98 protein-coding genes (2 of these 98 running past the window's edge) are annotated in these 113,599 nt (G+C 70.7%); 53 read left to right on the top strand and 45 right to left on the bottom strand.

Annotated elements, in window-relative coordinates:
• The 4 genes from AERO9AM_RS16705 to AERO9AM_RS16690 all read right to left on the bottom strand — a co-directional run.
• Positions 1 to 649: the 5' portion of a glycoside hydrolase family 16 protein gene (locus AERO9AM_RS16705; protein WP_159577168.1), read on the bottom strand. It extends 626 nt beyond the left edge of the window; the window shows 649 of its 1,275 coding nt (coding positions 1-649); it begins with the start codon at positions 647 to 649; its stop codon lies off the left edge, out of view.
• A 111-nt stretch (positions 650 to 760) separates the two neighbouring features.
• Positions 761 to 1,576: a carbohydrate ABC transporter permease gene (locus AERO9AM_RS16700; RefSeq protein ID WP_159577167.1), complete on the bottom strand. Its 816-nt coding sequence runs from the start codon at positions 1,574 to 1,576 to the stop codon at positions 761 to 763.
• Positions 1,573 to 2,475 carry a carbohydrate ABC transporter permease gene (locus AERO9AM_RS16695; protein WP_236602655.1) on the bottom strand — a complete coding sequence of 301 codons (903 nt, stop codon included), beginning with the start codon at positions 2,473 to 2,475 and terminating at the stop codon, positions 1,573 to 1,575. Before AERO9AM_RS16695 ends, AERO9AM_RS16700 begins: the two co-directional genes overlap by 4 nt.
• Positions 2,472 to 3,776 carry an ABC transporter substrate-binding protein gene (locus AERO9AM_RS16690; protein ID WP_159577166.1) on the bottom strand — a complete coding sequence of 435 codons (1,305 nt, stop codon included), beginning with the start codon at positions 3,774 to 3,776 and terminating at the stop codon, positions 2,472 to 2,474. Before AERO9AM_RS16690 ends, AERO9AM_RS16695 begins: the two co-directional genes overlap by 4 nt.
• 134 nt (positions 3,777 to 3,910) lie before the next feature.
• Here AERO9AM_RS16690 and AERO9AM_RS16685 point away from each other — a divergent pair, with 134 nt between their 5' ends.
• Positions 3,911 to 5,017, top strand: coding sequence for an ROK family transcriptional regulator (locus tag AERO9AM_RS16685; protein WP_159577165.1), 1,107 nt, complete (start codon positions 3,911 to 3,913; stop codon positions 5,015 to 5,017).
• Between the two features lie 112 nt (positions 5,018 to 5,129).
• Here AERO9AM_RS16685 and purD read toward each other — a convergent pair whose 3' ends face one another.
• Together purD and AERO9AM_RS16675 are read right to left on the bottom strand one after the other, a co-directional pair.
• Entirely contained in the window at positions 5,130 to 6,407 is a 1,278-nt protein-coding gene (gene purD / locus AERO9AM_RS16680) for a phosphoribosylamine--glycine ligase (RefSeq protein WP_159577164.1), read from the bottom strand.
• A 147-nt stretch (positions 6,408 to 6,554) separates the two neighbouring features.
• The gene (locus AERO9AM_RS16675) at positions 6,555 to 7,232 is read right to left on the bottom strand and encodes an NUDIX hydrolase (protein WP_159577163.1); all 678 of its coding nucleotides are present in this window, start codon (positions 7,230 to 7,232) and stop codon (positions 6,555 to 6,557) included.
• A gap of 73 nt (positions 7,233 to 7,305) precedes the next feature.
• Between AERO9AM_RS16675 and AERO9AM_RS16670 the strand changes: the two genes are divergently transcribed.
• Together AERO9AM_RS16670 and AERO9AM_RS16665 are read left to right on the top strand one after the other, a co-directional pair.
• Positions 7,306 to 7,674 (top strand): sterol carrier family protein, encoded by a 369-nt coding sequence (locus tag AERO9AM_RS16670; RefSeq protein WP_159577162.1) that lies wholly within the window; start codon positions 7,306 to 7,308, stop codon positions 7,672 to 7,674.
• A 195-nt stretch (positions 7,675 to 7,869) separates the two neighbouring features.
• Positions 7,870 to 8,187 carry a potassium transporter Trk gene (locus AERO9AM_RS16665; RefSeq protein WP_159577161.1) on the top strand — a complete coding sequence of 106 codons (318 nt, stop codon included), beginning with the start codon at positions 7,870 to 7,872 and terminating at the stop codon, positions 8,185 to 8,187.
• A gap of 141 nt (positions 8,188 to 8,328) precedes the next feature.
• Here the strand turns inward: AERO9AM_RS16665 and AERO9AM_RS16660 are convergent, their stop codons facing one another.
• From AERO9AM_RS16660 to AERO9AM_RS16650, 3 genes are all read right to left on the bottom strand, one after another.
• Positions 8,329 to 8,928, bottom strand: coding sequence for a zinc-binding alcohol dehydrogenase (locus AERO9AM_RS16660; protein WP_159577160.1), 600 nt, complete (start codon positions 8,926 to 8,928; stop codon positions 8,329 to 8,331).
• 150 nt (positions 8,929 to 9,078) lie between these two features.
• Positions 9,079 to 10,338, bottom strand: a complete 1,260-nt coding sequence (locus tag AERO9AM_RS16655) for a serine hydrolase domain-containing protein (protein ID WP_159577159.1) — start codon at positions 10,336 to 10,338, stop codon at positions 9,079 to 9,081.
• A complete protein-coding gene (locus AERO9AM_RS16650; RefSeq protein WP_236602654.1) occupies positions 10,335 to 12,068 on the bottom strand; it encodes a biotin carboxylase in 1,734 nt (577 codons plus the stop codon). Before AERO9AM_RS16650 ends, AERO9AM_RS16655 begins: the two co-directional genes overlap by 4 nt.
• 212 nt (positions 12,069 to 12,280) lie before the next feature.
• On the opposite strand from AERO9AM_RS16650, the gene purM reads away from it, so the two are divergent.
• From purM to AERO9AM_RS16635, 3 genes are read left to right on the top strand one after another with little or no spacing between them, the layout of a single operon-like run.
• Positions 12,281 to 13,396: a phosphoribosylformylglycinamidine cyclo-ligase gene (purM, locus tag AERO9AM_RS16645; protein ID WP_159577157.1), complete on the top strand. Its 1,116-nt coding sequence runs from the start codon at positions 12,281 to 12,283 to the stop codon at positions 13,394 to 13,396.
• Positions 13,397 to 13,402: 6 nt separating this feature from the next.
• Positions 13,403 to 14,875, top strand: a complete 1,473-nt coding sequence (purF, locus tag AERO9AM_RS16640) for an amidophosphoribosyltransferase (RefSeq protein ID WP_159577156.1) — start codon at positions 13,403 to 13,405, stop codon at positions 14,873 to 14,875.
• Between the two features lie 46 nt (positions 14,876 to 14,921).
• Positions 14,922 to 16,256: an MFS transporter gene (locus tag AERO9AM_RS16635; protein WP_159577155.1), complete on the top strand. Its 1,335-nt coding sequence runs from the start codon at positions 14,922 to 14,924 to the stop codon at positions 16,254 to 16,256.
• 3 nt (positions 16,257 to 16,259) lie between these two features.
• On the opposite strand, the gene AERO9AM_RS16630 is transcribed toward AERO9AM_RS16635, so the two are convergent.
• The 4 genes from AERO9AM_RS16630 to AERO9AM_RS16615 all read right to left on the bottom strand — a co-directional run bounded on the left by AERO9AM_RS16630 (position 16,260) and on the right by AERO9AM_RS16615 (position 21,250).
• Positions 16,260 to 18,008 (bottom strand): glycoside hydrolase family 35 protein, encoded by a 1,749-nt coding sequence (locus tag AERO9AM_RS16630; RefSeq protein WP_159577154.1) that lies wholly within the window; start codon positions 18,006 to 18,008, stop codon positions 16,260 to 16,262.
• Between the two features lie 86 nt (positions 18,009 to 18,094).
• On the bottom strand, positions 18,095 to 19,432 hold the full coding sequence (locus AERO9AM_RS16625) for an ABC transporter substrate-binding protein (protein WP_159577153.1): 1,338 nt from the start codon (positions 19,430 to 19,432) through the stop codon (positions 18,095 to 18,097).
• A gap of 44 nt (positions 19,433 to 19,476) precedes the next feature.
• Positions 19,477 to 20,349, bottom strand: coding sequence for a carbohydrate ABC transporter permease (locus AERO9AM_RS16620; RefSeq protein ID WP_159577152.1), 873 nt, complete (start codon positions 20,347 to 20,349; stop codon positions 19,477 to 19,479).
• A gap of 1 nt (position 20,350) precedes the next feature.
• On the bottom strand, positions 20,351 to 21,250 hold the full coding sequence (locus tag AERO9AM_RS16615; protein ID WP_159577151.1) for a carbohydrate ABC transporter permease: 900 nt from the start codon (positions 21,248 to 21,250) through the stop codon (positions 20,351 to 20,353).
• A gap of 92 nt (positions 21,251 to 21,342) precedes the next feature.
• Between AERO9AM_RS16615 and AERO9AM_RS16610 the strand changes: the two genes are divergently transcribed.
• The gene (locus tag AERO9AM_RS16610; protein WP_159577150.1) at positions 21,343 to 22,413 is read left to right on the top strand and encodes a LacI family DNA-binding transcriptional regulator; all 1,071 of its coding nucleotides are present in this window, start codon (positions 21,343 to 21,345) and stop codon (positions 22,411 to 22,413) included.
• 9 nt (positions 22,414 to 22,422) lie between these two features.
• Here the strand turns inward: AERO9AM_RS16610 and AERO9AM_RS16605 are convergent, their stop codons facing one another.
• The 3 genes from AERO9AM_RS16605 to AERO9AM_RS16595 form a co-directional block, all read right to left on the bottom strand.
• On the bottom strand, positions 22,423 to 23,247 hold the full coding sequence (locus AERO9AM_RS16605; RefSeq protein ID WP_159577149.1) for an MOSC domain-containing protein: 825 nt from the start codon (positions 23,245 to 23,247) through the stop codon (positions 22,423 to 22,425).
• Between the two features lie 46 nt (positions 23,248 to 23,293).
• The gene (locus AERO9AM_RS16600) at positions 23,294 to 24,325 is read right to left on the bottom strand and encodes a LacI family DNA-binding transcriptional regulator (protein WP_159577148.1); all 1,032 of its coding nucleotides are present in this window, start codon (positions 24,323 to 24,325) and stop codon (positions 23,294 to 23,296) included.
• A 175-nt stretch (positions 24,326 to 24,500) separates the two neighbouring features.
• Positions 24,501 to 24,686 carry a DUF3073 domain-containing protein gene (locus tag AERO9AM_RS16595; protein WP_159577147.1) on the bottom strand — a complete coding sequence of 62 codons (186 nt, stop codon included), beginning with the start codon at positions 24,684 to 24,686 and terminating at the stop codon, positions 24,501 to 24,503.
• Between the two features lie 163 nt (positions 24,687 to 24,849).
• On the opposite strand from AERO9AM_RS16595, the gene AERO9AM_RS16590 reads away from it, so the two are divergent.
• A complete protein-coding gene (locus tag AERO9AM_RS16590; RefSeq protein WP_159577146.1) occupies positions 24,850 to 25,392 on the top strand; it encodes a universal stress protein in 543 nt (180 codons plus the stop codon).
• Positions 25,393 to 25,625: 233 nt separating this feature from the next.
• On the opposite strand, the gene AERO9AM_RS16585 is transcribed toward AERO9AM_RS16590, so the two are convergent.
• The 3 genes from AERO9AM_RS16585 to AERO9AM_RS16575 all read right to left on the bottom strand — a co-directional run bounded on the left by AERO9AM_RS16585 (position 25,626) and on the right by AERO9AM_RS16575 (position 29,871).
• Positions 25,626 to 26,270 carry a PadR family transcriptional regulator gene (locus AERO9AM_RS16585; protein ID WP_159577145.1) on the bottom strand — a complete coding sequence of 215 codons (645 nt, stop codon included), beginning with the start codon at positions 26,268 to 26,270 and terminating at the stop codon, positions 25,626 to 25,628.
• Positions 26,267 to 27,118, bottom strand: a complete 852-nt coding sequence (locus AERO9AM_RS16580; protein ID WP_159577144.1) for a DUF4097 family beta strand repeat-containing protein — start codon at positions 27,116 to 27,118, stop codon at positions 26,267 to 26,269. The genes AERO9AM_RS16585 and AERO9AM_RS16580 overlap by 4 nt, the downstream gene beginning before the upstream one ends.
• A 182-nt stretch (positions 27,119 to 27,300) precedes the next feature.
• A complete protein-coding gene (locus AERO9AM_RS16575) occupies positions 27,301 to 29,871 on the bottom strand; it encodes a glycogen/starch/alpha-glucan phosphorylase (RefSeq protein ID WP_159577143.1) in 2,571 nt (856 codons plus the stop codon).
• A 53-nt stretch (positions 29,872 to 29,924) separates the two neighbouring features.
• On the opposite strand from AERO9AM_RS16575, the gene AERO9AM_RS16570 reads away from it, so the two are divergent.
• Positions 29,925 to 30,749 (top strand): MerR family transcriptional regulator, encoded by an 825-nt coding sequence (locus AERO9AM_RS16570; RefSeq protein ID WP_159577142.1) that lies wholly within the window; start codon positions 29,925 to 29,927, stop codon positions 30,747 to 30,749.
• A gap of 281 nt (positions 30,750 to 31,030) precedes the next feature.
• Positions 31,031 to 32,416, top strand: a complete 1,386-nt coding sequence (locus tag AERO9AM_RS16565; protein WP_159577141.1) for a flavin monoamine oxidase family protein — start codon at positions 31,031 to 31,033, stop codon at positions 32,414 to 32,416.
• Here the strand turns inward: AERO9AM_RS16565 and AERO9AM_RS16560 are convergent.
• Positions 32,394 to 33,125: a Pr6Pr family membrane protein gene (locus tag AERO9AM_RS16560; protein WP_159577140.1), complete on the bottom strand. Its 732-nt coding sequence runs from the start codon at positions 33,123 to 33,125 to the stop codon at positions 32,394 to 32,396. The two genes, AERO9AM_RS16565 and AERO9AM_RS16560, sit on opposite strands and share 23 nt — an antisense overlap.
• 260 nt (positions 33,126 to 33,385) lie before the next feature.
• Here AERO9AM_RS16560 and AERO9AM_RS16555 point away from each other — a divergent pair, with 260 nt between their 5' ends.
• Together AERO9AM_RS16555 and AERO9AM_RS16550 are read left to right on the top strand one after the other, a co-directional pair.
• Positions 33,386 to 33,811 carry a fluoride efflux transporter FluC gene (locus AERO9AM_RS16555; protein WP_159577139.1) on the top strand — a complete coding sequence of 142 codons (426 nt, stop codon included), beginning with the start codon at positions 33,386 to 33,388 and terminating at the stop codon, positions 33,809 to 33,811.
• Positions 33,808 to 34,173, top strand: a complete 366-nt coding sequence (locus AERO9AM_RS16550) for a fluoride efflux transporter FluC (protein ID WP_159577138.1) — start codon at positions 33,808 to 33,810, stop codon at positions 34,171 to 34,173. The genes AERO9AM_RS16555 and AERO9AM_RS16550 overlap by 4 nt, the downstream gene beginning before the upstream one ends.
• 124 nt (positions 34,174 to 34,297) lie before the next feature.
• Here the strand turns inward: AERO9AM_RS16550 and ddaH are convergent, their stop codons facing one another.
• Positions 34,298 to 35,059 (bottom strand): dimethylargininase, encoded by a 762-nt coding sequence (gene ddaH, locus AERO9AM_RS16545; protein WP_159577137.1) that lies wholly within the window; start codon positions 35,057 to 35,059, stop codon positions 34,298 to 34,300.
• A gap of 63 nt (positions 35,060 to 35,122) precedes the next feature.
• Positions 35,123 to 36,643 carry a helix-turn-helix transcriptional regulator gene (locus tag AERO9AM_RS16540; protein WP_236602653.1) on the bottom strand — a complete coding sequence of 507 codons (1,521 nt, stop codon included), beginning with the start codon at positions 36,641 to 36,643 and terminating at the stop codon, positions 35,123 to 35,125.
• Between the two features lie 308 nt (positions 36,644 to 36,951).
• On the opposite strand from AERO9AM_RS16540, the gene AERO9AM_RS16535 reads away from it, so the two are divergent.
• On the top strand, positions 36,952 to 37,359 hold the full coding sequence (locus AERO9AM_RS16535) for a hypothetical protein (protein ID WP_159577135.1): 408 nt from the start codon (positions 36,952 to 36,954) through the stop codon (positions 37,357 to 37,359).
• 124 nt (positions 37,360 to 37,483) lie between these two features.
• Positions 37,484 to 40,870: an efflux RND transporter permease subunit gene (locus AERO9AM_RS16530; protein ID WP_159577134.1), complete on the top strand. Its 3,387-nt coding sequence runs from the start codon at positions 37,484 to 37,486 to the stop codon at positions 40,868 to 40,870.
• A 92-nt stretch (positions 40,871 to 40,962) separates the two neighbouring features.
• Here the strand turns inward: AERO9AM_RS16530 and AERO9AM_RS16525 are convergent, their stop codons facing one another.
• From AERO9AM_RS16525 to AERO9AM_RS16510, 4 genes are all read right to left on the bottom strand, one after another.
• Complete coding sequence (locus AERO9AM_RS16525) at positions 40,963 to 41,502, bottom strand: YaeQ family protein (RefSeq protein WP_159577133.1); 540 nt, start codon at positions 41,500 to 41,502, stop codon at positions 40,963 to 40,965.
• An 88-nt stretch (positions 41,503 to 41,590) separates the two neighbouring features.
• Complete coding sequence (locus tag AERO9AM_RS16520; protein WP_159577132.1) at positions 41,591 to 42,112, bottom strand: MogA/MoaB family molybdenum cofactor biosynthesis protein; 522 nt, start codon at positions 42,110 to 42,112, stop codon at positions 41,591 to 41,593.
• Positions 42,109 to 42,579 carry a cyclic pyranopterin monophosphate synthase MoaC gene (gene moaC, locus AERO9AM_RS16515; RefSeq protein ID WP_159577131.1) on the bottom strand — a complete coding sequence of 157 codons (471 nt, stop codon included), beginning with the start codon at positions 42,577 to 42,579 and terminating at the stop codon, positions 42,109 to 42,111. Before moaC ends, AERO9AM_RS16520 begins: the two co-directional genes overlap by 4 nt.
• A gap of 111 nt (positions 42,580 to 42,690) precedes the next feature.
• Entirely contained in the window at positions 42,691 to 42,933 is a 243-nt protein-coding gene (locus tag AERO9AM_RS16510) for a MoaD/ThiS family protein (RefSeq protein ID WP_159577130.1), read from the bottom strand.
• Positions 42,934 to 43,024: 91 nt separating this feature from the next.
• Here AERO9AM_RS16510 and AERO9AM_RS16505 point away from each other — a divergent pair, with 91 nt between their 5' ends.
• Positions 43,025 to 44,164: a ThiF family adenylyltransferase gene (locus AERO9AM_RS16505; RefSeq protein WP_159577129.1), complete on the top strand. Its 1,140-nt coding sequence runs from the start codon at positions 43,025 to 43,027 to the stop codon at positions 44,162 to 44,164.
• Positions 44,161 to 44,571 carry a molybdenum cofactor biosynthesis protein MoaE gene (locus AERO9AM_RS16500; protein WP_159577128.1) on the top strand — a complete coding sequence of 137 codons (411 nt, stop codon included), beginning with the start codon at positions 44,161 to 44,163 and terminating at the stop codon, positions 44,569 to 44,571. The genes AERO9AM_RS16505 and AERO9AM_RS16500 overlap by 4 nt, the downstream gene beginning before the upstream one ends.
• 48 nt (positions 44,572 to 44,619) lie before the next feature.
• Here AERO9AM_RS16500 and moaA read toward each other — a convergent pair whose 3' ends face one another.
• From moaA to AERO9AM_RS16475, 5 genes are all read right to left on the bottom strand, one after another.
• The gene (gene moaA / locus AERO9AM_RS16495) at positions 44,620 to 45,720 is read right to left on the bottom strand and encodes a GTP 3',8-cyclase MoaA (protein ID WP_159577127.1); all 1,101 of its coding nucleotides are present in this window, start codon (positions 45,718 to 45,720) and stop codon (positions 44,620 to 44,622) included.
• A 221-nt stretch (positions 45,721 to 45,941) separates the two neighbouring features.
• Positions 45,942 to 47,036: an ABC transporter ATP-binding protein gene (locus tag AERO9AM_RS16490; protein ID WP_159577126.1), complete on the bottom strand. Its 1,095-nt coding sequence runs from the start codon at positions 47,034 to 47,036 to the stop codon at positions 45,942 to 45,944.
• Complete coding sequence (locus AERO9AM_RS16485; RefSeq protein WP_159577125.1) at positions 47,033 to 47,836, bottom strand: ABC transporter permease; 804 nt, start codon at positions 47,834 to 47,836, stop codon at positions 47,033 to 47,035. Before AERO9AM_RS16485 ends, AERO9AM_RS16490 begins: the two co-directional genes overlap by 4 nt.
• Positions 47,833 to 48,657: a molybdate ABC transporter substrate-binding protein gene (gene modA / locus AERO9AM_RS16480; protein WP_159577124.1), complete on the bottom strand. Its 825-nt coding sequence runs from the start codon at positions 48,655 to 48,657 to the stop codon at positions 47,833 to 47,835. Before modA ends, AERO9AM_RS16485 begins: the two co-directional genes overlap by 4 nt.
• A 2-nt stretch (positions 48,658 to 48,659) precedes the next feature.
• Positions 48,660 to 49,058 (bottom strand): TOBE domain-containing protein, encoded by a 399-nt coding sequence (locus AERO9AM_RS16475; protein ID WP_159577123.1) that lies wholly within the window; start codon positions 49,056 to 49,058, stop codon positions 48,660 to 48,662.
• A 245-nt stretch (positions 49,059 to 49,303) separates the two neighbouring features.
• On the opposite strand from AERO9AM_RS16475, the gene AERO9AM_RS16470 reads away from it, so the two are divergent.
• The 3 genes from AERO9AM_RS16470 to AERO9AM_RS16460 all read left to right on the top strand — a co-directional run bounded on the left by AERO9AM_RS16470 (position 49,304) and on the right by AERO9AM_RS16460 (position 52,000).
• Positions 49,304 to 49,870 (top strand): nucleoside deaminase, encoded by a 567-nt coding sequence (locus tag AERO9AM_RS16470; protein WP_159577122.1) that lies wholly within the window; start codon positions 49,304 to 49,306, stop codon positions 49,868 to 49,870.
• 26 nt (positions 49,871 to 49,896) lie between these two features.
• Positions 49,897 to 51,426: an NCS2 family permease gene (locus AERO9AM_RS16465; RefSeq protein ID WP_159577121.1), complete on the top strand. Its 1,530-nt coding sequence runs from the start codon at positions 49,897 to 49,899 to the stop codon at positions 51,424 to 51,426.
• 73 nt (positions 51,427 to 51,499) lie between these two features.
• Positions 51,500 to 52,000 (top strand): tetratricopeptide repeat protein, encoded by a 501-nt coding sequence (locus tag AERO9AM_RS16460; RefSeq protein WP_159577120.1) that lies wholly within the window; start codon positions 51,500 to 51,502, stop codon positions 51,998 to 52,000.
• Between the two features lie 115 nt (positions 52,001 to 52,115).
• Here AERO9AM_RS16460 and xdhC read toward each other — a convergent pair whose 3' ends face one another.
• The 5 genes from xdhC to AERO9AM_RS16435 form a co-directional block, all read right to left on the bottom strand.
• Positions 52,116 to 52,958: a xanthine dehydrogenase accessory protein XdhC gene (xdhC, locus tag AERO9AM_RS16455; RefSeq protein WP_159577119.1), complete on the bottom strand. Its 843-nt coding sequence runs from the start codon at positions 52,956 to 52,958 to the stop codon at positions 52,116 to 52,118.
• 71 nt (positions 52,959 to 53,029) lie between these two features.
• Positions 53,030 to 55,417: a xanthine dehydrogenase molybdopterin binding subunit gene (xdhB, locus tag AERO9AM_RS16450; RefSeq protein WP_159577118.1), complete on the bottom strand. Its 2,388-nt coding sequence runs from the start codon at positions 55,415 to 55,417 to the stop codon at positions 53,030 to 53,032.
• Entirely contained in the window at positions 55,414 to 57,000 is a 1,587-nt protein-coding gene (locus tag AERO9AM_RS16445; RefSeq protein ID WP_159577117.1) for a xanthine dehydrogenase small subunit, read from the bottom strand. The genes xdhB and AERO9AM_RS16445 overlap by 4 nt, the downstream gene beginning before the upstream one ends.
• Before the next feature lie 318 nt (positions 57,001 to 57,318).
• A complete protein-coding gene (locus tag AERO9AM_RS16440; RefSeq protein WP_159577116.1) occupies positions 57,319 to 58,074 on the bottom strand; it encodes an IclR family transcriptional regulator in 756 nt (251 codons plus the stop codon).
• 87 nt (positions 58,075 to 58,161) lie between these two features.
• Positions 58,162 to 59,064, bottom strand: a complete 903-nt coding sequence (locus tag AERO9AM_RS16435; protein WP_159577115.1) for an aldose 1-epimerase family protein — start codon at positions 59,062 to 59,064, stop codon at positions 58,162 to 58,164.
• Positions 59,065 to 59,384: 320 nt separating this feature from the next.
• On the opposite strand from AERO9AM_RS16435, the gene AERO9AM_RS16430 reads away from it, so the two are divergent.
• Positions 59,385 to 61,430: a DEAD/DEAH box helicase gene (locus tag AERO9AM_RS16430; RefSeq protein WP_159577114.1), complete on the top strand. Its 2,046-nt coding sequence runs from the start codon at positions 59,385 to 59,387 to the stop codon at positions 61,428 to 61,430.
• Positions 61,431 to 61,540: 110 nt separating this feature from the next.
• Here AERO9AM_RS16430 and AERO9AM_RS16425 read toward each other — a convergent pair whose 3' ends face one another.
• Positions 61,541 to 62,020: a GNAT family N-acetyltransferase gene (locus AERO9AM_RS16425; protein ID WP_159577113.1), complete on the bottom strand. Its 480-nt coding sequence runs from the start codon at positions 62,018 to 62,020 to the stop codon at positions 61,541 to 61,543.
• A 241-nt stretch (positions 62,021 to 62,261) separates the two neighbouring features.
• Between AERO9AM_RS16425 and AERO9AM_RS16420 the strand changes: the two genes are divergently transcribed.
• Positions 62,262 to 63,101, top strand: coding sequence for a phospholipase (locus AERO9AM_RS16420; protein ID WP_159577112.1), 840 nt, complete (start codon positions 62,262 to 62,264; stop codon positions 63,099 to 63,101).
• A gap of 15 nt (positions 63,102 to 63,116) precedes the next feature.
• Here the strand turns inward: AERO9AM_RS16420 and AERO9AM_RS16415 are convergent, their stop codons facing one another.
• Positions 63,117 to 64,157 carry an Rv2578c family radical SAM protein gene (locus AERO9AM_RS16415; protein WP_159577111.1) on the bottom strand — a complete coding sequence of 347 codons (1,041 nt, stop codon included), beginning with the start codon at positions 64,155 to 64,157 and terminating at the stop codon, positions 63,117 to 63,119.
• Positions 64,158 to 64,302: 145 nt separating this feature from the next.
• Between AERO9AM_RS16415 and AERO9AM_RS16410 the strand changes: the two genes are divergently transcribed.
• The 7 genes from AERO9AM_RS16410 to AERO9AM_RS16380 all read left to right on the top strand — a co-directional run bounded on the left by AERO9AM_RS16410 (position 64,303) and on the right by AERO9AM_RS16380 (position 69,621).
• Positions 64,303 to 65,217: a M15 family metallopeptidase gene (locus AERO9AM_RS16410; protein WP_236602652.1), complete on the top strand. Its 915-nt coding sequence runs from the start codon at positions 64,303 to 64,305 to the stop codon at positions 65,215 to 65,217.
• A 163-nt stretch (positions 65,218 to 65,380) separates the two neighbouring features.
• Positions 65,381 to 66,544, top strand: coding sequence for an acyl-CoA dehydrogenase family protein (locus tag AERO9AM_RS16405; protein WP_159577110.1), 1,164 nt, complete (start codon positions 65,381 to 65,383; stop codon positions 66,542 to 66,544).
• Between the two features lie 139 nt (positions 66,545 to 66,683).
• Positions 66,684 to 67,133 carry a hypothetical protein gene (locus AERO9AM_RS16400; RefSeq protein ID WP_159577109.1) on the top strand — a complete coding sequence of 150 codons (450 nt, stop codon included), beginning with the start codon at positions 66,684 to 66,686 and terminating at the stop codon, positions 67,131 to 67,133.
• 185 nt (positions 67,134 to 67,318) lie between these two features.
• The gene (locus AERO9AM_RS16395; RefSeq protein WP_159577108.1) at positions 67,319 to 67,675 is read left to right on the top strand and encodes a PadR family transcriptional regulator; all 357 of its coding nucleotides are present in this window, start codon (positions 67,319 to 67,321) and stop codon (positions 67,673 to 67,675) included.
• A 1-nt stretch (position 67,676) separates the two neighbouring features.
• Complete coding sequence (locus tag AERO9AM_RS16390; RefSeq protein WP_159577107.1) at positions 67,677 to 68,042, top strand: DUF1048 domain-containing protein; 366 nt, start codon at positions 67,677 to 67,679, stop codon at positions 68,040 to 68,042.
• 2 nt (positions 68,043 to 68,044) lie between these two features.
• The gene (locus tag AERO9AM_RS16385) at positions 68,045 to 68,854 is read left to right on the top strand and encodes an ABC transporter ATP-binding protein (RefSeq protein WP_159577106.1); all 810 of its coding nucleotides are present in this window, start codon (positions 68,045 to 68,047) and stop codon (positions 68,852 to 68,854) included.
• A gap of 2 nt (positions 68,855 to 68,856) precedes the next feature.
• Positions 68,857 to 69,621 (top strand): ABC transporter permease, encoded by a 765-nt coding sequence (locus AERO9AM_RS16380; protein WP_159577105.1) that lies wholly within the window; start codon positions 68,857 to 68,859, stop codon positions 69,619 to 69,621.
• Positions 69,622 to 69,720: 99 nt separating this feature from the next.
• Here AERO9AM_RS16380 and AERO9AM_RS16375 read toward each other — a convergent pair whose 3' ends face one another.
• The 5 genes from AERO9AM_RS16375 to AERO9AM_RS16350 all read right to left on the bottom strand — a co-directional run bounded on the left by AERO9AM_RS16375 (position 69,721) and on the right by AERO9AM_RS16350 (position 75,388).
• On the bottom strand, positions 69,721 to 70,596 hold the full coding sequence (locus AERO9AM_RS16375; protein WP_159577104.1) for a siderophore-interacting protein: 876 nt from the start codon (positions 70,594 to 70,596) through the stop codon (positions 69,721 to 69,723).
• A 10-nt stretch (positions 70,597 to 70,606) separates the two neighbouring features.
• Positions 70,607 to 73,291: an ATP-binding cassette domain-containing protein gene (locus tag AERO9AM_RS17680; protein ID WP_442923269.1), complete on the bottom strand. Its 2,685-nt coding sequence runs from the start codon at positions 73,289 to 73,291 to the stop codon at positions 70,607 to 70,609.
• A gap of 105 nt (positions 73,292 to 73,396) precedes the next feature.
• Entirely contained in the window at positions 73,397 to 73,942 is a 546-nt protein-coding gene (locus tag AERO9AM_RS16360) for an ECF transporter S component (protein ID WP_236602651.1), read from the bottom strand.
• Between the two features lie 142 nt (positions 73,943 to 74,084).
• A complete protein-coding gene (locus AERO9AM_RS16355; RefSeq protein ID WP_159577103.1) occupies positions 74,085 to 75,026 on the bottom strand; it encodes a pirin family protein in 942 nt (313 codons plus the stop codon).
• The gene (locus AERO9AM_RS16350; RefSeq protein ID WP_159577102.1) at positions 75,023 to 75,388 is read right to left on the bottom strand and encodes a GNAT family N-acetyltransferase; all 366 of its coding nucleotides are present in this window, start codon (positions 75,386 to 75,388) and stop codon (positions 75,023 to 75,025) included. Before AERO9AM_RS16350 ends, AERO9AM_RS16355 begins: the two co-directional genes overlap by 4 nt.
• Before the next feature lie 219 nt (positions 75,389 to 75,607).
• Here AERO9AM_RS16350 and recQ point away from each other — a divergent pair, with 219 nt between their 5' ends.
• The 4 genes from recQ (at position 75,608) to AERO9AM_RS16330 (ending at position 81,616) form a co-directional block, all read left to right on the top strand.
• Complete coding sequence (gene recQ / locus AERO9AM_RS16345) at positions 75,608 to 77,686, top strand: DNA helicase RecQ (protein WP_159577101.1); 2,079 nt, start codon at positions 75,608 to 75,610, stop codon at positions 77,684 to 77,686.
• 220 nt (positions 77,687 to 77,906) lie between these two features.
• Positions 77,907 to 79,967: an acyl-CoA dehydrogenase family protein gene (locus AERO9AM_RS16340; protein ID WP_201298668.1), complete on the top strand. Its 2,061-nt coding sequence runs from the start codon at positions 77,907 to 77,909 to the stop codon at positions 79,965 to 79,967.
• Between the two features lie 40 nt (positions 79,968 to 80,007).
• Positions 80,008 to 80,979: a hypothetical protein gene (locus tag AERO9AM_RS16335; RefSeq protein WP_159577099.1), complete on the top strand. Its 972-nt coding sequence runs from the start codon at positions 80,008 to 80,010 to the stop codon at positions 80,977 to 80,979.
• Positions 80,980 to 81,049: 70 nt separating this feature from the next.
• Positions 81,050 to 81,616, top strand: coding sequence for a DNA-3-methyladenine glycosylase I (locus AERO9AM_RS16330; RefSeq protein ID WP_159577098.1), 567 nt, complete (start codon positions 81,050 to 81,052; stop codon positions 81,614 to 81,616).
• Here AERO9AM_RS16330 and AERO9AM_RS16325 read toward each other — a convergent pair.
• Positions 81,613 to 82,167 carry a hypothetical protein gene (locus tag AERO9AM_RS16325; protein WP_159577097.1) on the bottom strand — a complete coding sequence of 185 codons (555 nt, stop codon included), beginning with the start codon at positions 82,165 to 82,167 and terminating at the stop codon, positions 81,613 to 81,615. The two genes, AERO9AM_RS16330 and AERO9AM_RS16325, sit on opposite strands and share 4 nt — an antisense overlap.
• Before the next feature lie 184 nt (positions 82,168 to 82,351).
• Here AERO9AM_RS16325 and AERO9AM_RS16320 point away from each other — a divergent pair, with 184 nt between their 5' ends.
• The 21 genes from AERO9AM_RS16320 to AERO9AM_RS16220 all read left to right on the top strand — a co-directional run bounded on the left by AERO9AM_RS16320 (position 82,352) and on the right by AERO9AM_RS16220 (position 113,133).
• Positions 82,352 to 88,438, top strand: coding sequence for an Ig-like domain-containing protein (locus AERO9AM_RS16320; RefSeq protein ID WP_159577096.1), 6,087 nt, complete (start codon positions 82,352 to 82,354; stop codon positions 88,436 to 88,438).
• 56 nt (positions 88,439 to 88,494) lie between these two features.
• Positions 88,495 to 89,466: an AAA family ATPase gene (locus AERO9AM_RS16315; protein WP_159577095.1), complete on the top strand. Its 972-nt coding sequence runs from the start codon at positions 88,495 to 88,497 to the stop codon at positions 89,464 to 89,466.
• A 118-nt stretch (positions 89,467 to 89,584) separates the two neighbouring features.
• Positions 89,585 to 90,853 carry a DUF58 domain-containing protein gene (locus AERO9AM_RS16310; protein WP_236602650.1) on the top strand — a complete coding sequence of 423 codons (1,269 nt, stop codon included), beginning with the start codon at positions 89,585 to 89,587 and terminating at the stop codon, positions 90,851 to 90,853.
• Positions 90,850 to 93,258: a transglutaminase-like domain-containing protein gene (locus AERO9AM_RS16305; protein WP_159577094.1), complete on the top strand. Its 2,409-nt coding sequence runs from the start codon at positions 90,850 to 90,852 to the stop codon at positions 93,256 to 93,258. Before AERO9AM_RS16310 ends, AERO9AM_RS16305 begins: the two co-directional genes overlap by 4 nt.
• Positions 93,255 to 94,694 carry an RDD family protein gene (locus AERO9AM_RS16300; protein ID WP_159577093.1) on the top strand — a complete coding sequence of 480 codons (1,440 nt, stop codon included), beginning with the start codon at positions 93,255 to 93,257 and terminating at the stop codon, positions 94,692 to 94,694. The genes AERO9AM_RS16305 and AERO9AM_RS16300 overlap by 4 nt, the downstream gene beginning before the upstream one ends.
• The gene (locus AERO9AM_RS16295; RefSeq protein WP_159577092.1) at positions 94,691 to 95,515 is read left to right on the top strand and encodes a PP2C family protein-serine/threonine phosphatase; all 825 of its coding nucleotides are present in this window, start codon (positions 94,691 to 94,693) and stop codon (positions 95,513 to 95,515) included. Before AERO9AM_RS16300 ends, AERO9AM_RS16295 begins: the two co-directional genes overlap by 4 nt.
• Positions 95,515 to 97,131, top strand: coding sequence for an FHA domain-containing protein (locus tag AERO9AM_RS16290; RefSeq protein ID WP_159577091.1), 1,617 nt, complete (start codon positions 95,515 to 95,517; stop codon positions 97,129 to 97,131). Before AERO9AM_RS16295 ends, AERO9AM_RS16290 begins: the two co-directional genes overlap by 1 nt.
• Positions 97,128 to 98,843 carry a serine/threonine-protein kinase gene (locus tag AERO9AM_RS16285; protein ID WP_159577090.1) on the top strand — a complete coding sequence of 572 codons (1,716 nt, stop codon included), beginning with the start codon at positions 97,128 to 97,130 and terminating at the stop codon, positions 98,841 to 98,843. The genes AERO9AM_RS16290 and AERO9AM_RS16285 overlap by 4 nt, the downstream gene beginning before the upstream one ends.
• Positions 98,831 to 99,586 (top strand): hypothetical protein, encoded by a 756-nt coding sequence (locus AERO9AM_RS16280; RefSeq protein ID WP_159577089.1) that lies wholly within the window; start codon positions 98,831 to 98,833, stop codon positions 99,584 to 99,586. Before AERO9AM_RS16285 ends, AERO9AM_RS16280 begins: the two co-directional genes overlap by 13 nt.
• Before the next feature lie 126 nt (positions 99,587 to 99,712).
• Positions 99,713 to 100,384: a WXG100-like domain-containing protein gene (locus AERO9AM_RS16275; RefSeq protein WP_236602718.1), complete on the top strand. Its 672-nt coding sequence runs from the start codon at positions 99,713 to 99,715 to the stop codon at positions 100,382 to 100,384.
• Positions 100,384 to 101,079, top strand: coding sequence for a TNT domain-containing protein (locus AERO9AM_RS16270; RefSeq protein ID WP_159577088.1), 696 nt, complete (start codon positions 100,384 to 100,386; stop codon positions 101,077 to 101,079). The genes AERO9AM_RS16275 and AERO9AM_RS16270 overlap by 1 nt, the downstream gene beginning before the upstream one ends.
• A complete protein-coding gene (locus AERO9AM_RS16265; protein ID WP_159577087.1) occupies positions 101,079 to 101,345 on the top strand; it encodes a hypothetical protein in 267 nt (88 codons plus the stop codon). The genes AERO9AM_RS16270 and AERO9AM_RS16265 overlap by 1 nt, the downstream gene beginning before the upstream one ends.
• Positions 101,346 to 101,935: 590 nt before the next feature.
• On the top strand, positions 101,936 to 103,417 hold the full coding sequence (locus tag AERO9AM_RS16260) for an RDD family protein (RefSeq protein WP_159577086.1): 1,482 nt from the start codon (positions 101,936 to 101,938) through the stop codon (positions 103,415 to 103,417).
• 58 nt (positions 103,418 to 103,475) lie between these two features.
• Positions 103,476 to 107,978 (top strand): FtsK/SpoIIIE domain-containing protein, encoded by a 4,503-nt coding sequence (locus AERO9AM_RS16255; RefSeq protein WP_159577085.1) that lies wholly within the window; start codon positions 103,476 to 103,478, stop codon positions 107,976 to 107,978.
• 125 nt (positions 107,979 to 108,103) lie between these two features.
• Positions 108,104 to 108,400 (top strand): WXG100 family type VII secretion target, encoded by a 297-nt coding sequence (locus tag AERO9AM_RS16250; protein WP_236602649.1) that lies wholly within the window; start codon positions 108,104 to 108,106, stop codon positions 108,398 to 108,400.
• Between the two features lie 179 nt (positions 108,401 to 108,579).
• Complete coding sequence (locus AERO9AM_RS16245) at positions 108,580 to 108,807, top strand: hypothetical protein (RefSeq protein ID WP_159577084.1); 228 nt, start codon at positions 108,580 to 108,582, stop codon at positions 108,805 to 108,807.
• On the top strand, positions 108,804 to 110,546 hold the full coding sequence (locus tag AERO9AM_RS16240; protein ID WP_236602648.1) for an ABC transporter substrate-binding protein: 1,743 nt from the start codon (positions 108,804 to 108,806) through the stop codon (positions 110,544 to 110,546). The genes AERO9AM_RS16245 and AERO9AM_RS16240 overlap by 4 nt, the downstream gene beginning before the upstream one ends.
• Positions 110,547 to 110,678: 132 nt before the next feature.
• Positions 110,679 to 111,350 (top strand): WXG100-like domain-containing protein, encoded by a 672-nt coding sequence (locus AERO9AM_RS16235; RefSeq protein ID WP_236602717.1) that lies wholly within the window; start codon positions 110,679 to 110,681, stop codon positions 111,348 to 111,350.
• The gene (locus AERO9AM_RS16230) at positions 111,350 to 111,994 is read left to right on the top strand and encodes a polymorphic toxin type 15 domain-containing protein (protein ID WP_159577083.1); all 645 of its coding nucleotides are present in this window, start codon (positions 111,350 to 111,352) and stop codon (positions 111,992 to 111,994) included. The genes AERO9AM_RS16235 and AERO9AM_RS16230 overlap by 1 nt, the downstream gene beginning before the upstream one ends.
• 10 nt (positions 111,995 to 112,004) lie before the next feature.
• Positions 112,005 to 112,559 carry a T6SS immunity protein Tdi1 domain-containing protein gene (locus AERO9AM_RS16225; RefSeq protein ID WP_159577082.1) on the top strand — a complete coding sequence of 185 codons (555 nt, stop codon included), beginning with the start codon at positions 112,005 to 112,007 and terminating at the stop codon, positions 112,557 to 112,559.
• Positions 112,560 to 112,572: 13 nt separating this feature from the next.
• Positions 112,573 to 113,133, top strand: a complete 561-nt coding sequence (locus tag AERO9AM_RS16220) for a GAD-like domain-containing protein (RefSeq protein WP_159577081.1) — start codon at positions 112,573 to 112,575, stop codon at positions 113,131 to 113,133.
• A 17-nt stretch (positions 113,134 to 113,150) separates the two neighbouring features.
• On the opposite strand, the gene AERO9AM_RS16215 is transcribed toward AERO9AM_RS16220, so the two are convergent.
• Positions 113,151 to 113,599, bottom strand: the 3' portion of a protein-coding gene (locus AERO9AM_RS16215) for a recombinase family protein (RefSeq protein WP_159577080.1). The gene runs 37 nt beyond the window's last position; the window shows 449 of its 486 coding nt (coding positions 38-486); its start codon lies off the right edge, out of view; the stop codon is at positions 113,151 to 113,153.

Here is a 113,599-nt window from a genome sequence, read left to right as displayed (position 1 = left end):
CGCCTGCGCCGGCCGGCAGCTGGCAGACGCAACCCGTCCACTGCGAGACGAAGTTCGGGTCGGACCAGCCGTACCCCCACTGGCGCCACGTTCCGGGCGCGCTGAAGAAGGTCTCGAGCATGTCGATCTCGGAGTTGCCGTTAGCCGAGCTCTTGTCCCCGGTGCCGACGAGCCACAGGGCCTGGTGTCCGCCGCCTCCGCCGTTGAAGAGCTTGGCGCGCAGCTCGATGTAGCCGTACTTCATCGTGTAGCCGTTGAAGGCCTCGTGGTGGTCGTTCGGCATGTTGCTGTTGAAGCGGTGCCACCAGTCGGCGTCGTAGGTCTGGATGCTCGACACCTTCACGGTGCTGTCGTAAGTCGGATTCCAGGCTGGAGTGTCCGGATCGATCCTCTCGTTGAGGATCCCGTTCGACATCGAGTACCGTGCCTTCGCGTTCTCCCGATTCGAGGTCCAGTGCGGCAGGTAGTAGTCCATCCACTTCGTGCCGTCGAGAGTGGATCCGTCGAACTCCTCATCGAAAGAAAGGGTGTACCCGGGTTTCGCGAGCGGGCTGGGTGGCGTGTCCGCCGCTTGCGCCGCCGTCCCGGTTCCGACCAGGGAGGCCGTGGCGATGACTCCGGCGAGGAGGGTGGTGAGGTGCTTCTTCATTGATGCTTCTTCCTCGATCTGTGTGGTGCCGTGTACTGCTCTTGCATGCCCTGCATCCGCCCGAGCCGGGGGAGCGGGACGTTCGGACGGCTGTGCCGCGTCCTGCCTGCCCTACCGGACGGCGCCCTGCAGGAACCCGCGCACGAGCTGGCGCTGGAAGATCGCGTACACGATCACGACCGGGACGATCACGACGATCGTCGAGGCGCTGAGCAGGGGAATGTCCTTGCCGTACTGGGTGACGAACTGCCCGAGTCCCGCTGGCGCGGTGCGCCGATTCGGATCCTGGATGAGGACCAGAGCCAGCAGGAACTGATTCCACGACCACATGAAGTAGAGCAGCGCCAGCGTGGCGAGCGCGGGTTTCGCCGTCGGCAGCAGAATCCGGACGAAGACGGTGTAGGGCCCGGCGCCGTCCATCTCGGCCGCCTCGGTCAGCTCCATCGGCAGGGAGTCGAAATGCGCCCGCATCCAGAAGATCCCGAACGGCATGAAGACGCCGATGAGGGGGAGGATGAGCGCCCAGTAGGTGTCGAGCAGCCCGACGGAGCGCATGCCGTAGTAGAGCGAGAGGACGATCGACTCGAGCGGGAGCGTGAGGCCGAGCAGCAGCAGGGCGACGACCACGCTGCTGCCGCGGAACCGGAAGCGGGACAGGGCGTATCCGCCCAGGGTGGCGAGGAGCACGCCCACGGGGACCACCGCGATAGCGACCGTGCCGCTGGATGCGAACAGGCTCGCGAAGCCGCCGACGGTCCACGCTGTCGCGAAGTTCTCCCAGTGCGGGTGCTCCGGCCAGTGGAGCCCGGTGACCGGGCTTCCCGGCTCCTGCACCGCGGCGAAGAAGATCGAGATCAGCGGAACGACGGTCAGGGCCACCGCGATGAGGAGGATGACGGCCGTCGTGAAGCGCGCGCCGCGGGTCATCGGGCGTCCCTCGGCCGGGAGAGCAGGTTGATGACGATCACGACTCCGTAGACGATGACGCTGAGCGCGATGGACAGGGCCGACGCCAGGCCGACCTTGTTGTAGCTGAAGGCGAGGCGATAGATCTCGACGCCGGGCACCATCGTCGAGGTGCCGGGGCCGCCCGCCGTCATGACGTAGATGATGTCGAAGCTGGCGAGTGCGGCGATCACGGTGACCGTCGCGGCGACGCCGATCTCGCCGCGCAGCTGCGGCACGGTGATCGACAGGAACTCGCGCACGGGGCCGGCCCCGTCGAGCCGGGCGGCCTCGTACAGGCTCTGGTCGATCCGCTGGATCGCCGAGGAGAACAGTACGACGCACAGTCCCGTGCCCACCCACGCCCCCACGAGGCCGACGGCGGGGAACGCCCAGTCGAAATCGCCGAGCCACGGGCGCGCCCAGGCTCCGAGCCCGAGCGCCCGCAGCGTGGAATTCACCAGGCCGCCGTCGCTGTAGATCGACTTCCAGGCGACGCCCACCGCCACGAGCGGCAGAACCTGGGGCAGGAAGATCAGCGCACGCGCCCACCCCCATCGCCCCTTCGCGTCCCCCGCGACGAGCGCGGCGATCACGAGACCGCAGCAGATGGGCAGCACCGAGAAGAACACGATGAGTCCGAACGCGTGCGACAGGCTGGACGCCTGCTCGGGGTCGGTGAAGACCGTCAGATAGTTCTGCAGACCGACCCAGGTGGATGCGCCGATGCCGTCCCAGTCGAAGAACGAGTACCACATCGAGTTGAGCCACGGGACGATCACGAAGACGACGTAGAAGAGGAGCGCCGGGGCGAGGTAGAGCCATGCGACTCCACCCCGCCAGATCGGTGCCCTCCGTCGCCGGGGAGCGAGGGAACTCACTTGTGGCTGCCAGCCCAATCCGCCTGCACGGCCGTGACGAGCGCGTCGACCGTGGTCTTGCCGGAGAGCAGCTCCTGCGTCTGCTGGGTCAGCGTGTCGTTCATCGACGCGGTCGCGTTGTTGTTGAAGCTGACGATCCCGTTCGCCTCGTTCACCTCGCCGTAGGTCTTGACGAGGTCCGCCTGCAGGCCGGGCTTCGCAGTGATCGCCTTCGTGTTGAAGGGGAGGAAGCCGGCGTCGAAGGAGGCCTGCGCTGCGGCGTCCGAGCGCAGGAAGTCGAGGAACGCCGCGGCGGCGTTGGGGTGCTTGCTCTTGGCCGAGATCGCGTACGCGGTCGAGCTTCCGATCGCCGTCGGCTTGGCCCCGGGGAACACGGCGAAGCCGGCCTTGTCGCCGAGGGCCTTCTCGATCGTCCCGGCGTCCCAGTTGCCGTCGTTGAGGAAGACGCCCTCACCGCTGCCGAACTTCGTCACGGCGCCCTGGAGGTCGACGGCGTTCGCGTCGGAGGGGACCAGTCCCTCGGTCGCGTAGTCGAGGAGGGTCTGCGCGCCCGTGCGGTTGCCCTTCGTGTTGAACGTGGAGCCGGAACGGCCCAACGCCCAGGCGTTGGCGGGCTCGGCGCCGTCGATCCCCTGACCGACGCCCTGGATCAGGAACGCTGCGTGCCCCTGGGCGTTGCCGAGCTGTAGCGGGACCAGACCGGCCTCCTTGGCCTTCTTGAGGTCGGCGGTGAGCTCGTCGAGCGTCTGGGGCGGGGCCGAGATGCCGGCCTTCGCGAGGAGATCCTTGTTGTAGTACAGACCGACCACGCTGCCCGAGGTCGGCAGCGCGTACAGGCTGTCCCCGCCGAGGGCGACCTTGTCACTGCCCACCTTCCACTGGCTGAGGAGTGTCGAGGGGATCTCGGTGTCCCAGTGGTAGAGCTTCGCGTACTCGTCGAGGTCCACCACGAGGCCGTTCTTCGCGTTGTTGCCCATCATGTTGAGCAGGGCGACATCCGGGGAGCTGTTGGAGGCGAGGCTCAGGGCGAGGCCCTTGTTGTAGTCGTCGAAGGTCGTCTTCGAGAGCTCCACGGTGACGTTCGGGTGCTTCTGCTCGAAGGCCGGGATGATCTTGGCGAGGGGCGCACCGGACTCCGGCGTCGACGCGACCGTCAGGGTGATCTTCTCCGATCCCAGGTCGGTCGAGGGCTTCTCAGCGCTGTCGGAGGCGGACGCAGTACCTCCCGGAGCGCACGCGGTGAGGGTGAGGGCCAGTACGCCGCTCGCGAGGACGGGCAGGGCGATGATTCGAGACTTCATTGTCGGGCTCCTTGGTGGTGAAGGCGAGGCTAGTGAAAGTAACTTTCAAAAGTCTCATGAACGATAATCCCTTCTAGAGCCAGCCGTCAAGCGGATAGGATGAGACTTACGAAAGGGAGTTAATGAATCACGCCGTGACATCGCGACTGCCGGACCTGAGCCGCAACGGCATCGCCGTCCTGCACGCGCTCCGCGGGGAGGAATCCCTCACGGTGGCCGACCTCGCTGAGCGCATCGGAGTCTCGCGGCCGACCGCCGCCGCCGGAGCTGCGGAGCTCGAGGACGCGGGCTGGGCGATCAACTGGCGTGCCGATTCCCAGGGCATGGGTCGACCCGCGAAGCACTTCGCCCTCAGGGTGTCCGCCGGCGCCGTGGTCGGGGTGGACATGGGTCTGCATTCCATCCGTGCGGTCGTCCATGACCTGGAGGAGAAGCTCCTCGCCGACCATCGCGTGCCCAACCAGGAAGGCGGCACCGCGCGGCAGCTGGATCTCCTCCGGGCCACGATCCATGAGGCGCTGCACCGAGCCGGCGACCCGCCGCTTCTGGCGTTGGGCGTGGGGCTCCCCGGTGTCGTCGACCGCACCGGCCGCGTCGTTATCGGCCCTGCGCGCTCGGGCTGGGACGGGCTCCCGCTGCGGGACCGCCTGCTCGCCGCCTACGACTGCCCGATCCTCGTCGAGAACGACGCCATGGCTGCCGCCAGTGCCGAGCATCAATGGGGCGCGGGCCGGGGGGCGAGCAGCTTCGTGTACCTGCTCGGCGGGCACCGCACCTCGTCGGCGATCGTCGTCGAGGGGCGAGTCCTCCGCGGCGCCAACGGCGCGGCGGGGATGGTGGGCGAACTGCCCGAGCTCGAATGGGACGACGCCACGCGCATGCTGCTCGACGACGCCGGAGTGACGGGCGACGACATGCTCTCCGTCTTCCAGCGCGCGAACGAGGGCGACGCACGGTCGTCAGCGGCGATCGCCGGCTACGTCGACCGGCTCTCGGTAGGGCTGGCGGCCGTCTCGCTCGCGGTGGATCCGGAGCTCGTCGTGCTCGGCGGCGGCATCTCGCGCGTCGGCGACATGATCGCGCCGCTGCTGCAGGAGCGGCTGCATGCGCGAGCGCGCATCATCGCCCCCCGCATCGAGACATCACCGCTCGGCGGTGAGGCGACCGTCCGCGGCGCCGCCCACCTCGCGTTCGCCGCGGTCGACGAGGAGCTCCAGCGCGCTGCGCAGAAGGCGACGTAACCGCCGGCGCACGCGGACCGCGCGGCTTGCCCGCGGGTGCCGTGCCGGACGTGCGCCTCGCCGGGTGGGACGCGCAGGCGTCGGGCAGGCGTGCGAGCGGCCCGGAGCCGTCTTACTCGGCGACGCGCGCGGCGATGTCGGTGCGGTGGTGCGCGCCGTCGAGGCGGATCCGCCCGAGCGCCTCGTACGCGCGGGCGCGGGCATCGGCGAAGTCGGATCCCGTCGCCACGACGTTCAGCACGCGGCCACCGGTCGCGATGAGGTTGCCGCGCGGGGCGTCCGGCCCCGCGGTCGCGGCGTGGACGATGCCGACGCCGTCGACGGCGCCCGCTTCGGCGAGCCCCTCGATCGGGCGGCCGGTCTGCGGCGCCTCGGGGTAGCCCTCGCTCGCCAGCACCACGGTGATCGCGACCTCATCGGAGAACTCCGGCTGCGGCTCGTCCTCGAGGGTGCCGGTGGCGGACGCGAGCAGCAGCCGCGACAGCGGCGTGCGCAGGCGGGGCAGAACGACCTGGGTCTCGGGGTCGCCGAAGCGGGCGTTGAACTCGATCACCCGCACGCCGTTCGGGGTGAGGATGAGGCCCGCGTAGAGGAGGCCGATGAACGGGGTGCCCTCGGCGTCGAGCTGCTTCACGACGGGCAGCGCGACGGTGCGGGTGACCTCGTCGACGAAGGCCGCCTCGCTGCCGAACTGCTCGGCGAGCCACGGCAGCGGCGAGTAGGCGCCCATGCCGCCCGTGTTCGGACCCTCGTCGCCGTCGAAGGCGCGCTTGAAGTCCTGCGCGGGGCTCAGCGCGCGCACGGTGTCGCCGTCGCTGAGGAAGAAGAGCGAGACCTCGGGCCCGGTGAGGAACTCCTCGACGAGCACCGGACCGTGCGGCAGGTAGTGCTCGGCGTGCGCGAGCGCGGCGGCGCGGTCTTCCGTGACGATGACGCCCTTGCCCGCGGCGAGGCCGTCGGCCTTCACGACGTACGGGGCGCCCAGGTCGTCGAACGCGGCCTCGACCTCGGCCGCGGTCGCGGCGCGCACGGCGCGGCCCGTCGGCACCTCGGTGGCCTCCATGATCCGCTTGGCGAAGGCCTTGGAGCCCTCCAGCTGCGCCGCGGCCCGCCCGGGGCCGAAGACGGGGATCCCGTGCTCGCGCACCACATCGGCGACGCCCGCCACGAGCGGCGCCTCGGGACCGATCACCACGAGGTCGACGGCGTGCTCGTCGGCGAAGGCGCGCACGGCGGCGCCGTCCATCGGATCCACCTCGACCAGGGTGGCGTCCTGCGCGATGCCGGCGTTGCCGGGCGCGCAGAGGATCTCGTGGCCCTTGCGCTCGGCGCGCAGGGCGAGGATGATCGCGTGCTCACGGGCACCGGAACCGAGGACGAGGATCTTCACCCGTCAAGCCTACCCAGCGCCCCCGCCGGATTTCCTACCCAGCGCCCCCGCCGGATTTCGGATCCAGCGCCCCCGCCGGATCTCGGATCGCATCGGATGCAGGGCGGCTGCCGTGCGCCGCCGGCCGGCACCCGGTCCGCGGGCGCCTCAGAGCGTGATCGGGCGCTCCCGGGTGCGGTCCCAGGGCAGCGTCCAGCCGGCGGCGTCGAACAGGCCGCTCAGCACGCTGGCCGTGAAGCCCCACACGATCGTGCCGTCGATGTCGAACGCCGGTCCGCGGTAGGTCGAGCCGTCGCGTGTCAGGGTCGACGTGAAGCGGTTCTCCGGGTCGAGCAGCTGCGCCACCGGCACGCGGAAGACCTCGACGGTCTCGGCGTGATCGACGGCGGCGACGCGGGAGGGCACCCGCCACCACGCCAGCACCGGCGTGACCAGGTGGTTGCTGGCGGCGAGGGGCAGATCCGGCAGCGACGCGAGCACCTCGACGCCGGCCGGATCCAGCCCCGTCTCCTCCTGCGCCTCGCGCAGGGCGGTGGCCGCGGCGTCCGCGTCCTCCGGCTCGCTGCGCCCGCCCGGGAACGAGACCTGCCCGGGGTGCGACGAGAGCGTCGCCGCCCGGCGCTGCAGCAGCACGTCCAGGTCTGCTGCGACGGTCGCCTCGTCGGCGCGGGCCGGGATGCTGTCCAGCCGGCCGAACAGCATCAGCACGGCGGCGGGCACGGGCTCGTTCACCAGCTGCGGGAACGGCGGCCGCCACGCGTCGCCGTTCTGCACCGCGGCGAGCAGTTCGGCACGGGCGCCGCGCAGAGTCCGGGTGTCGGTCATCGATCCGAGCCTACGCCCGGCGCATCCCGTGTGCGCCGCCGCCGGCGCTCCCCGACGCGCCTACGCTGGATCCATGGCCAGCAGGATCGACACCACGGCCGGACGCGCCGCGCTCGACGCCGCCCGCACCGCGCTCGCCGCCGGGGAGAAGCCCGCGCGCGCCGATCTCGCCACGGCGGTGCGCTACCTGCTGCAGCTGCTCGACGAGAAGGCGCCCGGCAACAGCGTCGAGGTGCGGGTGCCGCCGTTCGGTGCGGTGCAGGTGGTGCAGGGCCCGCGGCACACGCGGGGCACGCCGCCGAACGTCGTCGAGCTGGATCCGGCGACGTGGATCGCGGTCGCGACCGGATCCGAATCCTGGGAGTCGGCCGTCGACGCCGGGCGGATCCATGCGTCCGGCACCCGCGCCGACCTCACTGCGCTGCTGCCGCTGCGGCCCTGACCGAATCCGCTGACGGGTGCGCCGCTCTACGGGCGCGCGACGGCGCCGCGACAGGCAGACGCGCGAGAACAGGCGGATGCTTCCGGCGTGCGCCTGTTCCGGCGTGATCGCCTGTTCTCGCGCGGGCGGGCGACCCGGGTCCGCCGACCGCCCGCGCCCGGTCCCCTGCACAGGCGGGCGTGGGACAATGGATCCATGAGCACGCCGCAGCCGCACCGCACGCCCGAGATCGAGATCGCGCGTGTCCGTCGTGCGCCGCGCTGGGGCGTCTTCCTGGGCATCGGCGTGGTCGTCGGCGTCGTCGTCGCGTTCCTGCTGACCGCGTTCGGCAACTTCGAGGCGTCCGAGGCCACCCAGGTCGCCTATCCGTTCGGCCAGGTCTTCGGATTCCTCGTGCTGTGGACGGTCCCCGCCGGCATCGCCGTGTTCGGCGTCATCGCGCTGCTGCTGGAGCGCGCCGCGCGTCGCAGCGAGCGCGTGGTGCGCGTCGACCACGAGACCATCGCGGAGTAGCCCGCGCGAGAGCGCGAGCGCAGCGATCGAGTAGCCCGCGCGCCCTTCGTCTCGGGTAGCGGTTCCTGAGCGAGCGAAGCGAGACGAAGGACGCTCAGGGACCGCTGCGCGAGACGAAGGACGCTCAGGGACCGGATCCCGTCAGGCCACCTCGGCGATGACCGGGCGGATCGCGGTGTCGAAGTCGACAGGGTCGTGCCGCAGGGTGTCGGTAACAGCGATGCTGAACGCGCCGATCCGCCAGATCCCGCGTTGGGCGAGCGGCAGCACGTGCACGTTGAGCTCGAAGGAGTGCGCCCGGCGCCCGGTGTCGCGCTCGAACTCCGCCAGCGCCGCCGCGTACGCGCGGTACGGATCGCCGGTGCCGGAGACCGAGCGGGCGTAGCGCTGCTGCGCGTCCTTCGCGTAGCGCAGCACCTCGGCCGCGAACGGCGTGATCGCGGTGCGCAGCCGCTCGGCGCCGCGCGCCGGCAGCGCGACGATCGTCTCGAAGCCGTCGACGAGCTCCAGCGGCGTCGCCGAGGGGTGCGTGACGGGTTCGACCGTCATCTCCCAATACGCCCGCCACTGGCGTTCCAGCGCGTCGTCGGCCTCACCGTCGTCGAACGCGCGCCGCGGATGATCGCGCAGCGTCGGCAGCTCCGCAGGCACACGGATGCCGAGCCGCTGCCGCAGGGCGAGCGCGACGAGGACCGGGACGCCGGCCTCCTCGCGCACCAGCCACTGCGGCTTCTCCACCATGGCCCCATGGTACGGATTCCCGGGCCCGGACGGGGCGGTTCTTCCGGCACGGATCCGCGGGATTCCGGGCGGGATCCGCCCCGGGTCGGCGGTCAGCCGATGGCGCGCGCGACGGCGTCGAACGCCCGGGATCCGTCCCAGCGGCGCCGGTCAGCCGATGGTGCGCGCGACGGCGTCGAACGCCCGGATCGTCCAGAGCAGGCGCTCGCCGTCCTGCGGGGTCGGCCAGCTGGACAGCTTGGCGGCGACGACGTTCGCGGCGCGGTTGATGTAGACCATCTGCCCGTGGATGCCGAGGGCGAGGAGCACATCCGACCCCGGATAGGGGAACCAGAAGCCGTTGCGGTACATGCCGCCCGGCATGAGCGTCGGCTCGGCGGCGTTCGCGAATGCGGCACGCGAGTCCGGCGCACCGGCCAGGGTCTCCGCGATCCACGCCGACGGCAGCACCTGCCGGCCGTCCATCGCGGCGCCGTCGCGCAGGAACAGCGTGCCGAACCGCAGCAGATCCCGCAGCGAGGCGGAGACGCCTCCGTCGAACATCCCGGATCCGACCGCGTCCACGCCGACGTTGGCGCCGAACTCCGCGCCCATCGGCCCCCACAGCCGCTCGGACATCAGGTCGGCCGCGTGGATCCCGGTCGCACCCTCGAGCACGAACGCGAGGGCGTCCGTCTCGCACGACTTGTAGTCGAAGCGGCCGCCGTGCGGACCGTCGGCGCCGAGCGTGGCGAGGAAGTCGCGGAGCGTGTGCGGGGTGTCCGGGTGCCGTCGCGGCGCCCACCCGATCGCCTCCTCGAGCAGCCGGACCTCGGCGTTCGCGTCCAGGTACGCCTCCGAGAACCGCACGCCGGTGCGCATGTCCAGCAGGTCGCGCACGCGCGCGCCGTCGTATCCGGATCCGGACAGCGCGGGGACGTAGGCGGTGACCTGCGCACCCGGGTCCAGCTCGCCGGCGCCGATGAGCGTGCCGGCGACGGCGGTCGTCAGCGACTTGCTCACCGACATGAGAAGGTGCAGCACGCTCGGCGACATGGTGCCGACATACTGCTCGCCCATGACCGCGCCGTCGCGGGCGACGATCCAGCCGTCCGTGTACGTCGAGGCCATGACGTCCTCGAACGGCGCCGATCGCGGCTCCCAGGGGTGCGGGACGTCGATGTGGCCCAGGTCGGCCGGCACCGACGGCAGCGCGAGGGTGCGCCCGCCGGAGGAGATCTCGTGCACGGGCAGGAAATCGGCCATGTGCTGCATCGACCAGCGCAGGTTCGGCTCCTGCTGCCACGCCTCGAGGGGAGGGATGAACCCGTCGACGGGCCGGGCGTCGTGCGCGGGGACGGGCACGGCCCCCGTCGCGGGAGCCGTGCCGTTCCAGATCTCCGCAGCCGGGGGCGTCACATCACCGCTCATGAGGTCGATTCGATTCCGATCAGCTCGTTCTCATCGACCGCTGCGGCAGGGGGCAGCTCGGTGGCCGCATACATGGCCCGGATGGACTCGATGAGGTGCTTCGCGCGGATGGACAGGCGCCCCGAAGGCGTCTGCAGCCGACCCTTGGTGACAAGGATCCCCAGATCCGCTCCCTTCCAACGGTAGTCCCCCGGCCCGTAGATCCGCAGGAAGAACGACTCGGCCTCGGATCCGAGCAGGTGCCAGTCCAGGTCGCCCTGTGAGAACGCCAGCCGCCCGTAGGCGTCGAGCACGTACCGTCCCGTGGGCGGGGCGACGTCGATGTGCTCCACGGTCGGATCCGTGTGCTTGATGATCATGTGGCTCCACTGGTCGGCGGCGGCGAGCTCCTCCCAGCGGTCGTTGATCTCGTCCACGTCGAGGTCGAACTCGACCCCGGCGTACTCGAGCAGGTGGAACACGAACAGCGGGATGTCGGCGTACGCGCCCGCGGTCACGTTGGTGATGGCGGAGGCGCCGGAGATGCGCGGGTTCAGCTCGCCGAGGTACACGTCACCGGTGTCGGTGTCGAGCAGCACGTCGACCTCGAAGAAGCCGCGGTAGCCCTCCGCGCTGAGCGCGTCGCCCAGCTTGCGCACGAGGCTCGTCGCCGTGTGCCGGGTGGGCTCGTCGAGCACTCCGGGGAACATCTCGTTGCCCGCCCAGCCGCCGCGATACGGAGTCAGCTCCTTGTGCCCGGTGATCTCGGTCATGAACGGGCCGACGATGGTGCCGTGCCGGGTGAGCACCGCCTCGACCGCGATCGGGCGGTTGTTGATGCGCTTCATCACCTTGACCTCGTGGCCGACGATGTCGCCCTCGTTCTTGCGGAACGACGCCGGGTCGGCGATGAAGTACGTGGTCTTGCCTGAGTCGCCGTAGGCGGTCTGCACGACGAGGTCGGATCCGAGCCCGGACTCCTCGGCCTGCGCGATGAGGTCCTCGTACGAGTCCACGGTGGTGATGATGTTCGGCACGCTCGGCACGCCCACGGCATCGGCGATGCGCGTCGTGACCATCTTCGAGTCCAGGCGCTCGCGCAGCGAGGCCGCCGGCAGGATCAGCTCGTAGCCCAGCTCCTCGCAGATCTGCTCGGTCTCCTCGTCGAAGAACACCATGGCGATGCGCGGTCTCTCGCCGGCCGGGGTGAGGCGGGCGATGTGCGCACGCACCTCGTGATGGCGCAGCAGCCAGTTGTTGATCTCCTCGCCGCTCTGGAACTCCACGTACGGCTTGTGGATCGGGCTGAACACCCGGGGGTGCGCGCCCTGCCAGCTGTCGTAATAGGCGATGTAGGAGAACCCGCGCACCCAGCGGTCCAGGCCCAGCAGATTGAACGCGGACGCACCGACGAAGAAGATCGGCGTGCGGTTGGTGCGGAAGTAGTGCCGGATCTCCGACATGTTCCGCAGACCGTGCGAGCGCGCGGGCTTCTCGCCCGGGGCGATCTCGGGATCCAGCGTGGGCAGCGCCACGGGAAGCGGGTTCGTCGCCGGGCCCGTCGTCGTGGCCGATCGCGGCACGGGCTTGCGACCGCGGGAACGGGCCGCGCTCACCTTCTTCGCCACGGACCCCGCGGCGTCCTTCGCGGCGGAAGCGCTCGACGCGCGCCGGCGGGGTGTCGGCTTCACGGCTTCGGCGTCCTCGGCCGGGGTCAGCCCCGACCCCTGGTCCTTCTGAGTGCGTGCCACGATGGTCCTCTCCATTCGTGAAGGCGCGGCCTCTTCGCCGCGCTGCGGAGTTCTCTCGGGATCAGGGGAGTCAAGTATTACCAGGTCTCCCGTTGCAGCACCAGAGCCGCTGAAGACCCCGCGATGACGGCCGTGGCGGCCTTCTTCGCGGGGCCCTTCCGCAGGGCGCCACGCGGGGCGCTCGCACAGCCGCCCGCCGGTAGGATTGTCGGGTGTCCTCCCGCACCTATGCTGAGGCCGGCGTCGATACGGCGGCCGGCGATCGCGCCGTCGAACTCATGAAGTCCGCCGTCCGTGCCACGCACGGACCCGAGGTGCTCGGCGGGGTCGGCGGATTCGCCGGACTCTTCGACGCCTCGGCCCTGCTCGGCTACCGTCGGCCGCTGCTCGCATCGAGCACCGACGGCGTCGGCACGAAGGTCGCGATCGCGCAGGCCATCGACAAGCACGACACGATCGGGCACGACCTCGTCGGCATGGTCGTCGACGACATCGTCGTGGTGGGCGCGAAGCCGCTGTTCATGACCGACTACATCGCGTGCGGCAAGGTCTTCCCCGAGCGCATCGCCGACATCGTGCGCGGCATCGCCGAGGCCTGCGAGCTCACCGGCACCGCCCTCGTCGGCGGCGAGACCGCCGAGCACCCCGGCCTGCTCGGCGTCGACGACTACGACGTCGCGGGCGCCGCGACCGGAATCGTCGAGGCCGACCGGATCCTGGGATCCGAGCGGGTGCAGGACGGCGACGTCGTGCTCGCGCTCGCCTCCAGCGGGCTGCACTCCAACGGCTACTCCCTGGTCCGGCACATCCTCGCGAAGGCCGGCATCGGCTACGGCGACCGCTCCGATGAGCTCGGCGCCACCTGGGGCGAGGCGCTGCTCACCCCGACGCGGCTCTACACGACGCCGCTGCTGGGCATCGCGGACGCCTTCGACGGCGCGGTGCACGCGCTCAGCCACGTCACCGGCGGCGGCATCGCGGCCAACCTCGCGCGCGTGCTTCCGCAGGGCTCCTGGGCCGAGGTCGACCGCGCCACCTGGTCGCCCGCGCCGGTGTTCCGCGTGCTCAGCGAGCTCGCCGGAACCTCGCTGGAGTCCAGCGAGGGCACCTGGAACCTCGGCATCGGCTTCCTCGCGGTCGTCGACGCCTCCTCCGCCGCCGCGATCGCCCAGGCGCTCACGGCAGGCGGGATCGACACCTGGCAGGTCGGGACGGTGCGGCTCGATGCCGTCGCCGCGCGCCCGGCCGGCGATTTCGAGCAGGGCGCCAAGGGCGTCGACGGCGGAGCAGTGCGCCTGGTCGGCGCGTACGCGGACGGAGCGAAGTAACCACACATGTGCGGCATCGTCGGAATGGTCGGGCACGCCCCGGTCAACCAGGACATCTACGACGCGCTCCTCCTGCTGCAGCACCGCGGTCAGGACGCGACCGGAATCGCCACCGCCGAACCCAACGGGGTCATGCACATGGCCAAGGCGCAGGGCATGGTGCGCGAGGCGTTCCGCACCCGCGACATGCGGTCGCTGCTCGGCAACGTCGGGCTCGGCCACGTGCGCTACGCCACGAAGGGCACCGCATCGAGCGAGGAGGAGGCCCAGCCGTTCTACGTGAACGCGCCGTACGGCATCATCCTCGTGCACAACGGCAACCTCACCAACACCCGTGAGCTGACCGCCGACATGGCCCGCCGCGACCGGCGCCACCTGAACTCGTCGAGCGACACCGAGCTGCTGCTGAACGTGCTCGCCAACGAGCTGCAGACCACGACGTCGACGGTCGACCTCGACTCCGAGCGCATCTTCGAGGCCGTCGCGCGCACGCACGAGCGCATCGAGGGCGCCTACGCGGTCATCGCGCTCCTGGCCGGCTACGGCCTGCTCGCGTTCCGGGACCCGTTCGGGATCCGTCCGCTCATCCTGGGCAAGCGGGTGCGCGAGGACGCGCAGGGCGCGCTGCGCGACGAGTGGGTCGTCGCGAGCGAGTCGCTCGTGCTGGAGAACGGCGACTACGAGGTCGTGCGCGAGATCGAGCCCGGCGAGGCCGTCTTCATCGCGAACGACGGCACGCTGTTCTCGAAGCAGTGCGCGACGGATCCGACGCTCGCGCCGTGCGCGTTCGAGTACGTCTACCTCGCGCGCCCCGACTCCGTCATGAACGGCGTCTCGGTGTACGAGTCGCGGCTGCGCATGGGCGACCGCCTCGCCGACACGATCGCCAAGCACGTGCCGCTCGACGAGATCGACGTGGTCATGCCGATCCCGGACTCCTCCCGCCCGGCGGCGATGGAGGTGGCCCGCAAGCTCGGCAAGGAGTACCGCGAGGGCTTCTACAAGAACCGCTACGTCGGCCGCACCTTCATCATGCCGGGGCAGGCGGTGCGCAAGAAGAGCGTGCGCCAGAAGCTCAACGCGATGTCGACCGAGTTCAAGGGCAAGAACGTGCTGCTCATCGACGACTCGATCGTGCGTGGCACCACCTCGAAGCAGATCATCCAGATGGCGCGCGACGCGGGGGCGACCTCGGTGATCTTCGCCTCGGCCGCGCCGCCGATCCGCTACCCGCACGTGTACGGCATCAACATGCCCTCCAAACACGAGCTCATCGCGCACGGCCGCACGATCCCGGAGATCGCCGAGGAGCTCGGCGCCGACCGGCTCGTGTACCAGGAGGTCGACGACCTCAAGGCCGCGATCACCGAGGGATCCGATCTCACCGATCTCGACCTGAGTCCGTTCGACGGCCGCTACGTGACCGGGACGGTGACGGAGGAGTACCTGAGCTGGCTCGAGGGGTCGCAGACCTCGTGATGCCGGCGGCCGGATCCGTGCTCGTCGGCGGCCCCGGAGCCCGGCGATGAGCGCCCGGCCGCTCTGGCAAGGGCGGGCGCTGGCCGTGCTCGGCATCGTGCTCGTCGCGTTCTCGCTGCGCTCTGCGGTGGCGTCGCTGTCGCCCGTCGTGGATCACGTCGCCCGGGACTTCCCGATGCCGTCCGCCGTGGTCGGCCTGATCGGCACCGCGCCGCCGGTGTGCTTCGCCCTGTTCGGCCTGCTGACCCCGCTCATCGAGCGTCGGCTCGGCCTGGAGCGGGTCGCCGTGATCGCGCTCGGCGCTGTGACGGTGGGTCTCATCGCGCGCGGGCTCGCGGTCGATGCGACCACCCTGCTCGTCGCCACGGCGCTCGTGTTCGCGGGCGTCGGCATGGCGAACATCCTCATGCCGCCGCTGGTGAAGAAGTACTTCCCCGACCGGCTCGGCCTGATGATGACCCTCTACACGACGGTCATGGCGATCTCGACGTTCCTGCCTCCGCTCGTGGCCGTGCCCGTGGCGGATCTCGCCGGATGGCGCACGTCGCTGGCGATGTGGGCGGTGTTCGCGCTCGCCGGCACGATCCCGTGGATCGTGATGCTGCTGCGCTCCCGTGCCGAGGCTGCGAAGCCGGCCGCCGCGCAGGCGAAGGAAGCCGAGGCGGCGTCCGCGGACGCCGAGGACCCCGCGGGGGAAGCCCTGTCCTTCGAGGACGCCACGGCCCTCTCCACCGGTCCCATCATCACCGCGCCCTCCAGCTCGCGCGTGTTCTCGCGCCTGCTGCGCATCCCGCTGGCCTGGACGCTGGCCGCCGTGTTCGGCACCTCCGCGAGCATGGCGTACACCGCGTTCGCCTGGCTCCCGACGATCCTCGTCGAGCACGCCGGGGCGACGTCGCAGCAGGCGGGTCTGCTGCTCTCCCTGTTCGCGTTCACGGGCCTGCCGGCGTCGCTGATCGTTCCCGTGCTCATCGTGCGCTTCCGGGCGACGACGCCGCTGTACGTGATCGGCGCGCTCGGCGCCGCGGCGGGCCTGATCGGCCTGCTGCTCGCACCCGCGCCCTCGCTCGTCTGGCTGTGGGTGCTGCTGTACGGCCTGGCCGGGCTGATGTTCCCGCTCGCGCTCGTGCTGATCAGCGTCCGCGCGCGGGAGCCGGAGACGGCGGTGGCGCTCAGCGGCTTCGTGCAGAGCGTCGGGTACGTGCTCGCCGCCGTGTTCCCCCTGCTGCTCGGCATCCTGCACGGCGCCACCGGGGGCTGGCAGGTGCCGCTGATCGTGCTCACGGCTCTGGTGGTCGCATCGGTCCCCGCCGGCGTCTACGCGGGCCGCCCGGTCACGGTCGAGGCCGCGTGGGAGCGCCGGCACGGCCGGCTCTGGTGAGCCTCACTCCTCGGCCGGGCCGAGCAGGGCGGCCGGGACCAGCCGCACCGTGGCGTCGTCCAAGTGGTGCAGCTCCAGCACGGTGACCGTGTTCGCACCGGCGCGCGTCACGGGGGACGGCACGTAAAGCGTGCGCTGCGGGCCGGTGCGCCGGTACCGCCCCAGCAGGAAGCCGTTGACGAGCGCGTAGCCGTCGCCCCACCCGGCCGTGTCGAGGAACAGGTCCGACGGTGCGTCCAGCGCGACCTCGGCGCTCCACGCCGAGGGGCCAGGCCGCGCGTGCCCGACAGGCTCCGCAGTGCCGAGCGCGGCGGCCGCGGCCGAGGGATCGATCGGGGTCGCCGTCCAGTCCCGCAGCGGCTCGCCGCCGAGCGCGGCGCCGCCGATGAGCCCCTTGGGCTCCCCGAGGCGGTGGTCGTAGTTCACGCGCCCCTGCTCCTCGACCAGGACCGTGAGCCGGCGGCCGTCCGGGATCCGCAGGGAGCGCTCACCCGCGGTGCGCGAGATGCGCCCCACAGGGACGCCGTCGACGCTCACCTGTGCGGCGTCGCGCACCTCGCCGAACGACAGCAGGCGCCAGCCGTCTCCCGTGGCTGCGGGCAGTTCGGTCTCGTACCGCACGAGGGGCGCGAGCGTGTCCAGCTCCTCGAAGGAGGGCGGATCCGTGTGCGTCGCCGGCGCGGCCGGGGCGTCCGTCCACGATCCGAGCGCGCGCAGCGGCGCCTCGGCGACCGGACGCGGACCGCGCGGGGGCACCTCCTCGGCGGGAACCGGAGCGTACTTCGCGATCACGGCGCGGAAGGCGTGGAACTTCGGGGTCGGATCCCCCGCCTCGTCGAGGGGCGCGTCGTAGTCGTAGGAGGTCGTGATGGGCAGGTAGCGGCCCTTGTGGTTCGCGCCGTTGGTGAGCCCGAAGTTCGTCCCGCCGTGGAACATGTAGATGTTCACCGAGGCGCCCGCCGCGAGCAGCGCGTCGAGCTCGGCCGCGGCGTCCTCAGCGCTCGTGGTGTGGTGCACGCCGCCCCACCAGTCGAACCAGCCGTCCCAGAACTCCGAGCACATCAGCGGCCCGGTCGGCTGATGAGCGCGCAGCGTCGCGAGGCGCTGCGCCGTGTGGGAGCCGAAGGATCCGGTGCGGTGCAGGCCGGGGATGCTGCCGTCGCGCAGCATGCCGTCCTGCGGCTGGTCGACCGTGGTCAGCGGCACCGTGATGCCGCTGTCGCGGGTGATGCGCACGAGCTCGGCGAGATAGGCGGCGTCGTCGCCGTAGGCGCCGTACTCGTTCTCGATCTGCACGAGGACGACCGGTCCGCCGCGATCCGCCTGGCGTGGCGCGACGATCTCGTACACGCGACGCAGGTAGGCGCCGATCTCGGCGACGAAGAGCGGATCCGAGCTGCGCAGCCGGATGCGGTCGTCGCGCGTCAGCCACACCGGGAGTCCGCCGTTGTGCCACTCCGCGCAGATGTAGGGGCCGGGGCGCACGATCGCGTCCATCCCCTCCGCAGCGACCAGGTCGAGGAACCGCCCGAGGTCGTTCGGACCTGCCGCGTCCCATTCGCCGCGCCGCGGCTCGTGCGCGTTCCAGGCGACGTACGTCTCGACCGTGTTCAGCCCCATCAGCCGCGCCTTGCGGATCCGGTCCGCCCATTCGTCCGGGTGCACGCGGAAGTAGTGGATCGCGCCGGACAGGATCCGGTGCGGTGCGCCGTCGCGGAGGAAGTCGGCCTCGCCGATGGAGAAGGTGGTCACGGATGGCTCCCTAGGGCGCGTGCGGCGCCGGACGGTTCGGGGAGGAGGCGGGCGCCTCCTCCCCGAGGCAGCGAGTGCGGGTGGGGTTACTTGTTGACGGAGAAGCCCTGGCTGTTGCCGTACTTGACGAGCGCCTCCTGCCAGGCCTTGAGTCCGTCGTTCAGATCGGACTTGTTCTGGTAGGCCTGGCCGACGGTGTCGCCGAAGATGCTGTTCGCGTACACCTGGAACGGCAGGTAGCTCCAGCCGGTGCGCACGTCCTTCGAGCCCTGCGTCAGCACCTCGTTGATCTTCTGACCGCCGAAGTAGTCGGGTGCTGCGGCGAGGAACTCCGGGTCCTCCAGGTCGGCGGTGGTGGACGGGAAGCCGCCCGACTTCAGGAACACGTCGATCGACGCCTTGTCGCTGTTCAGCCAGCGCAGGAACGCGGCCGCCAGCGCGGGGTTCTTCGACTGCTTGGTGACCGACTGGCCGCCGCCGCCGTTCTCGGCGTTCGCCGCCGTGCCGTCGTACGTCGGGGTGGGCGCGACGCGCCAGTCGCCGGACGCGCTCGCGACGCTCGACTCGAGCACACCCGGCATCCAGGCGCCGATCACGAGCGAGGCGATGGAGCCGTCGCCGAGGCCCTTGTACCACTCGTCCGACCAGCCCGGGGTCGTGGAGAGCAGTCCCTGCTGGGAGAGCTGGTTCCACACCGAGGTCCACTTCTTCACGCCCTCGTCGGCGAGGTCGATCGTGACCTTCGTGCCATCGGTGGTGAACGGCTTGCCGCCGGCCTGCCAGATCATGCTGGTGGCGAAGCCGGAGTCGCCGGTGTCCGCGGTGATGTACTTGGTCGGGTCGGCCGCGTGCAGCTTCTTGGCCGCCGCGATGTACTCGTCCCACGTCTTCGGCACCTCGATGCCGTAGGTGTCGAACACCTTCTTGTTGTAGAACAGCGCCATGGGTCCGGAGTCCTGCGGGAGTCCGACGAGCTTGCCGCCGATGTTCACCGCGCCCCAGGTGGAGGCGCTGTACTTCGACTTCAGGTCGGCCATGCCGTACGCCGACAGGTCGACGAGCGCGTCCGAAAGGGCGAACTGCGGCATCGCGTAGTACTCGATCTGCACGACGTCGGGCGCACCGGATCCCGCCTTGATGGCGTTCTGGAGCTTCGTGTACTCCTCGGTGTTGGTTCCCGCGTTGACGAGCTTGACCTTCACCTGCGGGTAGGCCTTCTCGAAGGCGGCGACCTGGGCCTCGGCGCTGGGGGTCCAGGACCAGTAGGTGATCTCGCCGCCCTTCTTCAGCGCGGCGTCCAGATCCGATGCGGATCCGGATCCGCCCGAGGTGCCTCCGGCGGAGCAGCCGGCCAGGGCGCCGATCGTGGCGATCACGGCGGTCGCGGCGATCAGGGTGCGGCGCACTGCACGCGTGCGTGCCATGGGTTTCTCCTTCACTTCGTTGTGGTTGCGGTGCAGGGGGTGCGTCATTGCTTGACGCTGCCAGCGCTGAGACCCGCCTGCCAGAACCGCTGCAGCAGGAGGAACGCGATGACGATCGGGACGATCGTGAGGACGGACCCCATGATCACGAGGTTGTAGATGGGCTGCGCGCTGACGCCCGAGGCCTGCGCCGCCCACTGGTTGAGCCCGACGCTGAGCGGATACCAGGAGGGGTCGCTCAGCATGATGAGGGGCAGGAAGTAGTTGTTCCAGGTCGCGACGACCGTGAAGAGGATCACCGTCACGACGCCCGGTGCGAGCAGGCGCAGAGCGATCGTGAAGAAGATCCGGAACTCGCCGGCGCCGTCGATCCGGGCGGCCTCGAGCAGTTCCGCGGGGACCGCGTCCGAGGCGAACACCCACATCAGGTACAGGCCGAAAGGGCTGATCAGCGAAGGGATGATCACAGCCCACGGGGTGTTGGTGAGCCCCATCTGGCTGAACAGCAGGAACGTCGGCACGGCGAGCGCGGTGCCGGGCACCGCGACCGCGCCGAGGACGACGGCGAACACCGCACGCCGGCCGGGGAAGCGGTACTTGGCGAGGCCGTATCCGGCGAGCGTGGCGAGCAGGGTCGCTCCGCCCGCACCGAGCACGACATAGAGCAGGGTGTTGCCAAGCCAGCGCAGGAAGATGCCGTCGCGGTAGCTCAGCGTCTGCGCCAGGTTGTCGAAGAAGGCGAAGTCGTTCGAGAACCACAGGCCGAAGGATCCGAACAGGCCCGCCTGGGTCTTGGTCGCGCTGATCAGCAGCCAGACAAGCGGCACGAGGGTGTACAGCGCGTACAGGACCATGACGAGCAGGAGCAGCTTCGAGCTGCGGGTGCGCGGTCCGCGCGCGGTCGTGACGGCGGTCATCTCAGCGCACCTCCGCCCGGGATCCGCGCAGCTGCACGACGTAGGCGATCACCGCGGTGATCACGCCCATCACGATCGCGATGGTGGCGGCGTAGTTGAACTGCTGGCCGGCGAAGGAGAGGTTGTAGGCGTACATGTTCGGGGTGAAGTAGGTCGTGATGACGTTGGGGGCCAGCGGGCGCAGGATGTTCGGCTCGTTGAACAACTGGAAGCTGCCGATGATCGAGAAGATCGTGGCGATCACGAGCGCGCCGCGCACCGCGGGGATCTTGATCGCGCTCACGATGCGCCACTGCCCTGCGCCGTCGAGCGCCGCCGCCTCGTAGAGCTCCGCGGGGATGGTCTTCAGCGCGGAGTAGAAGATCAGCATGTTGTAGCCGACGAACTCCCAGGTGACGATGTTGCCGATCGACGCGAGGATCCACTCCCGGGCGAACGGGGTGAGCAGCTCGAAGCCCACCAGGTGGTTGATGTTGCCGGCGAGCCCGAACTGGTCGCCGTAGATGTAGCCCCACATGAGCACGGCCACCACCGCGGGCACCGCGTAGGGGAGGAAGACCAGGATCCGGAAGAAGGAGGCGCCGCGAAGGCGGCCGCTGTCGATCGCGAGCGCCGCGCCGAGGGCGAGGGCGAGCATGATCGGCACCTGGACGACGAGGAACAGCAGCACGCGCCCGAAGGACTCCCAGAACTGCGGGTCGCTCAGAGCCTGGATGTAGTTGTCGAGCCCCACGAAGGCGTTCCCGCCGATGAGCTGCTGACGGAACAGGCTCAGGTAGACCGAGTAGGCGAGCGGCGCCAGGAAGACGAGGGCGAACACGATCAGGAACGGCCCGACGAAGGCCCATCCCCGCCAATCCGCCCGGTCGCGCCGCGGCGCCCGATGCTGCAGTGTCGTCATCGACGTTCTCCTCGTGGGATCCGATCCCGGTATGTCAACGTCAACATACACAGTCTCGCGCTAATGTGTCAACGTCAACAGATTGGAGCACGATGGGTGCGCATCACGAGGAGCGGACCTCGGATCCGGCCGCGTCACCCGTGCGGCGACGCGAGCCGTCGCTCGAGGACGTCGCCCGTGCCGCCGGGGTCTCCGGGCAGACAGTCTCCCGGGTGGTCAACGCGAAGGGCTACGTCGGCGCCGCCACACGGGCGAAGGTCGAAGCGGCCATGTCCGAGCTCGGCTACCGCCCCAACAGCGCCGCCCGTGCGCTGCGCTCCGGGCGCTTCCGCGCCATCGGCGTGATCATGTTCACGCTCGCGCCCTATGGCAACCACCGCACTCTCGACGCCATCGCCGTCCGCGCCGCGCAGGCCGGGTACGCGCTCACTCTCATCCCGGTCGATCCCGGCAATCTGTCGACCGTCAGCGGCGCCTTCCACCGGCTGGCCGAGCACGCCGTGGACGGCATCATCATCCTCATCGAGGCGCATCAGCTGGACGGATCCGAGATCGAGATCCCGCCCGGGCTGCCGATCGTCGTGATCGACTCGAACCAGCGCTTCTCGCATCCGTTCGTCGACAACGACCAGGCGCTCGGTGCGCGCCAGGCCACCGAGCATCTGCTCGATCTCGGGCACGACACGGTCTGGCATGTCGCGGGGCCCGAGTCGTCTTACGCGGCGACCCGCCGGCGGGAGGCGTGGAAGGCGGCGCTCGAAGAACGCGGACGCTCCGTGCCCGATGCGCTCGCCGGCGACTGGTCGGCCGAGGCGGGTTACGCGGCGGGGCGGGAGCTCGCCGCGCGCGACGACGTGACCGCCGTGTTCGCGGCGAACGACAGCATGGCGATCGGCGTGCTGCACGCGCTGCACGAGGCGGGCCTTCGCGTCCCCGAGGACGTGAGCGTGGTGGGCTTCGACGACGTCGCGGATGCGGGCCACGTCTGGCCGCCGCTGACCACGATCCGCCAGCGCTTCGAGGCCGTCGGTGCGCTCGCCGTGGACGCGCTCATCGCGGAGCTCGAGGGCCCCGCGGGCGGCGCCGACGCGGCGTCCGGCGACCCGCAGCTCATCCCGACCGAGCTCGTGGTGCGGGCGAGCACGGCGGCGCCGCGCAGCTGACGCGAGGCCTCAGCCGACGACGACCTCGTCGCCCACGCGGATGGTGCCGCCGGCGCCCGCCGTGTCGCCGACCGCGCCGCTCACGCCCGGCAGGATCAGCAGGCGGCCGAGGGTCGGCTCGTCCTGGCCGAGGGAACCGGTGAGCGTCTTCAGCACGCTCGCGTCACGCGCGCCCGTGTCGGGGTTCGCGTGCGTCGCCAGGCAGCGCACGATCGGGCCGGCGGTGTGCAGGCGCACGTCGCCGATCCGCACGTCGCCCTGCCATTCCAGCTCCTCCCAGGCATCCACGCCGCCGATCACGACGTTCGAGCGGAACCGGCGGTCGTCGATGTCCTGGTCGAGCGCGGCCCCGAGCGCGTCGACGCTGGCTGTGCTGTGCAGGGAGACATAGCCGCGATGGCGATCCTGGAACCGGGAGGTCGCGCCATCGCCGACGAGCGCCACGGGCAGCCGTCCCGGTCGCTGCAGGCGCTTGGCGTCGGGGGAGCTCAGCACGAACGCCGTCACCGCATCGGCGAGGGCGGTCCGGCCCTGCGCGTCCAGGCCCGCCTCGACGAGCGTGTCGTCGCCGTGCTGGATGCGCACCCGCTGCGCCGCGTCGTCGTAGCTCAGCCGGAGCGCGGCGAGGGCGGGGAAGGACTCGAGCGCGAGCCCCTTCGACTTCGGCCAGTGGTCGAGCCCGTCGCGCTCCTCCGCGGCCACGGCATCGGCGAAGCGGAAGGCGAGCACGCGGTCACCGGCGATGCGGCCGTCGGCCTGCACGGTGAGCGCCGGCAGGCTCTCCGGCGTGAAGCCTTTGACGGGATGGCGGTAGAGCGCGACGACGTGGGGCATGGATCCATCCTCCCAGTGCCTGTGCGTCGCGCCGCACCGCGGGTCCTCAGCGTGCGCGCGGAGGCGCCGTCGACGCGCGCACGACCAGATGCGGCACGATCGAGGGCAGCTCGCCGACGGGGTCGTGCCCCTCGATCTGGCCGATCACCCGCAGCGCGGCGGCCACGCCCATGGCCTCGAACGGCTGCCGCACCGTGGTGAGCGCGGGGGAGGCGTAGGCCGCGAGCGCGATGTCGTCGACGCTGACCATGGACACGTCCTCAGGTACGTTCCGGCCCGCCTCGTGCAGCGCACGGATCACCCCGAAAGCCATCTCGTCGCTGCTGACGAACACGGCGGTCACGCCCGGGATCGCGGCGATGGTCCGCCCGGCCCGGTACCCGGATTCCGGCGTCCAATCGGCCGGGATCACCGGAGGCGGGGTGATGCCGCGCTCCCGCAGCACGCCCTCCCACGCCTCCCGGCGCTGCTTCCCCTCGTCCCAGTACTCGTCGCCGGAGACGTGCCACACCGTCTCGTGCCCGAGGTCGAGGAGGTGCTCGACCGCGAGCCGGGCGACGAGGCGCTGATCCACGACGAGCGGCGCATCGTGATCGAGCGAGATGTGCGAACTCCGCGTCGCGGGCGTGCGGGCCATGCGCGTGCGCATCGCCGGGCTGTCGAGCTCCACCGGGACGCCGAGGACGATCCCTTCCGCGCCCTGGCGCTCCAGGCGGTCGAAGGCCTCCGCGAACGCCTCCGGCGACGCATGATCGGCCACCGTGGCCGTCGTCACGGTGTACCCGTTCGCGCTCGCGGCCCGCTGGATGCCCACGCCGAGCGCCGCCGAGGAGTAGCGATCCGTCGAGACGACGATGACGCCGAGCACGCGGGTGCGCCCCGTGGCGAGAGAGGCCGCCGCCCCGTGCACGCGGTAGCCGAGCTCGTCGATCGCCGCCCGCACCCGGCGAGCGGTCTCGGGGCGCACATTGCCCTGGCCGGAGACGACGCGCGACACGGTCTGCGCGGAGACGCCGGCGAGCCGTGCGACGTCGACCTGATTCGTGACTCGGTCTTCGCGCGGATGGCGGGGGGACATGCGGCAATGGTAGCGATCAGATCCCGTGATGAGGCGGCCGGGACTGACGGGCGACGAGGCCCTGCGAGCGCGAACATCGCGAGCGCGTACGGGACTCGCGGCGCGGCGGGATCATGCGTCCCAATGACGAACCCCGCCGCGAGCGAGGCTCGGGCGGGGTTTCGAAGGGCGAGGCTCAGGCCTTTTCGAGCTCGTCCTCGTCTTCGTCGGCGTACTGATCCGCCCACTTGTCGACGTACTGGTCGTCGGGATCCGGATGTCCCAGCTCGCGCTCGAGCGCGGCGTAGTTCACATCCGGACTGTACGCCTTGAGTTCGCGGGCAATCTTCGTGTGCTTTGCCTTCTGACGGCCACGGCCCATGCGCGAGACCCCCTTACTAGAAACAACGGGCATTGCGGGGCCCGTCGTGTTATCAGCGGCACCGGCTCGCGGCCGGTAAGAGTAGCATCCAGGATAGCACGAGGGCCACCTCACCTCGCCGTGAGGGAAGCCCGCCGCAGCCCGGCCGGAAGGGAATGATGACATGAGCGACACCACCCCCAGCCCCGAGGAACGCGAACTGCAGAACGCGCAGTTGCAGAAGGCCGTGATCGTCGCCCTGCGGCCCGGTCAGCCGCCTCGTGTGCTGACCGAGGCGATGCGCTACGCGACCCTGCTGTCCGCGCCGCTCGTCGTCGTCCACGTGGACGTCACGCGCTTCGTGACCTTCGAGGATCCGGACGGAATGGTGCACTCCGCACCCATCGACCTGAACATCGACACGGGCGCCGAGGAGTTCGCCGAGCTCCGCGCCGAGGTCGAGAAGGTGCTCGCAGGATCCGGGCTGACCTGGACGGCCCGCCAGCTGGTGGGCGATCCGGCGCTCGCGATCAAGCACCTCGCGGGGGATCTGGACGCTCAGCTCATCGTGGTCGGCACGCGCAGCCGCGGCATCGGCGAATCGATCCGGGAGTTCTTCACCGGATCCGTCGCCGCCCGGCTCTCGCACCGCCAGTCGCGGCCGATCCTCGTGGTCCCGCTGCAGGAGCCCGTGCCCGATTCCCAGAAGGAGATCTGGCCGGAGTAGCCCGCCGCGCCTGAGACCCGTCGGCCGCGCTGACCCGTCGGCCCCTGGCCCGTCGACCGCTGACCCCGTTGGCCGCGCTCACCCCGTTGACCGCGAAACTGCAACTGCGCGACGAGACTGCAGCACGCTGTTGCAGTCTCGTCGCGCAGTTGCGGTCTCGCGGGTTTGCGGTCTCGCGGGTTTGCGGTGTCGCGGGTTTTCGTCTCGGGGGTTTGCGGTCCCGCGGGGTGGGTTCAGTGCCGCACGGGACCCGTCGCGGCCAGTGCCGCGGTGACGGCGTGCGCCGCCGCGTCGAGGGCGGCATCCAAGTCGCTCACGACCTGCGGCGGAAGCGTGCCCCCCTTCGCCACGTGCGTGCGCAGGTCGGTGCGCACCCGGGCGCGGAACGCGTTGATCGAGGCGTCCGCGCGGCGCAGCTCCTCGCGGCTCGAGATCCGCTCGTCCGCGCGTGCGGAGGCCTCCCGGTACGCCGATGCGGATGCGCCGCTCTGCTCCTCGCGCGCCGCGGCGGCCAGATCCGCACGCAGGCTCTTCATGGCCTCCTGCACGCTCTGGCGCACTTCGTTCGCGATGAGCCGCACCGAGTCGTTCAGCCCCGCCTCGATGCCCTGCAGGTCGCCCTCGCGGGCGGCCAGCTCCGCCCGTCCGGCATCCGTGATCGCGTAGATCGTGGTGCGGCCGTCGACGGTCTTCGAGACGAGCCCGTCCTCCTCGAGCTTCGCCAGGCGCGGGTAGATCGTGCCGGCGCTGGGCGTGTAGGTGCCGCCGGTGCGGTCGGTCAGTGCCTGGATGATGCCGTAGCCGTGCTGTGGCGATTCGGCCAGCAGCGCGAGCAGGTACAGGCGCAGATCGCCGTGCGAGAAGACCGCGGGGCTCACAGCAGGTCCTCCCCGTCGGAGGTGAACGACACGGGCGCCTCGGCGGCGTCCCGGCGCAGCACGGTGATGTCGCCGGAGACGGTGTTCACGCGCACGTCGGCGAAGGATCCGGACAGCTCGCCGCGCGAGCCGGTGAAGTTCGACGGGCCGGAGGAGCCGCGCGGCACGCCGTCGATCACGATGCGGCCGCTCATGGTGCGGGCCACGTAGTTCGCGGCGAGGGCCTCGTCCAGGCGCACGGTCGCGTCGCCGGAGACGCTGTTCAGCGACACCGTGTTGACGGCGCCGGTCGCATCGATGAGCATCGTGCCCGACACGCTGTCGACGGTGGCCTTGCGGATCTCGCCGGTCAGGGCGACGCTGCCGGAGACGGTGTTCGCCATGGCGGTGCCGGCAAGGCCCCGCACCTGCACGTCGCCGGAGACGGTGTTGATGTTGAGGTCGCCGCGGTGGGTGTCGACGATGAGGTCGCCCGACACCGTGTTCAGGCGGGCGTCCTCGGTGAGGCCGGAGATGAGCGCGCCGGCGCTGACCACGCCGAGAGTGAGCGCGACGTCGCGGGGGACCGCCACGCTGATCTCGGCCTTGGGACCGCCCGCGCCGAAGTTGCGGAACACCTCGAGGAAGTTGTCCCACCCGATCTGCGGGTGATCGATCTCGATCTGGGTGCCGTCGGACTCGATGCGCAGGTCCTTGACGGTCACGTTGTGCACCTCGATCCGGATGCCCGGCTCGTCGTGCGCGATGACGTCGACCTGCCCGCCGACGAGCCCGATCTTGAGCTTCGACGCGCGCTCGATGTCGATCACGCGCTCCTGCCCGGGGGCGATGAGCCACTTCTCGGTCATGTCTTCTCTCCTGAGTCGAGGGATCCCGGATCCGCAGATTCGAGATATATCGTGTCCTCAGCGTAACACGATATATCTCGATCCCGTCAAGGGGTCCCCCGGAGAAACTTCAAAGCGCGCAAATGGCTGCATCCGCGGACAGGATGCAGCCATTTGCGCGCTTCGAATCGCAGGCGGTTCGCTCAGGCCATCGGGGGGGTGTGCCAGATCCGGTCGATGTAGTCGCGGATCGAGCGGTCGGAGGAGAAGAATCCGCAGCGCGCGACGTTCAGGATCGCGGAGCGGGTCCACCGGTCGGCGTCGGCGTAGGCCGCGTCCACGCGCTTCTGCGCGGCCATGTACGAGGCGTAGTCGGCGAGCACCATGAACCGGTCCTCGTAGAGCAGGTTCGACACGACCGGCTCGAACACCGAGCGGTCGCCGCCGGAGAAGGCGCCCGAGGCGATCAGGTCGATGGCCCGGCGAAGCCCGGCGTCGGCCTGGTAGAACTCGGCCGGCCGGTATCCCTGCGCCTGGAGCGCGGCGACATCGGGCTCGGTCATCCCGAACAGGAAGAAGTTGTCGTCGCCGACGAGCTCGCGGATCTCGACGTTCGCGCCGTCGTCGGTGCCGATCGTGAGCGCGCCGTTCAGTGCGAACTTCATGTTGCCGGTGCCGGAGGCCTCCTTGCCGGCGAGGGAGATCTGCTCGCTGAGGTCGGCCGCCGGGATCACGCTCTCGGCGAGGGTGACGTTGTAGTTCGGCGGGAACAGCACCTGCAGCCGGCCCTCGAGCCGTGCGTCGGTGTTGACCGTGGAGCCGACGGCGTTGATGAGATGGATGATCCGCTTCGCCATCGCGTAGCCGGGCGCCGCCTTCGCGCCGAAGACCACCGTGCGCGGCTGCAGCTCCGCGAGCGGGATGCGCCCCGACACGACCCCTTCGTACTCGCTCACCACGTGCAGCACCTTGAGCAGCTGGCGCTTGTACTCGTGCAGGCGCTTCACCATGACGTCGACGAGGTGGCCGTCGCCGACCCGCATCCCGTCACGGGCCTGCAGCACGTCGTTCAGGCGCCGCTTGTTGCCGGCCTTCACCTCGGCGAAGGAGGCGCGGAAGCCCGCGTCGTCGGCGAACGGCTCGAGTTCGCGGAGCCGCTCCAGGTCGGTCACCCAGCCGTCGCCGATCGCCTCCGTGATGAGCGACGACAGCGCCGGGTTCGCGAGCCGCAGGAACCGGCGCGGGGTCACCCCGTTGGTGACGTTGGTGAACTTGCCCGGGTAGAACGCATTGAAGTCGGGCAGCACCTTGTCGCGCAGCAGCTGCGAGTGCAGCTCGGCCACGCCGTTCACCTTGGATCCGGCGACCGTGGCGAGGTAGGCCATCCGCACGGCGCGCTCGGGGAACTCCGCGATGATCGACATGTTCCGGATCCGCAGCTCGTCGTCGCCGAAACGCTCGCGCACCTGTGCGAGGAACTCCTCGTTGATCCGGTAGATGATCTCCAGGTGCCGCGGCAGCAGGCGGCCCAGCAGCTCCACCGACCAGACCTCGAGGGCCTCGGGCAGCAGGGTGTGGCAGGTGTACGCGAAGCAGCTCTGCGTCACCGACCACGCGGTGTCCCAGTCCAGGCCGCGCTCGTCGACGAGCACCCGCATCAGCTCGGGCACGGCGATCACGGGATGCGTGTCGTTGAGCTGGAAGATCACCCGCTCGCCGAGCCGGGTGAGGTCGTAGCCCTCGGCGAGCATGTTGTCGAGGAAGTCGCGGATGGATGCGGCGACGAAGAAGTACTGCTGCTGCAGCCGCAGCTCCTTGCCCTGCGGGGTCGAGTCCTCGGGGTAGAGCACCTTCGAGATGTTCTCGGCGAAGGTCTGCGCGCGCACGGCCTCCTCGTAGTCGCCGGAGTTGAAGATGCGCAGATCGAACGCGTCGGTCGCCCTGGCGCGCCACAGCCGCAGCGTCTTCACGCGGCCGTTCTGGAAGCCGGGGACCATGTAGTTGTAGGGCACGGCGCTCACGTTCCACGCCGGGATCCAGCGGCTGCGGGTGACGCCGCCGTCGTCGTAGGTCTCGGTGCGCCCGCCGAACGAGACGACCTGCGCGCGCTCCGGGTGCGGGAACTCCCACGGTGAGCCCAGGGTCAGCCAGGCGTCGGGCTGCTCGACCTGCTGGCCGTCCTCGAAGGTCTGCCGGAAGATGCCGTACTCGTACCGGATCCCGTATCCGATGCTCGGCACGCCGAGGGTCGCGAGGGAGTCGATGAAGCACGCCGCGAGCCGTCCGAGGCCGCCGTTGCCCAGGCCCGGCTCGATCTCGTGCTCGCGCAGCTCGTCCAGGCTCAGTCCGCAGGCCGCGAGCGCCTCGTCGGCGATCTCGGCGAGTCCGGACGCGAGCAGGTTGTTGTCGAGCTGGCGACCCAGCAGGTATTCGGCCGACAGGTAGCAGACGCCCTTCGCCTGCGACTCCTTCTGGGCGCGCAGGTCTTCGAGCCAGCGTCCCATCAGGTAGTCGCGCACGGTGAAGGCGAGCGCGAGGTAGCGGTCGTTGGGGCTGGAGGCGCTCAGGCTGACGCCCTGGTCGAAGTTCAGGTTGCGCAGGAACTCCGCGACGAAGCCGTCGACCGTGGCCGGCGGCGGGATCACCGGCGCGAGGGCGAGCGGATGCGTCGCGCCCTCGGGGTGCGGGGCGGCGTTGGTGTCATGCGTCTGCGGGGCATCGGCGGCGGTCACGGTATGACCGTAGCGGCTGATGCCGCCGGATGCGCTTGACATTGACGCGACGTCAACTTCTAGCCTGGTCTCAACGACGACGGAAGGAGGATCCGATGACGCATCGGGACTGGTCGATCCAGGAGATCGCGCGGCTGACCGGCACCACGAGCCGCACGCTGCGGCACTACGACGACATCGGCCTGCTGCCGCCGACGCGGATCGCGTCGAACGGCTACCGGCACTACGACAAGGGCGCCCTCGTGCGCCTGCAGCGCATCCTGCTGCTGCGCGAGCTCGGCCTGGGGCTTCCCGCCATCGCCGACGTCGTCGGCAAGGATCCGGTCTCCGCGCCCGGACGCGGCGGTCACGCCGAAGCGGCGGCGCTCGAGAGGCATCTCGAGCAGCTGCGCGCGGAGCAGGCCCGGCTGGCGCGGCAGATCGCGTCGGTCGAGCACACCATCACCACATTGAGAGAAGGAGAGGACCTCATGCCTGAGAACATGTTCGACGGCTTCGACCACACCCAGTACAAGGACGAGGTCGAGACCCGCTGGGGCAAGCAGGCCTACGCCGACAGCGACCGCTGGTGGCGGGGGCTGAGCGCCGACGAGAAGGCGGCGTGGAAGCAGCGCGTCGCCGACCTCGGCGCCGACTGGATCGCCCTGGCCGAGGCGGGAGCGGATCCCGCTTCGCCCGAGGCGCAGGACGCCGCCCGCCGTCACGTCGAGTGGCTGACCGGCATCCCCGGCACGCCCGCGTACGGCGACGGCGCAGACCGCAAGGCCTATGTGATCGGCCTGGGCGAGATGTACGTCGCGGACCCGCGCTTCGGCGCGAACTACGCGACCGAGGCGGACCGCGCGGGGGCGGAGCAGGGCACCGCCGGTGCCGAGTTCGTCCGCGACGCGCTCCGCATCTACGCCGAGGCGAACCTGTAATCGGATCCGGACGGGATCCGTCGGCGCGGTGACCGGATCGGATCCGTCCGGATCCGTCCCCCGCGCCCTTGTCCCGAAGATGGAAAACGTCGCTCCCCGCGGGTCGGGAGCGGCGTTTTCCATCTTGTGGCGGGTCGGCGCCTCGCGGGGAGATGGATCTCGTCGCTGCCGGAGCGTCGGGAGCGACGTTTTCCATCCCGCGGCTGTCGGACGGCCACCCCACCCGCCCAGCGTGCCGTCCCGGGCGCTCGCCCCGCCGCCCGGGATAGGCTGACACCACGATGGGCATCACGCGGCGAAACCTGCTCGTCGGCGCCGGATTCGGTGCCGTCGCGGTCGTGCTCGCGGCCTGCACGCCGGAGCCGCAGCCCACGAAGACGCCCAGCCCCGGAACGCCCACGCCGACGCCGACGATCCCGCCGGGCGCCGCCCCCGAACCTGCGGCGTGGATGCGCAGCACCTGGTCGACCGATCCCTATGCCCGCGGCGCGATGAGCTACCTGCCCGCGGGGGCGACCCCGCAGCTGCGCGCCGATCTCGCCGAGCCGATCGGCGACCGCGTCTTCTTCGCGGGCGAGGCGACCGACGACGAGCATCCCGGCACCGTGCCCGGTGCGATCGCCTCCGGACGGCGCGCCGCACGCGCCGTCGCCGATGTGGCCGCCGCCGGGGAGCGGGTCGCGGTCGTGGGGGCCGGCGCAGCCGGAGCCGCCGCCGCGCGCGCCCTCGCCGATGACGGGATGACCGTGACGGTGTTCGAGGCGCGAGAGCGCACCGGAGGGCGGATCCGGTCGGTCGCCGACAAGAAGTGGCCGATCCCGGTCCAGCTGGGCGCCTGGCTCTCCGCCGGAGAGGACGACGGCACCCTGGGCGCCGAGCTCGCCGCCCAGGGCGTGCATCGACTGCGCTTCGAGACGCCCACCGGCTGGTCGAAGGACGGCGCCGCCCCGACGGTGGACGAGACGCGCGTGAAGCAGGCCGTCGCGCAGGCGGCCAACGGCCCCGCGGACGTCACGGTCGTCGCCGCGCTCAAGGCGTCCGGCGCCGACCCCGCCGACCCCGCGCTGGCCGCGGCCCTGGCCTGGCTGCAGGCGACCACGGGCGCAGACACGGCGAAGGCGTCGAGCTGGTACCCGCCGGCGTTCACGCCGGATGCGCTCGTCGGGGCCGACGGCGACGTGGGTCTGCTCGTGGACACGCCGCTCGCCGATCTCAAGGTCACGCTCGCCTCGCCGGTGACGCGCATCGCGCACGACGACTCCGGAGTGAGCCTGCGCCTCGGCACGGGCGAGTCCCTGTCCTTCGACCGGGTCGTGGTCACGGTGCCGCTGGGCGTGCTGCAGCATCAGGCCGTCGAGTTCGCGCCTCCGCTGCCGTTCGCGCAGCGCGGTGCGATCGCCGCGCTCGCGTCGGGCTACATCGAGACCGTGTGGGCCCAGTTCGACGAGGCGTTCTGGAAGGTCGACGCCGACATCTGGCACGTGATCGGCGGCGACGCGCCGATCCGCACGTGGCTCAACCTGCAGCCCGTCACCGGCAAGCCCGTGCTGGTCGGCCTCGTCGGAGGTCCCGACGCCGAGGCGTTCGCGAAGCTCGGCGACGCCGAGGCGCAGGCGACGGTGCGGGAATCGCTGCGGTTCTTCGTCAGCGCGACGCCGACGCCGTGACCTCAGCCGGGTCAGGCTTCGGGTCCGACGCATCCGCATCCGGACCATCCGTCTCCGACCCGCCGGGCTCGTCCGGATCCACCGGCACCGTCGGATGCAGCCGGCTCAGGGCGACGAGGCCGCTTGCCACGAGCGCGAAGATGGCCAGGGCGATCGTGCAGGTCAGGACCAGCTCGAGCGGACCGGAGACCTGCCGCGGATCCAGGAAGTAGTACGGGTACCAGCCGACCAGGCGGCCCCGCCAGATGGTGAACACACCCCAGATCACCGGGTACAGGAGAACGTAGGGGACGATCCGCCAGGACGCCGCACGACGGCCGGGGCCGAACACCCACGCGACGACGGTCCACGCAGGCAGCACGAAGTGCAGCACCACGTCCGACCAGGGCACCCAGATCGGCACGCCGTGCACTCCGGCCTGCCAGACGATGAGGGCGAACGCGAGGCCCGCGGTGATGGTCCAGCTGAGCACGACCGCGCGCGCCGTCGTCAGCCAGCGCGGATCCTCCGGGGTGCGCAGAGCGATGACGCCGGCGATCACCGCGAGGAGGGCGAAGGCGATGTTCGACTCGATCGTGAGGTACGCGAGGAAGTTCTGCCCGGCGATGGTCTGCGAGCCCAGGCCCCAGAACAGCCGGTCCACGAGGGCGACGATGCACACGGCCGCGGTGACGAGCCGCGCCCAGCCGAAAGCCCGCCTGTACCTCACTCGCGCGTCGTCCTCCTCGGTCGCTCCGAACCGATCGGCGGAGCGCCTCGGGTGGTGCCCGCCACCTGGCCGAGTCTACGGAACCCGGCTGGACGCGGCTCCGGATCCCCCTGTCGTGTGCGACGTCGGAAAACGGCGGCGGTGTGCGGCGTGTCGTCTCGCCGGCGGTGCCTTGTGCCCCGACACGCCGGACCCACCCTCGATTTCCGCCCGCGGCCGAGGGAGCGGCGACCACAGCTGTGCGGTCTAGGCTGGCGGGCGTGACCTCGCCCATCCCGCTCCGCCTCGCCCTGGTGGCGGCCGGCGGCACGGTCGGCACCGCCGCGCGCCTGGGGCTCGGGCTCGCGCTGCCGGCACCCGTCGGCGACGGCCTGGGCGCGGTGCCGTGGGCGACCCTCGTCGCCAACATCGTGGGTGCGTTCCTCATCGGCGTGCTCGCGGCGCGTCTGCCCGGATCCAGCGGGCTGCGCATCCTCCTCGGCACCGGTGTGCTGGGCGGGTTCACCACCTACAGCGCGTTCGCCGTCGGCACGGTGACGCTGTGGCAGGCGCAGCCCTGGCTCGCCGCGGCGTACGCGATCGGCAGCGTCGTGCTCGGCGTCGCCGCGGCCGCGCTCGGCCTCGGCATCGCGCATCCCCACCGCCGGGCGCGCCCCCGCTCCTCTCACACGCAGGCGCACGGATGAACCCGCTGCTCTTCCTCGGCGCAGCGCTCGCCGGAGGGGTCGGCGCCGGCCTGCGCTATCTCGTCGACCTGGGCGTCGCGCGCGTGCTCGGCACCCGGTTCCCCTGGGGCGTGCTGGTGATCAACCTCACTGGATCCTTCGCTCTCGGCGTGGTCACCGGCGGCTTCCCGGGGGCGGCGTTCATCGTCGGCGCCGGCCTGCTCGGCGGCTACACCACGTTCAGCACGGCCATGCTCGACACGGTCGCGCTGTGGCGGGACGGATCCTCGCGCGCGGCGATCTTCAACGCGGCCGGCATGCTGCTGCTCGGGATCCTCGCGGCGGTCGCGGGTCTGGCGCTCGGCGCTCTCTGGGGTCGTTGAGCGAGGACGGCGAAGCCGACCGAGACGAAACGCGGTTCCCGGCAGGAGCACGGCGTTTCGTCTCGCTGCGCTCGCTCAACGGCCCCGAAGAGAGTGCCCGCTCGACGATCCGGAATGGATCCGGTCAGTCGCGCACCCGCACGGACAGGCAGGTCACGCAGCCCTCGAGCTTCTCGAACTCGCTGATCGGCGTCTCGATGACCGTGAGGCCGCGGTCGCGGAAGAGCTGCGCGCTCTGCGGCGCGTCGGACGACATCAGCACCGTCTTCTCGTCGAGCACGACGACCGCCGTGCCGTGCTCCTCGGGCACGGCGAGGAACTCGGGGTATACGGACGGGTCGTCGACGAGCGGCGGGTATCCGATCACGGTGCCGTCGGGCAGGGCCGTGACGCCGCTCTTCAGGTGCAGCACCTTGGTGACCTCGACCGGGACGACCGTCCAGCCCCGCGGCGCGAGCAGGGCGTCCATCTGGCGGGCACCCTCGGCGTTCGTGCGGAGCGTCTGCCCGACGTAGACCGTGCGGCCGACCTTGAGCACGTCGCCGCCGTCGAGCGTGCCGGGCGCCTCGATCGCGGCGTACTCGATGCCCGCCTTCTCCAGCGCGGCACGGGTGGTCTCGATCTCACCTCGGCGCGAGTCGGCGCCGGGACGCGTGAGCAGGGCGAGGTCGCCGAACATCACGACGGTGTCCTCCACGAAGACGCCGTCGGCGTGCGCGTCGTCAGGCTCGATGTCGATCACGTCCCAGCCGCGGGTGCGGTACACGTCGACGTAGGCCTCCCACTGCCGCTGGGCCAGCTCCGGATCGACCGGGACGCGCTCGAGGTGGGTCAGCTCGCCTTCGGCGAGACGGGGCGAGGGGCGGCGGACGAGAAGACGCGACATCCTCCCAGCGTAGACGTGCGCCGTCGCGACGCGGACTTCGTCATCACCCCTCGAGCGGCGGTGTCACCCCTGCACCGGCGCGGCCTGCGGCGGGTGCCAGAGATATCCCGACTCGGTCGCGAGGGCGACCGCCTCCGCGGCCGAGGACGCGCCGAGCTTGCGGTACAGCGAGCGCTGGTGGGTCTTGACCGTGTTGATCGAGCGGAAGAGCTCGCGGGCGATGTCGGGTCTCTTCATCCCCCGCGCCAGTCTCGTCAGCACCTCCAGTTCGGGCCGCGTGAGCGAGGGCTTCTCGAGCACGCCCACGCGGTCGAACGAGTGGCCCTCCGGCAGGAGTTCCGGCACGAGATCGGCGACCACACCGAGAACGCCCGGAGCCAGGGTGTCCAGGACGGAGATCTCGTAGGGGCTGCACCGGCGGGCGCTGACCGGGAGCAGGGCGATCGTGGCCGAGGCGCTCCCCGAGTCGCCGCTCAGGTAGTGCGCGAGCGCCGTGACCTGGTGCCGCTGCCGGTCGGCCTTGATGAGACCGGTCGTCGCATCGGCCGCGGCTCCAAGGGCGTCCCGTGCACGGCTCGGCGCGGCGGAGCCGATGTCGACCAGCGCGCGGACCACCGTCGCGATCCAGTGATCCTCGTGGACGTCGTGGATCTCGGCGCGCGCCCGGGGCAGGTCGCCGTTGAGGACCGAGTCCAGCGCGAGCATGAGCGGCAGGGCGGACCCGATGAGGCCCGTGCCGTCGCGCCCGAACCCCGCGTTCGCCATCGCCTCGATGCGTGAGCGTGCGGCGTCGCGACGGCCGGTGACGGAGCCCCAGGCGTGCAGGGCGATCACCGCGAAGGGCCACAGCTCGCCGAGGTCGGAGTACGTCAGGTCCAGCAGCTCGGAGAAGGCCTCGTCGGGATCCTCCGTCGTGATCAGCGCCTCGACCAGCCGCTGGTCGCCGTCCAGCCGCTTCTCCACCCAGCTCGTGGTGCGCGGCACTCCCCGCGCCTGCTGCAGATGGGAGCGGGCGACGCACGTGCTGCCGTAGAGGCGGTGGATGAGCGCGCCCCTAAGGTGCGCTCTGCGGGCGAAGAACTCCATGCCGGCCGACCGCGGTGCGGCGGCGAGCTCCTCGAACAGGCTCAGCGCCTCCCGCAGGCGTCCGGCGAGGAGTGCCGACTCGGCGGTCTGCATCAGGACGAACGCCAGGGCGGGATCGGTCGGGCCGACACCGGAGCGGGACGCCCCCGCGATGTTCTCCCGGAGGCCCGCGAGAAGCTCGTACGCGCCGACCGGATCCCCGGCCACCCGTCGCCGCGCCGCTTCGAAGATCGAGGCGCGACGGTGATGGTTCGCCGGCAGCGGTCCCCGGCGACGCGGCATGCGGAAGGTCGTGTCGTCGGGCGTCAGGGCCCGCGACAGCAGCGAGACCGTCGGGCTGAGGCGGTGCGCTTCCGGGGAGAGGCGTGCCAGGAGCGTGCCGAGCTGGTACGGGGGAAGCGAGTACCAGAGCTCGATCGGCCACATCTCCACGAGCGCGGCGGCGTCCGCGTCCCGGTTCGCCAGCGCCGCCTCGATGAACCGTTCCCCGATATCCACGTTCGTCCCCACGAATCACCCCGCACGCCCCGGTCCGCCGGTGCATGCGCACGCATGCTTCACACTCACTGCCACGCTACGGGCTCGATGCGACCCGCCGCTGGGCCAGGTGGGTGAAAAGGGGGGTGATTCTCCGCCGGACGGCACGGGCGCCCTCCCCGCGGCGGCGAACGTGGAAGGACCGGACGGCGCGCCCGAGCGTCGTTCGAGCCGCGCCTGGGGCTGCGCATCCGCATGCCCGCGCGTCATCGCATCCATGCCCGCGCCGCGCCATCGCGCCCGCGGGCGACGTATCAGGGGAGAGAACCATGTCCGAGCAGCTCACCAGGACCGCCGGCACGCTGACCCGCCGCACCGTCATCAAGGGGGCCGCCTGGAGCATCCCGGTGATCGCCGCAGCCACGGCCGTGCCGCTCGCCACCGCGTCGACCAGCGGCTCCAAGGATCCGGCGGTCACGTGCGGGAGCACGGCGGCGGGGGACAACGGCAGCTACACGGTCACCGACCAGCGCGTGATCGTCAGCTACGACGCCGCGCCCGACATCTACGAGCTCAACGCCCATTTCACCGACGGCACCTCAGCGTCGTACGGCACCAACTACGGCACTGCGCCGACCCCGGGCTCGCTGCAATGGGACGTCGAGACCGGCAAGCCGGTCTCCTGGGTGCAGGTGCACTCGTTCAACACCCACTATCAGAACGGCGTGTGCCAGTAGTGCGCCGCGAGGATCCCGGCGCGGCGCGTGCGCCGGGATCCTGTGACGAGCTCGATACGCGAGCGCCCTAGACTCTGGCCTGTACGCCCGGATCTCGCCCACGGGCTACCGAAAAGGGGGACCCGTGTCCACACTCGCCGTTCTGAGCCTGCGCAACCGCGCCCTGATCGCCCTCATCACGATCGTCGCGGCGGTGTTCGGCGGCCTCGCGCTCACCAACCTGAAGCAGGAGCTCATCCCGTCGATCGAGTTCCCGCAGCTCGCGATCGTCTCGAACTACCCCGGCGCTTCCCCGGAGGTCGTCGAACACGACGTCTCCACGCCCGTCGAGACCGCGATCCAGGGCGTCCCCGGCCTGGACACCTCGACGGCGACGAGCACGACGAACTCCTCCGTGATCCAGGCGTCGTTCGCGTACGGCACCAACCTCGCGACCGCCGAGCAGAAGATCAACCAGGCGATCGGTCGGATCAAGTCCCAGCTTCCGGAGGGGGTGGATCCGCAGGTCATCACCGCGTCGATCGACGACTTCCCGGTGATCCAGCTCGCCGTGACCGGGTTCTCCGATGCCGAGAAGGCGCAGCAGCGCCTCACGAACACGATCATCCCGAAGATCGAGCGGCTGAAGGGCGTGAACGCGGCATCGCTCGTCGGCGGGCAGGGCAAGCGGCTCACCATCACGCCCGACAATGCCGCCGTGCTGGCCGCGGGTCTGGCACCGACGGCCATCAAGGACGCCCTGCAGCAGAACGGCACGCTCTTCCCCGGCGGATCCATCACCGAGGACGACACCACTCTCACCGTGCAGACGGGGGAGAAGCTCACCAGCGTCGAGCAGATCGAGGCGATCCCGCTCATCGGCGCCACCGTGCCCGGCACGACGGTCGGATCCGTGGCGCACGTGGCCATCGAGGGCGACCCGGTCACCTCCCTCTCCCGGGTCGACGGCAAGAGCGCCCTCACGATCGCCGTCACCAAGCTGCCCTCGGCGAACACGGTGGACGTGTCCAAGGCCGTCACCGCGCTCATCCCGCAGCTTCGCAAGGACCTGCCCGGCGCGACCTTCACGACGGTGTTCGACCAGGCGCCGTTCATCCAGCAGTCCATCGAGTCGCTCGCCCAGGAAGGCCTGCTCGGCCTCGTCTTCGCCGTGATCGTGATCCTCATCTTCCTGCTCTCGGTGCGGTCGACACTGGTCACGGCGATCTCGATCCCGACCAGCGTGCTCATCACGTTCATCGGCATCCAGGCGTTCGGCTACTCGCTGAACATCCTCACCCTCGGCGCGCTCACGATCGCGATCGGCCGCGTGGTGGACGACTCGATCGTGGTGATCGAGAACATCAAGCGGCACTACGTGCAGGGATCCGACAAGAAGACCGCCATCCTCAGCGCCGTGCGCGAAGTGGCGACGGCCGTCACGGCCTCGACGATCACCACGGTCGCCGTTTTCCTGCCGATCGCCTTCGTCGGCGACATGACCGGGGAGCTCTTCCGCCCGTTCGCGCTCACCGTGACGATCGCGATGACGGCGTCGCTGCTCGTGGCGCTGACCATCGTTCCGGTGCTCGCGTACTGGTTCCTGCGTCCGGGCAAGCCGCTGATCGGCGCGGACGGGCACGCGATCGACCCGGAGCACGAGGACGCCCCGCCGACCCGGCTGCAGCGGGCGTACCTGCCGATCCTGCGCTGGACGCTGAAGCACTCCTGGATCACGGTGCTGCTCGCCGTCGTCGTGCTCATCGGCACGATGGCCGCCGCGCCGCTGATGAAGGTGAACTTCCTCGGATCCAGCGGGCAGAACACCTTCCGGATGTCCCAGTCCCTCGGCGAGGCGCCCAGTCTGGATGCCGAGGACGCGGCCGCGCAGAAGGTCGAAGAGGCGATCAAGGACGTCCCGGGCATCAAGACCGTGCAGGTCTCGATCGGATCCAGCGGATCCGCGCTGCGCGACGCGTTCTCGGGCGGTGGATCGGGCATCAGCTACTCGATCACGACGGATCCGTCGGCGGACCAGGAGCGCGTGCAGTCCGACGTGCGCACGGCGGTGAAGAAGCTCGAGGGCGTGGGCGACATCGCGATCGCCGCCAGCGAGGGCTTCGGATCCAGTGACATCGAGGTGAAGATCACCGCGCCCGACGAGAAGACGCTGGACGCGGCGACCAACGCGCTCGTGAAGGAGCTCAAGGGCTCGGCGGGCGTCAACCAGGTCTCCAGCAACCTGTCGGCGTCGCTGCCGTACATCGCCGTGCAGGTGGATCGCACAGCGGCGGCGCAGCACGGCCTCAGCGAGGTCGCGGTCGGCGGCATCGTGTCGCAGGCGATGCGTCCGCAGCAGATCGGATCCGTGGAGATCGACGGATCGTCCCTCACGGTGTACCTGCAGAGCGCGAACCCGCCGACCACGGTCGACGAGCTGAAGGCGCTCACGATCCCGAGCCGGACGGGTATCGTGCGTCTCGATCAGATCGCGACCGTGCAGCAGAGCGAGAGCCCCGCGTCGGTCACGACGCAGCGCGGTCAGCGCACCGCGACGGTCTCGGTGACCCCGAAGGGCAACGACCTGGCGAGCGCCTCGGCGGCGGTGTCGAAGGCGATCGCGAAGGCGGATCTCCCGTCGGGTGCGGACGCGTCGCTGGGCGGCGTGGTGACGCAGCAGCAGGACGCGTTCGGCCAGCTCGGGCTCGCGATGCTCGCGGCGATCCTGATCGTGTACATCGTGATGGTCGCGACGTTCAAGTCGCTGCGTCAGCCGATCCTGCTGCTGAGCTCGGTGCCGTTCGCGGCGACCGGCGCCATCCTGCTGCAGATCGTCACGGGCGTGCCGCTCGGCGTCGCCTCCCTCATCGGCGTGCTCATGCTCATCGGCATCGTGGTGACGAACGCGATCGTGCTCGTGGACCTGGTGAACCAGTACCGCGAGAAGGGCATGAACACGCATGACGCCACGATCGCCGGCGGCTCCCGGCGCCTCCGCCCGATCCTGATGACCGCGCTCGCGACGATCTTCGCGCTCACGCCGATGGCGCTCGGGGTCACCGGTCACGGCGGCTTCATCTCGCAGCCGCTCGCGATCGTCGTGATCGGCGGCCTCGTGTCGTCGACCGTGCTGACGCTGCTGGTGCTGCCGACGCTGTACAACCTCGTCGAGGGTGCCAAGGAGCGCCGCGCGGCCCGGCGCGCCGCGAAGGCCGGCGGGTCGGGGGATGCTCCTGCGCCGGCCGAGGCGGATGCCCCAGCGCCGGCCGAGGCGGATGCCCCCGCGGCAGCCGAGGCGCCCGCCGAGCCGGTCGCCGCCCCGCCGTCGGCGGCCTCGGCGGCGCCGTCGGGCGTGACAACCGCCGCGTCGCCCGAGCCCGCGACGTCCACCGCGCAGCTCTCCGCGATCCGCACGGCCTACGCGGACGGTGCGGAGGTGCCGGCGCACCACCCGACCCGTCGCGAGTTGCGCCAGCACGGGCCGTCGGGTGTCTCCTCGGGGTCGCTGAGCGAAGACACCGCAGGCGACTGAGACGAAACGCGGTGCCCTTGCGGCGTTCCGCGAAGGCACCGCGTTTCGTCTCGCTCCGGCTTCGCCGGTGCTCGCTCAACGACTCCGAACGCTCAGCCCAGCGCGTGCTCGTGCACAGCGGTGGTCAGCGTGGTGCCGTTGAGGTCGAGGTAGAGCACACCCTCGGTCACCGTCATGGTGACGGTGTTGCGGCGCTCGAGCAGCGGCACCGCGCTGTCGATGAAGCCGGGGTCGAAGCTGTGGACGCGGATGTCCTCGGCGCGGTGGATCCGCTTGCCCTCCCAGGGCGCCATGACCTTGGCCGGGTCGCGATGCGTGTAGACGACGGTGCGCTCGGCCAGCCGGGATCCGAAGTGCAGGCGCTCGGCATCCGGCGCGCCGATCTCGACCCAGCCGGTCAACCGTCCGGTGAGGTCGCGCACGACGATCGCGGGCTCCTCGGTCGAGGAGAGGCCCTCACTGAACGCGATGCCTTCTGTGAACTCCAGTCCGTACGCGAGCACGCGGGTCAGCATGTACGCATCGGTCTCGGACGGGTGCCGCGCGACGCGCAGCGCGTAGTCCTCGTAGACCCCGCGGTCGGTGTCCGCCAGCTGCACGTCGAACGTGTGGATCGTCGCTCCGATTGCCATAGATGTCCCACCCTACGGCGCTGCGCGGCGCCTGCTGCTCCGCGCCTGCGGCCGGCACCGGAGGGCGCGGGGCGTGGAGAGCCCCGCGTCAGTGGTCGCGACGCCCGCCCAGCTGGCCGAGCAGATGCTCCAGGACCGGATCCAGCACCGCGAGACCGTCGCGCACGCCGCCGCGCGATCCCGGCAGGTTCATGACCACCGTGCGTCCGGCGACTCCCGCGACGCCGCGGGTGAGCAGGGCCATCGGCGTCATCGCCAGGCCCCGTCGGCGCAGCTCCTCCATGAGCCCGGGGATCTCCCGGTCGAGCAGCGTGGCGGTCGCCTCGGGCGTGCGGTCGTCGGGGGACAGCCCCGTGCCGCCGGTCGTGAGCAGCACGTCGGGGGCGTCCGCGAGCGCGGCGGCCAGCGCGTCCGCGACCGACGCATCGGGCACCACGACCGGATCCCCGACCGCGAAGCCGCGGGCCGTCAGCCAGTCGCGGATGATCGGCCCGGTCTCGTCCGCGTAGACACCCGCCGCGGCCCGGGTGGAGACGACGAGCACCGTGGCGGACCGCGTGCCGGACGCCCAGCCCGCCGACGCGCCAGGGCCCGGCGCTTCGGCGGTCACTCCGCCGTCCAGTCGCCGCTCTTGCCGCCCGACTTCGCGAGCACGCGGATGTCCCCGATCACGGCGTGCTTGTCGACGGCCTTGATCATGTCGTACAGCGTGAGGGCGGCGACGCTGGCCGCGGTGAGCGCCTCCATCTCGACGCCCGTGACGCCCTTCGTGACGGCTGTGGCGAGGATCCGCACGCGGTCGCCCTCCGGCACCAGGTCGATCTCGACGCGGCTCAGCGGCAGCGGGTGACACAGCGGGATGAGCGCGGAGGTCTGCTTGGCGCCCATGATGCCGGCGATGCGGGCGGTGCCCAGGGCCTCGCCCTTGGGCAGTGTCCCGTCGGCGATCTTGGCGACGACCTCCGTGGTCGTCTGGAGCACGGCCTGCGCCCGCGCCTCGCGGCGCGTGACGGCCTTGTCCGTCACGTCGACCATGTGCGCGGATCCATCGGCCCGCAGGTGCGTCAGCTCACTCATGCTCGTCTCCTCCGACTCGGTCCGGATCCTCCGAGCCTGTCACGTTTCACCGACGGATCCGCCGGATTCCTCGGCAGGACCGGACATCGTCGGCGGATCGGGACGCCGGGGTCAGCCGCCCGCGAACGGGGGCAGGATGTCGACGGTGGCGCCGAGGCGTCGGTCGTCGTCGCGGCTGACCGTGCCGTCGACGAGGAAGGACCCCGACCGCAGCACCTTGGCCATGGGTTCGCCGTAGCGCTCCAGCAGCTCCGCGCGCAGGGCGCCGAGCGTGCCCTGCACGGTCAGCTGCTCCTGGTCGCGCCCGGCCGCGTCGGCGGCGGCCGCGAAGTAGCGCACGGTGATAGTGGTCATGACCTCAATGTAACCCGTATCGCGGAAATCAGCATCCGCATCCTGGAAAAAAGATCGTCCGGCGGGAGGATCCCCGCTTACACTCGATCCTATGATCGCGCTCGTCGAGCCGGGGCCGGAACTTCCGCCCGAACGGATCGCCCGGTACAGCCGTCAGCTCATGCTGCCGGGGTTCGGCGAGGCCGCGCAGCGCCGCCTCGCGGCGGCCCGGGTGCTCGTGATCGGCGCGGGTGGCCTCGGCAGTGCTCTCGTCCCGGCGCTGGCCGGCAGCGGCGTCGGAACGATCGGCGTGATCGACGACGACGTCGTGGAGTTCTCCAACCTGCACCGGCAGCTCAGTCACGGCATGGACGACATCGGCCGGTCGAAGGTCGGCTCGCTCGCCGACACCGTGCGCGACATCGACCCGGGCATCCTGGTGCGCCCGTACCGGGAGCGCGCGAGCGCGGAGACCCTGCCCGCGATCCTCTCCGAATACGACCTGCTCGTCGACGGCAGCGACAACTTCCCCACCCGCTACCTCGCCGACGACGCCGCACGGCTGGCCGGCAAGCCCCTGGTCTGGGGCTCGATCCTGCGATTCCAGGGTCAGGTCGGGGTGTCGGTGCCGGAGGTCGGCTTCCGGGATCTGTTCCCCGTTCCGCCGGATCCGGACGAGGTGCTGTCCTGCGAACTCGGCGGGGTGCTGGCGAGCCTGTGTACCGCCATCGGGTCCTTCATGGCCACCGAGGTGGTCAAACTGCTCACCGGCATCGGCGAGCCGCTCATCGGACGGGTGCTGTTCTACGACGCGCTCACGGCGCGCACGAGGGAGATCGCGTACGAGCGGGCGGCCGATGCGGATCCGGTCACCGAGCTCGTCGACTACGAGCTGTTCTGCGGACTGGGTTCCACTGGCGCCGGCGCCCGCGATGAGACGCCGAGTGTCTCTGCGGCCGAGGTGCTGCGGCTGCAGCGCGAGGGCGGCGTGCGGCTGCTCGACGTGCGCGAGCCGCACGAGATCGCGCTGCGGGGGATCCCGGGTGCGGCGGCGCTGCCGCTCGGCGCCCTCGCGGCCGGCGAGGATCCGCAGGTCGCGGGCGGACCGCTCGTTGTGTTCTGCGAGAAGGATCCGCGGTCGCAGCGGGCGGTGCGCGTGCTGCGCGGGCGCGGCATCGACGCGCGCTATCTCGCGGGCGGGATCGGGGCTTACGTCGCCGTGGGCGGCAGGACGGAGGGCGCCGGCGCATGAGCGAGCGCGCGATCATCAGCGACCAGCCGCTCGACGAGGCGGTCATCCGTGCCGCGGTCGGGGACGCGGCGCACGGGGCGACCGTCATGTTCTGCGGCGTCGTGCGCGACCACGACGGCGGGCAGGCGGTGCGTTCGCTCGACTACCGGGCGCATCCCGACGCGGAGCGGTTCCTCGAGGAGATCGTCGAGCGCGTGGCTGCCGAGACGGGCCTGCGCGTCGCGGCGGCGCACCGGGTCGGCGACCTGCGGATCGGCGACGTGGCGCTGTTCGCCGCGGCCTCGGCCGGGCATCGCAAGGAGGCGTTCGACGCGTGCGAGCGGCTCGTCGAGGAGATCAAGCGCGGCGTGCCGATCTGGAAGCGCCAGCACTACGCCGACGGCGTGTCGGAGTGGGTCGGCCTCTGAGGAGCAACGTCCCTCGTCTCGCTGCGCTCGCTCAAGAACCTGCGCACCTCAGCCGCCGATGTAGCTCATCTCGATGCGGCGGCGGTCGGCGCGCAGCTCCGGGGTGAGGCTGGAGCGGATCTCGGAGTAGCGGTCATCGCGGACGCCCCAGATCCGCGCGAGGGTTGCGGTGAGTTCGGTGTCGTCGGCGCCGCCGCGCAGCAGGGCGCGCAGGTCGTGGCCCTCCGTCGCGAACAGGCAGGTGAACAGTCGGCCCTCCGTGGAGAGCCGGGCGCGATTGCAGGTGCCGCAGAACGCATTGGTGACCGAGGAGATCACGCCGATCTCTCCGCCGCCGTCGATGTAGCGCCAGCGCTTCGCCGTCTCGCCAGGGGCGGCGGGCGCTGCGGGTTCCAACGGGAAGCGGGCGTCGATCGTCGCCACGACCTCGGCCGACGGCACGACCTCGTCGAGGCTCCAGCCGTTCGTGGCGCCGACGTCCATGTACTCGATGAAGCGCAGGACGTGCCCGGTCCCGCGGAAGTGCTCGGCCAGGTTCAGGATCTCGCCGTCGTTGACCCCGCGCTTGACCACCGTGTTGAGCTTGACCGGCATGCCGGCGGCCTGCGCGGCGTCGATGCCGTGCAGCACGCGCGCGACCGGGAACTCCACATCGTTCATGCGACGGAACAGGTCGTCGTCGAGGGAGTCGATCGACACCGTGACCCGGTCGACGCCCGCCGCCTTGAGCGCTTCCGCCTTGACGGCGAGGGCGGATCCGTTGGTGGTGAGGGCGATCTCCGGTTTGGATCCGTCGAGCGTGCGCAGTGCGGCGAGTCGGGCGACGAGGTCTTCGATGCCGCGGCGCAGCAGCGGCTCGCCGCCGGTGAGGCGCAGTTTCCGGACGCCGTTCGCGAGCGCGGCGCGCGCGATGCGCTCGATCTCCTCGAACGTCAGCAGTTCATGCCGTTCGAGGAATGCGTAGTCGCGGCCGAACACCTCGCGCGGCATGCAGTACACGCAGCGGAAGTTGCAGCGGTCGGTCACGGAGATCCGAAGGTCGCGCAGAGGCCGGTCGCGGGTGTCGAGCACGCCCGTGGACGGCAGCCGCCGGGCACCGGCGCGCGACGCGGCGGCGTGGGCGTCATGGGCGCGCGGCGTGGGCGACATGGGTCGGCCTCCTTTCGAGGGGCAACCGTAGCACCGGCGCGGGTGAGCAGGATCCGAACGGCGTCTTCGATGGCCGTTGAGCGACGACGCGCGCAGCGCGACGGAGACGAAACGCGGTGAACTCGCAAGAGCACCGCGTTTCGTCTCGCTGCGCTCGCTCAGGCGCCGGCGACCGCTTCCCGGTCCCTGAGCGAGGAGCGCAGCGACGAGGCGAAGGGCGCTCAGCGGTCGCAGGGCGCCTCGACGCGGAGGGACACGTCGGCCTCCGCGACGCGGAAGGTGAGAAGCTGCCCGGGGTGCAGGCCGAGCGCGACCGCGTGCGTCGACGGGCAGTCCACGGCGATCTCGGGATGCTCCGCGGTGTGCAGCCGGATCCCGCCGGGGATCGGATCCAACTGCGCGATGCGGCCGGTCCACTCGTTCGCAACGGCTGCGGCATCCTCCGGCGCCGCCACCTCCACCCGCACCGATCCGGGTGAGAACACGGCCGTGGCCGCCTGGCCTGCGCCTGGCGCCTCGCCGTGACCGCGGAGCGCGAGCCCGCCGGCCGCCCGCACGCCGCCGTCGCCGGTGCCGACCGCCTCGAGCCGGTTCACCCCGACGAGCGCGGCGACGAACTCCGACCGCGGGTGGCCGAGCACCTCGGCGGTACGGCCGGCCTGCACCACGGCGCCGTCGTGCATGACGAGCGTGCGCGCCGCCAGGATCAGCGCGTCCATGGGGTCGTGCGTGACGAGCACGATCGGGAGGGGACGGTCGCCGGCGCCCACCTGCGCGGCGATGAGCCGCCGGGCCTGAGCGGCAGAGGGCGCGTCGAGCGCCGCGAACGGCTCGTCGAGCAGCAGCGCGTCGGGCTCGGAGGCCAGCGCACGCGCGATCGCCGCACGCTGCTGCTGCCCGCCGGACAACTCGCCCGGGCGACGCGCGGCCAGGCCGTCCAGGCCGACCTCCTCCAGCCGGCGCTCGGCACGACGGTGGGCCTCGGCGCGCGACATCCCTTGCGCACGAGGCCCGAACGCCACGTTCTCGCGCACGCTCAGGTGCGGGAACAGCAGCGGACGCTGTCCGAGCAGTGCGATCCGCCGTCGTGCGGGCGGCACGTGCGTCGGACGGGCGGATCCGCGACCCGGGGCATCGAGCACCCGCCCGGCGACCTCGACCGTCCCGGTTGCGGGCAGGAACCCCGCGACCGCGTTCAGGAGCGTGGACTTGCCGGATCCGTTCGGGCCGATCACCGCCAGGATCTCGCCCGGATCCGCCTCGAACGCGGCGGAGAGCGCGAAGCCGCCGCGACGGGCGCTCAGGTCCACCCTCATCGCACGGCCCCCGGACGCCAGCCCCGCACGAGCACCAGCGCGGCGATGGCGACGAGGATCAGCATGAGCGAGAGCGCGATCGCCGTGTCCTCCTCGACGCCTGCGCCGTTGAACGCGGTGTAGATCGCCAGCGGCATGGTGCGGGTGACGCCCGCCGCGTTGCCCGCGAACAGCGCCGTCGCGCCGAACTCGCCGAGAGCGCGCGCGAAGCAGAGCACGGTACCCGCGACGAGTCCGGGGGCGGCGAGCGGCAGGGTCACCCGGCGGAACACCGTGAACCGGCTCGCGCCGAGGCCGGCGGCCACGTGCTCGTGCTCCGTGCCGATCGCGCGCAGGGCGCCCTCGATCGAGATCACCAGGAACGGCAGCGCCACGAACGCCTGCGCGATCACCACGGCGGCGGTCGTGAAGGGGATCTGGATCCCGAAGGCCCCCAGGGCGCCGCCGAGCAGACCGGTCCGGCCGAACAGGGCGAGCAGCGCGATGCCGCCGACGAGGGGCGGCAGCACCAGAGGCAGCGTGGTCAGGGTGCGCAGCACGGCCGCGAGCCAGGTGGGGCTGCGGGCGATCGCGACCGCGAGGGGCACGCCGAGCAGCGCGCAGACGGCGGTGGCGATCGTCGCGGTGAGCAGCGAGAGCCCGAGCGCCTGCAGTGCGGCGGGCGACGTGACGGCCGCGGGCACGGCCGCCCAGTCCAGCCGCACCAGCAGCGCGACGAACGGCAGCACGAGCAGCGCCACCGCGACGAGGGTCGGGATCAGCACCCACGTCGGCAGCCCCTCGCCGCGCCGCTGCGTCATCGCCCGCCGAACCCGAGATCGGTGAGGATCTTCTGGCCCTTCTCCGACAGCACGAACTCCTGGAACGCGGCCGCCGCGTCCGGGTTCTTCGCCGTCGTCAGCACCGTGATGGGGTACTGGTTCACGGCCCGGTCCGCGTCGGGGATCTCGATCCCGGTGACGGCGGATCCGGCCGCCTTGACGTCGGTCGTGTAGACGAGGCCCGCGTCCGCCTCGCCGGCCTTGACCTTGGCGAGCACGGCGGTGACGTTCTGCTCTTCGCTGACCGGCGTGACGGCCACTCCGGCGTCGCCGAGCAGCGTCTTCGCCGCGCTGCCGCAGGGCACGGCTGGAGCGCACAGCACGACCTTGAGTCCCGGGGCGGCGAGGGATGCGAGGTCCTTCACCTTCCGCGGATTGCCGGGGGCGACGGCGATCTGCAGCACGTTCGTGGTGAACACCTCCGTGGCCCCCGCGAGCCGGGCCTGGATGATCTTGTCCATGTTCTTCAGGTCGGCCGAGGCGAACACGTCGGCGGGGGCGCCCTCGAGGATCTGCGTCGCGAGGGTCGAGGATCCGTCGTAGGTGATCGGGCGCACGTGCACCCGGGGATTCTCGTGCTCGAACCTGGCGGCGATCTCATCGAACGCCTTGCTCAGCGACGCGGCGGCGAACACGGTGAGCTCGCCGTGGGGGGCGGGGCGGACGGTGATGCTCGTCCGGCCGGTCGGCGTGGCCGAGGGGCTCGGTGCCGGGGAGGTGGTCCCGGAGCAGGCCGTGAGGGCGAGAACCGTCAGGAGGCCGGCGACGAGGGCCGACAGCCGCAGCCGGGTGCCGGCCATGCTCAGGCCCTCTCGGCTTCGATGATCATCATGGTGGCCTTCGTCACGGCGACGGCTTTGCTGCCGACCTCGAGCCCCAGCTCCTCCGCGGCCTCCGCGCTCATCAGCGACACGATGCGATGCGGCCCGCTCTGCAGCTCGACCTGGGCCATCAGTCCGTCCACCCGCACGGCCGTCACGAGGCCGACGAAACGGTTGCGCGCGCTGCGCACCACGTCGTCGCCCGGATCCGGTTCGCTCGCGAGCGCCTGGGCGCGTTCGGCCAGCTCCGCGCCCGGCACGACCTGGTGCCCGGTCGCGTCGGTGGAGAGCGTCAGGATGCCGTCGGCAGCCCAACGGCGCACGGTGTCGTCACTGACCCCCAGCAGACTCGCTGCCTCGCGGATCCGAAAATGCGTCATGACGATGACAATAGCGCCGCAGATGCGGTCCAACAACCGCGGATCCCGCATTACGGAATGACGATTCCGAAAAACCCTGGACCGGAGACGGGAACGCTGTTACTGTCGACCCCAGCCTGACGCCGCATCAACGGCCGACGGCGGGATGACAACCTAGCGGTTCGACGTACTTATCTCGAGGGACGGCCCGACTCCGGGGCCCGACCGGAAGCCGTATCACTGCGACGACAGCAAGGAAGCTCTCCATGACCAGCACCCCCGTGCCCCCGAACGGCAGTGCGCCCGCGGAAGCCGGCGCATCCTCCCTCGCTGAGGAGACCGCGCCGATCGCCGGGATCACCCCGGCGGAGTATCTCGCCCGGGCGGTCGCCCTCGCCACGGACAACGTCCGCAACGCCGGCGGCCCGTTCGGCGCCATCGTCGTCTCGGCGGACGGCCGGGTGTTCGAGGGCGTCAACCGCGTCACCGCGAACCTCGACCCCTCGGCGCACGCCGAGGTGACCGCGATCCGCAACGCGTGCCAGCAGCTCGGCACGTTCGACCTCGCCGGCTGCACGCTCTACACGAGCTGCGAGCCGTGCCCGATGTGCCTCGCCACGTCGCTGTGGGCGCGCATCGACCGGGTCTACTTCGCGGCCGACCGCGACGACGCCGCGGACGCCGGGTTCGACGACGCGCTGTTCTACCGCTACTTCGAGGGCGGCCCGGAGGATCGGGCGATCATGCCCGTGACCGACATCACCCTGCCGGCGGAGGAGCGCGTGGCGCCCTTCACCGAGTGGAGCCGCAACACCACCCGCATCGAGTACTGACCGAATCCGAAGACCAGGAGCAGACAATGACGTCGCACACTCCCACCCCTGAAGCCGAAGGCTCCCCGGAGCGCTCGCCGTTCTCCCGCACCGCGCAGAACCTGCCCCCGCTGAAGACCGGCACCAGCACCACGGTCGACGCCGAACCGCGCAACGCGGTCGACCGGTTCTTCGAGATCACGCGGCGCGGATCCACGATCGGCCGCGAGGTGCGCGGCGGCATCGTGACCTTCGTCACGATGGCCTACATCGTCATCCTCAACCCGCTGATCCTCGGCGGCACGAAGGATGTCGCGCAGCATGCACTCGACGCCGCCCAGATCGGCGCCGCCACAGGCCTCACCGCAGGAGTGATGACGATCCTGTTCGGCGTGATCGCACGGCTCCCGTTCGCGCTCGCCGCGGGCCTGGGCATCAACTCCTTCCTCGCCGTCTCGGTGGTCGGCCAGGTCACCTGGCAGGAGGCCATGGGGCTGGTCGTGATCAACGGCGTGCTGATCGTGCTGTTCGGAGCCACCGGCATCCGGACCGCGATCTTCAAGGCCGTGCCGCAGCCGCTCAAGGCCGCGATCACCGTGGGCATCGGCCTCTTCATCGCCTTCATCGGCTTCGTCGACTCCGGCTTCGTGAACCGCACGCCCGCCGGTCCGCCGGTGCAGCTCGGCGACGGCGGATCCATCACGTCGGTGCCCACTCTGATCTTCCTGCTCGGCGTCGTCGTCATCGCGATCCTCGTGGCCCGCAAGGTGCCCGGGGGGATCCTGATCGGCATCGTGGCGACCACAATCGTCGCGCTCATCGCGCAGGCGGTTCTGCACCTGGGGCCGTCGGTGAAGGATCCGAACGGCTGGCACATGACGATCCCGCAGCTGCCGAGCACGTGGGTGACAGTGCCCGACTTCGGGCTGGTCGGCCAGTTCGACCTGTTCGGCGCCTTCGGCCGCATCGGCGCGCTTTCGGCCACGATGCTCGTGTTCACCCTCGTGTTCTCGAACTTCTTCGACGCCATGGGCACCATGACCGGGCTCGCCAAGAACGCAGGCCTCGCCTACAAGGACGGCACGTTCCCGCGCCTGCGCTCCGCGTTCGTCGTGGAGGGCTTCGGCGCCGTCGCCGGCGGCGTGACCTCGACCTCGTCGAACACGGTCTACGTCGACAGCGCCTCCGGCATCGGCGAGGGCGCCCGCACCGGACTCGCCTCGCTCGTGGTGGGCGCGCTGTTCCTACTGTCGATGTTCGTCACGCCGCTCACCCTGGTCGTGCCGATCGAGGTCGGATCCGCCGCGCTCGTCGTCGTCGGCGCGATGATGATGGCGCAGATCCGCGAGATCACCTTCGACACGTTCGCGGTCGCACTGCCGGCGTTCCTCACCATCGTCACCATGCCGCTGACGTACTCGATCGCGAACGGCATCGGCGTCGGCTTCATCTCCTGGGCGCTCGTGAACGCGCTCTCCGGCAGGGCGCGCAAGGTGCACTGGCTGATGTGGGTGGTCGCCGCGGGCTTCGCGCTGTACTTCGTGCGCGGCCCGGTGGAGCAGCTGCTCGGGCACTGAGGCTCGTGCCTGATCCCCCGGTCCCGTGTTTCGGACCGGGGGATCCTGCATCGACGGCGGTTAGCGTGGATCCATGACCGACCCCGAACTGCGCGCCCGGCTGGACGCGATCTTCGCCGCGCGGGACCGCTCGCACATGGCGCCGACCATCGCGGCCTTCCTCGCGGTGCTCGAGGAGCATCCCGACGATCCCGGCGTGCTCTACGAGGTCGGGGGCGCCTTCGACACCGACGGCCAGGAGGAGATCGCGCTGGGCTACTACCGTCGCGCGATGGCCGCGGGCCTGGAGGGGCGCTGGCTGCGGCAGTGCTATCTGCAGTACGGAAGCACGCTGCGCAACCTCGGTCGTCTCGACGAGAGTCTCGCCGCGTTCGACGAGGGCCTCGCACGGTTCCCCGAATCGGAGTCGCTCGGCCTGTTCCGCGCGCTCACCCTGCACGCGATGGGACGGCCCAGCGCAGCGCTCGGCGCGGTGCTCACCGTGGTGGCCGACCGCTTCCCGACCGCGCAGGTGCAGCGCTACGAGGCCGCGCTCCGGGGCAATGCCGCCTACCTCGCGTCCCTGGAGGCCTGAGACGGCGCAGGGCCAGGTCGCCGGGCGCTGAGCTCGTCGAAGCGTCCGATCCGTGGATCCGGGCCCTTCGACAAGCGCAGGGACCGGATACTCCGCTCCCCATCCGCGCAACCTCTTAGCCCGTGCGCGGCTGCTCTGCGACGGCGGCCTCGTCGATGAGCTGCAGGATCCGGGCGGCGACGCTCACCGCGATCACGGCGGGCTGCTTGCCGGAGACCTCCGGGATCCCGATCGGCGTCGTCACGCGGGCGAGGTCGTCGTCGGTCTGACCCAGCTCGTGCAGCTTCTTGCGGAACCGCGCCCATTTCGAGGCGGAACCGATCAGGCCGATGGATCCGAGGTCCGCCGTGCGCAGAGCCTGGTCGACGATCGCGAGGTCCTCGACGTGGTCGTGCGTCATGACGAGCACGTGCGCGCCGGGGGTGAGATCGGCGAGCGCGGACTCGGGAACCGGGGCGTGCACCACGCGCACCCGGGCGACCGCGTCGCCGAGCACCCCGCTGCGGCCGGGGATCCCGATCCGCTCCTCCGCGAGCATCTCCTCCCGGGAGTCGACGAGCGTGAGCTCGAGCTCGTGGCGGGCGAGGATGCGCGCCAGCTCGAGACCGACATGGCCGAGGCCGAACACCGCGACGGCCGGGGTGACCCGGATCGGCTCCAGCAGCATGGTGACCTCTCCTCCGCAGCACTGCACGCCGTACTCCGTCACGGCCTTGTCGCTGAGCGTCAGCGCGAGCAGCTCGGGCTCGGCGGTGCCGGCCGACAGCATCCGCCGCGCCTGCTCGATCGCGGTCTGCTCGAGGTTTCCCCCGCCGACAGTGCCGTGCACGGCGTCGGGGGAGACCACCATCTTCGCGCCGCCGTTGCGCGGGGCGTGCCCGCGCACGGTCGCCAGGGTCACGATCACCGCGGGGATCCGCCGCGACCGCAGCTCCTGCAGCGCGTCCAGCCAGTCCATCGATGTTCCTCGTGTCGCGGACGTTTCGTCTCGGTCGCCTGCGGCGTCCTCGCTCAACGACCGGTGGTGGATCAGTCGGCGGCGACCGCCGCCAGGGCGTGAGCACCCGCACCGGCGGTGCTCTGCGGCACTCCCGCCTCCTGTGCGGCGCGCACGGCCCAGAACACGGCCTCGGGCGTCGCCGGCGAGGCCAGCTCGACCGAATGTCCGGTCGGTCCGAACGCGGCCACGGCGTCGCGCAGGGCCTCGCGGGCGCTGAACGCGAGCATGAACGGCGGCTCGCCCACGGCCTTGGATCCGTAGACGGCGCCCTCCTCGCGCGCGTTCTCGAACAGCCGCACGTGGAACTCCTCCGGCATCTCGGAGAAGCTCGGCAGCTTGTACGTCGACGCGGACTGTGTCTGCAGCCGGCCGCGGTGCGGGCCGTCGCTGGTGTCCCAGCGCAGCTCCTCCAGGGTCAGCCAGCCCACACCCTGCACGTAGGCGCCCTCGATCTGGCCGATGTCGAGCATCGGGGAGAGCGAGTCGCCCACGTCGTGGATGATGTCGACGCGGCGCACCCGGTAGGCGCCGGTGAACTCGTCCACCTCGACCTCGGTGGCCGCGGCGCCGTACGCGAAGTACTTGAACGGGGAGCCCTGCATGATCTCCGGGTTCCAGTGCAGGCCCTCGGTGCGGTAGTAGCCCGCGGCGAACAGCTGCACGCGCTGGAAATACGCGGCCTTCACGACCTCGGCGAAGGACAGGCTGCGCGCCGGTGCGGCGAGCGCGGTGACCCGGCCGCCGCCGAAGCGCACATCGCGCTCGTCGACGTCGAGCAGGCGCCCCGCGACCTTCGCCAGGCGCTCCCGGATCTGCTCGCACGCGTTCTTCACGGCACCGCCGTTGAGGTCGGCGCCCGAGGACGCCGCGGTGGCCGACGTGTTCGGCACCTTGTCGGTGCGGGTCGGGGCGAGGCGCACCTGGTGCAGCTCGACGCCGAGCGCGGTCGCCGCGACCTGCAGCATCTTGGTGTGCAGGCCCTGGCCCATCTCGGTGCCGCCGTGGTTGACGAGCACCGAGCCGTCCTTGTAGACGTGCACGAGCGCGCCGGCCTGGTTGAACGCCGCGAAGTTGAACGAGATGCCGAACTTGATCGGCGTCATCGACAGGGCGCGCTTGGTGTGCGGGCTGGTCTCGTTGAACCGGGCGATCTCCGCGCGGCGGGCGGCGACGTCGGCCTCGTCGGAGAGCTGGCCCCAGATCGTCTCCAGCCGGCCGGCATCCTTCACCAGCTGGCCGTAGGGCGTGGTCTGACCGGGCTTGTAGAAGTTGCGCCGGCGCAGCTCGAGCGGATCGACGCCGAGCTTCGGGGCCACCCGGCCCAGGATGTCCTCGATGAGGAAGACGCCCTGCGGGCCGCCGAAGCCGCGGTAGGCGGTGTTCGAGGTCTTGTTCGTCTTCACGATCTGCCCGTACGCGTGCACGTTCGGGATCCAGTAGGAGTTGTCCAGGTGGCAGAGCGCGCGGCCCAGCACCGGCTCGGACAGGTCGATCGACCAGCCGCCGTCGCAGGTCAGGGTGGCGTCCAGCGCCTGCAGCAGGCCGTTCTCGTCGAAACCCACCTTCCACGCGATGTGGAACGGGTGGCGCTTGCCGGTCATCGTGATGTCCTGCGTGCGGTTCAGGCGCAGTCGCACCGGGCGTCCCGTGAGCTTGGCGCCGAGGGCCGCGATCGCCGCGAAGCCGTGCGGCTGCATCTCCTTGCCGCCGAACCCGCCGCCCATGCGCAGGCACTGCACGGTGATCTCGTTCGCCGGGATCCCGAGCACGTGCGAGACCAGATCCTGGGTCTCGGTGGGGTGCTGGGTGGAGCACTGGATGAAGTACTGCCCTTCCGAGTCGCGCATGGCGAACGACGCGTGCGTCTCCAGGTAGAAGTGCTCCTGGCCGCCGAACTCGGTCACGCCCTCGAAGACATGGGCGGATCCGGCGAGGCCGGCAGCCGCGTCGCCGCGCTGCACCGTGCGCGGGGTGCCCTGGAACGACTGGGCGTCGAGGGCGTCCTGGATCGTGATGAGCGAGGGCAGCGGCTCGTACTCCACGGTGACCCGCTCGGCGCCGAGGCGGGCGGCCTCCGGCGTCTCGCCGAGCACCCACACCAGGGCGTGACCGTAGAACATGGCCTCGCTCGGGAAAAGCGGCTCGTCGTTGCGGATGCCGGCGTCGTTGAGGCCCGGCACGTCGTCGGCGGTGAGCACGCGCACCACGCCGGGCACCTCGTAGGCGCCGGACACGTCGACGGTGACCTTGGCGTGCGCGTTGGTGGACTGCACCGGCCAGGCAGTGAGCACGCCGTGGGTGTGCTCGGCGATGTCGTCGGTGTACATCGCCGCGCCGGTGACGTGCAGTGCGGCGCTCTCGTGCGCGGCGCGCAGGCCGACGACGGGGTTCTCCGGGCGGTCGGCGAGAGTGCTCATGCCGACACCTCCTTCGCCTCGAGGGCTGTCTGACTGTAGAGCTTGAGCAGCGATGTGCTCAGCATGTGCGAGCGGTACTCGCTGCTCGCGCGGTGGTCGGACATCGGGGTGCCCTCCCCGCGCAGGATCTCGGCCGCGGCCTTCACCGTCGCGATGTTCCAGGGCTTGCCGATCAGTGCCTCCTCGGTGGCACGGGCGCGCAGCGGCGTGGCGGCGACGCCGCCCAGGCCGATCGTCGCGGACGTGACGATCCCATCGGTGATGTCGAGGGCGAACGCGACGGCGACGCTGGAGATGTCGTCGAAGCGGCGCTTGGCGATCTTGTGGAACGCCGTCGTGGTCGCGAGCGGCAGCGGGATCCGGATGGCCTTGATGAGCTCATCGGGGCGCTTGACGGTCTGCCGGTAGCCGGTGAAGTACTCCGCCAGGTCGACCTCGCGCAGGACGACGCCGGAGGCGTCCTCGGACAGTGACGCGAGCACGACGCTCGCGCGCAGGGCGAGCAGGGCCGGCGGGGTGTCGCCGATCGGGGATCCGGTGCCCAGGTTGCCGCCGAAGGTGCCGCGGTTGCGGATGAGCCGCGAGGCGAACTGCGGGAACAGCTGCGCGAGCAGGGGGATCCGCCCGTCCAGACGCCTCTCGACCTCGGAGAGGGGGAGGGCGGCGCCGATCTCGACCGCGTCGTCGCCGACCGTGAGCGTGCGCAGCTCCGGCAGCTGCTCGATGGCGACGACGAGCGGGGCGCGCCGGCCGCGGATGTTGACCTCGACGCCCCAGTCGGTGGATCCGGCGACGAGCAGCGCATCCTTCTCGTCGTGCAGGATCCGCAGCGCCTCGGCGAGCGTCGCGGGCCGGACGAAGCGCACCCCGTCGATCTCCGCGTCGGTGGCGACCGGCTGAGGGGCCGGCTGCGCGAGGCGCTGCTGCAGCGGGTCGTCCGCGTCGGGCGAGCCGAGTCCGTACGCGGCGTCGCGGATGGGGCGGTAGCCGGTGCAGCGGCAGAGATTGCCGCTCAGGGCGTGCAGGTCGAAGCCGTTCGGCCCGTGCTCGGGGTCGTGGACCGGGCACGTGTCGGTCGCTGAGCCCGCGTCGGTCGCTGAGCCTGTCAACGCCTCGGTCGCTGAGCCTGTCAACGCCTCGGTCGCTGAGCCTGTCAACGCCTTGGTCGCTGAGCCTGTCGAAGCGTCCGCGACCGCCGTGCGATCGGCACGGTAGTACTCGCCGGCCATGCTGCATGCGAAGCCGGGAGTGCAGTAGCCGCACTGCGAGCTGCCGGCTTCCGCGAGCTTGGCCTGCACCGGGTGCAGCTCTTCGGGGGATCCGAGCCCCTCGGCCGTGACGACCTCCTGGCCGTCCAGCGCGTACACCGGCACGAGGCAGGCGTTGACGGGGGTCCATGCGGTGCCGCCATCGGCGGTCGGCGTGGCCAGCAGCATCGCGCAGGCGCCGCACTCGCCTTCGGCGCAGCCCTCCTTGCTTCCGGAGAGTCCGACGTCGCGCAGCCAGTCCAGCGCGGTGGTGTGCGCGGGCGTTCCGGCGAGCGGGCGCTGCTGTCCGTTGACGGTGACGGCGATCTCGGTCATGCGAATCTCCTCGATTCCGGCGACAGTGTGCGGAGCGGCTCGGGCCCTGCCTCTGTGAGACGGAGCCTAGGCCCGAAGGCCTCCGCGTGGGATGTTTCTCCTTGTTGAGAGGAGCGCAACGCTGTGTGGTCAGGCGTCGTCGCCTCGGCCTTACCGCCAGTAGATTCGCGCTGTTTCCGAAATACGGAATCCGTGTTCCGAAAACATCGACAGCCTAAGGCGGCGGAAAGGGAACCGTCAAGAGGAGGGGAACGCCGATCTCGCCGGGCGGGCGATCGAGGCCCGTGCGCGTCCCCCGTGCGGTGGGCGCTCGCCGGGTCAGTACGCGTTCGCGGCGGCGGAGATGTCCGCCACGACTTCCCGGAGCACAGGGATCGCCTGATCCGCGAAGTCCTCCCCGACGCGCGAGATCGGTCCCGAGACCGAGACGGCCGTGAGCACCGGCATGTCCGGCACGGCCATCGCGAAGCAGCGCACGCCCACCTCGTGCTCGCCGTCGTCGACCGCGTATCCGCGCTCGCGGCTCACCGCCAGATCGGCGAGGAGCTCGTCGATGGTGCTGAGGGAGCGCTCCGTGGAGTGCGGCATGCCCGCACGGCCGATGATCTCGCGCACCTGGTCGTCGCTGAGCTGGGCGAGGATCGCCTTGCCGACGCTCGTGGAGTGCAGCGCGGCCCGGCCGCCCACTTCGGTGAACATGCGCATCGCGTGCGGCGACGGCGCCTGGGAGACGTACACCACGCTGTCGCCGTCGATGGTGGCGAGGTTCGCCGTCTCGCCGAGGCGCGCCACGAGCGACTTGAGCTGCGGCATCGCCATCTGACCGAACTGCCGGTTCGCGACCTCGCCCAGGCGCACGAGCTTGGGTCCGAGCGCGTACCGGCGGTTGGCGAGCTGGCGCGCATATCCCTCCGCCACCAGCGTGCGAAGCAGCCGGTGGATCGTGGTCATCGGCAGGTCGGCGGCCGCCGCGAGCTGGCTGATGGTGACATCGCCGCCCGCGTCGGCGATGAGCTCGAGCACGTCGAAGACGCGGGAGACCGACTTGACGCGTTCTGTGCTGTCCGCGGCCATGCGGATCCTCTCGCCTCGCGATCCGGCGGGAGTTATCCGCATGCCGGAAAGATCATTCCCGAGCAGAGTATCCCATCGGCCGGGCGCTCAGCCGGAGAAGGTCACGCCCCACTCGACCGTCCACGTCTCGCCCGGTGGGAGTCGGCGCAGGCCGCGACCGGAGTTGAACGCCTCGGCGGGCGCGGACATCGGCTCGAGCGCGACCACGAGCTCCTGCCCCGGGTAGCCGGTGGTGGTGAACGCCTGGATGAAGTCGAGCCCCTCGCCCTGCCACAGCGTGACCGTGCGGCCGTCCGGCGCGGAGAGGGTGCTGCGCACCTTCCCGTCCTCGTCTCGGCAGAGCGCGGCGAACCCGGTGTCGAGCTGCAGATCGCCGAGGCGGTGCGGGGTGCGCAGGTCGGTGCCTTCGGACACGGGCGACTCGCCGATCGGCAGCATGCGATCGTCGGTCTCGAAGTAGGTCGCGGCCGGGATCCGCAGGAGCAGCGTCTTCGGATCCGTCCCGGAGATCGTGAAGAACGGATGCGTGCCGATCGCGACGGGAGCGGCGGATCCGGACCGGTTCGTGAGGGTGTGCTCGACGGTGATGCCGTCGGCGGTGAGCGTGTAGCGCACGCTCGTCTCGAGCAGGTAGGGGTAGCCGATCTGCGGCACCACGGCGGCGCGCAGCAGCACCGTCGCGTCGCTCTGCTCGGCGATCTCGTACGCCGCGTAGCGGAGCAGGCCGTGGATGGCGTTGCGGAACTTCGGCTCGGTGACCGCCAGCGCCCGCGTCTCGTCGCCGTCGATCCAGATGCCGTCGCGGATGCGGTTGGGCCAGGGGACGAGCACGACGCCCGCGCACGACGGCGCAGGCCGGTCCTCGGGGTAGGGCGGGACGACCGTCGTCTCACCGACGACGAGGTGCCGCAGCGAAGCGCCGACCTGCGAGATCTGGGCGTGGACGCCGCCCGCGTCGAGGTGGATCTGGACGCCGGTCGGAGTGGTCATGCCGCCATCGTAGAGCGGTCGGACGGCGCCGTGTCGCCGGATTGCGGCCAGGACGCTTCCCAGGTGGCTCGGGTACGATGGGTGAGTCGGCTTCGGGTGACTGCGGCCTCCGGGATCCCCGGTGGTGCGCGGGTGTGTGCGAATGTGTGTGAGCTTCCTCCGGGAGGCGGCCCAGGGCCGATGGTGAGCCCGGCGGACGTCGTCGGGCGCGACATCCATCACCTGAATGGCCCCCGGCCGACGACTGCCCGGGTTTCCCCGCGCCCCACGAGGGCGGCGGGGTGCTGTTCTCGTGCGAGAACCAGACAAGGACGAACCCCGTGCCCAAGAACCACAAGCCCAAGGGCGGCCGCCCCGCGGCGAACTTCGAGCCCCGCTACGCGAAGAAGACCTCGTTCCACGACCGGCACCGTCAGGGGCGCCCGGCCCGTGACGGCGAGTCCGGCCGTGCTTCCGCCGGCCGCGACGCCCGCGGATACGACCGCGACGCCCGTCCGGCGCGCGACGACCGGCGCGGGGACGCGCGCCCTGGCAGTCGTTCCCCGAACCACCGCGGCTACCGCGCTGAGCCCGCCGCGGGCGAGCGTGCGCCGAAGCAGCGCTGGTCGGCGCAGGAGCGGGCCGGCCGCGACGAGGCGCGCGCGATCCGCAACCGTGCCGGATCCGGCCGAGTCGACGCTCCGCACCGCCGCGACGAGCGTCCCCGCTTCGACCGTGACGAGCGTGCCCGCTTCGATCGTGATGACCGCGCGCGTCGGGATGACCGCCCGCGGTACGACCGTGACGACCGTGCCCGTCGGGACGACCGGCTCCGCGGCGACGACCGCGAGCGCGACGACCGTCCGCGCGAGGACCGTTTCCGTCGGGACGACCGTCCGCGCCGCGACGACCGGAGCTACGGCCCGCGTCGCGACGACCGGACCGAGCGTCCGCGTTTCGACCGTGAGGACCGCCCGCGTCGCGACGACCGGGCCGAGCGTCCGCGCTTCGACCGCGACGACCGTTCCCGCCGCGATGACCGGGCCGAGCGTCCGCGTCGCGATGACCGCCGCGCCGCGCGTCCCTTGCGCGACGACTGGAGCCGCGGCACCGATCGCGCGCCGAAGCACGAGGCGACCGAGGACGTGGTGCACGAGCGCCTCGCGGCGCAGACCGTCGAGGCCGCCGAGGTCGCGGATGTGACGTTCGCCGACCTCGGACTCGGATCCAACATCGTCGAGATCCTGCGCAACATGGGCGCGGAGACCCCGTTCCCGATCCAGGCCGCCTCGATCCCCGCCGTGCTCGAGGGGCGTGATGTGCTCGCCCGCGGACGCACCGGATCCGGCAAGACCATCGCCTTCGGCGCACCGCTCGTGGAGAGCATCCTGCAGTCGCAGAAGGGCAAGAAGCGCGAGTTCGGGCGCTCGCCGCGGGCGATCGTGCTCGCGCCGACCCGTGAGCTCGCCCTGCAGATCGACCGCACGATCCAGCCGATCGCCCGCAGCGTCGGCCTCTTCACGACGCAGATCTACGGCGGCGTGCCCCAGGCGCGCCAGGTGGGCGCGCTGAAGAAGGGCGTCGACATCGTGATCGGCACCCCCGGCCGCATCGAGGACCTGATCAACCAGGGCAAGCTCGACCTCTCCGACGTGCGGATCGCCGTGCTCGACGAGGCCGACCACATGTGCGAGCTCGGCTTCGTCGAGCCGGTGCAGCGGATCCTCCGCGCGACCGGCGAGGGCAGCCAGAAGCTGCTGTTCTCGGCGACGCTGGACCGCGAGGTCGCCGCGCTCGTCGATGAGTTCCTGGTGGATCCGGCCGTCTTCGAGGTCGCCGGCGAAACGCAGGACTCGGGCACGATCGAGCACCGCGTGCTGGTGATCGAGCACCGCGACAAGGCTGAGGTCCTCTCCTCCCTCGTCGATCGCGAGGGCCGCACGCTCGTCTTCGCCCGCACCCGGGCGTACGCCGAGATGCTCGCCGAGCAGTTCGAGGACGCCGGGATCCCCGCGGTGTCGCTGCACGGCGACCTGAACCAGGCCAAGCGCACCCGCAACCTGCAGAAGCTCACCTCGGGCCGGGTGAACGTGCTCGTCGCGACCGACGTCGCCGCGCGCGGGATCCACGTCGACGACATCGACCTCGTCGTGCAGGCCGATGCGCCCGATGAGTACAAGACGTACCTGCACCGTGCCGGCCGCACCGGTCGTGCAGGCAACGCCGGGCGCGTGGTGACTCTCATCACCCGCCAGCGCCGTCGCCGCATGGCGGAGCTGCTGGACCGCGCCGAGATCGATGCCCCGTTCGAGGAGGCGCGCCTCGGCGACGACCTCATCGAGGAGATCGCCGGGCGCATGCCGTCCGCGGCCGACCTCACCTCCTGACCGCTCCGCCTTCGGATCCGTTCTCACTCAGGTCGCAGTTTCGGCTCTTCCCCGTATGCGGAAGAGCCGAAACTGCGACCTGAAGTGCGTGGTGCGAACGTGGCGGAGGGTCAGAGCGTCAGGGCCCAGTCGTTGACCACGAGCTCCCCGCCCCGGAACGGGAACGACCGGGTCTCGCGCAGAGTGAATCCGGCGCGGCGGCAGAGGGCGTTCGAGGGCGCATTGTTGATCGAGGGATAGGCATGGATCTCGCCGTGCCGTCCATCGGCGCGGACGACCGTGATCAGCTCCTGCAGCGCCTGGCCGGCATAGCCGTGGCCCTGGTGCTGCGGGAGCACGCTCCACCCGGTCTCCCAGGCGACCTCGCCGGTGGCCTCGTGAACCTCCCAGTAGCCGATCGTGCCGACAGGCGCGGATCCGGCCATGATCACGAGCATCCGCCCGGGCAGATCCTCTTTCAGATAGCGGACGTGTCGCCGATCGAGCTCTTCGACGCTCTCCGACGCGACGAGGTGCGCCGTCATCTCGGGCGTGTTGAAGGCGTCGAGCAGCGGACGGTCCTCGTCCTGCCACGGTCGGAGTGTCACCATGCGGCCACGGTAGCCGCGGGCACCGACATGGCAGCGCCGGACTCGGAGCATGACAGTTCTCGGATCCTGGAACCCCAGAACGCCCAACCTGAGAATCGGGTCCAAAAATCTAGTCGCATCCGTCGATGCTCGGGGAGCTCCCAGACTCAGTGATGCAGGATCGTTACCTTGTACGCCCGGTCAAGGGTGTTGACGTCACTACCCGAGTGGCGCCGAGGACTTCAAGGATCGTTACTTCGTCATGTCGAGAAACCCGTTCTTCCGCTCTGCCCGCCGCAAGGCCGCAACCATCGTCGGCGCCACCGCCGTGCTCGGCGCGCTCGCCGTCGGCGGTGCCGTGCTCGTCGCCCCCGCGGTCGCCGCGGCTGCTCCGTCCGCCGGACAGGTCGACGACGTCACCGCATACAACCAGCAGGTTCAGGTGCGCGCCGCGCTCGACACCGCCGACACCGCGCTGACGGACGCGGCGGCGGTCAACGCCGATGTCAAGGCCTCCGGCCTCGACCTGGGTCAGGCGCGCAAGCTCGTCGACGTGACCGGTCTGCGCTCGGCGCACGAGGTGCTGTCCGACGCCGCATCCGACAAGGACAAGGGCGCCGCCCACACCGCCCTCGCCGTTGCGGTCACCGACTACTCCGAGAAGATCGAGTCGCAGGTCGCCGAGGTGCGCGCCAACCTCAACAACGCCGTCGCCGCGAAGCAGGCCGCCGACGCCGCCGCGGCCCAGGCCGCCGCTGCCGCGCAGGCTGCCGCCGAGGCGCAGGCCGCCGCGAACACCCCGGACGGCGCCCGTGCCGCGGCCCAGCAGATCATGGCGAGCGAGTACGGCTGGGGCGACGACCAGTTCCAGTGCCTGAACTCGCTGTGGAACAAGGAGTCCGGCTGGGACTACCAGGCCTACAACCCGTCCGGCGCGACCGGTATCCCGCAGGCTCTGCCCGGCGGCAAGATGGCCAGCGCCGGCGACGACTGGGAGACCAACGCCGTCACCCAGGTCCGCTGGGGGCTCGGCTACATCTCCAGCGTCTACGGCACCCCCTGCTCCGCGTGGGGTCACTCGCAGGCGACCAACTGGTACTGATCGGCGGGTCCGCTCTCAGAACAGGGTCGCTGACGGCTCCGGGGTGCGCACGGCGCGCTCCGGAGCCGTTCTGCGTGCGCGGGCCGGTCGGTCGTCGGAGTGCAGCGCCTCCAGACCGTGCATCCGGATCAGCGGCTTGACCCGGCGCCCGAGCCACTGGCGGTAGTCCTTGGGCGCCTCGGCGGCCGCGCTGGGGTACAGCGCCCGATACGACGACAGCAGATCGGGCCTGTGCTGCGAGAGCCACTGGAAGAACCACGGCTTCACCCCCGCGCGCAGGTGCAGCGCTCCGTAGACGACGTGGTCGGCGCCCGCCTCTTTGATGCGGCGCAGGGCGGCGTCGATCGCGTTCACGGAGTCGGTCAGGTGCGGCAGGATCGGCATCAGGAACACGCCCACGCGGAACCCGGCGTCGGTGAGCGCCCGCACCGTGTCGAGTCTCGCCTGCGTCGACGGAGCGCCGTGCTCGATCGCCTCCCGCAGGGTCTCGTCGAACATCGCGATCGACAACTGCACATCGACGGGCACGTGCGCGGCGGCCTCGACGAGCACAGGGATGTCGCGACGGATCAGCGTGCCCTTGGTCAGCACGGAGAACGGCGTACCGGAGTCGGCGAGCGCGCGGATGATCCCCGGCATCAGCCGGTACCGACCCTCGGCGCGCTGGTAGGGATCCGTGTTCGTCCCGAGCGCGACGGTCTCGTGCCGCCAGGATCCGTGACGCAGCTCCTTCTCGAGCGTCTCGACCACATTCACCTTGACGACGATCTGCGAGTCGAAGTCCCTTCCGGCATCGAGGTCGAGGTAGGTGTGCGTGCCGCGGGCAAAGCAATAAGTGCACGCATGGCTGCAGCCGCGATAGGGGTTGATCGTCCAGGAGAACGGCATCTTCGACGGGCCGGGCACGTGGTTCAGTGCGGACTTCGCGAGCACCTCGTGGAACGTCATCCCGGCGAACTCCGGGGTCGTCACAGTGCGCAGGAAGCCCGTGCGGTTCTCCATCCCCGGCAGCGCCTGATCGTCCGTGTCGTCGATCCTCTGCCCCTGCCATCGCATGCAGATATTCGAACATAACGACGAGAGTGAGTCAAGGGTCGGTCGGTGAAAACTTCGAAGACGGGCGATCTTCAGGTGGCGCGGTGAGAATGGAGCGGTGGCATACCCGAGGCACCCGACGCGCTCTCGCGGCATGCATCCGCGCGTGGTGCTTCTGTTGTCCGTCACGATCGGATTGGCTGTCGCGCTGATCGGCGCGCTCTGGTCGCTCGCCGACGGCTCGGCGCAGCACGGACCCCGGCCGGCCACGGCGGCCGCTGCGGCGACAGCCCCCAAGATCGTGATGCCCGCCGCCGCCACGAGCCTGCCCGCGGTGCGGCTGCGCGCCGTCGCCGCCGCAGACCCGTGCGCGCAGCCGGCTGTGCAGCAGGCCCTCGCGGCGGGCGGCGATGATGCGGTGGTCGAGGCGTTCGGCGGAGGCGCCGCGTTCCGGGCCGCCGTCACGGCGGGCAGCGCCCCGTGCATCGATCTCGCCGACCCGCGCCGCGACTGGGTCGTCGTGAACAAGGCGCGCCCGCTGAACCCGGTGACGTTCGCGCCCTCGTCGTTCGGCGAGCCCGCACTCACGGTCGACGGCGCCGGGTCCCTGCGCGCCGACGTGGCGCAGGCCCTGGACCGCCTGTCCGCGGCAGCCGACGCCGCGGGCGCAGGGTCGATCGCCCTGGCCAGCGGCTACCGCTCCTACGACACGCAGGTGCAGACGTACTCGGGGCAGATCGCCGAGTACGGGCAGGCGCAGGGCGACGCGCTCTCGGCCCGCCCCGGCCACAGCGAGCATCAGACCGGCCTCGCCGCCGACGTCGTCTCCTGTGCGGGCGGGTGCGGCGACATCGACTCGTTCGGCGGCACCGCTGCCGGCGCCTGGGTTGCGCAGTACGGCTGGCAGTACGGCTTCATCGTCCGCTATACCCCGGGGCAGACCGAGGTGACGGGCTACGATGCCGAGCCCTGGCATCTGCGCTACATCGGCGTGCCGCTCGCGACCGCGTATCACGACGGCGGCTACAGCACGCTCGAGCAGTTCTTCGGGCTTCCGCCCGCCCCCGCGTACCCCGGCTGATCCCCGCCGGCGACGCCCGCGGCCGGCGTATGGCACGATCGCACAAAGCGTGACACCGAGTCTCACCCGCCGTGGGATGCATTCCCACAATCGAGGCTGCGATCCGCAGGATCCCGCATAGGATCACGAGTGCGAAGACGCACACACGATCTGGAGGAGCGCGATGGAACGCGACATCTACGACGAGGATCACGAGGCCTTCCGCGGCCTCGTCAAGGACTTCATCGGCCGCTACGTCACGAACGAGGCCATCGAGCGCTGGAACGCCGAGGGTGAGATCGACCGGGCGACCATGCTCGCCGCGGGAGAGGCGGGACTCATCGGCCTCTCGGTGCCGGAGGAGTTTGGCGGCGCCGGGATGCTCCAGGACTACCGCTTCCGCACGGTCGTGATGGAGGAGGTCATCGCCGCCGGCGCCGGATCCCTCGCGGGTGCGTTCGGGATCCAGGACGACCTCGCGGTCCCGTACCTCGTGCACATGGGCACGCAGGAGCAGAAGGCGAAGTGGCTGCCGCGGATGGCGACCGGCGAGGTCATCGGCGCGCTCGCGATGACGGAGCCCGGGGCGGGATCCGACCTCCGCGGCATCAAGACCACCGCGAAGAAGGTCGACGGCGGCTACCTCGTCAACGGTGCGAAGACCTTCATCTCCTCGGGCAAGACCGCCGACCTCGTCGTGACCTTCGTGAAGACCGGGGAGGGCAACCGTCCCGACGCGTTCAGCCTGGTGCTGATCGAGAACGGCATGGAGGGCTTCGAGCACGGCAAGAAGCTGCACAAGATGGGGTTCCAGGGCCACGACACCGCGGAGCTCAGCTTCACCGACGTGTTCGTCCCGGAGGAGAACCTCATCGGCGGCACCGAGGGCATGGGCTTCGTGCAGCTGATGATGAACCTGCCGCTCGAGCGCCTCTCGATCGCCGTCGCCGCTGCGGCGGCCGCACAGGCCGGTTACGACTGGACCGTCGCCTACACGAAGGACCGCGAGGCGTTCGGCGAGCGGATCATCGACTTCCAGAACACGCGCTTCACGATCGCCGACATGTCCGCGACCGTCGATGCGCTCTGGGCCTACGTCGACCGGGCGCTGCTGGCGTACAAGGACAAGAAGCTGTCCGCGGAGGAGGCCGCGAAGATCAAGTTCTGGGCCACCGAGCGCGAGTGGGAGGTGCTCGACGCAGGCGTCCAGCTGCATGGCGGCTACGGCTACATCACCGAGTACCCGATCGCGCGCGCCTTCCTCGACGCCCGCGTGCACCGCATCTACGGCGGCACGAACGAGATCATGCGCGACATCGTCTCGCGCCAGATCGCCGGCAAGCGCTGACGGCTCGCATCCCTTCTCGAACGCCCTCGGATCCATGGATCCGGGGGCGTTCGTCCTCCACAGGCGGGTGCTGAAGCGAGTTCCGCACGGAACACGTGATCCCGTCCCGTCGCGCATGCGCCGGCGTCAGGCTGGCCCCATGAACCCCGAGACTCTGCGCGACCACGTGCTCACCGGCGACGACGACCTCCGCGATGCGGTGGAGCTCCTGCTCCAGCAAGCGAACCAGCGGCAGCTCTGGTTGCTCTTCATCGACGGCGGAGGGCGGCTCGGAGAGCCGCTCATGCCTATGGCCGACTATCCGGTGGATCCGTGCGAAGCCGTCACGGTGGAGGATCTCGGCGAGGTCGGTCAGGCTCAGCTGCTGGCGCACCGGATCGGCATGCTCCGCGAGTTCACCGGCAACGCCGCCGTCGTGCTGGTCTGGGAGCGTGTGGGCGACGACGTCGTCGGCGGGGAGGACGACGCCGTCCGTCAATGGGCGCGCGCGATGAAGCGGCAATCGGCATCCCTGGGGATCCCGCTGCGCGCACAGTTCCTGCTCCACGATCGCGGCGTGCGTCAGTTGCACGCGGGCGACTGGGTGTGAGCCGCGCTCCGGACACATCTCGCGCTCTGACCTGCGACGCCCTCGGATCCACGGATCCGGGGGCGTTCTGCTGCGTCCGGAGTGTCGGGAGGATTTCTTGCTATTCAGTGTTGCTATGTACCGGTACTCAGTGTTACTGTCTACCGGTAGTCAACATCACTGAGTAGAAGGAGGAGGCGATCGCGATGGCGAATCAGATGACCGAGATGCTCAAGGGCACCCTCGAAGGGATCGTCCTGGCGATCCTGGCCGAACGGTCGGCCTACGGATACGAGATCACCACGCGACTGCGGGACGGAGGCTTCTCCGACATCGCCGAGGGAACCGTCTACGCACTGCTGGTGCGTATCGAGCAGAGGGGCCTCGTGGACGTGGAGAAGGTGCCCTCCGAGAAGGGGCCGCCGCGCAAGGTGTTCTCCCTCAACAGCCAGGGGCGGGACCAGCTCGCCGAGTTCTGGAGGACCTGGAGCTTCCTCGCAGAGCACATCGAACAGCTCCGCCACACCGACAGCAGCACGACCGACACGAATGAAGGAGCCTGACATGGCCGCCAAGTGGATCGAAGCCCTCACCGGGTCCCTCGAGCAGAAGAAGCAGTACAAGCAGGACAAGGCGCGCATGGAGGCGCTCCCGGCGCCCTACGCCGAGGCCGCCATGGCGATGCACCGCTACCTCATGTACGCCGGCGGGATCACCGACGGCGACACCCTGATCCGGATGTACACCGACCTGGCCGACCTCTGGGAGCGCGCCGCCGTCGACGGCACGCCGGTGCGCGACATCGTCGGCGACGACCCCGTCGACTTCGCCGACACCTTCGCCAAGGCGTACGCCGGGCGCGAGTGGATCGACAAGGAGCGCGGCCGTTTCACCGCGGCCATCGACAAGGCCGCAGGAAAGGAGAAGTGACCATGCCCACCACCCTCGCCCCCGCGATCCGCGTGCAGGGCGTCACCAAGGCGTTCAAGGACCTGCAGGTCCTGCGCGGCGTCGACTTCGACGTCGAGCGGGGCAGCATCTTCGCCCTGCTCGGCTCGAACGGCGCCGGCAAGACGACGCTGGTGCGGATCCTGTCGACGCTGCTCAAGGCCGACGGCGGATCCGCCACGATCCAGGGCTTCGACGTCGCCACGGCGCCGAACGATGTCCGCGAGGCGATCAGCCTCACCGGGCAGTTCGCCGCCGTCGACGAGGTGCTCACCGGTCGGGAGAACCTCGTGCTCGTCGCCAAGCTGCGGCACCTGAAGGATCCCGGCGCCGTCGCGGACGACCTGCTCGCCCGGTTCTCGCTCACCGACGCCGGCGGGCGCCGCGCGGGCACCTACTCCGGCGGCATGCGCCGGCGGCTCGACATCGCGATGAGCCTGATCGGCGACCCGCCCGTCATCTTCCTCGACGAGCCGACCACCGGCCTCGACCCGCAGGCGCGGATCGAGGTGTGGGACACCGTGAAGGAGCTCGCGAACAGCGGCACCACGGTGCTGCTCACCACGCAGTATCTCGACGAGGCGGAGCAGCTGGCCGACAGGATCGCGATCCTGCATCAGGGCACCATCATCCAGAACGGCACCCTCGCCGAGCTGAAGAAGCTGCTGCCGCAGACGACGGTCGAGTACGTCGAGAAGCAGCCCACCCTCGAGGAGGTCTTCCTCGCCCTCGTCGGCCCGTCGGCCGCATCCGTCCCCGGGCCCGTCGACCGGCCCGAAGCAAAGGAGGCATAGACATGTCCAGTCACATCCTCAGCGACACCGGCGCGCTCACGCGCCGCTCGCTCACGCACATCCTGCGCAGTCCCGACACGATCATCACCACCGCGGTGACCCCGATCGCCCTCATGCTGCTGTTCGTCTACGTGCTCGGCGGGGCGATCCACACCGGATCCGGCCAGTCGTACATCGACTACATGCTCCCCGGGATCCTGCTCATCACGATCGCCTCGGGCATCGCGTACACGTCGTACCGGCTGTTCCTGGACCTGCAGGGCGGGATCTTCGAGCGGTTCCAGTCAATGCCGATCGCGCGTTCGAGCGTGCTGTGGGCGCATGTGCTCACCTCCGTCGTCGCGAACATCGTCTCGGTCGCGATCGTCGTCGGCGTCGCGCTGCTCATGGGCTTCCGCACCGGCGCCTCGGTCGGAGCCTGGCTGGCGGTGGCCGGGATCCTCGTGCTGTTCACCCTGTCCCTGACCTGGCTTGCAGTGATCGCGGGCCTGTCCGCCAAGACCGTGGACGGTGCGAGCGCGTTCAGCTATCCGCTGATCTTCCTGCCGTTCATCAGCTCGGCCTTCGTGCCGACGTCGTCGATGCCGGGGCCGGTCGCCTGGTTCGCCGAGAACCAGCCGGTCACCTCGATCGTGAACACGATCCGCGCCCTGTTCGCCGGCACGCCGGTGGGGTCGAGCATCTGGATCGCCCTCGCCTGGATGGTGGGGATCCTCGTCGTCGCGTATGCAGGCGCGATCGTCATCTACCGGAAGAAGATCAGCTGAGCGGGCGGGCCGTCATGAGCTCGTCGCCGGTCCGAACCGGATCGAACCGCCTTCGGCGCCCCGTGCGCCCGGAGGCGGTTCGAGGCGGTTCGGACCCGGTCAGCCCAAGGGCACGGCGGCGGCCTCGCGCGCCGCGCGCGAGGCCGGTGACGCGGATCCCCGGCGCCAGTAGCCGCAGAAGCTCACCTGCTCCTTGCCGACGCCACGCTCGCCGACGAGCAGCTTCCGCGCCCCGGACGCGAGCGACTGCTCGCCGGCGGCGTACGCGTGCAACGGCGCATCCGGCAGCGTCAGCTCGCGCAGCGCCGGCAGCACGAGTGCCCCTGGCACCTCGTCGGCATCGCGCACGAACCATCGCACCGCGATGCCGTCGGGGTGGGGGAACGCGAGTGCGTCCTCGGCGGAGGGCGCTTCGAGAAGCACGGAACCGGTCGCCTGCGCGGGCAGGGACGCGCAGATCGCCGCGATCGCGGGCAGCGCGGTCTCGTCGCCGACCAGCACCACGCGTTCCGTGCCCCGTGCGGGGTTGAAGGCGAGGCCCTCGTCGATGACGAGCACGTTCTCGCCCGGGCGGCAGGTCTCGGCCCAGCGCGAGGCCGGCCCCGCGGTGCCCTCGGCTGCTGAGCCGTGCAAGACGAAGTCGACGTCCAATTCCGCGCCCGCATCGTCGCGGGCGGGGCGGAACGCCCGGACGGTGTAGTTGCGCATCACGGGGCGTTCGCCGTCGGGGATCCGCAGGAACTTCAGGTAGCCCAGCATCTGGTTGGCCTTGGCGGGAACCCTGCCGAGGCCCGCCTCTCCGCTCACCGGAAGGAACAGGCGGAACCACTGGTCGTAGCCCATCGGCACGAAGCGCCCGATCTCGCCTCCGCCGAACGTGACGCGGATCCAATGCGGTGCGAGCCGCTCGGTGCGCAGCACCGTGAGGGGGAGGAGACCGGCTTCGGCCGGCTTGACCATCTTGCTGTACGCCATGGGAGACCTCTCAGAGCTGCCAGGGGAAGAACAGGGCGAAGAGCACCGCGGAGGCGGCGATCATGAGGGCCATGAACACGACGTCGCGCGCTCGGAACGGCACCTCGTGGCGCTCGGTGCGGGTGGGGTGGGCGCCGAAGGCGCGGGCGTCCATCGCCAGCGCCACCCGCTCCGCGTGCCGGATCGCGCTGGCGAGCAGCGGCACGATGTACCCCCAGCCCCGGGCGATCCTGGCGAACGGACCTTGCCCGCCGTGCGTACCGCGCACCCGATGCGCCGCACGGATCACGCCCAGCTCGTAGCCGAACCGGGGCACGAACCGGTACGCCGCCAGCGCCGTGTAGCCGATGCGGTACGGCACCCGCAGCTGCTGCACGGCGGAGCGCGCCACGTCGGGGCCGGTCGTGGTGAGCCCCGGGATCAGCCCGAGCCCGAGGATCGCGGCGAGCCGTAGTGCGGTCGCGAGCCCGATCTCGAGGGCGCCCGCGTGCAGCGTCCAGCCGCCGACCCGGAGCACCGTCGGGGTGGCGGCGACGAGCGCCGGATCCGTCCACAGCGCCATGGCCCCGGTCAGCAGGAGCACGCCCGCCGGCACCGCCAGCAGGAGCAGCGCCCACACCCCGCGGGTCAGCCGGGCGCCGGTCAGGACCAGGGCATAGGCGAGCGCCAGGAATGCGGCGGGCGTGGCGAGGTCGCGCACGAACAGCAGCACCACCATCGCCGGCACCACGGCGCCGAGCTTGGCGAGCGGGTTCAGGCCGTGCAGCCAGCCGCGCGGCGGGCGGCGGTCGGCGTAGGGGTCGGATCGGGCGGCGGTGTCGGTCTCATCCGGCATGGCGGTGCCGGCGGCGTCCGTCGTCTCGGACGCGCGTGTATCGGGCGTGGTGGTGCCGGTGGCCCCCGTCGTCTCGGACGCGGTGGTGGCGGGCGTGGCGGTGCCGGTTGTGCCGGGGGCGGTGGATGTGGCGATGCCGGCGAAGGACGGATCCGTCGGGGTGATGCGGGTTGTCGCGTCGTCGTCGGCGAGCGCGCCGCGCAGGGCCGGCGGGATCGCCGCGTACGCCGCGGGGAGCGGGATCCGTCCGGCGGCCACGAGTGCGGGCGTCGGGCCGGCCGCGACGACCGTGCCGCCCTCGACGAGAACGGCGTGCGTGGTGTGCCGTGCGACGAGGTCGAGGTCGTGGGTGACCAGCACGATGGTCGTGCCGAGGGCCCGGAGCTCGCGGAACAGCGCGAGCAGCTCCTCGGTGCCGCGCTGGTCCTGCCCGAACGTGGGCTCGTCGAGCACGAGGATCCGCGGTCGGGTGATCAGCGCGGTGCCGACCGAGAGCCGGCGCTTCTCGCCGCCGGAGAGCAGGTACGGGTGCGTGCCGGCCTTGTCCGCGAGGCCGAAGCGATCGAGCATCTCCGCCACGCGGTCGGCGACCTCGTCGGGCGGTGTGCGGCGCAATCGGAGCCCGTGCGTGAGCTCGTCGAACACGGTGTGCGCGATGAACTGATGCTCGGGGTTCTGGAACACGAAGCCGAGGTGGGCCGCCATCGCCCGGGGAGAGGCGGTCGCCGGATCGAGGCCGTCCACGACGACCCGCCCCTTGGGCGGGCGCACCACGCCGGCGAGCGCCTGCACCAGAGTCGTCTTGCCCGCCCCGTTCGAGCCGATCACCGCGGTGATCGACGCGGGCGCGATGTCGACGTCGACGCCCCGCAGCACGGGGACGCCCCCGCGTTCCACGTCGAGCCCCCGCGCCGTGATGACGGGGCCGACCTGTGATTTCAGAGCGCGCACATTGCTGGATCCGGGCGCCGGATCGAGCCATTTGCGCGCTTTCAACGAGGAGTGCAGGGCCGCCTCGAGCTCGCCGGGCGTGAGTGGGAGGGGGTGGATCGGGTCGGCGGCGAGCTCGGGGATCCGGGCGTTCAGCCGTTGCGCCGCGAGAGCGGCGGCGGGCAGGCGCACCCCCAGCGCGGTCAGCTCGTCGGCATGCCGGCGCAGGACGTCGGCCGCGGGGCCGTCGAAGGCCACGCGCCCGCCGGCGTCGAGCACGATCGCGCGGGTGGCGAGGGGGAGCGCCTCGTCGAGGTCGTGCTCGACCAGGACGATCGCGCGCTCGGGAGAGGCGATGTCGGCGAGCGCGGCGTGCACCTCGGTCGTGCCCTGCGGATCCAGGTTCGCCGTCGGCTCGTCGAGGATCAGCACCGGCGCCGCCGTGGCGAGAGCCGCCGCGATGGCGAGCCGCTGCTTCCCGCCGCCGGACAGACGGTCGGGGTTCTCGTGCCGCCGCTCCCACAGGCTCATCCGCCGCAGCGCCTGCTCTGCGCGGGCCAGCACCTCATCGACGGGGAGGCAGAGGTTCTCCAGCGCGAACGCGACCTCGTCGAGCACGGATCCGGTGACGATCTGCGCATCCGGATCCTGGAACACGATGCTCACGTCCCGCGTCAGCCGGGCCGTCGGCGTCTCGACCGTGTCGTCGCCGCGGATCGCGACGGATCCGGTGATCCCGGCCTCGAGCGAGTGCGGGATCAGGCCACCGAGCGCGAGCGCGAGCGTCGACTTGCCGGAGCCGGACGGGCCCAGCAGCAGCACCACCTCGCCGGCGCGCACGTCGAAGGAGAGGTCCTGCACGGCGGGAGCGCTCGCACCGCGATGTGTGATCGTGAGATCGCGCACGCGCAGGAGCGGGACGGCGGGCATGGGGGTCCGTTCGGAGTGGGTTGCTTAGGCAAGCCTAACCTAGGACATTCGTCGGCGCGGAGCCCGTCAGCGCGGCACGGAGCCCGTCAGCGCTGCATCGAGTGGTCAGTGCGGGGCGACGCCCGCGCGACGCAGGGAGATGCCGATCCGCAGGCCGAGGGCGGTCCAGGCGATCGGTCCGAGCACCGCGAGCGGGAGATAGATGATCCGCGCCCAGAGCGGCAGCGCGTCGAGATCGACCGCGAGGAACACCACCGCCGCGATGATCACGCCGATGATCGCCGCCGATACGAAGAAGCGCCATGCGCCCCACGACCGGTACCGGGTCAGGGCGGCGACGCCCTCCTGGATGAGGCCGAACAACAGAGCGGTGCCGAGGAACCGGGGGAACCAGATCGGGTTGAAGGCGCTCGCGACGAGCGCGGCGAGCACGTGCGTGAGCAGCGCGACCAGCGGTCGTCGCAGCACCTCCTGCGCGATGATCCCCGGCAGCACGTGCGAGCCCAGCACCAGGCCGTAGGCGAACGGCGCTCCCGCGATCACCGGGATCGTCACCCAGCCTGCGGCCGCGCCGAGCAGCCCTGTGGCGACCCCGATAGCGGCGCAGACGAGCAGGATCCGCGTGGGCAGCGGCGAGCGGGCGGCGGGCACCCGTCCAGCGTACCGGCGGCGTCGGACGGGGACCGCGCGACCGCCGGCGTCGGACGGTCGCCGGGGTCGGACGGGCGATGCCGTCCCCCCGGCTAGATGCGTTGCGGCCGAGAAGCGTGCCGAACGCCCCCCGCGGGACGGCTCAGATGCGCCGGCGCCGCGGCATCAGGTGCACCGGCGGGATGGGCGGCGCGGGCACCCGCTCGTCGCCGTGACCGACGACGTGGCCGAAGCGATCGGATCCCGCCTCCCAGTCCTCGCGCGCCTGGACGATCTCCTCATGGGTGCGCGCGGCGAAGTTCCACCACATCACCAGGTCCTGCTCGAAGGGCTCGCCGCCGAGGAGGAAGAGCAGCGCGCCGCCTTCGCTGGTGACGGTCACCGCCTCGCGCGAATCGCCGAGGAACAGGATGTCGTCGGCGGACAGCGGGATCGAGGCGAGCTCGGATCCGGATACCGCGGCGTCGCCCGTGACGAGAAGCAGGCCGTGCTCCCAGGAAGGGTCGAGCGGGAGCGAGAGCCGCGTACCGGGTTCGAGGCGTATCTCCGCCCCGAGGATCGGCGTGTACGCGGTCGCGGGGGAGTGCACGCCGGCGTACGACCCCATCACCACCGTCACGTCGGCGTCGGATCCCTCCTCGGCCGGCAGCGCCAGCCCGGGAAGGGACAGGTGCTGCTCAAAGCCCGGGGCGCCGGTCGCCGCGCCGTCGGGCAGCACCACCCACAGCTGCAGCGCGTCGAGCGGCACGGCATCCTCGCCCACCGAGTACTCGGAGTGCGCGATGCCGTTGCCCGCGGTCATGAGGTTGAGCTGCCCGCGGCGCAGCACCACGTCGCTCGAGATCGTGTCGCGGTGGCGGATCTCGCCGACGAGCGGCCAGGTCACGGTCTGCAGGCCGATGTGGGGATGCGGTTCCACGCGCATGCGCACCTCGGCGGGGCCGAACCGGTCGAGGAAGCACCACGCGCCGATGGTCGGCACGTCCTTGCTCGGCAGCACCCGCATCACGTTCATCGCGCGCACGCCGCCGAGCGGCACCTCGCGTGCCTCCAACACGACCGCGCGGGGCCCGTGCAGGGTCATTCCGAGTCCTTCGGCGTCGTCGTCCCGGCGGCCCCCGTGGGTGCCGAGGCCCCGTCGGTCTCCTCGGGCGTCGGGGCCGGGAAGCGCACCTTGGCCCCCGGCACCTCGTGTGTGCGCAGGTACCGGTTGATGTACGGGCAGTACGGCACGATCGTGTCGCCGCTGGCGGCCGCATCGGCGAGCGCCCCGGCGGCGAGCTGGGAGGCGAGGCCCTGGCCCTGGAAGGCCGGATCCACTTCGGTGTGGATGAACAGGATCGTCCCGGGGCGGCGCTGGAACTCGGCGAACCCGGCGAGGGCGCCGTCGACGCTGATCTCGTACCGGGATTCCGACTCGTTCAGGGTCACAGCGGTCTCGGGCATGGCGCTCCTTCGTGCGGTGTCGCGGTTCGCGTCCAACCTATGCCCGCCGGCGGGGTGCGCGGGCGACGACGCCTGTATGCGTCGGGCGCACGATCCAGTTGTGCAGAGGAAAGGGTGCCGGAACTCCCGGCAGACGCGGCCTTCTCAGCCGCGTGGCCTGAATGGTGCGGGCTGTGGACAGCGGCCCGTCGTGTCGGCGCCGCTCGTTACGCTGGAGACATGCCTCAGAACGATCCGCGAGACCCTTATGCGGATCTGCCGTGGTCCGATGCGCCGCTCGACGATCCGTACGCCGACGTCCCGTATCCGGACGAGCCGTGGGATGCGGCTCCGCCTCCCGAGGAGGGCGAGTGGCTCGGTTCCCCGGGCGCGGTGCCCCAGGGCAGCTTCCCCGCGCCGACCGCGCGCACCGCGCAGGGGCACCCCGCGCAGGCGCGCACCGCACCCGCGACGGCCCGACCCGGCACCCCCGCGCCGAGCCGGTTCGCGACGCCGCTGGAGGCGCTGCGCACCGTCTACGGCTACGACGCGTTCCGCGGCGACCAGGCGGCGATCATCGACCAGGTCGTCGGCGGCGGAGACGCGGTCGTCCTCATGCCCACCGGCGGCGGCAAGAGCCTCTGCTATCAGGTCCCCGCGCTCGTGCGGGAGGGCACCGGGCTCGTCATCAGCCCGCTGATCGCGCTCATGCACGACCAGGTCGACGCGCTGCGCGCCAACGGAGTGCGTGCCGCCTACCTCAACTCGACGCAGACCGCGTCCGATCGCGCCGAGGTCGAGCGGGCGTACCTCGCGGGCGATCTCGACCTCATCTACGTCGCCCCGGAGCGCCTCTCCCATGCGCAGACGCTGGCGCTGCTGCAGCGCGGAGCGCTGAGCGTCATCGCGATCGACGAGGCGCACTGCGTGTCGCAGTGGGGCCACGACTTCCGCCCGGACTACCTCGCGCTCGGCGGTCTCGCGGAGCGCTTCTCCGGCGTCCCGCGCATCGCGCTCACGGCGACCGCCACCCGCGAGACCCACCGCGAGATCACCGAGCGGCTGCACCTGCCCGAGGCGAAGCACTTCGTCGCGAGCTTCGACCGGCCCAACATCCAGTACCGGATCGATCCCAAGGTCGATGTCCGCAAGCAGCTCGTCACGTTCATCCGCAGTCAGCCCGCCGGGTCCGCCGGCATCGTCTACGCGCTCAGCCGCTCCTCGGTCGAGCAGATCGCGGAGTACCTGCAGGCGCAGGGCCTCGACGCCATCCCGTACCACGCGGGGCTCGACGCCGCCACGCGCGCCGCGCACCAGTCGCGCTTCCTCCGCGAGGACGGCGTGATCGTCGTCGCCACGATCGCGTTCGGCATGGGCATCGACAAGCCCGACGTGCGCTTCGTCGCCCATGTGGATCTGCCCAAGTCCGTCGAGGGCTACTACCAGGAGACCGGTCGTGCCGGCCGGGACGGCGAGCCATCGGTGGCGTGGATGGCGTACGGGCTCGGCGACGTCGTGCAGCAGCGCCGTTTCATCCAGCAGAGCGAGGGCGACCGCGCGATCAAGCAGCGGCAGAACCAGCACCTCGACGCGATGCTGGCGTTGTGCGAGACCGTCGACTGCCGACGCCAGAACCTGCTCGGCTACTTCGGGCAGTCCTCGGAGCCGTGCGGAAACTGCGACACCTGCCTCACCCCGCCGGACAGCTGGGACGGGCTGATCCCGGCGCAGAAGCTGCTCTCCACGATCGTGCGGCTGCAGCGCGAGCGGCGGCAGTCCTTCGGCGCAGGGCACCTCATCGACATCCTGCGCGGGGCGTCCACCGAGAAGATCCGCAAGTTCCGTCACGACGAGCTCGCCACCTACGGGATCGGATCCGACCTCACCGACGCGCAGTGGCGTTCGGTCGTGCGGCAGCTGCTCGCGCAGGGCCTCATGCAGGCGCAGGGCGAGTACGGCACCCTCGCCGTGAGCGAGGCCAGCGCCGGGGTGCTCAGCGGCACGACGCCGGTCAAACTGCGCCATGACGTGGTGGCCAGGGCGGGCGCGGCCGGCACGCGCGCGGCCAAGCGGAGCGCCGCGGAGGCGCTCGCCGAGGGCGACCGGGAGCTGTTCGAGGCGCTGCGCGCCTGGCGCGCGCAGACCGCACGTGAGCAGGGCGTGCCCGCGTACGTCGTGTTCGGCGACGCCACGCTCCGCGCCCTGGCGGAGCACCGTCCGGCCCGTGCGGAGGACCTCGTCGGCATCAGCGGCATCGGCGAGCGCAAGCGCGAGGCCTACGGCGATGCCGTGCTCGAGGTCATCGCCGCAGCGGGCTGACCATACGGCCATACGAGCGGCTCCGCCGGTTGGGCGAGCGGCCGAGCCGACCGTGCCGGGCCGGTCACGCGAGCGCCTGCACGGGCCCGGCTGTGGCTTCAGCACAATCCGGCGCGGCCTCGGACCCGCGGCGAGTTGGACGGCTCCTACAGCCGGGTTCGTCATGCGTTGTCCGCGACCTACCATGAACGCATCCCAGAAACCTCACGAGAGGATCCTCATGGTCGACGCCGCCCTTCGGACCACTGCGAACACCGCCCAGGACGACACCACGCCGCGCATCGATGTCGATGCGATCGGCGACCTGCTGCTCGGCACCTGGGCCGACACCCGCCGTGAGGCGCGCGAGATGATCAAGGATCCGGCGTTCTGGCGGGACGACTCGCTCGGCAAGGACGAGCACCGCGAGCGCGTGCTGACGCAGCTGCACCTGCTGGTGGAGAACAACGCCGTGCATCGCGCGTTCCCCAAGCGCCTCGGCGGGGAGGAGAACAACGGCGGCAACATCGCCGGGTTCGAGGAGCTCGTCGTCGCCGACCCGAGCCTGCAGATCAAGTCGGGCGTGCAGTGGGGGCTCTTCGGATCCGCCGTGCTGCAGCTCGGCACCGCGGAGCACCACGACAAGTGGCTGCCCGGCATCATGAGCCTGGAGATCCCCGGCGCCTTCGCGATGACCGAGATCGGGCACGGCTCCGACGTCGCCTCGATCGGCACCACGGCGACGTACGACCCGGAGACCGAGGAGTTCGTCATCCACACGCCGTTCCGCGCGGCGACCAAGGAGTACCTCGGCAACGCGGCGCTGCACGGGGTGGCGGCGACGGTGTTCGCGCAGCTGATCACGAACGGCGTGAACCACGGCGTGCACTGCTTCTACGTGCCGCTGCGCGGCGAGGACGGCGTGGACCTCCCCGGCATCGGGCGCGAGGACGACGGCCTCAAGGGCGGCCTGAACGGCATCGACAACGGCCGGCTGAGCTTCGACCACGTGCGGATCCCGCGCACCAACCTGCTCAACCGCTATGGCGACGTCGCCCCCGACGGCACGTACACGAGTGCGATCGACAGCCCCGGCCGGCGCTTCTTCACGATGCTCGGAACCCTCGTGCAGGGCCGCGTCTCGCTGGATGGCGCCTCGTCGTGGGCGTCAGCCCTGGGCCTGTACATCGCGATCACCTACGCCACCCAGCGCCGCCAGTTCAACGGGGTCAGCGGCGAGGAGACCACGCTGCTCGACTACGGCAAGCACCAGCGCCGGCTGCTGCCGCGGCTGGCCACCACGTACGCGCAGCTGTTCGCGCACGACGAGTTCCTGCAGAAGTTCGACGGCGTCTTCTCGGGGCGCACCGACACCCCGGACGACCGCGAGGACCTCGAGACGCTGGCCGCCGCCCTCAAGCCGTTGTCGACCTGGCACGCGCTCGACACGCTGCAGGAGTGCCGCGAGGCATGCGGCGGCGCCGGGTTCATGTTCGAGAACCGTTTCGTGGGCCTCCGCCAGGACCTCGACATCTATGTGACGTTCGAGGGCGACAACAACGTCCTGCTGCAGCTGGTCGGCAAGCGGCTGCTGACCGACTTCGCGAAGCAGTTCCAGGGCGCCGACGCCAAGACGCTCGCACGCTACGCCGTCGGACAGACCGCCGGCAAGGTCTTCCACGGCGCGGGACTGCGCCAGTTCGGGCAGGCGGTCGCGGATCTCGGATCCACCGCCCGCTCGGTCGAGAACGGCCTGCGCGCCGAGCAGCAGCACGAGCTGCTCACCGACCGGGTGCAGCAGATGGTCGCCGACATCGCGGGCCGCCTGCGCGCGGCCGGCAAGGACAAGGCGCTCGGCGAGAAGCTGTTCAACGAGAACCAGGCCGAGCTCATCGAGGCGGCCCGTGCGCACGGCGAGCTGCTGCAGTGGGAGGCCTTCACCGACGCCCTGGGCCGCGTCGCGGATGAGGACAGCAGGACGGTGCTCACCTGGCTGCGCGATCTGTTCGGCCTGCAGCTCATCGAGAAGCACCTCGCGTGGTACCTCATCAACGGCCGCCTCTCGGCGCAGCGCGCGGCCTCGGTCTCTCGCTACATCGACCGGCTGTGCGCGCGCCTGCGCCCGCACGCCCTCGACCTCGTCAACGCCTTCGGCTACGAGCCCGAGCACGTGCGCGCACCTCTCGCCTCCGGTGCGGAGCAGGTCCGTCAGGACGAGGCGCGCGCGTACTACGCCGAGCTCAAGGCCTCGGGCCAGGCTCCGGTCGACGAGAAGGCCCTGAGGAAGGCGCGCCAGCTGTAGCCGCTCGGTGGCCCAGGGTGCCGGTTGGTAGTTTCGGGTCATGAAGCTCTCCCCGACGGCACGCGTCGACCTCGGACAAGGCGCCCTCGCGTTCCCGCATCCGCCGACGGTGTGCCTGCGCGCCGACGGGTCGGCGCTGTGCATCGCCACGCTGCGCACGGACGCCGGGTGGGAGACGTCCCTGATCCAGGTGCAGACCTCCGGCGAGCAGAGACGACTGGCGCTGCCTGAGGGCGCGTTCGGGGCGCAGCCGGTGATCATCGACCGCGGCGCCGCGGGCGTCGCGGTGCTCGTCGACGACCGGACGCTCGTGGTCGCCGACGAGGCGCTCTCGTCCGCGACGACCGTCACCATCCCGGACCTCTTCGCAGCGACCGATCGCGAACGCCGGCTGACCGCGGGCGGGATCGCGCGGCGGGCGTCGGATGACACTTGGCTGGTCGTCCTGACCGATCCGTCCACCTTCCAGAACGCCCGCACGATCGCCGCACTCCGCGTCGATGATGCGACCGCGGCCTGGCAGAGCGCGGAGCTGCTCCCCGGCGACGACTACCCGATGGCGGGAGGGCGGACGTCGACCGCGCCGGGTGGCGTGGCGGCGCCGACGATCGCCGACGCCATCGAGGTCGCGGGCGTCCGCTTCGTGGCCGCGCAGGGCAGCGACACGGCCAGCATGCTGAAGTACGGGAGCGACTTCTTCACACTCGCGGAGCTCGATGCGGCGGGGCGCGTCGCCCGCCGCGTCTTCGAGGCAAGCGGGTGGAAGAAGCAGCCGGGCAAACACGGCATCCGCGCACGGTTCACCTCGGACGGCGTCTCCGCGATCCTGACCCCCGTGTTCCGCACCGGCGAGTGGGCCGGCCGTCAGCGCCTGGTCCGGCTGTCGGACGGAGCGCTCGAAGAGATCCCGCCCATCCGTGGCGCCGCCGGCTTCGCTGTCGCGGACGTGCGCGCCGGTCAGGTGGTGCTGGCGTCGGACGACGCCCTGCTGTTCGCGGAGACAGCGGGCTGATGGCGAACGCCGTGCATCGGCGCCGCCGGGCCTGCGCCCCGTGTCGGCGGCCTCGCCTAGCCTGGTCGTCATGACGATCCCCGCCCCCGACGACCGCCCGCGGTGCCCCTGGCCGGGGGAGGATCCGGAGTACCGCCGCTATCACGACGAGGAGTGGGGCACGCCGCTGCACGGCGACCGTGCGCTCTTCGAGAAGATGTCGCTCGAGGGCTTCCAGGCGGGGCTCAGCTGGATCACGATCCTGCGCAAGCGTCCGCGGTTCCGCGAGGTGTTCGCCGGTTTCGATCCCGAGGTCGTCGCGGAGTTCGGCGACGACGACATCGCGCGGCTCATGGCGGATCCGGGCATCATCCGCAACCGGGCGAAGATCGAGGCGACCATCGGCAACGCGCGTCTCGTGCGCGAGATGGCCGACGGCGAGCTCGACGCGCTGATGTGGTCGTTCGCGCCGGCGGCGCCCGCGGCCCGTCCGCGGTCGATGGCGGAGATCCCCGCGGTCACCCCGGAGTCCGAGGCGATGAGCAAGGCGCTGCGCAAGCGCGGTTTCCGCTTCGTCGGCCCGACCACGATGTACGCGCTCATGCAGTCCGCCGGCATGGTCGACGACCACGTCGCCGGGTGCTGGCGCGCGGCTTAGAGGTCGTCTCCGGCGTCGGCGGATGCGGGAGCGGCGGGCGCCTCAGGCTTGCGGAACACGCGACGCATGTGGTCGCTCGTGAGGAAGTCGGCGACGCCGATCATGATGAGGCTGAAGACGATCTGCTCGGTCACCATCCACGCGGGGTACAGCCCGGGGATCGCCGCCATCACGAGCGTGATCACCGGGAAGATCTGCGCGAACAGCCGCAGCCGCTGATACGCCCACCGCCAGCCCAGGGCGGCGCGCCACGCGAAGTAGAAGAGCGTCGCGGTCATCGCGAGCACGATGAGCGCGCGCATCCACACCGCGAACGGCACCGCGGCGATCGAAGACGCCTGCACTGCGATGACCACCGCGATGACCACGGCGACGACGCCGATCACGAGTTCGAGCGCGAGCAGCCAGAACACCCAGCGGAAGGCGCGGACGGTGCGGACGTGATCGCGGTCGGACTCGACGATCTTCTCGTGCGCGTTCCGGCCGCCGGCGATGCGGTCGACGCGCAGCAGCAGCGGCTCCACGCGCTGCAGCACGGAGTCGAGGAACATGCTCCGAGAGTACGGCTCCCGCCTATGCGGAGAGCGCGGATCCGGCCTCGCGAAGGCGATATCGATCGAAGGATGGATGGGGAGTCCTCCCCATCGCGGCTCCCAGATTCCCGACATACACTCTTACGGTCCCCTGACAATTCCTCATGGGACGGCTGTGCTCGATGTTCGGGGGGAAATCGTCGTGAAGTCTTTCGCATGGTTGCGGATGCGGCCGAAGACTCTCGCCTCCGCGGCCGGTGTGACCGCAGCCGCTCTCGCCGTCACCGGCATGGCGTTCGCCTACGAGGGCAACCCCACCGCCGAGGTCGATCTGCATGACGGCGGCGTCTGGCTCACCAAGACCTCGAGCCTGCTCGTCGGGCACTTCAACAACGAGTCCCGCGTGCTCGACGGCGGCCTGCGCACCGGCGGTGAGAACTACGACGTGCTGCAATCCGGCGGCACCGTGCTCGTCACCGACCACACCGCATCCACGCTCACCAGCGTCGACCCTGCCCGCGTCGTCCTCAGCGACGCCGTGCTGCTGCCGGGTGGCGCAAAGTCCGCGCTCGGCGGCACGACCGTCGCGATCCTCGACCCCAAGGAGGGCAAGCTCTGGGTGCGCTCCGCCTCGTCGCTGAGCGGTTTCAAGGCCGCGGGGGAGAAGCCGCTGGCGACGCTCGGCGCGGGAGCCGATGTCGCCGTCGGCGGCGACGGCACCGTCTACGCGGTCTCCGCGAAGGACAGCACGGTCGTGACCGTGCACGTGGACGCTCAGGGCAAAGCGCAGTCGCCGTCCACCGAGAAGATCGAACTCGGCGGGAACGCGAAGCCCACGATCACGGTGGTCGGCAGCACCCCCGTGGTGCTCGATGCCGAAGCGAAGACCGTGTTCGCCGCCGGTCACCGCACCGTGCTCGACGGCGCGGACGTGAAGAACCTCGACGCCGCCGTGCTGCAGCAGCCGTCCGCCGACAACGGCGCGGCAGTGCTGGCGACCGCCGACGCCCTGATCTCGGTGCCGCTCGACGGCTCCGCCCCCGCCGTGCAGGACGTGGGCGGCACGGGTGCCCCCGCCGCTCCGGTGTACCTCAACGGCTGCACCTACGGCGCCTGGGGCGGATCCGCGAAGTTCCTTCGCGACTGCATCGGATCCGCGAACGACCTGAAGACCTCGATCGAGGGCGCCGAGAGCAGCTCCACCCTCGTGTTCCGTGTGAACCGCGACGTCGTGGTGCTCAACGACACGGCGAGCGGCGCGGCGTGGATGGCGACCGACAACCTGCAGCGCGTCGACAACTGGCAGGACATCGTCCCGCCCGAGGGCGACAGCGAGAAGCAGGACGAGACCACCGACGACCAGGTCGAGACCACGCTGCCCAAGCGCACCCCGGAGAACACGGCGCCCGTCGCCCACGACGACGAGTTCGGAGTGCGCCCCGGCCGTACCACGCTGCTTCCCGTGCTCGACAACGACACCGACGCGGACGGCGATGTGCTCGTCGCCTCGCTCGCCCAGGAGCAGCCGTCCATCGGCGAGGTGCAGCCCATCAACAACGGCGGAGCGCTGCAGATCGCGGTGCCCGAGGACGCGACCGGATCCGCGTCCTTCCAGTACCAGGCGGATGACGGCCGCGGCGGCAAGGCCACCGCGAACGCGTCGGTCAGCGTGCACGACTGGAGCATGAACGCCGCGCCGAAGCAGCGGCGCACCCCGGGTCTGCTCGTCGAGGCCGGCGGCGCGGTGACGTACAACGTGCTGCCCGACTGGATCGACCCGGACGGTGACGACGTGTACCTCAAGGACGTCGAGGCGGCGCCCGGCGACGAGGTGGACTACACGCCCGACGGCCAGCTCACCTACCGCGCGGTGGCCAGCCTGCCCGGTCGCAAGGAGATCCGGATCCAGGTCGCCGACGCGATGGGCGAGCTCACCAGCGGCGCCATCCGCCTGGACATCCGCCCCGCGGGCACCACGGCGCCGAAGACGAACGCCGACCACTACGTCACCCGCGCGGGCGAGCAGGTCACGGCCACGCCGCTGCTGAACGACTCCAGCTCCGGCAAGGAGCAGCTCCGGCTGACCCGCGTCGACGAGACGCCGGGCGCCGTGATCACCCCGAACTTCGCGGAGGGCACCTTCACGTTCCAGTCGGAGGCGCCGGGCACCTACTACATGCAGTACCTGGTCAGCGCCGGCCCCAACGCCGTGCCCGGCCTGGTGCGCATCGACGTGCTGGACAAGACCGCCGAGGCCGCGCCGCCGATCGCGGTGCGCGACGTGGCGCTGCTGCCCAGCGGCGGCGATGTGCTCGCCGGGGTGCTCAACAACGACATCGACCCGGCCGGCGGCATCCTCGTGGTGCAGTCGGTGACGGTGCCCCCGCACAGCGGCGTCGCCGTCTCGGTGCTCAACCACGAGACGCTCCGGATCACCGACCAGGGCAACCTCGACAAGGAGGTGCGGATCAGCTACCGCATCTCGAACGGATCCAAGTCCGCGGACGGCGACGTGATCGTCATCCCGATACCGGCGCCCGCCAAGCTCGACCCGCCGACCGCGAACGACGACACGGCGGTGGTGCGCGCCGGCGACGTCGTGACGATCCCCGTGCTCGCGAACGACAAGCACGCGCCGGGCACGACGCTGCACGTGTCGCCGGACCTCGTCGAGCCGCTCGTGGATCCGAAGTACGGCGAGGCGTTCGTGTCGCAGGACACCGTGCGCTTCCGCGCGGGCGACACGCCGCGCACCGTCTACGCCACGTATGAGGCGGTGGACTCGAACGGGCAGAAGGCCGCCGGGTACATCACGATCCAGATCCTCCCGGTCGACGAGAAGACCAACACCGCCCCGCGGCCGCACGACATCACCGTGCGCGCCCTGAGCGGCACGAGCGTTCGCATCCCGGTGCCGCTGGACGGGCTCGACGCCGAGGGCGACTCCGTGGAACTCGTGGGGCTCGACTCCGCCCCGAAGCAGGGCCAGGTCACCGAGATCGGCTCGAACTACCTGACGTACGACGCGTTCGGCAAGTCCAGTGGCATCGACACCTTCACCTACAAGGTGCGCGATCGCCTCGGCAAGGAGGCGACGGCCACCATCCGCGTCGGCATCGCCCCCGGCGCCAACATCAACCAGGCGCCGTACGCGGTCAAGGACTCGATCGTCATGCGGCCCGGTCGCACCGTCGCGGTCGCCGTGCTGACCAACGACTCGGATCCCGACGGCGACACCATCGGCCTCGTCAAGAACGGCATCGAGGTCGCGGCCGGCGTGGACGGACTCAAAGCCACGGTGTCCGGTGACCGGGTGCTCATCACGGCGCCGAACCGGCCGCTGCAGACCTCCGTGCAGTACACCGTCGCCGACTCGCGCGGTGCCACGGCCACCGCCCCGGTGCAGATCACGGTCGCGGAGGACGTGCCCCTCGTCGCGCCGATCGCCCGCGACGACCGCATCCAGGCGTCCGACGTGAAGGGCGAGAGCCTGCAGGTCGAGGTGCCGGTGCTGGACAACGACGAGGATCCGGACGGCACGGTCGACGCACTGAAGCTCAGCGTCTCCGACGCGTCGGCGAAGGTGCTGCAGAACCGCAAGATCCAGGTCACCGTCACCGAGAAGCGCCAGCTGGTGCAGTACTCCGTCACCGACCAGGACGACCAGACCGCGTCGGCGTTCATCTTCGTCCCCGCGCTCTCCGAGCTCGCGCCGACCCTGCGCTCGACGAAGCCGGTCGAGGTGAAGAGCGGAGAGACGATCGACGTGCCGCTCTCGAAGTACGTCGTCGTGGCGGGCGGCGGCGATGTGCGCATCACCGAGGCCGGCAAGGTCAGCGCGGTCAACAGCAACGGCGCGCCGCTGCTGAAGGACGAGCACACCCTCGTCTACACCTCCAAGCCGGGCTATTTCGGCGACGACGCGCTCACCTTCGAGGTGACAGACGGCACCGGACCGGATGACCCGAAGGGTCGCAAGTCGACTCTGAGCCTGCCGATCACCGTGCTCCCGCCCGACAACCAGCCGCCGGCGTTCACCAACGCGCAGGTGTCGGTCGCCCCGGGGGAGGAGGCGCAGAAGGTCGACCTCGCGGCGCTCACGAAGGACCCGGATCCGGGCGACGCCAAGAAGATCAGTTACAAGATCACCGGGCAGCCGGACAACGGAATCAAGGCCAGCCTGGACGGCTCGACCCTGCGCGTGGAGGCCGACTCGTCGACCCCCAAGGGCACCGGATCCACGGTGCAGTTGAGCATCACCGACGGCAAGACCGACCCCGTCTCAGGCACGGTCGCCGTGACCGTCGCCGCGTCCACGCGGCCGCTCGCCGTCGCCAACGAGGACACCGTTCCGCAGGCGGATCAGGGCAAGCCCGTCACGATCCCGGTCCTGCAGAACGATGTCAACCCGTTCCCGGACAAGCCGCTGAAGATCCGCTCGGTCGATGTGCAGACCGGTGACGCCGACGGCGCCTCGGTGCAGGGCGACAAGATCGTGATCAGCCCGTCTGCCAAGTTCGTCGGCCAGATCGTGGCGACCTACCGCGTGCAGGACGCGACGAAGGATCCGGACCGCGAGGTCGACGGCCGCATCGTCGTCACGGTGCAGGGTGTGCCGGACGCGCCCGGCGCACCCCAGGTGACGAGCGTGCAGGACCGCACCGTGGTGCTGAACTGGAGCCCGCCGTCGAACAACGGGGCCGAGATCACCGGCTACACGGTGCGCGCCACCAGCGGCGGCAGCTACACCAAGCAGTGCACGTCGACGACCTGCACCCTGGACGGCCTGACGAACAACGTGGAGTACACCTTCGCGGTGACCGCCACCAACCGGGTGGGCGAGGGCAAGCCGTCGCCGACGTCGGCGGTCGCCCGTCCCGACGCGCGCCCCGACACCCCGAACCCGCCGACCCTGAAGTTCGGCGACAAGTCGCTGGACGTGTCGTGGACCACGCCGACGACTCCCGGATCCCCGGTCTCCTCGTACAACCTGGAGATCTCACCGGCTCCGCCGAGCGGCGTGGCGACGAAGACCGGCGTGACCGGCAACTCCCTGAAGTGGGACGGCCTGGAGAACGGCGCGAACTACCAGGTGCGCGTGCAGGCCGTGAACCGCGCCCCGGAGCCCTCGAGCTGGTCGGGCTGGTCGGCCTCGGAGATCCCCGCCGGACCGCCGACCGCGCCCGGCACCCCGACGGCGCAGAGCGCGCCGTCCGTGGGCAGCCAGTCGCAGATGACCGTCAAGTGGACGGCGGCCGGAGCGAACGGCGATGCGATCTCGAGCTACGACCTGCAGGTGATGCAGGGCGGTTCCGTCGTGCGGACGATCACCGGCATCCCCGGCACCACGCTGAGCCAGAACGTCACGGTCGGCAACTCGACCTCGGACTACACCTTCCAGGTGCGCGGCAACAACAAGGCCGGTGCCGGCGCCTGGTCGGCGGCCTCCAACCCGCAGCGCGCGTTCGGACAGCCGGGTGCCACGACGATCACCTCCGCGAAAGAAGAGAACAACAACATCGCGGTGACGTACACGCTGGCCGATGCGAACGGCGCCAGCGGCTCGGAGATCCACTACGAGTACTCCATCGGCGGCGGGTGGAGCCGCAACTGGGATGGCACGAACATCCCGGCCGCGAACAACGGCACGTACACGGTGTCGGTGCGCGCCTACTCAGTAGTGGGCGGGCAGGAGTCCCAGCCCGGAACAGCCGGTTCGCGGAGCGGGCTCCAGCCGTACGGTCCTGTCGGGACGCCAGGAGCCCGGGCCGTCAACAACGGCCAGAGTGTGACGCTGAGCTGGTCCGCACCGGCGAGGAACGGGCGCGACGTGTCCATCAAGATCAGCGTGGACGGCGGCGGCTGGCAATCGGTGGCGGACAGCGGCTCGACGACGGTCGGCAATGGCTATGACCAGACGCACTCGATCCGGGTGCAGGCCTTCGATACCGAAGGTCAGTCGTCCAACATCGCCTCCGCCTCCGCGAAGACGGACAGCCCGCCACCGCCGCGCGTGTGGGTGACGCAGGGAGCTGCAGCGGGCAGCTGCGTCAACGGCTGCCGCCTGTTCGTCGTGAACTGGCAGAACCTGAAGATCGGCACCTACAACGTGACCTGCCACTCCAGCTCGTACGGCCAGATCGGCGGCAACCACAGCGTCAACTTCGATGGCCAGGGCAGCCTGCAGCTGTCCTGCTGGCAGGGCCGTGACGGCGTCGACGTCTGGGTCGACATCGTGGGCTGGGGCGACGGCGTCGATACCGAGAAGAGCTTCTGGGCGAGACCGTAGCCGGGCTGATCCGGCAGGAATCGCGCACCATCTCACGATCAGAGGAACACACAGACATGACGATGACCCCCGAACAGGCCGCCTGGTTCCAGGGCACCTTCAGCCGCCTGACCGACAACGTCGACCGGGCGCTGCAGGGCAAGCGCGACGTGGTGAGCCTCGTGCTCGCCTCGATGCTGGCCGAGGGGCACGTGCTCCTGGAGGACGCCCCCGGCACGGGCAAGACCAGCCTCGCCAAGGCGCTCGCCGCAACCGTGCAGGGCACCAGCTCGCGGATCCAGTTCACGCCCGACCTGCTGCCGTCGGACGTGACCGGCGTCACCATCTACGACCAGAACACGCATACGTTCGAGTTCCACCGCGGTCCGGTGTTCGCGTCGATCGTGCTCGCGGACGAGATCAACCGCGCCTCGCCGAAGACGCAGTCGGCGCTGCTCGAGGTCATGGAGGAGTCCCGGGTCACGGTCGATGGCGTGCCGCACGAGACCGGCCGCCCGTTCCTCGTCATCGCGACGCAGAACCCGATCGAGCAGGCCGGCACGTACAAGCTGCCGGAGGCGCAGCTCGACCGCTTCCTCATCAAGACGTCGATCGGCTACCCCGATCTCGACGTCACGGCGTCGATCCTCGCCGGCGCCGCGGAGCGCAACCCGTCGGCGAAGCTGAACCCCGTGATCACGACGAGCGCCGTCGCCGACATGGCAGACCTCGCCGCCGCCGTGCACGTCGAGCCCGCCGTGCTGCGCTACATCGCCGAGCTCGTCGAGGCGACCCGCGCCGACACCGCGATCCGGCTCGGCGTCTCCGTGCGCGGTGCGCTCGCGATGGTCCGCATCGCCAAGGTGTGGGCCGCCGCGCACGGCCGGCACTACGTGCTGCCCGACGACGTGAAGGCGCTCGCCCGCCCGGTGTGGCTGCACCGCCTGCTGCTCGACCCCGAGGCCGAGTTCGCCGGCACCACCGCCGAGACCGTCATCGCCCGCGTGATCGAGAAGATCGCCGCCCCCCAGGCGCGCACCGCGGCCTGAACCCCCGATCCCTGAGCCCCACCCCCGGTCTGCGTGCTCTCTCGGGGTGGCTGTCATGGGGCGGTCCCTGAGCCTGTCGAAGGGACCGCCCCATGACAGCCACCCCGAGAGAGCACGCATGACCACCACCGCCCCGTCGCGTGGCACCGACCACCCGACCGGATCCGACCGCGAGGCCGGCTGGCGCGACGTCGCCGCCCTGGTGCTCGCGCGCGTCGGTGCACGGCTGCGGCTGATCGCCTCCGCGGTGCGTCCGCTCGCGTGGGTGCTCGGCGCCATCGCTCTGGGCTGCCTGGTGATCGCCCTGCCGCTCGGCTGGCTCGAGCTGGCCGTGATCGCGGTCGTGATCGCCGTGGTGCTGGCGCTGTGCGCGCTGTTCCTGATCGGGCGCACCGCCTATGACGTCACCCTCGACCTCGCCCGCACCCGCGTCGTCGTGGGGGAGCGTGCGGTGGGCGCACTGACCCTGGCGAACCGCGGCACGCGGGCGATCCTGCCGTCCCGCGTGGTGCTGCCGGTCGGCGCCGGCCGCGGCGAGTTCGGCATCAAGCGGCTGGCCCCCGGCGAGGAGGCGGAGGAGCTCTTCGCGATCCCGACGCACCGGCGCGGTGTCGTCTCGGTCGGCCCGGTCAGCGTCGTGCGCGGTGACCCGCTCGGGCTGTTCGAGCGCGCGCATCGCCGCGACGAGCCCATCGATCTGTTCGTGCACCCTCGGACGATCGTCTTCGACGGGCAGTCGCTCGGCTTCCTGCGGGACCTGGAGGGCCTGCCGGCCTCGGATCTGTCCCGCGACGACGTGTCATTCCACGCGCTCAACGAGTACCAGCCCGGTGACGACCTGCGCCGGGTGCACTGGCGCTCTTCGGCGCGCACGGGGGTGCTCATGGTGCGCCAGTACGAGGAGACCCGCCGGTCGCACTTCGTGATCGGGCTGAGCCGCAACGCTGCCGAGTACGCCGAGCCCGACGAGTTCGAGCTGGCGATCTCGCTTGCCGGATCCGTCGGCCTGCGCGCGATCCGCGACTCGCAGCACGTCGACCTCCGGGTGCAGGGACGCTCCCTGCCCTCGGGTACCGGCAAGCAGCTGCTCGACTCGCTCGCCGGTGTCGAGGAGGGCCGCGCGAGGGACGGGAGCCTGTCGGCGCTCGCGGGCACGGTGGCTGCGCACATGCCGCTGTCCAGCGTCGTGGTGCTCGTCGGCGGCAGTCGCACCTCCCCGGAGGAGCTGCGCGCCGCGTGCGCCCGGCTGCCGTTCGGCTCGCGCGTGCTCGCGATCGTCGCAGATCTCGGCGAGGCGCCCTCGCTGCGCCGCATCGGCGACGCCGACGTCATCACGGTGGGAGCTCTCGAGCAGCTGCCGCTCGCCCTCGGGAAGGTGCTCGCATGACGGCTCGTCGTATCACCGACCTCGTTGCGGTCGCCCTGCTCATGGGCGTGGGCGTCGTCGGCTGGTGGCCCTCGTTCGCGGGCGGATCCTTCCTGCCCGCCGCGCTCGGCGGGCTCGTGCTCGGACTCGGCGTCGCCCTGCTCTGCGCCTGGCGCGGCTGGGGCATCCTGCCGACCGCCGGACTGACACTGCTCGCGTACTACCTGTTCGGCGGCGCGCTCGCGCTGCCGCAGACCACGCTGTTCGGCGTCGTCCCCACCGGGCAGACGCTCGGCGCGCTGTCGGCCGGCGCGATCACGAGCTGGAAGGCGATGCTCACCACCGTGGCGCCGGTCGCGGTCGGCGACGGGTATGCGCTGGTGCCGTTCCTGTCGGCCCTCGTGTTCGGCGTGGTCGCCGCCGCTCTCGCGCTCCGGCTGCGCAGGGCGGTCTGGGCGCTGATCCCGGCTGCCGCGCACCTGATGCTGGTGATCGCCATGGGGGTCCCGGCCCCCGCCGCGCCCATCGCCCAGGGCGTCGTCTTCGCCCTCGTGGTGGTCGGCTGGCTCGCACTGCGCGGCACCGGCGAGACCGCGGACGCCGCCGTCTCGGTCGCCGCCGACGGATCCCGCTCCACCGCTCTGCGCCGCCGTCGCATCCTCGCCGGATCCGCCGTGCTGGCCGTCGCAGCGCTCGCCGGCACGGGCGTGGCCGCCGCGACGACGCTCGCCGAGCCTCGGCACGTGTTCCGCGACGTGGTGCTGCCGCCGTTCGACGTGCACCAGTACGCGAGCCCGCTGCAGTCGTACCGCGGGTATGTGAAGGACCACCGCAAGGACACCCTGTTCACCGTGAAGGGACTGCCGGAGGGCGCCAGGATCCGAGTCGGCACGATGGACGCGTACAACGGCGTCGTCTACGACGTGTCCGACAAGGGCGTGGGGTCGTCGGGCGCGTTCAGTCCGATCCGCGACAACATGTCGGCGAGCGCGACAGGCTCCTCCGCGACGCTCGACTTCACGATGGACGAGTACAGGGGTGTGTGGCTGCCGGACGCCGGGCAGGTGAGCAGGATCTCGTTCCGCGGATCCGACGCCGACGTGCTGCGTCGCGGCACGTACTACAACGAGTCCACCGGCACCGCGGTCGCCACCTCGAAGCTGCGCAAGGGCGACACGTACACGGTGCAGACCACGATCCCGAGGACCTGGACCGACAAGGAGCTCGAGGACCTCGACTTCGGCACGGTCGCGATGCCGAAGTCGGCCGAAGCCCCGGAGAAGCTCGCCGCGCTCGCCTCAGACACGGTGGCGGATGCGAAGACCCCGATCGCGCAGGTGCGCGCCCTGGTGAAGAAGTTCTCCGAGGAGGGCTTCTTCAGCCACGGCCTGGAAGGCGAGGCGCTCAGCCGCGCCGGCCACACCGAGGAGCGCATCTCCACCCTCATCGGCGGCGAGCAGATGGTCGGCGACGATGAGCAGTACGCCGTTGCGATGGCGCTCGCCGCACGCTCGCTGGGCATCCCGGCGCGGGTGGTCATGGGCTTCTACCCGGAGAAGGGGCAGAAGGGCACGTTCTCCGCCAACGGGGACAACCTGCACGCCTGGGTCGAGGTGAACTTCGAGAAGGCGGGCTGGGTGCCGTTCGACCCGACGCCGCCGAAGGACAAGGTGCCCCAGGACCAGATCACCAAACCCAAAGTGGTGCCCAAGCCCCAGGTGCTGCAGCCGCCGCCCCCGCCGCAGGAGCCGGTGGAGCTCCCGCCGAGCGTGCCCGATCAGCGCGGCAACCAGGACGGCCCGAACGACCTGCTCGGGATCATCGGGATGATCCTCGGGATTGCCGGCAGCGTGCTGCTGGTGCTCGCGATCCTCGCCTCGCCGTTCGTCGTCATCGGCGCGTGGAAGGCGGCCCGCCGGCGCAAGCGGCGCGCGGCCGCGCTCGCCGCCGACCGCATCAGCGGCGGCTGGGACGAGCTCACCGACCGCGCTGTGGATTACGGCGCGCGTCTCCCCGTCGGCGCCACGCGCGCCGAGGAGGCGCAGACCGTCGCCACCGCCCTCACCGTGCCCGCCGTCACGGCGCTCGCCGACCGCGCCGATGCCCAGGTGTTCGGACCCGCGGAGCCGACCGCGGAGGACGTGGACGCGTTCTGGCGCGAGGTCGACGGGATCGTGGCCGGACTGGGCAAGGAAGCGAGCTGGCGACGGCGCATGCTCGCGCGACTCAGCCTGCGCTCGCTGCTGGGCGGATCCCGGCTGTCGGCCGGAGTGCAGGGGCTGCGCGACGCGGCCTCCGAGCGCATCCGCCGACCCGGGAGCGGCTCTGGCGCGAGCTCGGGCGCACCTGGCACGATCGAGAGCACTGCAGGGCAGCAGGGCGGCACCCGAGCCGCACGCCCCGGATCCGAGAGCGAGACACCATGACCACGAACCCGGTGGGACCCATCGCTCCCGTCTCGCGTCGCGCGATCGCCTGTGCGATCGACCTCGCCATCTCCGCCGCGATCCTGATCGTCGGCTACGGGGTCTCCGCAGCGGTCGCGATGTCCGCGAAGTCCGACACTCTGACCGGCCTGCTGGCCATGATGCTGCTCGGGCTCGGGGTGACGTTCGGGCTGGCCGCCGTCTGGTTCGTCGTCTCGACGTTCCTGCAGGGCACGGGCGCCTCGGTCGGCATGCGGATCATGCGTCTGCGCGTCGTGCGCGACGGCAGCGAGGCACCGCTCGGCTTCGGGCGCGCGCTGCTGCGCAACATCGTGTTCGGGCTGAGCACGGCGATCGTGGTCGGCTACTTCACGCCGCTGTTCGACGGCTCCGGACGGTTCCAGGGCTGGCACGACCGCGCCGCGGGCGCGATCGTGCGCGACGTGCGCGGCGCGGCTGGGGTCGGGCCCGCGGCATCCGGTACCGCGGGTGCACCCGCGGCCGCCCCCGCCCCTGCAGCCGCGGGCGCCCCTGCCGCGCGGTCCCTCGCCACCGTCCCCGGCGCCGCACCGGCGAACGCCGTGCATCCGGGCGCGCCGGCGGCCCCGTTCGTTCCCACGCCGCAGGAAGCGCCCCCCGAGGCGTCGCCGACGGCCCCGTTCGCCGCAGGGTCGTCGCCCGCCCCCGCAGCGTCGTTCGCCCCACCGGCCTCCCCGGCTGCCCCGCAGGGTTCCCCGGCCGCACCGGCTTCCCCGGCCGCACGGCAGGGTTCTCCCACCGGGCACACCCTGCCGAACGCGCCGCGTGCGGGCGCTCCCGTCACCGGCGCCCCGGCCGAGGTGGATCCGCACGACGCCACGGTGCTGTCGCCGGTCGCACGGGCCGCCGCCGACGCCGCGCACGAGAGCGCCATGATCACGGTCGTCCCCGGGGTGAGCCCGTCCGTGCCCGCGCCGGCCGCGCCGGTCGTGTCGGGGCCCGAGACCGTGGCGCCGGCACGTCCGCCGGTGCCCGGCGCCCCTCCCGCCACGGTTGCGGACGCCCTCGCCCAGACGCCGGTCGTGCAGCCGGCAGAAGACGATGATCCCGAGGAGACCCGCATCTCGATCCCGGGGCACCGCCTGCAGTTCGTCTGGGATGACGGCGCTCGCGCCACGGTCTCCGGGCGCACGCTGTTCGGCCGCAACCCCGCGCCCGAGGCCGGGGCGACGGTCGTCGTCGTCCGCGATGAGACGCTGTCCCTGTCCAAGACGCATTTCGAGGCTGCCGCGGAGGCCGCAGGGGGCTGGGTCATGGACCGGCACTCCACCAACGGCATGACGATCGTGCGCGACGGCGTGCGGATCGCCTGCCCGCCCGGCGAGCGCGTGCGGATCCGCCTCGGCGACGCCATCGAGATCGGCGACCGGATCGTGACCGTGGGCGGCTACGCATGACGCCGCCGATCGTGGCCCGGGCGGGAGCGGCGACGCACACGGGGCTGCGCCGTTCCCTCAACGAGGACGCGCTGCTCGCGCAGGCACCGCTGTTCCTCGTCGCCGACGGCATGGGCGGGCATCAGGCGGGAGACATCGCCAGCACGACCGTGATCGACGGCTTCGCACAGCTGCGCGGCCGACCGGTGCTCACGATCGACGATGTCAGCTTCACGCTGGCCCGGGTGCGCGCGGCCGTCGACGTGATCGGGGGTCCCGGTGCGTCGAAGGCGGGCACCACGCTCAGCGGCGTGACCATCGCCGCGGTCGACGGCGTCGGGTACTGGCTGGCCCTGAACATCGGCGACTCCCGCACCTACCGGCTTTCCGGCGGTGCGCTGGAGCAGATCTCCGTCGACCACTCCGTGGTGCAGGAGCTCATCGACTCCGGCGAGCTCCTCGCCGCGGACGCCCCGAAGGACCGCCGCCGCAACATCATCACCCGGGCGATCGGCGCCGGCAGCACCGGGGAGGCCGACTACTGGATGATCCCGGCCCGGGTGGGCGATCGGATCCTGGTCTGCTCCGACGGGCTCAGCAGCGAGGTGGACGACGAGGAGATCCGCACCCTGCTGACCGTCCACGAGGATCCGCAGACCGCCGCTGAACGCCTGGTCGACCGTGCGCTCGAGCTCGGCGGGCGGGACAACGTGACCGCGGTCGTCGTGGACGCCGTGCACGTCACCACCCGTCCGGGCGGCGACGGAACGAGCGGCATCGACGATGAGGACATCGACTCCGACACGCGACCGCGTGCCGAGGCCATGGGAGGGATGCGCTGATGAAGACCGTCTACCGCGCAGGGTCCTGGTACGCGCTGATCGGCCCGCGGGCCGTCGTGGCGCTGCCGCCGGATGCGGACGCCGCGCTCGTCGCCGGGCTGTGGGAGCGGGTCGCCACCGATGAGGTGTCCTTCGCCGACGTCGTCGACGCCCTGACGGCCGCCGGCAGGGGGTCGTTCTCCGCCATCCCGCCGTTCGCGGCCGTCGTTCGCGAGGGCGAGCACGCGCGGATCGCGGTGCGCGGCCGGGTGCTCGCGCGCGTGGTCACCGCGGATGACGAGCGCGAGATCACCGGCGCCGAGGTGACGACTTGGAGTGAGCGTTTCGTTCCGGCGGTGACCGGCATCGAGATACGCGTCGAGGACCGCGGGGAGGATCCGGCCCTGCCGATCGTCGCCGGCGTCGTGCGTGCCGCCGCCGTCGTCGCGGGCGACACCACCGACCCGGATCGGTCCCTGAGCGAGGAGCGGAGCGACGAGAAGGGCGGGCAGGAGTCCACCCCGGCCCCTGGGTCCACTCCGGTCCCTGGGTCCACTCCGGTCCCTGAGCCCGCTCCGGTCCCTGAGCCTGTCGAAGGGTCCGAAACGCCCGACGTCGCTTCGACGAGTTCGGCGACCGGGGAGGGCGGCCTGGACTCGGTCCCTGAGCCTGTCGAAGGGGCCGAAGCGCCCGACGTCGCTTCGACGAGCTCGGCGACCGGGGAGGGCGGCCTGGACTCGGTCCCTGAGCCTGTCGAAGGGGCCGAAGCGCCCGACGTCGCTTCGACGAGCACGACCACAGGCATCACCACCCAGGATCCGGAGCCCACCCCCGAGCCGGATCCCGAGCCTGCCCCGGTCCCTGAGCCTGTCGAAGGGACCTCCACGGACGCCGTCGAGCCGGCGCTCGACCGCGCGGCGGACGCCACCGACGTGGAGGATGTCGACGACACCGTGCTCAGCGCACCCGCGGCGGTGGAGACGATCCTGCCGCCGGCCGACACCATCGTCACACCGCTGGGCGGGCACACGCTCGACTTCCGTCCGGCGCCGGCCGCGGTCGGCAGTCCCGCGCCCGGTGCCTTCGACGACGGCGATCACGACGGCGCGACGATCTCCCTCGCCCAGGCGCGGGCGATGCGCGGCGACCTCCCGGCAGCGCCGGCCGCCGACGACCTCCCGTCCACGGCGACCCTGGCGGAGCCCGTCCCGGCCGTGCCCGTGTCGGCGGTGCCGGGCATCACCCAGCAGCCCCGGCGGGCGACCGCGCCCGACCCGGCCGGTGCGGCGCCGGCGTCGGGACCGCGGGTGCGGCTGTCCACGGGGCAGGTCATCGCCCTCGACCGCACGGTCGTGATCGGCCGCCGTCCACGCGCCACGCGGTCCAGTGGCGCCACGCTGCCGCACCTCGTCGCGGTCGACAGCCCGCAGCAGGACATCTCGCGCAGCCACCTCGAGATCCGCCCCGAGGCCGACGCGGTCGTGGTGCTGGACCTGCACACCACGAACGGATCCACGCTGCTGCGCTCCGGCGCCGAGCCGGTGCGGCTGCACCCCGGCGAGCAGACGGTCGTGGTCACCGGCGACGTGATCGACCTCGGCGACGGCGTGACCGTCGCGTTCGAGGAGCTGCCGTGAGCCGTCCGCCGTCTCCGCCGCCGCAGCTGGAGGGCTTCGACTACGTCGAGCCGCTGGGCACCGGAGGCTTCGCCGACGTCTTCCTCTACGAGCAGCAGCAGCCGCGCCGGCGCGTGGCGGTGAAGGTGCTGCTCGCCGACCGTCTGGCGTCGGGCGCCGCGCGGGAGTTCGCCGACGAGGCGAACGTCATGGCGATGCTCTCGACGCATCCCGCCATCGTCACGATCTACCAGACCGGCGTCGCCGCCGACGGCCGCCCCTACCTGGTCATGGAGTACTGCCCGCGGCCGAACCTGCAGCAGCGCGCCCGCAAGGAGCCGTTCAGCGTGGCAGAGGCGCTCCGCGTCGGCGTGCAGGTCGCCGGTGCCGTGGAGACCGCGCACCGCGCCGGCGTGCTGCACCGCGACATCAAGCCCGCGAACATCCTCGTCACCGCGTACAACCGGCCCGCCCTCACCGACTTCGGCATCGCCTCGACCACCGGCGCCGTGAACGAGGCGGCGGGGATGTCGATCCCGTGGTCTCCGCCGGAGTCGTTCGGCGACCCGCCGCAGGGCGGCGTGCGATCCGATGTGTACGCGCTCGCCGCCACGCTGTACACGCTGCTCACCGGGCGCAGCCCGTTCGAGAAGCCGGGCCAGCGCAACAGCGGCGCCGACCTGATCTCGCGCATCGAGTCGGAGCCGCTGCCTCCGCTGGGGCGCGCCGACGTGCCGGAGAGCCTCACCCGCGTCCTCGAGCGCGGCATGGCGAAGAACCCGGACGACCGCTTCGGCAGTGCCGTGGCGTTCGCCCGCGCGCTGCAGAAGGTGCAGATCGAGCTGTCGCACTCGGTCACCCCGATCGACATCGTCGACGACCATCAGCCTGAGCCCGACCACGACGATGACGACGACGGTCTGACCCGGGTGCGCGAGGTCGTCAGCATCGACCCGAGCCACACGGCCACGCGCCCCTCGGCGACCACGAGCCCCGTGCTCCCGCCGTCTGCGCCGCCGGCGCCGGGGCCGCGCTTCGACGCTCCCGGGGCGCCCGAGGAGACCGCGGCCGACCGCACCATGATCCGGGTGCCGCGCGAGGTGTCCGCTCAGGCACCCGCCGCACCGCCCGCCGCACCGGCCTCCGTGCCGGCCGTCGCCCCCGCGGCCCCGACGCCGCAGCCTGCGCCCGACGACGAGGCGCCGACCGTCCTGCGACCGCCGCGCACCGTCAGCCCCGCGCCGGCCGTGCCCGCTCCGAGCCCGCTTCCGGCAGAGTCCGCGCCCACAGCCCCTGCGGCGCCCGGCGCCCCGCGATCGCGCCGGGGTCTCATCTGGGGTCTGGCGGCTGCCGCGACAGCGGTCGTGCTCATCGGCGGGTCCGTCCTCACGGTGAACCTGCTCAACGCCGACTCGCCCAAGCCGAAGCCTACGACGGCCGAGACCGCCGACCCACAGGATCCGCTCGGCGACATGACCGCGACGCCGAAGGACCTGGTCGGCACGCCGGACGGCTCGGGCTCGGTGCGCTTCACCTGGACCAACCCGAGCCCGAAGGACGGCGACTCCTACCTCGTCACGGTGGTGACGCTGGCCGGCGACGGTGAGACCACCAAAGTCGACAAGCCCGAGATCACGATCCCCGCACAGCCCGGCGGCAAGACCTGCATCGATGTCGTGCTGCGCCGCGAGAACGGATCCGGATCATCGACGGTGAGAGGATGCACGCCATGACCCTGGATCCCGAGGTCACGCAGGACCCATCGCGCGCGCGAGTGACGGTGGAGTTCGCCGGAGAGTACTTCCCGATCGAGCCCGGAGGCAGGTTCGTGGTGGGGCGCGAGGGCGATCTCGCCATCGACGACAACCTGTTCCTGCACCGGCATTTCCTCGAGATCGCCGAGTCGGGCGGCCTGTGGTGGCTGGCGAACATCGGCGCCCGGCTGCAGGCGACGGTGACCGACGCGACCGGCGGGGTGCAGGCCTGGCTGGCTCCCGGTGCGCGCCTGCCGCTCGTGTTCGCGACCACGAGCGTCGTGTTCTCCGCCGGACCCACGACCTACGAGTTCACGATCCACGCCGCGGAGCCGACCTTCCGCGAGACCCGGCGCGAGCGTGAGACCGACGGGGACTCCACGATCGGCGAGGTGCCCCTCACCCTCAGCCAGAAGCAGCTGCTCGTCGCGCTGGCGGAGCCGCTGCTGCGACGCGACGGCACCGGCATGAGCGCCATCCCGTCCAGCGCCGACGCCGCCGCCCGGCTGGGCTGGACGGTGACCCGATTCAACCGGAAGCTCGACAACGTGTGCGACAAGTTCGACCGCATCGGAGTGCCCGGGATGCGCGGCGGCGTGGGCGGATCCGCGACCAACCGGCGTTCCCGGCTCGTCGAGCACGTGATCGCCTCCCGCCTGGTCGGCAAGGCGGATCTGTCGCTGCTCGACATGACCGACGCGGATCCGGCCGACGCCGAGTGATCGGATGCGCCGGGGCTCGGATGGGTAGTTCTCCCCATCGCTGCGGCGGGTCGTGTTTTCGTAGAGTCCTTTGCTGGAGGTAGTGCTGTCGTGGGAATGATGTTGCCGAATGAGCTTGTCTGGGTGATGGAGAAGCTGGGTTTTGATTGGCCGGACATCGATGAGGATGAGGTGGCCAAGGGTGCGACGTTGGTGCGGAATCTGGGTACGGATCTGGAGTCGGTGATCCAGTCGGTGGACCGGAAGGTGAACGGTGACATCGGTGGTGCGATGCGGGGGCAGACGGGTCCGGCGACGTTGAGTGCGTGGAACACGAATCGGTCTCAGAATCTGCAGAAGCTGATCGACATCATGCCGCCGGCGGCGATGGCGATGGATATCGGTGCGGCGGCGATCACCGGGCTGAAGGTCAAGGTCATCGTCGACGTGACAGCCACCCTCGTGACCCTGGTGGGGATGCTCACGAACCCGATCACGGCTCTGGGTGCGGGGCCGATGCTGCTGATCAAGAAGAAGTTGTTGAACGCGGCGGTGGACATCGTGGTGGAGCAGTTGATGAATCAGTTGGCGCCGATGGCGATCGAGCCGTTGGCGGAGCATCTGCCTGCGGTGATCGATGCGGTGCTGGATGCGCCGATGGTGGAGGCGTCGGTGGGGGATTCGGATGAGTTCTATGCGGATCTGCAGGCGTTGGAGGATGCGCAGACGGAGTTGAAGCTGCATGGGGCGGATATCCAGTCGATCACGTCGACGTTCTTCGCGGAGTTCTCTGCGCTCGACTTCGGAGGGGACGACTGATGAGCGAGGTCAAGCCGATCTTTCGCGAGCTGAAGCAGGCCGCCGTCAAGGGGTTCTCCCACCTGCACGGCAAGTTCCACCAGGTCGCAGACAACATGCACGGCCACCTCGACGACGTGATCAAGCAGGTCAAGGGGAATGACCACTTCGATGCGCCGGGCCACGGGAAGCCGACTGTGTCGAAGCCCGCCAACGACAAGCTCATTCCTCGACCGGAGTGCTTGAACGACAAGGGCGAGATCGACTGGTCGAAGGCGCCGAAGAACGGGTTCGTGCTCGACGCGGACGGCAACCCCATCAAGAGCGATCACACGCCGCAGGTGGGTGATCGTTTCGACCGGTATGGTGACCCGAGGGGCACCTACGTTTCTCCGGTGCCCGAGGACGGCCCGTTCTCCTATGAGAGCCGATCGTTGCCCTACGAGCACAATCCGAATGCTTATCACCAGTACGAGTGGACGCGGACGTTGGATGAGGCTCAGGGGCAGTATGATCAGCTGAGCCCGCAGGATCGAGAGATCGTCGATTCCGGACTCGACTACTTCGGCGAAGACCTCAGTGATCTCTCGCCCGTTCAGCGCGGTGAGGCCGCTCCGATCCCGGATTGGGGCACACCTGGCGGGGCGACACAGGATCTCCTGCCAATCAGCCCGCAGATGCTGGAGATACTCGGACTCATTCGGGAGGTCAAGTGATGGACATCGATGAGCTCAAGCGCATCGTGCGCGAAGAGGATCTGGAGGTGCCCGTGCTGTACGGCGTTGGCGAGCGACAGAGCGAGGGTGTCGTCCTCGAACGCGATGACACCGGCTGGAAGGTGTACGTCTCGGATGAGCGCGGGGGCGTTCTGGGGAAGACCTTGCGGACGTTCGACAACGAGCCGGAAGCGCTCGAGTATGTGTTGCAGAAGGCGCGGCAGGGCACGAGATATCACCGCGCGCTTCGCGCACGGTCCGCCTGACGCTCGTTTGCGGCGGAGACGCGGCGGCGCGAGAGATGGCGAAGCGCCACCCAGAACTCACGTCTGATGCGCTCGCAGCCTTGCGCTGGAGCTTCACCTATAACTGGCGTTGAGTTCATTTCCACTGGTCGCCGCTCGTGCGCCTACTGACCTGCAGTCCAAGAACGTCAGCATCGACCAGCCCATCGCGCCGGACCGCTCATCGCTCTGAATATCGATACGTGGCCGACACGGAGCGATCACACGCGCGGATCCTCCCCGGTAGGTTTTCCGGGGAGGATCCCATGACCACGACATACGAGCAGGCCGTCCTCGACTCGTGTTTGCGAACGAACGGACGATTCCGGCGGGCACTGGGCAGCTCGGCGCAGTGATTGCCGCTGAAATCCCGCCCCTTTTCGACCGAGAACTTTGAGGGCTGATCGTCTATCCGACGACGGTGAGATCGGCTCCGGGCTGACGCTGAGCGGATCCGGCACAGCCGCGATGGGGAGTCGTCCCCATCGACGGTCCTGTCGGAAGTTCCGTAGGCTTGACGAATGCTGTGGGTCGATGCTCCGACTCAGACGATCGCGGAGGGGTAGCTGGTCATGCCGGAGGTGAAGGCGGGTGGCTCGAACGCGCCTCAGGACATGATCTGGGAGTTCGACGAGCACAAGCCGGTGATCGAGGGACTCGACGCCGACGGACGCCCCGACCCGGCATACGCCGCGGCGCTGGGACTCGTGAAGGCGCCACTCGGGCGCCGCGCGGTCTCCGCGGTCATCGACGCCGCGATCTGGTACCTCCTGCAGCTGCCGCTGTGGCTCGGAGCCGTCCCGCTGCTGCTCAAGTTCGCGACCGGCACGATCTCCCTGTACGGATTCGTGAATCATCCGGACTTCCGGCTCTCCATGATCATGGCCGGGGTGACGGTGGCGCTCAGCCTCGCCTTCGCGGTCGTGCAGCTGGTGCTGCAGGGCGTCCGGGGGCTCACGGTCGGAAAGGCGACCATGGGGTTGCGCCTCATCAGCGTGCGCACCCTGGAGCGCGCCGGTGTCGGTGCCGTGCTGCTGCGCTTCCTCATCCTGTGCGCTGCGAGCATCGTCCCGGTGCTGGGGATCGTGTTCCTCATCTCTCCGCTGCTCGACCCCGAGGGTCGCGGGCGCGGGTGGCACGACAGGGCGTCACGGGTGTGGCTCGTCGACGTGCGCAATGGCCTGAACCCGCTGGATGAGAAGCGGATGCGCCTGGCGAGGAAGCTCGTGAAGGCGGAGCCGGTGCCGGAGCGTTCTGCGCTTCCCTCGCTGGCGACGCCGGTCGGGCCGACTGCTGCCCCGACCTATCAGCCGGGCAGCCGGATCAGCGCCGGCGTGCTCGGTGTCGCTCGTCCGCATTCCGCTCCGGAACGGCCCGAGCCCTCGCCGACCCCGTCCGCAGATGTGCCCCAGCCCGCGGCCACCCCGGCACTGCAGCAGCCGCTCGTGGCGCCGTCGGTGCCGACCCTCGCGCCGACTCCTTCGGCGCCGCAGGCGCAGCCCGTGCCGGCACCCGTCGTCACGGCGACCCCCGCGCCGGCTCCAGAGGCTCAGCACGCGCCGGCTCCAGAGGCTCAGCACGCACCGGCGCCGCCCGCACCCACGCCGCCCGCCCCCGCGCCGCAGGTTCCCCCGCTGCGGCCCGCGCCGCAGCCCGCGCCCGCACAGCAACCCGCACCCGGGCCGCTCCCGACACTGGCCGCGCCGGCCTCGCCGCCCGCAGATTCGGTGGCACGGTTCGCGTTGCGGCTCGACACCGGACAGAGCATCCCCGTCACCGAGCCCGTGCTGCTCGGCAGGAATCCGGATGGCTCGATGCATCCGGATGCGCGGCCGCTCCCGCTTGCGGACGCGAGCAGGTCGCTGTCCAAGACCCACCTGCTCGTTCGTCCCGTCGCCGGCGGGTTCGAGATCGTCGACTGCGGCTCGACCAACGGCTCCGGCCTGATCCGGGACGGCATCGAGTACGCCGCGACCGCCGGTGCTGCGGTGCCGGTGCACGACGGAGACACGATCCGCATGGGAGACCGGTTGGCGACCGTGGTGGCGCTGTGAGCGGATCAGGACGGCAGAGCGTGAACGGTGCCCGGCCGACGGGGGATGAAGGAGTCGCATGAGGCTGAAGCTGACGCTGCACCGTCCGGTGGGCGATCCCGCCGACATCGTCATCACGACGGACTCGACGGCGACGGCCGGCGATGTCGCGCGTCACGTCGCCGCGGCGGATCCCACCCGTGCGACTCCGGTCGCGGACGGCGACGTCGTGACGCTCGCCGTCGCGCCGCCGAACGGCAAGCGCCTCATCCCGCTGGAGCCGGACGTGCCGATCGGCGAGGCCAGGATCGGCTCCGGGTTCGCCGCATCGATCGTCAACTACGGCCCAGGCTACACGTCCGCGTCCAGGAACGAGGTCGTCGCCATGCTGGTCGCGACCGCGGGTGCGCTCACCGGTCAGGAGTTCCCGATCCGCTCCGGGCACGTGATCCTCGGGCGCGATGCGGCGAGTGACGTCGTCATCGCGGATCCGATGGTCTCGAAGCGTCACGCGCGCCTGGAGGTCGGCGCGTACATCGAGGTCGTCGACCTCAACTCCGCGAACGGCGTGCTGGTCGACGGCGTGGCGGTGCAGCGCGTCCGTATCGAGGAGGGGGAGCCGTTCGTCATCGGCAGCACGACGTTCGTGCTCCGCCTGGTCCGCTCCTTCGACGGCTCCGCCGCGGAGGAGCCGATCATCGAGCGCGGCGGCGGCCTGCTGTTCAACCGCAGCCCTCGCGTCGAGATCCGCTACCCGGGCCAGAAGTTCACCCTGCCCCGCATCCCGACCGAGCGGATCGGGAAGCTCTTCCCCTGGCCGATCATGGTGACGCCGATCCTGATGGGCGCGGCGCTGTACATGATGAACGGCAACCCCCGCTCGCTGCTCATGATCGTGATGACGCCGCTCATGGCGTTCGGCAACATCATCAACCAGTCGGTGCAGAGCAAGAAGACCGAGGGGCACGAGATCGGCGTGTTCGAGCGGCAGTTCGAGCAGCTCGAGGAGGACTTCTTCCGCGGCAAGCCGGAGGAGGAGAAGGCGCGCAACGCCGAGGCGCCGCCGGTCGCCGAGATCTTCGACAATGCCCTGCGACTCGGCCCGATGCTGTGGACCAGGCGGCCGGAGCACTGGAACTTCCTCGGACTGCGCCTCGGGAGCTGCCGGCTGCCTGCGCGCAACACCATCGACGACGAGGACAGCCCGGAGGGTCTCCCCGAGTACATCGAGCGCATCGACCGCTTGCGCGCCCGGTATGAATACGTCGACGACGTGCCCGTGTTCGAACTGCTCAGCGACGCGGGCTCGATCGGCATCGCCGGCCACCAGGGTCCCGCCGCCGACACCATGCGCGGGATCGCCGTGCAGCTGCTGGGCCTGCACGCCCCCAACGACGTGGTCGCGGTCGCGTTCGCCGATTCCGCCTGGACGCCGGAGCTCGACTGGCTGAAGTGGATGCCGCACACCTCCAGCGAGCGCTCGCCGTTCCGCGATGTGGCCCTCGCCGACTCCGCTCCCACGGCGGCGACGCTGCTGAACCTGCTCGAGGAGCATGTGCGCCGGGCCGCCGGCGAGTCACTGGACGCGGAACCGCGCGGGCCGTTCAAGGAGGACTGGAACCCGCTGCTGTACGGATCGGACGTGGCGCGCGCGGCGACGGAGCACAAGAAGACGCCCGAGGTCTCCGTCATCGTCTTCGTCAGCGGTGACGCCCCGGTGGATCGCGGTCGTCTCACCGACGTGCTGGAGCGCGGCGCCGACCACGGCGTGCACGCGGTGTTCGTCGCCCCCACCGTGGAGTCCCTGCCCGCGGCCTGCCGCAGCTACATCGACGTCACAGCCGGTCTCGACGCCGCGACCGTGGGCCTGGTCCGCAACGGCGAGAGCTTCGAGGGCGTCCGCGTCGAGGGCGTGTCGAACGACTACATGCAGATGCTCGCCCGGCGCCTGGCTCCGGTGGTCGACGCCAGCACCGTGGTGCACGACGCCTCCGACATCCCGGCATCCGTCATGTTCCTGCAGCTCGTGGATCCGCAGATCGCCGAGGACCCGCAGGTCGTGATCGAGCGGTGGCGGCAGAACAACACGATCGTGGACCGCTCGCCCAACCCGAGGCCCCGGCTGAAGAAAGCCGGCACGCTGCGCGCGATCATCGGCCAGGGCGCCAGCGACGCGATGACGCTGGATCTGCGCACGCAGGGCCCGCACGCGCTCGTGGGAGGCACCACCGGAGCCGGAAAGAGCGAGTTCCTGCAGGCCTGGGTGCTCGGCATGGCGGCGGCGCACAGCCCCGACCGGATCACCTTCCTGTTCGTCGACTACAAGGGCGGATCCGCGTTCGCCGATTGCGTCGAGCTTCCGCACTGCGTCGGCCTCGTGACGGACCTCAGCCCGCACCTCGTGCGCCGAGCGCTCACCAGCCTCCGGGCCGAGCTGCAGCACCGCGAGCACCTGCTGAACCGCAAGAAGGCCAAGGACCTGCTGGAGCTCGAGAAGCGGCAGGATCCGGAATGTCCGCCGGCGCTGGTGCTCGTGATCGACGAGTTCGCCGCGCTGGCTTCCGAGATGCCCGAGTTCGTCGACGGCGTGGTGGACATCGCGCAGCGCGGACGCTCGCTGGGCATCCACCTGATCATGGCGACGCAGCGGCCGGCGGGCGTCATCAAGGACAACCTGCGCGCGAACACCAACCTGCGCGTCGCCCTGCGCATGGCCGACGAGGCTGACTCGCGCGACGTCGTCGACGACCCGATCGCCGCGACCTTCTCGCCCACGATCCCCGGACGTGCGATCGCCAAGACCGGTCCCGGGCGGCTGGTGCCGTTCCAGTCCGCGTACGCAGGAGGCTGGACCGGCACCGACGAGGCGGCGGTCGCCGACGTGCGCGTGACGGAGCTGCGCTTCGGAGCGAGCCGGGAGTGGGAACCCGACCGCCCCGCCGACTCCGACGCGCACGAGGAGGACCTCGGGCCGAACGACCAGAAGCGCATCGTGTCCACGCTCATCCGGGCCGCGGACGCCGCCGGCCTGCCCCGGCCGCGGCGCCCGTGGCTGGACGACCTGCCGCTGCTGGTCGACCTCGCCGACCTGCCGAACGAGGGCGACACCCGGATCCCCCTGGCTCTCGTGGACGTGCCGGAGAAGCAGCTGCAGGAGCCGGCCGTCTTCGTCCCCGACCGCGACGGCTCGCTGGTGATCTACGGCACGTCGGGATCGGGCAAGTCGACGCTGCTCAAGAGCATCGCCACGGCCGCGGGCATGCGACCAGACCGCGGGCGCGTGCAGGTGTACTGCCTCGACTTCGCATCGGGGGCGCTCAGTCCGCTCACGGCGCTGCCGCATGTCGGTTCCGTCGTCGACGGCGCCGACGTGGAGCGCATCCAGCGACTGCTGCGCACGCTCGATGCCGAGATGGACCGCCGGTCCGCGGCGTTCTCCGCGGCCAGTGCGGCGTCGGTGCAGGAGTACCGTGAGCTCGCGGATCCGAACATGCCGCGCATCCTGCTGCTCATCGACAACTACCCGGAGTTCAAGAAGGACTGGGAGGTCACCGCGGGCCGCGGCCCGTTCTACCGCATCTTCATGCGGATCCTCGGCGAGGGGCGCACGCTGGGCGTGCACACCGTGATCACCGCCGACCGCGGCAACGCGGTGCCGAGCGCGGTCGCCGCGAACATCTCGCGTCGCGTGGTGCTGCGGATGGGCGACCCCACCCAGTACATGCTGCTGGGCGCCCCGCGGGACGTGCTGGACGAACAGTCCGCCCCGGGGCGCGCCGTCGTCGACGGGCACGAGGCGCAGATCGCGGTGCTCGGCGGCACCATGAACGTGGTGGAGCAGACCAAGGCGCTCGGCGCGCTCGGAGAGCGCCTGCGGGCGCAGGGCGTGCGCGATCTCCCGGAGATCGGCGCTCTGCCGACGCTCGTCCCGGCGTCGGAGATGCCGGCGCAGGTGGACGGCCTGCCGGTGTTCGGCGTGGCCGACGACACCCTGGCACCGCGCGGTTTCGAGCCGATCGGATCCTTCGTCATCTCCGGCCCGCCCGCGTCGGGCAAGACCACTGCGCTCAAGGCGCTGGTCGTGGCGATGGAGCGCTTCAACCCGCGGATCCAGATGTATCACTTCGGCACGCGCCGTTCGGAGCTCAAGGACTTCCGGCCGTGGGTGCGCAGCGCGATCCGCCCGGAGGACGAGAAGGATCTGGCGACCGAGCTCGCAGAGCTGGTCGTGAGCGATGCGCCGGGACGGATCCTGATCGTCATCGAGGACATCCCGCACCTGGCCGACGGCCCGGCCGATCGTCCGATGCGCGCGCTGCTGCAGGCGATGAACAACAGCGATCACATGCTCATCGCCGACGCCGAGATCAGCCGCGCCAGCGGGAGCATCGGCGTGCTGGGCGAGTGGAAGGCGGGCCGCCAGGGCATCGTGCTCAAGCCCGACACGTACGACGGCGACACGATCTTCAAGACGCCGTTCGGCCGGGTCAAGCGCAGCGACTTCCCCGTGGGGCGCGGCATCTTCGTGCAGGCGGGGCGTGCGGTGACGATGCAGATCCCGTTCGTCCCGGACGCTCCGTGACGGCCCCGGATCCCGCGGAGCACCGATGGGTAGTTCTCCCCATGGGCGCTCCGCGGATCGTTGGTTAGCCTTATGGCAACAGGCTGAGCAGCCTGGGAGAACGACGAGACCTGGAGGCGGTTCGCATGGCCGGACACGATTTTGGTGCAACGTACAGCGAGATGGAAGGTGCGGCGTCGCGTCTGCGCGATGGACGCAGCAGCATCACCGACACGCTGAAGGAGCTGCAGGGCGTCATCGATGACCTGGTGCAGGACGGCTTCAAGACGGAGAACGCGTCTGACGCGTACTCGTCGGCGTACGAGGAGCTCACCACGTCGCTCGACGATGCCGCTGAGGCCGTGAATGACATGGCGCAGGCGCTGGAGCGCATGGCGGACCAGATCCGCGACACGGACTCCAGCATGGCCGGTGGCGCCTGAGCGGATCCAACTGCGAGAGGTCGTGGCGTCGGGGGAATCGGCGTCACGACCTCTCTCTGTATGTGCGCCCTGGAGTGCATCTCTGCATGTGCGCCCCGGAGTGCGCGCGCACCGGTGTCGGCACGAGTCCCGCCGGCGCCGAATAGAATCACCACGAGCACGATCGGAGCAGCGGACGGATGAGCGGAACGCAGAGCTACTACTGGTACACCCTGTCGACCCAGACGGTCGTGCGGGCCGATGAGCGGCCCACGGAGGACTCCATCGGCCCGTTCAGCACCGCCGCCGAGGCCGAGGACTCCCCGGCGCTGCTGATCGAGCACGCGCGCGCCTGGCTGGAGAGCGAGGAGAGCGAGCCGTATCGCGCGATGGCCGCGGAAGCCGACGAGAACACCGACTACGCGTGACGATCGCTTCCATCGTGCGGGGTGACCGCCCGCCGGTGCGGAGGCGGCTACTCGCCGCCGCGCTCGTGCTGCTGCTCGCGGTAGGCCTCGCGGCCTGCACCAAGGCGCGGTCGGGCGGTTCCAAGAACAGCGGGCCGATCGCCGGGACGAAGATCGTCGTGGGATGGACGGCCGGATTCACCTCCGCGAACGCGGCGCAGGCGCCGACCGTCGGCAACCTCGACATCGCCGCCGCCACGCGCGGCCGGTTCGGTGACGTCGTCGACGGCCGTTTCACGCCCGACCCCGGTTTCGGCACCGTGAAGGTCGTCTCGGAGGCGCCGTTCACGGTGCGCTACGACCTCGCCCAGCCGTCCTGGTCGGACGGTATCCCGCTCGACGCCGCCGATCTGCTGCTGGGATGGGCCGGTGAGACGGGCCGTCTGGATCCTGCGCCCGGCGCGCCCGCGCAGGACGATGCGGATCCCGTCCCGCGGATCGACGAGTTCGCGCGTGCGATCGACGTCACCTTCCCGCACCCGCGCATCGACTGGCAGACCGCGGTCGGCGCTCCCGTGCCGGCCCATGTCGTGGGCCGTCTCGCGTTCGGCCTGGACGACCCCATGGAGGCGAAGCAGGCCGTCATCACGGCGATCCGCACCGGTGACCGGAAGGCGCTCGCCGCGATCGCCGACGTGTGGAAGAGCGGCTTCGACCTTCCCGAGAAGGGGGCGATTCCGTCCCGGCTCCTCCTCTCCAGCGGCCCGTACAAGGTCGACCGGGTGGAGCGCGGTCAGGACGGGCAGCACGTGCGGCTCATCGCGAACCCCGGCTATGCCGGCGCCCCCAAGCCGAAGGTGGCGCGCATCGACCTCGTGCCGCCGGCGCAGCAGCCCGAAGTCGGAGCAGGCGACGGGCTGGACATCGTGCAGGTGAGCCCGACCGCCGAGAACCGTGCACCGATTCACGCGCTGGAGCTGAAGGACTTCACGGTCACGACTACGAACGACGGCACGCTGTGGGCGATGGTGCTGAATCCCGTCGGCGTCTTCTCCTCCGCCCCGGCGCGCACGGCGTTCTTCCATGCGGCGCCCGCGAACGCCATGATCCAGGGCGGCGGTGGAGAGTGGGCGTCCGCCTACGCCGCCACCACGTCGATGGTGACCTCTCCCGACTCGCCGGCCTACAAGGTCGTCGACGAGGGATCCGGGCTCACCGCGGCTCTGGGGACGCCCGGCGACGATCCCGGTCTGGAGCGCCGGAGCGTCGGCGTCGCCGACGGCGCGCGGGTATGCGTGCTGTACGACCGGGGCAGCGAGTTCGCGCGCGGCGCGTTCGCCGCTCTGCAGACGACGGCCCGCAAGGCGGGCTGGGAGCCCGCGGACTGCGGCACCGACGACGTCGCCGCCGCGCTGCCGCAGCGGGCGTGGGAGGCCGCGATCGTCCGGGTGCCGCTGCCGCAGACGACGGATCAGATCGCCGCGCTTTGGGCGTCGGCAGGATCCGCCGCGCTCACGCCGAGCGCGGACCCGTCCCGCGACCAGCTGATCGCGCAGCTCGCGAAGACGACGGACGAGTACCAGGCGCGCGACCTCCGCGCGCAGATCGAGGCGTCGATCGTCCGTGCGGCTGTGGTGCTGCCGATCGCGACGAACCCCCGGATCACGGTCATCGACCGCGGCATCGGCGGAGTCTCGGTGCGCAACGGAGCGGCGGCGTCGCTGCTGGCCGGTGCCGCCGCCTGGACCGCCGCGCCCTGACCGTCGATGGGGAGTTCTCCCCATCGACGGCGCCGCGGCAGCTCTCGTAGGGTCGATACGAGGGATCTGATAGGTCGGCTTGCGGAGGTGTTGTCGGTGGGGATGATGTTGCCGAATGAGCTTGTCTGGGTGATGGAGAAGCTGGGTTTTGATTGGCCGGACATCGATGAGGATGAGGTGGCCAAGGGTGCGACGTTGGTGCGGAATCTGGGTACGGATCTGGAGTCGGTGATCCAGTCGGTGGACCGGAAGGTGAACGGTGACATCGGTGGTGCGATGCGGGGGCAGACGGGTCCGGCGACGTTGAGTGCGTGGAACACGAATCGGTCTCAGAATCTGCAGAAGCTGATCGACATCATGCCGCCGGCGGCGATGGCGATGGATATCGGTGCGGCGGCGATCACCGGGCTGAAGGTCAAGGTCATCGTCGACGTGACAGCCACCCTCGTGACCCTGGTGGGGATGCTCACGAACCCGATCACGGCTCTGGGTGCGGGGCCGATGCTGCTGATCAAGAAGAAGTTGTTGAACGCGGCGGTGGACATCGTGGTGGAGCAGTTGATGAATCAGTTGGCGCCGATGGCGATCGAGCCGTTGGCGGAGCATCTGCCTGCGGTGATCGATGCGGTGCTGGATGCGCCGATGGTGGAGGCGTCGGTGGGGGATTCGGATGAGTTCTATGCGGATCTGCAGGCGTTGGAGGATGCGCAGGCGGAGTTGAAGCTGCATGGGGCGGATATCCAGTCGATCACGTCGACGTTCTTCGCGGAGTTCTCCGCGCTCGACTTCGGAGGGGACGACTGATGAGCGCCGAGGTGAAGAAGATCATCCGCGAGCTGAAGCAGGCCGCTCTCAAGGGCTTCGCCCATGCGGATCACAAGCTGCACCAGCTGACCGCGAATCTGGACGGGCATCTCGACGACGTGATCCGTCAGGTTCGCGACCGCGATCACTACGACGGCAAGGTCGACGTCAGCATCAAGAAGTTCAAGAGGAACAAGAATCACGACTCGGCCGAGTACAACCGTCAGTACAACGAGCAGATGGACACGCTGCAGAAGATGCCGTTGTCCGACTGGCTGAAGAACCGCATCGAGTATCTGGAGCACGGCCGCACTTCGGACTCCCTCCGTGCGCAGCAGAACGCCCGCGACGATGCTTTCCGCGACATGTACGACGACCTTCGTGACCAGGGTCATAGCAAGGATGATGCGACGAGGCTCGCAAATGAGTGGCTCGAGACTCAAGCGGCCCTGCATCGTCTTGACGGCATCGCGGGCGGCAATGTCACGGACATCTCACGCGTCGGCGACTCTCGGATCAACTCCTCCCTAGGGTCGCAATGGCGGTCGCGCGTCGGCGACATCGACGCGGCCGTCATCGACTTCCTCAACAGGAACCCAGGTGTAGACCTCGACAACACCTTCATCAACGTCGTGCTCCGATAGGTTGGGAAACATGGTTGAGATCGCTGATTTCGTTCCGCATGCGCCGGTTCCGGCGGAGATCATCGAGGAGTATCGGGGTCGGGTCCCGGACGAGCTGATCGAGGTCTGGGAGAAGTACGGGTACGGGACGTTCGGTGAGGGCTTCCTGCGGGTGATCGATCCGAAGCTGTACGAGGCGGAGGTCGGTGACTGCATCGGCAAGACGCAGGGCGATGGCATCGCGATCCCGATCATGGTGACCGGGCTGGGCGACCTGATCACCTGGGAACCGAGCCGTCCCGGCGTCACGGCGATCATCTATCGCCTTGGTGACACAGTCGGTCTGGGCAGCAGGTTCCGCAGTTTTCTGCGGCGTGTTGAGGACGAACTCATCCTCGATGACCTGAAGGCCACCATCTTCCCGAAGGCGGTCGCGGCGCATGGTGAGCTGCCGTACGACCAGTCGTTCATCTTCGTGCCGCTGCTGTCTCTGGGTGGGGCGGAGAAGGTGGAGAACCTGCATAAGCGTGAGACGATCGCGTCGATCCAGGTCGCCGTGGATCTGCAGGGTGTGATCGGCCACTGAGTCGAGTCGGCACATGGTTGAGATCGCTGATTTCGTTCCGCATGCGCCGGTTCCGGCGGAGATCATCGAGGAGTATCGGGGTCGGGTCCCGGACGAGCTGATCGAGGTCTGGGAGAAGTACGGGTACGGGACGTTCGGTGAGGGCTTCCTGCGGGTGATCGATCCGAAGCTGTACGAGGCGGAGGTCGGTGACTGCATCGGCAAGACGCAGGGCGATGGCATCGCGATCCCGATCATGGTGACCGGGCTGGGCGACCTGATCACCTGGGAGCCCAGTCATCCTGGTGCGGTCGGGATTCTTTATCGCCTCGGCAAAACTGTCGGCCTGGGAAGTCTGGATGACTTCCTGTTCCTCGTCAGCGTCGGCGCCGCCCAGACGTTGTCCAGGACGCTTGATTGGGATATCTTCCCGAAGGCGGTCGCGGCGCATGGTGAGCTGCCGTACGACCAGTCGTTCATCTTCGTGCCGCTGCTGTCCCTGGGTGGGGCGGAGAAGGTGGAGAACCTGCACAAGCGCGAGACGATCGCGTCGATCCAGGTCGCCGTAGATCTGCAGGGTGTCATCGGGCACTGACCGCCCGGCGCCTCGCGTCAGCGGCCGGCGTCGGCCAGATGGCGTGCGTCGTGGCTGAGCACCTTCACCATCACGCCGTGCCGTCGCAGGGCGGCCACGGTGCGAGTCTCCTCGTCGAGGTCGCGTCCGAGGGCGTGGATGTTGGCGACGACGAGCACGTCGCCCGCCTGCAGGGTGTCGATGAGCCGGGCGATGCGGTCGGTCCAGCTCTCCAGGATGTCGGGCGCCGGGTGGCGGAAGCCTTCGATCGGCACGCCGAAACGGGTGAGGTCGTCGCGCTGCTGCACAACGGAAGGCATTCCCTCACGGGCGACGACGAGACCGACCAGGCGCGCGCCGTCGGGCCGGGCCGACCACCAGTCGCGGTTCTGCTGCAGTTCCGTGAAGCACTTGGGGCACTCGGCCGCGGCGTGCGGGAGGTGCAGCGGACTCGTGAGAGCGGCATCGAGCGACGCCTCCGCCGTGC

It is taken from the genome of Microbacterium sp. 8M (assembly GCF_902506375.1).
In the GTDB taxonomy this organism is placed as follows: Bacteria; Actinomycetota; Actinomycetes; order Actinomycetales; family Microbacteriaceae; genus Microbacterium.
This window is presented reverse-complemented; position numbering and strand designations above follow the sequence as displayed.

Bases quoted from the DNA above. Each gene is read 5' to 3' on its own strand.
- AERO9AM_RS16340 (WP_201298668.1), top strand. From the start codon at position 77,907: ATGGTCGACGCCGCCCTTCGGACCACTGCGAACACCGCCCAGGACGAC.
- AERO9AM_RS16355 (WP_159577103.1), bottom strand. From the start codon at position 75,026: ATGACCCTGCACGGGCCCCGCGCGGTCGTGTTGGAGGCACGCGAGGTG.
- AERO9AM_RS16425 (WP_159577113.1), bottom strand. From the start codon at position 62,020: ATGGTGACACTCCGACCGTGGCAGGACGAGGACCGTCCGCTGCTCGAC.
- AERO9AM_RS16670 (WP_159577162.1), top strand. From the start codon at position 7,306: ATGGCCAGCAGGATCGACACCACGGCCGGACGCGCCGCGCTCGACGCC.
- AERO9AM_RS16230 (WP_159577083.1), top strand. From the start codon at position 111,350: ATGAGCGCCGAGGTGAAGAAGATCATCCGCGAGCTGAAGCAGGCCGCT.
- AERO9AM_RS16505 (WP_159577129.1), top strand. From the start codon at position 43,025: ATGATCGCGCTCGTCGAGCCGGGGCCGGAACTTCCGCCCGAACGGATC.
- AERO9AM_RS16470 (WP_159577122.1), top strand. From the start codon at position 49,304: ATGACCAGCACCCCCGTGCCCCCGAACGGCAGTGCGCCCGCGGAAGCC.
- AERO9AM_RS16390 (WP_159577107.1), top strand. From the start codon at position 67,677: ATGGCCGCCAAGTGGATCGAAGCCCTCACCGGGTCCCTCGAGCAGAAG.
- AERO9AM_RS16225 (WP_159577082.1), top strand. From the start codon at position 112,005: ATGGTTGAGATCGCTGATTTCGTTCCGCATGCGCCGGTTCCGGCGGAG.
- AERO9AM_RS16350 (WP_159577102.1), bottom strand. From the start codon at position 75,388: ATGCCCGAGACCGCTGTGACCCTGAACGAGTCGGAATCCCGGTACGAG.
- xdhC (WP_159577119.1), bottom strand. From the start codon at position 52,958: ATGGACTGGCTGGACGCGCTGCAGGAGCTGCGGTCGCGGCGGATCCCC.
- AERO9AM_RS16475 (WP_159577123.1), bottom strand. From the start codon at position 49,058: ATGACGCATTTTCGGATCCGCGAGGCAGCGAGTCTGCTGGGGGTCAGT.
- AERO9AM_RS16675 (WP_159577163.1), bottom strand. From the start codon at position 7,232: ATGACCGACACCCGGACTCTGCGCGGCGCCCGTGCCGAACTGCTCGCC.
- AERO9AM_RS16380 (WP_159577105.1), top strand. From the start codon at position 68,857: ATGTCCAGTCACATCCTCAGCGACACCGGCGCGCTCACGCGCCGCTCG.
- AERO9AM_RS16405 (WP_159577110.1), top strand. From the start codon at position 65,381: ATGGAACGCGACATCTACGACGAGGATCACGAGGCCTTCCGCGGCCTC.
- AERO9AM_RS16400 (WP_159577109.1), top strand. From the start codon at position 66,684: ATGAACCCCGAGACTCTGCGCGACCACGTGCTCACCGGCGACGACGAC.
- AERO9AM_RS16610 (WP_159577150.1), top strand. From the start codon at position 21,343: ATGGGTGCGCATCACGAGGAGCGGACCTCGGATCCGGCCGCGTCACCC.
- AERO9AM_RS16525 (WP_159577133.1), bottom strand. From the start codon at position 41,502: ATGGCAATCGGAGCGACGATCCACACGTTCGACGTGCAGCTGGCGGAC.
- AERO9AM_RS16265 (WP_159577087.1), top strand. From the start codon at position 101,079: ATGGACATCGATGAGCTCAAGCGCATCGTGCGCGAAGAGGATCTGGAG.
- AERO9AM_RS16485 (WP_159577125.1), bottom strand. From the start codon at position 47,836: ATGACGCAGCGGCGCGGCGAGGGGCTGCCGACGTGGGTGCTGATCCCG.
- modA (WP_159577124.1), bottom strand. From the start codon at position 48,657: ATGGCCGGCACCCGGCTGCGGCTGTCGGCCCTCGTCGCCGGCCTCCTG.
- AERO9AM_RS16275 (WP_236602718.1), top strand. From the start codon at position 99,713: ATGGAGAAGCTGGGTTTTGATTGGCCGGACATCGATGAGGATGAGGTG.
- AERO9AM_RS16700 (WP_159577167.1), bottom strand. From the start codon at position 1,576: ATGACCCGCGGCGCGCGCTTCACGACGGCCGTCATCCTCCTCATCGCG.
- AERO9AM_RS16295 (WP_159577092.1), top strand. From the start codon at position 94,691: ATGACGCCGCCGATCGTGGCCCGGGCGGGAGCGGCGACGCACACGGGG.
- AERO9AM_RS16460 (WP_159577120.1), top strand. From the start codon at position 51,500: ATGACCGACCCCGAACTGCGCGCCCGGCTGGACGCGATCTTCGCCGCG.
- AERO9AM_RS16395 (WP_159577108.1), top strand. From the start codon at position 67,319: ATGGCGAATCAGATGACCGAGATGCTCAAGGGCACCCTCGAAGGGATC.
- purF (WP_159577156.1), top strand. From the start codon at position 13,403: ATGTGCGGCATCGTCGGAATGGTCGGGCACGCCCCGGTCAACCAGGAC.
- AERO9AM_RS16620 (WP_159577152.1), bottom strand. From the start codon at position 20,349: ATGACCGCCGTCACGACCGCGCGCGGACCGCGCACCCGCAGCTCGAAG.
- AERO9AM_RS16590 (WP_159577146.1), top strand. From the start codon at position 24,850: ATGAGCGACACCACCCCCAGCCCCGAGGAACGCGAACTGCAGAACGCG.
- AERO9AM_RS16385 (WP_159577106.1), top strand. From the start codon at position 68,045: ATGCCCACCACCCTCGCCCCCGCGATCCGCGTGCAGGGCGTCACCAAG.
- AERO9AM_RS16220 (WP_159577081.1), top strand. From the start codon at position 112,573: ATGGTTGAGATCGCTGATTTCGTTCCGCATGCGCCGGTTCCGGCGGAG.
- AERO9AM_RS16415 (WP_159577111.1), bottom strand. From the start codon at position 64,157: ATGCGATGGCAGGGGCAGAGGATCGACGACACGGACGATCAGGCGCTG.
- AERO9AM_RS16260 (WP_159577086.1), top strand. From the start codon at position 101,936: ATGCCGGAGGTGAAGGCGGGTGGCTCGAACGCGCCTCAGGACATGATC.
- AERO9AM_RS16465 (WP_159577121.1), top strand. From the start codon at position 49,897: ATGACGTCGCACACTCCCACCCCTGAAGCCGAAGGCTCCCCGGAGCGC.
- AERO9AM_RS16665 (WP_159577161.1), top strand. From the start codon at position 7,870: ATGAGCACGCCGCAGCCGCACCGCACGCCCGAGATCGAGATCGCGCGT.
- recQ (WP_159577101.1), top strand. From the start codon at position 75,608: ATGCCTCAGAACGATCCGCGAGACCCTTATGCGGATCTGCCGTGGTCC.
- AERO9AM_RS16440 (WP_159577116.1), bottom strand. From the start codon at position 58,074: ATGGCCGCGGACAGCACAGAACGCGTCAAGTCGGTCTCCCGCGTCTTC.
- AERO9AM_RS16565 (WP_159577141.1), top strand. From the start codon at position 31,031: ATGGGCATCACGCGGCGAAACCTGCTCGTCGGCGCCGGATTCGGTGCC.
- moaC (WP_159577131.1), bottom strand. From the start codon at position 42,579: ATGAGTGAGCTGACGCACCTGCGGGCCGATGGATCCGCGCACATGGTC.
- AERO9AM_RS16655 (WP_159577159.1), bottom strand. From the start codon at position 10,338: ATGAGCGGTGATGTGACGCCCCCGGCTGCGGAGATCTGGAACGGCACG.
- AERO9AM_RS16605 (WP_159577149.1), bottom strand. From the start codon at position 23,247: ATGCCCCACGTCGTCGCGCTCTACCGCCATCCCGTCAAAGGCTTCACG.
- AERO9AM_RS16615 (WP_159577151.1), bottom strand. From the start codon at position 21,250: ATGACGACACTGCAGCATCGGGCGCCGCGGCGCGACCGGGCGGATTGG.
- AERO9AM_RS16690 (WP_159577166.1), bottom strand. From the start codon at position 3,776: ATGAAGTCTCGAATCATCGCCCTGCCCGTCCTCGCGAGCGGCGTACTG.
- AERO9AM_RS16255 (WP_159577085.1), top strand. From the start codon at position 103,476: ATGAGGCTGAAGCTGACGCTGCACCGTCCGGTGGGCGATCCCGCCGAC.
- AERO9AM_RS16235 (WP_236602717.1), top strand. From the start codon at position 110,679: ATGGAGAAGCTGGGTTTTGATTGGCCGGACATCGATGAGGATGAGGTG.
- AERO9AM_RS16290 (WP_159577091.1), top strand. From the start codon at position 95,515: ATGAAGACCGTCTACCGCGCAGGGTCCTGGTACGCGCTGATCGGCCCG.
- ddaH (WP_159577137.1), bottom strand. From the start codon at position 35,059: ATGTCGCGTCTTCTCGTCCGCCGCCCCTCGCCCCGTCTCGCCGAAGGC.
- AERO9AM_RS17680 (WP_442923269.1), bottom strand. From the start codon at position 73,291: ATGCCCGCCGTCCCGCTCCTGCGCGTGCGCGATCTCACGATCACACAT.
- AERO9AM_RS16550 (WP_159577138.1), top strand. From the start codon at position 33,808: ATGAACCCGCTGCTCTTCCTCGGCGCAGCGCTCGCCGGAGGGGTCGGC.
- AERO9AM_RS16635 (WP_159577155.1), top strand. From the start codon at position 14,922: ATGAGCGCCCGGCCGCTCTGGCAAGGGCGGGCGCTGGCCGTGCTCGGC.
- AERO9AM_RS16315 (WP_159577095.1), top strand. From the start codon at position 88,495: ATGACGATGACCCCCGAACAGGCCGCCTGGTTCCAGGGCACCTTCAGC.
- AERO9AM_RS16305 (WP_159577094.1), top strand. From the start codon at position 90,850: ATGACGGCTCGTCGTATCACCGACCTCGTTGCGGTCGCCCTGCTCATG.
- AERO9AM_RS16445 (WP_159577117.1), bottom strand. From the start codon at position 57,000: ATGACCGAGATCGCCGTCACCGTCAACGGACAGCAGCGCCCGCTCGCC.
- AERO9AM_RS16435 (WP_159577115.1), bottom strand. From the start codon at position 59,064: ATGACCACTCCGACCGGCGTCCAGATCCACCTCGACGCGGGCGGCGTC.
- AERO9AM_RS16600 (WP_159577148.1), bottom strand. From the start codon at position 24,325: ATGTCCCCCCGCCATCCGCGCGAAGACCGAGTCACGAATCAGGTCGAC.
- AERO9AM_RS16280 (WP_159577089.1), top strand. From the start codon at position 98,831: ATGCACGCCATGACCCTGGATCCCGAGGTCACGCAGGACCCATCGCGC.
- AERO9AM_RS16660 (WP_159577160.1), bottom strand. From the start codon at position 8,928: ATGGTGGAGAAGCCGCAGTGGCTGGTGCGCGAGGAGGCCGGCGTCCCG.
- AERO9AM_RS16300 (WP_159577093.1), top strand. From the start codon at position 93,255: ATGACCACGAACCCGGTGGGACCCATCGCTCCCGTCTCGCGTCGCGCG.
- AERO9AM_RS16575 (WP_159577143.1), bottom strand. From the start codon at position 29,871: ATGTCAAGCGCATCCGGCGGCATCAGCCGCTACGGTCATACCGTGACC.
- AERO9AM_RS16420 (WP_159577112.1), top strand. From the start codon at position 62,262: ATGTCGAGAAACCCGTTCTTCCGCTCTGCCCGCCGCAAGGCCGCAACC.
- AERO9AM_RS16580 (WP_159577144.1), bottom strand. From the start codon at position 27,118: ATGACCGAGAAGTGGCTCATCGCCCCCGGGCAGGAGCGCGTGATCGAC.
- xdhB (WP_159577118.1), bottom strand. From the start codon at position 55,417: ATGAGCACTCTCGCCGACCGCCCGGAGAACCCCGTCGTCGGCCTGCGC.
- moaA (WP_159577127.1), bottom strand. From the start codon at position 45,720: ATGTCGCCCACGCCGCGCGCCCATGACGCCCACGCCGCCGCGTCGCGC.
- AERO9AM_RS16250 (WP_236602649.1), top strand. From the start codon at position 108,104: ATGGCCGGACACGATTTTGGTGCAACGTACAGCGAGATGGAAGGTGCG.
- AERO9AM_RS16490 (WP_159577126.1), bottom strand. From the start codon at position 47,036: ATGAGGGTGGACCTGAGCGCCCGTCGCGGCGGCTTCGCGCTCTCCGCC.
- AERO9AM_RS16595 (WP_159577147.1), bottom strand. From the start codon at position 24,686: ATGGGCCGTGGCCGTCAGAAGGCAAAGCACACGAAGATTGCCCGCGAA.
- AERO9AM_RS16325 (WP_159577097.1), bottom strand. From the start codon at position 82,167: ATGTTCCTCGACTCCGTGCTGCAGCGCGTGGAGCCGCTGCTGCTGCGC.
- AERO9AM_RS16570 (WP_159577142.1), top strand. From the start codon at position 29,925: ATGACGCATCGGGACTGGTCGATCCAGGAGATCGCGCGGCTGACCGGC.
- AERO9AM_RS16335 (WP_159577099.1), top strand. From the start codon at position 80,008: ATGAAGCTCTCCCCGACGGCACGCGTCGACCTCGGACAAGGCGCCCTC.
- AERO9AM_RS16510 (WP_159577130.1), bottom strand. From the start codon at position 42,933: ATGACCACTATCACCGTGCGCTACTTCGCGGCCGCCGCCGACGCGGCC.
- AERO9AM_RS16500 (WP_159577128.1), top strand. From the start codon at position 44,161: ATGAGCGAGCGCGCGATCATCAGCGACCAGCCGCTCGACGAGGCGGTC.
- AERO9AM_RS16245 (WP_159577084.1), top strand. From the start codon at position 108,580: ATGAGCGGAACGCAGAGCTACTACTGGTACACCCTGTCGACCCAGACG.
- AERO9AM_RS16330 (WP_159577098.1), top strand. From the start codon at position 81,050: ATGACGATCCCCGCCCCCGACGACCGCCCGCGGTGCCCCTGGCCGGGG.
- AERO9AM_RS16625 (WP_159577153.1), bottom strand. From the start codon at position 19,432: ATGGCACGCACGCGTGCAGTGCGCCGCACCCTGATCGCCGCGACCGCC.
- AERO9AM_RS16270 (WP_159577088.1), top strand. From the start codon at position 100,384: ATGAGCGAGGTCAAGCCGATCTTTCGCGAGCTGAAGCAGGCCGCCGTC.
- AERO9AM_RS16375 (WP_159577104.1), bottom strand. From the start codon at position 70,596: ATGGCGTACAGCAAGATGGTCAAGCCGGCCGAAGCCGGTCTCCTCCCC.
- AERO9AM_RS16535 (WP_159577135.1), top strand. From the start codon at position 36,952: ATGTCCGAGCAGCTCACCAGGACCGCCGGCACGCTGACCCGCCGCACC.
- AERO9AM_RS16310 (WP_236602650.1), top strand. From the start codon at position 89,585: ATGACCACCACCGCCCCGTCGCGTGGCACCGACCACCCGACCGGATCC.